This window comes from Bradyrhizobium sp. USDA 376 (assembly GCF_054063675.1).
This window is the reverse complement of the sequence record NZ_JBSSGN010000001.1, coordinates 3,496,723-3,608,405: the sequence shown is the minus strand read 5'-3', so window position 1 is coordinate 3,608,405 and position 111,683 is coordinate 3,496,723. Positions and strand designations below refer to the sequence as shown.

Annotated in this window: 108 protein-coding genes, 1 tRNA gene and 2 pseudogenes (1 of these 111 running past the window's edge); 44 read left to right on the top strand and 67 right to left on the bottom strand. The window is 64.7% G+C overall.

What is annotated here, in order from left to right:
- The 5 genes from ACVJ19_RS16915 to ACVJ19_RS16895 all read left to right on the top strand — a co-directional run.
- Positions 1-366, top strand: partial view of an ABC transporter permease gene (locus tag ACVJ19_RS16915; RefSeq protein WP_453950182.1) — the 3' portion only. It extends 585 nt beyond the left edge of the window; 366 of the gene's 951 nt are visible here — the last part of the coding sequence; the start codon falls outside the window, past its left edge; the stop codon is at positions 364-366.
- Positions 363-1,340, top strand: coding sequence for an ABC transporter permease (locus ACVJ19_RS16910; RefSeq protein ID WP_080139777.1), 978 nt, complete (start codon positions 363-365; stop codon positions 1,338-1,340). The genes ACVJ19_RS16915 and ACVJ19_RS16910 overlap by 4 nt, the downstream gene beginning before the upstream one ends.
- A 41-nt stretch (positions 1,341-1,381) precedes the next feature.
- Positions 1,382-2,356 carry a sugar ABC transporter substrate-binding protein gene (locus tag ACVJ19_RS16905; RefSeq protein ID WP_453950181.1) on the top strand — a complete coding sequence of 325 codons (975 nt, stop codon included), beginning with the start codon at positions 1,382-1,384 and terminating at the stop codon, positions 2,354-2,356.
- A 77-nt stretch (positions 2,357-2,433) separates the two neighbouring features.
- The gene (locus ACVJ19_RS16900) at positions 2,434-2,721 is read left to right on the top strand and encodes a YciI family protein (RefSeq protein ID WP_453950180.1); all 288 of its coding nucleotides are present in this window, start codon (positions 2,434-2,436) and stop codon (positions 2,719-2,721) included.
- Positions 2,722-2,902: 181 nt separating this feature from the next.
- Complete coding sequence (locus ACVJ19_RS16895) at positions 2,903-3,025, top strand: hypothetical protein (RefSeq protein WP_453950179.1); 123 nt, start codon at positions 2,903-2,905, stop codon at positions 3,023-3,025.
- A 118-nt stretch (positions 3,026-3,143) separates the two neighbouring features.
- Here the strand turns inward: ACVJ19_RS16895 and ACVJ19_RS16890 are convergent, their stop codons facing one another.
- From ACVJ19_RS16890 to ACVJ19_RS16845, 10 genes are all read right to left on the bottom strand, one after another.
- Positions 3,144-4,157: a formate dehydrogenase subunit gamma gene (locus ACVJ19_RS16890; protein WP_453950178.1), complete on the bottom strand. Its 1,014-nt coding sequence runs from the start codon at positions 4,155-4,157 to the stop codon at positions 3,144-3,146.
- Between the two features lie 39 nt (positions 4,158-4,196).
- Entirely contained in the window at positions 4,197-4,793 is a 597-nt protein-coding gene (gene fdh3B, locus ACVJ19_RS16885) for a formate dehydrogenase FDH3 subunit beta (protein ID WP_011088224.1), read from the bottom strand.
- Between the two features lie 12 nt (positions 4,794-4,805).
- A complete protein-coding gene (locus ACVJ19_RS16880; protein WP_453950177.1) occupies positions 4,806-7,748 on the bottom strand; it encodes a formate dehydrogenase subunit alpha in 2,943 nt (980 codons plus the stop codon).
- Positions 7,749-7,750: 2 nt separating this feature from the next.
- The gene (locus ACVJ19_RS16875; RefSeq protein ID WP_130371465.1) at positions 7,751-7,969 is read right to left on the bottom strand and encodes a twin-arginine translocation signal domain-containing protein; all 219 of its coding nucleotides are present in this window, start codon (positions 7,967-7,969) and stop codon (positions 7,751-7,753) included.
- Positions 7,970-7,998: 29 nt separating this feature from the next.
- Positions 7,999-8,778: a molecular chaperone TorD family protein gene (locus tag ACVJ19_RS16870; RefSeq protein WP_453950176.1), complete on the bottom strand. Its 780-nt coding sequence runs from the start codon at positions 8,776-8,778 to the stop codon at positions 7,999-8,001.
- Between the two features lie 132 nt (positions 8,779-8,910).
- Positions 8,911-9,537 carry a DUF3306 domain-containing protein gene (locus tag ACVJ19_RS16865; protein ID WP_453950175.1) on the bottom strand — a complete coding sequence of 209 codons (627 nt, stop codon included), beginning with the start codon at positions 9,535-9,537 and terminating at the stop codon, positions 8,911-8,913.
- The gene (locus ACVJ19_RS16860) at positions 9,534-10,049 is read right to left on the bottom strand and encodes a DUF3305 domain-containing protein (RefSeq protein WP_453950174.1); all 516 of its coding nucleotides are present in this window, start codon (positions 10,047-10,049) and stop codon (positions 9,534-9,536) included. The genes ACVJ19_RS16865 and ACVJ19_RS16860 overlap by 4 nt, the downstream gene beginning before the upstream one ends.
- Positions 10,046-11,053, bottom strand: a complete 1,008-nt coding sequence (locus tag ACVJ19_RS16855; RefSeq protein WP_453950173.1) for a DUF6352 family protein — start codon at positions 11,051-11,053, stop codon at positions 10,046-10,048. The genes ACVJ19_RS16860 and ACVJ19_RS16855 overlap by 4 nt, the downstream gene beginning before the upstream one ends.
- Positions 11,050-11,589: a DUF6505 family protein gene (locus ACVJ19_RS16850; protein WP_453950172.1), complete on the bottom strand. Its 540-nt coding sequence runs from the start codon at positions 11,587-11,589 to the stop codon at positions 11,050-11,052. The genes ACVJ19_RS16855 and ACVJ19_RS16850 overlap by 4 nt, the downstream gene beginning before the upstream one ends.
- Positions 11,586-12,341 carry a biotin/lipoate--protein ligase family protein gene (locus tag ACVJ19_RS16845; protein ID WP_453950171.1) on the bottom strand — a complete coding sequence of 252 codons (756 nt, stop codon included), beginning with the start codon at positions 12,339-12,341 and terminating at the stop codon, positions 11,586-11,588. Before ACVJ19_RS16845 ends, ACVJ19_RS16850 begins: the two co-directional genes overlap by 4 nt.
- A gap of 151 nt (positions 12,342-12,492) precedes the next feature.
- On the opposite strand from ACVJ19_RS16845, the gene ACVJ19_RS16840 reads away from it, so the two are divergent.
- Together ACVJ19_RS16840 and ACVJ19_RS16835 are read left to right on the top strand one after the other, a co-directional pair.
- Positions 12,493-14,463: a 4Fe-4S binding protein gene (locus ACVJ19_RS16840; protein ID WP_453950170.1), complete on the top strand. Its 1,971-nt coding sequence runs from the start codon at positions 12,493-12,495 to the stop codon at positions 14,461-14,463.
- Between the two features lie 4 nt (positions 14,464-14,467).
- Positions 14,468-14,761 (top strand): hypothetical protein, encoded by a 294-nt coding sequence (locus tag ACVJ19_RS16835; RefSeq protein ID WP_453950169.1) that lies wholly within the window; start codon positions 14,468-14,470, stop codon positions 14,759-14,761.
- A gap of 231 nt (positions 14,762-14,992) precedes the next feature.
- Here ACVJ19_RS16835 and ACVJ19_RS16830 read toward each other — a convergent pair whose 3' ends face one another.
- Entirely contained in the window at positions 14,993-16,285 is a 1,293-nt protein-coding gene (locus ACVJ19_RS16830; RefSeq protein ID WP_453950168.1) for a c-type cytochrome, read from the bottom strand.
- A gap of 86 nt (positions 16,286-16,371) precedes the next feature.
- Here ACVJ19_RS16830 and ACVJ19_RS16825 point away from each other — a divergent pair, with 86 nt between their 5' ends.
- Positions 16,372-16,662, top strand: a complete 291-nt coding sequence (locus tag ACVJ19_RS16825; RefSeq protein ID WP_453950167.1) for a hypothetical protein — start codon at positions 16,372-16,374, stop codon at positions 16,660-16,662.
- A 123-nt stretch (positions 16,663-16,785) separates the two neighbouring features.
- On the opposite strand, the gene ACVJ19_RS16820 is transcribed toward ACVJ19_RS16825, so the two are convergent.
- Positions 16,786-16,998 carry a hypothetical protein gene (locus tag ACVJ19_RS16820; RefSeq protein WP_453950166.1) on the bottom strand — a complete coding sequence of 71 codons (213 nt, stop codon included), beginning with the start codon at positions 16,996-16,998 and terminating at the stop codon, positions 16,786-16,788.
- 826 nt (positions 16,999-17,824) lie between these two features.
- Between ACVJ19_RS16820 and ACVJ19_RS16815 the strand changes: the two genes are divergently transcribed.
- Complete coding sequence (locus ACVJ19_RS16815; RefSeq protein ID WP_453950165.1) at positions 17,825-18,652, top strand: ParA family protein; 828 nt, start codon at positions 17,825-17,827, stop codon at positions 18,650-18,652.
- Positions 18,653-19,217: 565 nt separating this feature from the next.
- Here the strand turns inward: ACVJ19_RS16815 and ACVJ19_RS16810 are convergent.
- The 4 genes from ACVJ19_RS16810 to ACVJ19_RS16795 all read right to left on the bottom strand — a co-directional run bounded on the left by ACVJ19_RS16810 (position 19,218) and on the right by ACVJ19_RS16795 (position 21,169).
- Positions 19,218-19,493, bottom strand: a complete 276-nt coding sequence (locus tag ACVJ19_RS16810) for a DUF2934 domain-containing protein (RefSeq protein WP_453950164.1) — start codon at positions 19,491-19,493, stop codon at positions 19,218-19,220.
- A gap of 113 nt (positions 19,494-19,606) precedes the next feature.
- A complete protein-coding gene (locus ACVJ19_RS16805; RefSeq protein ID WP_080135511.1) occupies positions 19,607-19,768 on the bottom strand; it encodes a DUF2934 domain-containing protein in 162 nt (53 codons plus the stop codon).
- 127 nt (positions 19,769-19,895) lie between these two features.
- Positions 19,896-20,225 carry a hypothetical protein gene (locus tag ACVJ19_RS16800; RefSeq protein WP_453950163.1) on the bottom strand — a complete coding sequence of 110 codons (330 nt, stop codon included), beginning with the start codon at positions 20,223-20,225 and terminating at the stop codon, positions 19,896-19,898.
- Positions 20,222-21,169 (bottom strand): helix-turn-helix domain-containing protein, encoded by a 948-nt coding sequence (locus ACVJ19_RS16795; protein WP_456739401.1) that lies wholly within the window; start codon positions 21,167-21,169, stop codon positions 20,222-20,224. The genes ACVJ19_RS16800 and ACVJ19_RS16795 overlap by 4 nt, the downstream gene beginning before the upstream one ends.
- A gap of 365 nt (positions 21,170-21,534) precedes the next feature.
- Here ACVJ19_RS16795 and ACVJ19_RS16790 point away from each other — a divergent pair, with 365 nt between their 5' ends.
- The 7 genes from ACVJ19_RS16790 (at position 21,535) to ACVJ19_RS16760 (ending at position 29,196) form a co-directional block, all read left to right on the top strand.
- Positions 21,535-23,412, top strand: coding sequence for a PAS domain-containing sensor histidine kinase (locus ACVJ19_RS16790; RefSeq protein ID WP_453950161.1), 1,878 nt, complete (start codon positions 21,535-21,537; stop codon positions 23,410-23,412).
- The gene (locus ACVJ19_RS16785) at positions 23,409-24,068 is read left to right on the top strand and encodes a response regulator transcription factor (protein ID WP_453950160.1); all 660 of its coding nucleotides are present in this window, start codon (positions 23,409-23,411) and stop codon (positions 24,066-24,068) included. The genes ACVJ19_RS16790 and ACVJ19_RS16785 overlap by 4 nt, the downstream gene beginning before the upstream one ends.
- A gap of 106 nt (positions 24,069-24,174) precedes the next feature.
- Entirely contained in the window at positions 24,175-24,558 is a 384-nt protein-coding gene (locus tag ACVJ19_RS16780; protein ID WP_453950159.1) for a response regulator transcription factor, read from the top strand.
- 166 nt (positions 24,559-24,724) lie between these two features.
- Positions 24,725-26,578, top strand: coding sequence for an FUSC family protein (locus ACVJ19_RS16775; protein ID WP_453950158.1), 1,854 nt, complete (start codon positions 24,725-24,727; stop codon positions 26,576-26,578).
- Positions 26,575-26,778 carry a DUF1656 domain-containing protein gene (locus ACVJ19_RS16770; protein WP_453950157.1) on the top strand — a complete coding sequence of 68 codons (204 nt, stop codon included), beginning with the start codon at positions 26,575-26,577 and terminating at the stop codon, positions 26,776-26,778. Before ACVJ19_RS16775 ends, ACVJ19_RS16770 begins: the two co-directional genes overlap by 4 nt.
- A gap of 11 nt (positions 26,779-26,789) precedes the next feature.
- The gene (locus tag ACVJ19_RS16765; RefSeq protein WP_453950156.1) at positions 26,790-27,902 is read left to right on the top strand and encodes a biotin/lipoyl-binding protein; all 1,113 of its coding nucleotides are present in this window, start codon (positions 26,790-26,792) and stop codon (positions 27,900-27,902) included.
- A gap of 277 nt (positions 27,903-28,179) precedes the next feature.
- A complete protein-coding gene (locus ACVJ19_RS16760; protein WP_453950155.1) occupies positions 28,180-29,196 on the top strand; it encodes a helix-turn-helix domain-containing protein in 1,017 nt (338 codons plus the stop codon).
- Between the two features lie 221 nt (positions 29,197-29,417).
- On the opposite strand, the gene ACVJ19_RS16755 is transcribed toward ACVJ19_RS16760, so the two are convergent.
- From ACVJ19_RS16755 to ACVJ19_RS16715, 9 genes are all read right to left on the bottom strand, one after another.
- Entirely contained in the window at positions 29,418-30,356 is a 939-nt protein-coding gene (locus ACVJ19_RS16755; RefSeq protein ID WP_453950154.1) for an acyltransferase domain-containing protein, read from the bottom strand.
- A 9-nt stretch (positions 30,357-30,365) separates the two neighbouring features.
- Positions 30,366-31,316, bottom strand: a complete 951-nt coding sequence (locus ACVJ19_RS16750; RefSeq protein ID WP_453950153.1) for an AEC family transporter — start codon at positions 31,314-31,316, stop codon at positions 30,366-30,368.
- Entirely contained in the window at positions 31,313-32,194 is an 882-nt protein-coding gene (gene mdcB, locus ACVJ19_RS16745; protein ID WP_453950152.1) for a triphosphoribosyl-dephospho-CoA synthase MdcB, read from the bottom strand. The genes ACVJ19_RS16750 and mdcB overlap by 4 nt, the downstream gene beginning before the upstream one ends.
- Positions 32,191-32,871 (bottom strand): malonate decarboxylase holo-[acyl-carrier-protein] synthase, encoded by a 681-nt coding sequence (mdcG, locus tag ACVJ19_RS16740; RefSeq protein WP_453950151.1) that lies wholly within the window; start codon positions 32,869-32,871, stop codon positions 32,191-32,193. The genes mdcB and mdcG overlap by 4 nt, the downstream gene beginning before the upstream one ends.
- Complete coding sequence (mdcE, locus tag ACVJ19_RS16735; RefSeq protein ID WP_453950150.1) at positions 32,846-33,568, bottom strand: biotin-independent malonate decarboxylase subunit gamma; 723 nt, start codon at positions 33,566-33,568, stop codon at positions 32,846-32,848. Before mdcE ends, mdcG begins: the two co-directional genes overlap by 26 nt.
- Positions 33,555-34,493, bottom strand: coding sequence for a biotin-independent malonate decarboxylase subunit beta (locus tag ACVJ19_RS16730; RefSeq protein WP_453950149.1), 939 nt, complete (start codon positions 34,491-34,493; stop codon positions 33,555-33,557). The genes mdcE and ACVJ19_RS16730 overlap by 14 nt, the downstream gene beginning before the upstream one ends.
- Complete coding sequence (mdcC, locus tag ACVJ19_RS16725; protein WP_453950148.1) at positions 34,490-34,807, bottom strand: malonate decarboxylase acyl carrier protein; 318 nt, start codon at positions 34,805-34,807, stop codon at positions 34,490-34,492. The genes ACVJ19_RS16730 and mdcC overlap by 4 nt, the downstream gene beginning before the upstream one ends.
- A 9-nt stretch (positions 34,808-34,816) precedes the next feature.
- Positions 34,817-36,463, bottom strand: coding sequence for a malonate decarboxylase subunit alpha (mdcA, locus tag ACVJ19_RS16720; protein ID WP_453950147.1), 1,647 nt, complete (start codon positions 36,461-36,463; stop codon positions 34,817-34,819).
- 157 nt (positions 36,464-36,620) lie between these two features.
- Entirely contained in the window at positions 36,621-37,406 is a 786-nt protein-coding gene (locus tag ACVJ19_RS16715; protein WP_453950146.1) for an alpha/beta hydrolase, read from the bottom strand.
- A gap of 251 nt (positions 37,407-37,657) precedes the next feature.
- Here ACVJ19_RS16715 and ACVJ19_RS16710 point away from each other — a divergent pair, with 251 nt between their 5' ends.
- From ACVJ19_RS16710 to ACVJ19_RS16685, 6 genes and pseudogenes are all read left to right on the top strand, one after another.
- Positions 37,658-38,017, top strand: coding sequence for a hypothetical protein (locus ACVJ19_RS16710; RefSeq protein WP_453950145.1), 360 nt, complete (start codon positions 37,658-37,660; stop codon positions 38,015-38,017).
- 162 nt (positions 38,018-38,179) lie between these two features.
- A complete protein-coding gene (locus tag ACVJ19_RS16705) occupies positions 38,180-38,656 on the top strand; it encodes a hypothetical protein (RefSeq protein WP_453950144.1) in 477 nt (158 codons plus the stop codon).
- 20 nt (positions 38,657-38,676) lie between these two features.
- On the top strand, positions 38,677-39,849 hold the full coding sequence (locus ACVJ19_RS16700; protein WP_453950143.1) for an efflux RND transporter periplasmic adaptor subunit: 1,173 nt from the start codon (positions 38,677-38,679) through the stop codon (positions 39,847-39,849).
- Complete coding sequence (locus ACVJ19_RS16695; RefSeq protein ID WP_453950142.1) at positions 39,846-42,986, top strand: efflux RND transporter permease subunit; 3,141 nt, start codon at positions 39,846-39,848, stop codon at positions 42,984-42,986. The genes ACVJ19_RS16700 and ACVJ19_RS16695 overlap by 4 nt, the downstream gene beginning before the upstream one ends.
- Positions 42,973-43,390: pseudogene (locus tag ACVJ19_RS16690) on the top strand (thioesterase family protein). Before ACVJ19_RS16695 ends, ACVJ19_RS16690 begins: the two are co-directional and overlap by 14 nt.
- A 219-nt stretch (positions 43,391-43,609) precedes the next feature.
- Entirely contained in the window at positions 43,610-44,983 is a 1,374-nt protein-coding gene (locus ACVJ19_RS16685; protein WP_453950141.1) for a sensor histidine kinase, read from the top strand.
- Between the two features lie 17 nt (positions 44,984-45,000).
- On the opposite strand, the gene ACVJ19_RS16680 is transcribed toward ACVJ19_RS16685, so the two are convergent.
- The gene (locus tag ACVJ19_RS16680; RefSeq protein WP_453950140.1) at positions 45,001-47,298 is read right to left on the bottom strand and encodes an FdhF/YdeP family oxidoreductase; all 2,298 of its coding nucleotides are present in this window, start codon (positions 47,296-47,298) and stop codon (positions 45,001-45,003) included.
- A 246-nt stretch (positions 47,299-47,544) separates the two neighbouring features.
- Here ACVJ19_RS16680 and ACVJ19_RS16675 point away from each other — a divergent pair, with 246 nt between their 5' ends.
- The gene (locus tag ACVJ19_RS16675; RefSeq protein WP_453950139.1) at positions 47,545-48,792 is read left to right on the top strand and encodes an oxalate decarboxylase family bicupin; all 1,248 of its coding nucleotides are present in this window, start codon (positions 47,545-47,547) and stop codon (positions 48,790-48,792) included.
- An 87-nt stretch (positions 48,793-48,879) separates the two neighbouring features.
- On the opposite strand, the gene cydB is transcribed toward ACVJ19_RS16675, so the two are convergent.
- From cydB to ACVJ19_RS16615, 12 genes are all read right to left on the bottom strand, one after another.
- Positions 48,880-49,866, bottom strand: coding sequence for a cytochrome d ubiquinol oxidase subunit II (gene cydB, locus ACVJ19_RS16670; RefSeq protein WP_453950138.1), 987 nt, complete (start codon positions 49,864-49,866; stop codon positions 48,880-48,882).
- Between the two features lie 2 nt (positions 49,867-49,868).
- Entirely contained in the window at positions 49,869-51,269 is a 1,401-nt protein-coding gene (locus ACVJ19_RS16665) for a cytochrome ubiquinol oxidase subunit I (protein ID WP_453950137.1), read from the bottom strand.
- A gap of 18 nt (positions 51,270-51,287) precedes the next feature.
- On the bottom strand, positions 51,288-52,820 hold the full coding sequence (gene mqo / locus ACVJ19_RS16660) for a malate dehydrogenase (quinone) (protein WP_453950136.1): 1,533 nt from the start codon (positions 52,818-52,820) through the stop codon (positions 51,288-51,290).
- A 52-nt stretch (positions 52,821-52,872) separates the two neighbouring features.
- Positions 52,873-53,277, bottom strand: a complete 405-nt coding sequence (locus ACVJ19_RS16655; RefSeq protein ID WP_453950135.1) for a hypothetical protein — start codon at positions 53,275-53,277, stop codon at positions 52,873-52,875.
- Between the two features lie 12 nt (positions 53,278-53,289).
- Positions 53,290-54,726, bottom strand: a complete 1,437-nt coding sequence (gene fumC / locus ACVJ19_RS16650; RefSeq protein WP_453950134.1) for a class II fumarate hydratase — start codon at positions 54,724-54,726, stop codon at positions 53,290-53,292.
- A 144-nt stretch (positions 54,727-54,870) separates the two neighbouring features.
- A complete protein-coding gene (locus ACVJ19_RS16645; protein ID WP_453950133.1) occupies positions 54,871-55,551 on the bottom strand; it encodes a YoaK family protein in 681 nt (226 codons plus the stop codon).
- A gap of 18 nt (positions 55,552-55,569) precedes the next feature.
- Positions 55,570-56,406 carry a formate dehydrogenase accessory sulfurtransferase FdhD gene (gene fdhD / locus ACVJ19_RS16640; RefSeq protein ID WP_453950132.1) on the bottom strand — a complete coding sequence of 279 codons (837 nt, stop codon included), beginning with the start codon at positions 56,404-56,406 and terminating at the stop codon, positions 55,570-55,572.
- Between the two features lie 299 nt (positions 56,407-56,705).
- The gene (locus ACVJ19_RS16635; protein ID WP_453950131.1) at positions 56,706-57,269 is read right to left on the bottom strand and encodes a cytochrome b; all 564 of its coding nucleotides are present in this window, start codon (positions 57,267-57,269) and stop codon (positions 56,706-56,708) included.
- Positions 57,266-58,318 (bottom strand): catalase family peroxidase, encoded by a 1,053-nt coding sequence (locus ACVJ19_RS16630; protein WP_453955149.1) that lies wholly within the window; start codon positions 58,316-58,318, stop codon positions 57,266-57,268. Before ACVJ19_RS16630 ends, ACVJ19_RS16635 begins: the two co-directional genes overlap by 4 nt.
- A 405-nt stretch (positions 58,319-58,723) precedes the next feature.
- Entirely contained in the window at positions 58,724-59,638 is a 915-nt protein-coding gene (locus ACVJ19_RS16625; protein WP_453950130.1) for a hypothetical protein, read from the bottom strand.
- Positions 59,638-61,590, bottom strand: a complete 1,953-nt coding sequence (locus ACVJ19_RS16620) for an ATP-binding protein (protein WP_453950129.1) — start codon at positions 61,588-61,590, stop codon at positions 59,638-59,640. Before ACVJ19_RS16620 ends, ACVJ19_RS16625 begins: the two co-directional genes overlap by 1 nt.
- A 113-nt stretch (positions 61,591-61,703) precedes the next feature.
- Positions 61,704-61,985: a hypothetical protein gene (locus tag ACVJ19_RS16615; protein ID WP_453950128.1), complete on the bottom strand. Its 282-nt coding sequence runs from the start codon at positions 61,983-61,985 to the stop codon at positions 61,704-61,706.
- Here ACVJ19_RS16615 and ACVJ19_RS16610 point away from each other — a divergent pair.
- From ACVJ19_RS16610 to ACVJ19_RS16600, 3 genes are all read left to right on the top strand, one after another.
- The gene (locus ACVJ19_RS16610; protein WP_453950127.1) at positions 61,984-62,166 is read left to right on the top strand and encodes a hypothetical protein; all 183 of its coding nucleotides are present in this window, start codon (positions 61,984-61,986) and stop codon (positions 62,164-62,166) included. The genes ACVJ19_RS16615 and ACVJ19_RS16610 overlap by 2 nt on opposite strands.
- Before the next feature lie 130 nt (positions 62,167-62,296).
- Positions 62,297-62,539, top strand: a complete 243-nt coding sequence (locus tag ACVJ19_RS16605; RefSeq protein WP_453950126.1) for a hypothetical protein — start codon at positions 62,297-62,299, stop codon at positions 62,537-62,539.
- Between the two features lie 217 nt (positions 62,540-62,756).
- Positions 62,757-62,990 (top strand): hypothetical protein, encoded by a 234-nt coding sequence (locus tag ACVJ19_RS16600; RefSeq protein WP_453950125.1) that lies wholly within the window; start codon positions 62,757-62,759, stop codon positions 62,988-62,990.
- A gap of 210 nt (positions 62,991-63,200) precedes the next feature.
- Here the strand turns inward: ACVJ19_RS16600 and ACVJ19_RS16595 are convergent, their stop codons facing one another.
- Positions 63,201-64,082 (bottom strand): helix-turn-helix transcriptional regulator, encoded by an 882-nt coding sequence (locus ACVJ19_RS16595; protein WP_456739400.1) that lies wholly within the window; start codon positions 64,080-64,082, stop codon positions 63,201-63,203.
- A 364-nt stretch (positions 64,083-64,446) separates the two neighbouring features.
- The gene (locus ACVJ19_RS16590; protein WP_453950123.1) at positions 64,447-65,277 is read right to left on the bottom strand and encodes an IclR family transcriptional regulator; all 831 of its coding nucleotides are present in this window, start codon (positions 65,275-65,277) and stop codon (positions 64,447-64,449) included.
- Between the two features lie 227 nt (positions 65,278-65,504).
- On the opposite strand from ACVJ19_RS16590, the pseudogene ACVJ19_RS16585 reads away from it, so the two are divergent.
- The 3 genes and pseudogenes from ACVJ19_RS16585 to ACVJ19_RS16575 all read left to right on the top strand — a co-directional run.
- Positions 65,505-66,518, top strand: a pseudogene (locus ACVJ19_RS16585) (ATP-binding protein); the annotation flags it as partial.
- A 2,031-nt stretch (positions 66,519-68,549) separates the two neighbouring features.
- A complete protein-coding gene (locus ACVJ19_RS16580; protein WP_453950122.1) occupies positions 68,550-69,026 on the top strand; it encodes a helix-turn-helix transcriptional regulator in 477 nt (158 codons plus the stop codon).
- Positions 68,992-69,819, top strand: a complete 828-nt coding sequence (locus ACVJ19_RS16575) for a hypothetical protein (protein WP_453950121.1) — start codon at positions 68,992-68,994, stop codon at positions 69,817-69,819. The genes ACVJ19_RS16580 and ACVJ19_RS16575 overlap by 35 nt, the downstream gene beginning before the upstream one ends.
- On the opposite strand, the gene ACVJ19_RS16570 is transcribed toward ACVJ19_RS16575, so the two are convergent.
- The 6 genes from ACVJ19_RS16570 to ACVJ19_RS16545 all read right to left on the bottom strand — a co-directional run bounded on the left by ACVJ19_RS16570 (position 69,752) and on the right by ACVJ19_RS16545 (position 77,736).
- Positions 69,752-71,038, bottom strand: a complete 1,287-nt coding sequence (locus tag ACVJ19_RS16570) for an efflux RND transporter periplasmic adaptor subunit (RefSeq protein WP_453950120.1) — start codon at positions 71,036-71,038, stop codon at positions 69,752-69,754. The two genes, ACVJ19_RS16575 and ACVJ19_RS16570, sit on opposite strands and share 68 nt — an antisense overlap.
- Complete coding sequence (locus ACVJ19_RS16565; protein ID WP_453950119.1) at positions 71,035-74,217, bottom strand: efflux RND transporter permease subunit; 3,183 nt, start codon at positions 74,215-74,217, stop codon at positions 71,035-71,037. Before ACVJ19_RS16565 ends, ACVJ19_RS16570 begins: the two co-directional genes overlap by 4 nt.
- 64 nt (positions 74,218-74,281) lie before the next feature.
- A complete protein-coding gene (rpoH, locus tag ACVJ19_RS16560) occupies positions 74,282-75,223 on the bottom strand; it encodes an RNA polymerase sigma factor RpoH (protein WP_453950118.1) in 942 nt (313 codons plus the stop codon).
- Between the two features lie 147 nt (positions 75,224-75,370).
- Complete coding sequence (locus ACVJ19_RS16555) at positions 75,371-76,795, bottom strand: ATP-binding protein (protein WP_453950117.1); 1,425 nt, start codon at positions 76,793-76,795, stop codon at positions 75,371-75,373.
- Between the two features lie 15 nt (positions 76,796-76,810).
- The gene (locus ACVJ19_RS16550) at positions 76,811-77,488 is read right to left on the bottom strand and encodes a response regulator transcription factor (protein ID WP_453950116.1); all 678 of its coding nucleotides are present in this window, start codon (positions 77,486-77,488) and stop codon (positions 76,811-76,813) included.
- Between the two features lie 71 nt (positions 77,489-77,559).
- Complete coding sequence (locus tag ACVJ19_RS16545; protein ID WP_453950115.1) at positions 77,560-77,736, bottom strand: hypothetical protein; 177 nt, start codon at positions 77,734-77,736, stop codon at positions 77,560-77,562.
- 231 nt (positions 77,737-77,967) lie between these two features.
- Here ACVJ19_RS16545 and ACVJ19_RS16540 point away from each other — a divergent pair, with 231 nt between their 5' ends.
- Together ACVJ19_RS16540 and ACVJ19_RS16535 are read left to right on the top strand one after the other, a co-directional pair.
- Positions 77,968-78,225: a hypothetical protein gene (locus tag ACVJ19_RS16540; protein WP_453950114.1), complete on the top strand. Its 258-nt coding sequence runs from the start codon at positions 77,968-77,970 to the stop codon at positions 78,223-78,225.
- 281 nt (positions 78,226-78,506) lie between these two features.
- Positions 78,507-78,851, top strand: coding sequence for a hypothetical protein (locus ACVJ19_RS16535; protein ID WP_453950113.1), 345 nt, complete (start codon positions 78,507-78,509; stop codon positions 78,849-78,851).
- Between the two features lie 756 nt (positions 78,852-79,607).
- Here the strand turns inward: ACVJ19_RS16535 and ACVJ19_RS16530 are convergent.
- Positions 79,608-81,155 carry a tetratricopeptide repeat protein gene (locus ACVJ19_RS16530; RefSeq protein ID WP_456739399.1) on the bottom strand — a complete coding sequence of 516 codons (1,548 nt, stop codon included), beginning with the start codon at positions 81,153-81,155 and terminating at the stop codon, positions 79,608-79,610.
- Between ACVJ19_RS16530 and ACVJ19_RS16525 the strand changes: the two genes are divergently transcribed.
- Positions 81,142-81,741, top strand: coding sequence for a hypothetical protein (locus ACVJ19_RS16525; RefSeq protein ID WP_456739398.1), 600 nt, complete (start codon positions 81,142-81,144; stop codon positions 81,739-81,741). The two genes, ACVJ19_RS16530 and ACVJ19_RS16525, sit on opposite strands and share 14 nt — an antisense overlap.
- A 399-nt stretch (positions 81,742-82,140) precedes the next feature.
- Here the strand turns inward: ACVJ19_RS16525 and ACVJ19_RS16520 are convergent.
- The 4 genes from ACVJ19_RS16520 to mnmA form a co-directional block, all read right to left on the bottom strand.
- A tRNA-Met gene (locus tag ACVJ19_RS16520) sits at positions 82,141-82,217 on the bottom strand.
- A gap of 266 nt (positions 82,218-82,483) precedes the next feature.
- A complete protein-coding gene (locus ACVJ19_RS16515; RefSeq protein WP_453950111.1) occupies positions 82,484-82,840 on the bottom strand; it encodes a hypothetical protein in 357 nt (118 codons plus the stop codon).
- Positions 82,841-82,884: 44 nt separating this feature from the next.
- Positions 82,885-83,523, bottom strand: coding sequence for a class I SAM-dependent methyltransferase (locus ACVJ19_RS16510; protein ID WP_453950110.1), 639 nt, complete (start codon positions 83,521-83,523; stop codon positions 82,885-82,887).
- A 247-nt stretch (positions 83,524-83,770) separates the two neighbouring features.
- Positions 83,771-84,952 carry a tRNA 2-thiouridine(34) synthase MnmA gene (gene mnmA / locus ACVJ19_RS16505; RefSeq protein ID WP_453950109.1) on the bottom strand — a complete coding sequence of 394 codons (1,182 nt, stop codon included), beginning with the start codon at positions 84,950-84,952 and terminating at the stop codon, positions 83,771-83,773.
- 346 nt (positions 84,953-85,298) lie between these two features.
- On the opposite strand from mnmA, the gene ACVJ19_RS16500 reads away from it, so the two are divergent.
- From ACVJ19_RS16500 to flbD, 8 genes are all read left to right on the top strand, one after another.
- Positions 85,299-86,927 carry a flagellar hook-length control protein FliK gene (locus tag ACVJ19_RS16500; protein WP_453950108.1) on the top strand — a complete coding sequence of 543 codons (1,629 nt, stop codon included), beginning with the start codon at positions 85,299-85,301 and terminating at the stop codon, positions 86,925-86,927.
- 13 nt (positions 86,928-86,940) lie between these two features.
- Complete coding sequence (locus ACVJ19_RS16495; protein WP_453950107.1) at positions 86,941-87,651, top strand: flagellar hook assembly protein FlgD; 711 nt, start codon at positions 86,941-86,943, stop codon at positions 87,649-87,651.
- 373 nt (positions 87,652-88,024) lie between these two features.
- Entirely contained in the window at positions 88,025-88,300 is a 276-nt protein-coding gene (gene sciP / locus ACVJ19_RS16490; protein WP_002714638.1) for a CtrA inhibitor SciP, read from the top strand.
- Between the two features lie 179 nt (positions 88,301-88,479).
- Positions 88,480-90,093 (top strand): flagellar basal-body MS-ring/collar protein FliF, encoded by a 1,614-nt coding sequence (gene fliF, locus ACVJ19_RS16485; RefSeq protein ID WP_453950106.1) that lies wholly within the window; start codon positions 88,480-88,482, stop codon positions 90,091-90,093.
- A gap of 29 nt (positions 90,094-90,122) precedes the next feature.
- The gene (fliG, locus tag ACVJ19_RS16480; RefSeq protein ID WP_211406857.1) at positions 90,123-91,214 is read left to right on the top strand and encodes a flagellar motor switch protein FliG; all 1,092 of its coding nucleotides are present in this window, start codon (positions 90,123-90,125) and stop codon (positions 91,212-91,214) included.
- Positions 91,214-91,834, top strand: coding sequence for a FliH/SctL family protein (locus ACVJ19_RS16475; RefSeq protein ID WP_453950105.1), 621 nt, complete (start codon positions 91,214-91,216; stop codon positions 91,832-91,834). Before fliG ends, ACVJ19_RS16475 begins: the two co-directional genes overlap by 1 nt.
- A 3-nt stretch (positions 91,835-91,837) precedes the next feature.
- The gene (gene fliN, locus ACVJ19_RS16470; protein ID WP_080139212.1) at positions 91,838-92,185 is read left to right on the top strand and encodes a flagellar motor switch protein FliN; all 348 of its coding nucleotides are present in this window, start codon (positions 91,838-91,840) and stop codon (positions 92,183-92,185) included.
- 39 nt (positions 92,186-92,224) lie between these two features.
- The gene (gene flbD, locus ACVJ19_RS16465) at positions 92,225-93,610 is read left to right on the top strand and encodes a sigma-54-dependent transcriptional regulator FlbD (protein WP_453950104.1); all 1,386 of its coding nucleotides are present in this window, start codon (positions 92,225-92,227) and stop codon (positions 93,608-93,610) included.
- Positions 93,611-93,828: 218 nt separating this feature from the next.
- On the opposite strand, the gene ACVJ19_RS16460 is transcribed toward flbD, so the two are convergent.
- The gene (locus ACVJ19_RS16460; RefSeq protein WP_453950102.1) at positions 93,829-94,161 is read right to left on the bottom strand and encodes a GYD domain-containing protein; all 333 of its coding nucleotides are present in this window, start codon (positions 94,159-94,161) and stop codon (positions 93,829-93,831) included.
- A 569-nt stretch (positions 94,162-94,730) separates the two neighbouring features.
- On the opposite strand from ACVJ19_RS16460, the gene ACVJ19_RS16455 reads away from it, so the two are divergent.
- On the top strand, positions 94,731-95,879 hold the full coding sequence (locus ACVJ19_RS16455) for a M20 family metallopeptidase (protein WP_453950101.1): 1,149 nt from the start codon (positions 94,731-94,733) through the stop codon (positions 95,877-95,879).
- A 121-nt stretch (positions 95,880-96,000) separates the two neighbouring features.
- On the opposite strand, the gene ACVJ19_RS16450 is transcribed toward ACVJ19_RS16455, so the two are convergent.
- From ACVJ19_RS16450 to ACVJ19_RS16420, 7 genes are all read right to left on the bottom strand, one after another.
- Positions 96,001-96,156: a hypothetical protein gene (locus tag ACVJ19_RS16450; protein WP_167523728.1), complete on the bottom strand. Its 156-nt coding sequence runs from the start codon at positions 96,154-96,156 to the stop codon at positions 96,001-96,003.
- A gap of 93 nt (positions 96,157-96,249) precedes the next feature.
- Positions 96,250-96,831 (bottom strand): flavin reductase family protein, encoded by a 582-nt coding sequence (locus ACVJ19_RS16445; protein WP_453950100.1) that lies wholly within the window; start codon positions 96,829-96,831, stop codon positions 96,250-96,252.
- Between the two features lie 32 nt (positions 96,832-96,863).
- Positions 96,864-97,700: an ATP-binding cassette domain-containing protein gene (locus ACVJ19_RS16440; RefSeq protein ID WP_453950099.1), complete on the bottom strand. Its 837-nt coding sequence runs from the start codon at positions 97,698-97,700 to the stop codon at positions 96,864-96,866.
- A gap of 20 nt (positions 97,701-97,720) precedes the next feature.
- Positions 97,721-98,527, bottom strand: coding sequence for an ABC transporter permease subunit (locus ACVJ19_RS16435; protein ID WP_453950098.1), 807 nt, complete (start codon positions 98,525-98,527; stop codon positions 97,721-97,723).
- A complete protein-coding gene (ssuD, locus tag ACVJ19_RS16430) occupies positions 98,524-99,690 on the bottom strand; it encodes an FMNH2-dependent alkanesulfonate monooxygenase (protein WP_453950097.1) in 1,167 nt (388 codons plus the stop codon). The genes ACVJ19_RS16435 and ssuD overlap by 4 nt, the downstream gene beginning before the upstream one ends.
- A gap of 8 nt (positions 99,691-99,698) precedes the next feature.
- Positions 99,699-100,652, bottom strand: a complete 954-nt coding sequence (locus ACVJ19_RS16425; RefSeq protein ID WP_453950096.1) for a sulfonate ABC transporter substrate-binding protein — start codon at positions 100,650-100,652, stop codon at positions 99,699-99,701.
- Positions 100,653-100,690: 38 nt separating this feature from the next.
- Entirely contained in the window at positions 100,691-101,641 is a 951-nt protein-coding gene (locus ACVJ19_RS16420; protein WP_453950095.1) for a sulfonate ABC transporter substrate-binding protein, read from the bottom strand.
- A gap of 123 nt (positions 101,642-101,764) precedes the next feature.
- Between ACVJ19_RS16420 and ACVJ19_RS16415 the strand changes: the two genes are divergently transcribed.
- Positions 101,765-101,944, top strand: coding sequence for a hypothetical protein (locus tag ACVJ19_RS16415; protein ID WP_453950094.1), 180 nt, complete (start codon positions 101,765-101,767; stop codon positions 101,942-101,944).
- Positions 101,945-102,011: 67 nt separating this feature from the next.
- Here ACVJ19_RS16415 and ACVJ19_RS16410 read toward each other — a convergent pair whose 3' ends face one another.
- The 3 genes from ACVJ19_RS16410 to ACVJ19_RS16400 form a co-directional block, all read right to left on the bottom strand.
- Positions 102,012-103,178, bottom strand: coding sequence for a cytochrome P450 (locus ACVJ19_RS16410; protein WP_453950093.1), 1,167 nt, complete (start codon positions 103,176-103,178; stop codon positions 102,012-102,014).
- A 228-nt stretch (positions 103,179-103,406) separates the two neighbouring features.
- Entirely contained in the window at positions 103,407-104,414 is a 1,008-nt protein-coding gene (locus ACVJ19_RS16405; protein WP_453950092.1) for an ABC transporter substrate-binding protein, read from the bottom strand.
- A 593-nt stretch (positions 104,415-105,007) separates the two neighbouring features.
- On the bottom strand, positions 105,008-105,193 hold the full coding sequence (locus ACVJ19_RS16400; RefSeq protein ID WP_453950091.1) for a hypothetical protein: 186 nt from the start codon (positions 105,191-105,193) through the stop codon (positions 105,008-105,010).
- Between the two features lie 316 nt (positions 105,194-105,509).
- Here ACVJ19_RS16400 and ACVJ19_RS16395 point away from each other — a divergent pair, with 316 nt between their 5' ends.
- Entirely contained in the window at positions 105,510-106,622 is a 1,113-nt protein-coding gene (locus tag ACVJ19_RS16395; RefSeq protein ID WP_453950090.1) for a helix-turn-helix transcriptional regulator, read from the top strand.
- 605 nt (positions 106,623-107,227) lie between these two features.
- Here the strand turns inward: ACVJ19_RS16395 and ACVJ19_RS16390 are convergent.
- The 4 genes from ACVJ19_RS16390 to ACVJ19_RS16375 form a co-directional block, all read right to left on the bottom strand.
- Entirely contained in the window at positions 107,228-107,644 is a 417-nt protein-coding gene (locus ACVJ19_RS16390) for a hypothetical protein (RefSeq protein ID WP_453950088.1), read from the bottom strand.
- 453 nt (positions 107,645-108,097) lie between these two features.
- Positions 108,098-108,880 (bottom strand): helix-turn-helix transcriptional regulator, encoded by a 783-nt coding sequence (locus tag ACVJ19_RS16385; protein ID WP_453950087.1) that lies wholly within the window; start codon positions 108,878-108,880, stop codon positions 108,098-108,100.
- A gap of 92 nt (positions 108,881-108,972) precedes the next feature.
- Positions 108,973-109,629 carry a YybH family protein gene (locus ACVJ19_RS16380; protein ID WP_453950086.1) on the bottom strand — a complete coding sequence of 219 codons (657 nt, stop codon included), beginning with the start codon at positions 109,627-109,629 and terminating at the stop codon, positions 108,973-108,975.
- 45 nt (positions 109,630-109,674) lie between these two features.
- Positions 109,675-110,403 carry a hypothetical protein gene (locus ACVJ19_RS16375; protein WP_453950085.1) on the bottom strand — a complete coding sequence of 243 codons (729 nt, stop codon included), beginning with the start codon at positions 110,401-110,403 and terminating at the stop codon, positions 109,675-109,677.
- A gap of 499 nt (positions 110,404-110,902) precedes the next feature.
- Here ACVJ19_RS16375 and ACVJ19_RS16370 point away from each other — a divergent pair, with 499 nt between their 5' ends.
- The gene (locus tag ACVJ19_RS16370) at positions 110,903-111,064 is read left to right on the top strand and encodes a hypothetical protein (RefSeq protein ID WP_453950084.1); all 162 of its coding nucleotides are present in this window, start codon (positions 110,903-110,905) and stop codon (positions 111,062-111,064) included.
- Positions 111,065-111,146: 82 nt separating this feature from the next.
- Here ACVJ19_RS16370 and ACVJ19_RS16365 read toward each other — a convergent pair whose 3' ends face one another.
- Entirely contained in the window at positions 111,147-111,641 is a 495-nt protein-coding gene (locus ACVJ19_RS16365; protein ID WP_453950083.1) for a septal ring lytic transglycosylase RlpA family protein, read from the bottom strand.
- Positions 111,642-111,683 lie beyond the last annotated feature (42 nt).

The following is a 111,683-nucleotide window of genomic DNA, read 5'->3' as shown; positions in this document are numbered from 1 at the left end:
GGGGGAAATCGCGAGGCGCTGCGCTATGCCGGCCTCTCGCCGAACAAGCTGCTGATCGCGGTCTATGCGATCGGCGGCGCCATGGCCGGCATCGCGGGCCTGCTAATGACCGCGCGAATGAACTCCGGCCACCCCACCGCGGGCCTTGGCCTCGAATTCGATGCGATTGCTGCGGTGGCCGTCGGCGGCACCTCGTTCGAGCGCGGCAATGGCTGGCTGCTCGGCACGCTCCTCGGCGTCCTCTCCGTCGGCGTGCTGCGCAACGGGCTGAACCTGATCTCGCTGCCGTCCTCGGTGCAGGTCGCAAGCGTCGGCGTCCTCGTCATCGTTGCCCTGTTCCTCGACGGCCTCCGGAGCCGCGCATGACCGACATCAGCAAAGAGGCGATGATGCCGCCCCGCTCGTTCCTGTCGCAGGATGCGATCCAGGTGTTCTATCGCCTGCTCGCAGCCCTCTTGATTTGCGCGGTGCTCGCCGTGCTCAGCGATTCCTTCCTGAGCCTCGGCAACATCCTCAATGTGCTCCGGCAGGCGAGCCTGACCTTCTTCATCGCCTCCGGCCTGACGCTGGTGGTGCTGACCGCGGGCCTCGATCTCTCCGTCGGCGCCAATGTCGCGCTGTCGGCCTGCATCGCCGGCACCGTGATCCACAAGACCGGCTCGCCGGCACTCGGCATCCTCACCGGGCTTGCCTGCGGCGGCATCGTCGGCCTGCTCAACGGCATCATGGTCACGGCGCTGCGCATCCCCTCCTTCATCGCCACCTACGGCATGCTCTGGGTGCTGAACGGCCTCACCTATTGGTACATGGCGGGCGAGACCCTGCATGGCTTCCCCGCAGGCTTCCGCCAGATCGGCAGTGGCTATCTGTTCGGCCTGCCCATCCCGGTCTATCTGCTGCTGGTGTTCCTGGGCATCGGAACGCTGTTCGCGCAACGGACGATCTGGGGCCAGGAGATCTATGCGATCGGCGCCAATCCGGTTGCGGCCCGTCTTTCCGGCATTCCGGTCGCGCGCCGCCTGCTGCTGGTCTACGCCGTCTCCGGAACCATGGCGGGGCTCGCCTCGATCATCTTCCTGTCGCGCCTCAATTCGGCCGAGGCCGACATCGGCGAAAGCCTGACGCTGCCGGCGATCGCGGCCGTGCTGATCGGCGGCACCTCGCTGTTCGGCGGCGTCGGCACTGTGTTCGGCACCTTCATCGGCGCGCTGATCCTGACGCTGGTGCTGAACGGCATGAACCTCTTGTCGGTCAGCGCCAACTGGCAGCCGCTGGTGACAGGCATCATCGTCATTCTCGCGGTCTGGCTCGACATGAAGACCCGTCGCCGCGCGCAATGAGTTTTTGAAGTCCAACAAGCAAAATCAGGGATGGAGGCAATATGAAAATGAGACTGGACTATCTGGCGCTGCCGCTGCTGATGGCCGCCGCGTTCACGACCGAGGTGCGCGCCGACGGCGAGACCATCGCGGTCTTCACCAAGAACCAGACCAACCCGTTCTTCCAGACGGTGCGGGTCGGCGCCGACAACATGGCGAAGTCGCTGAATGCGAAGACGCTGCAGTACATCCCGACCAAGCCGGACTCGATTCCCGAGCAGCTCAGCCAGATCGAGGACGTCGTGGTGAAGAAGCCGAGCGCGATCGTGTTCACGCCGGTCGACTACAAGGCTATGGTGCCGGGCGTGGAGAAGATCAACGAGGCAAAAATCCCCGTCGTGAACATCACCGACCGCTCCGCGGGCGGAAAATTCCTGTCCTTCGTCGGCGCCGACGATTACAGCCTCGGGCTCGAGACCGCGCGCTTCCTGCTCAAGACGCTCGGCGGCAAGGGCAACATCGTCATCATCGAGGGCGTCAAGGGCTCGCTGACCAATGTCGATCGCGTGCGCGGATTCAACGACGCGCTGAAGGAAGCGCCCGGCGCCAAGTTGCTGGCTTCGCAGCCCGGTAACTACCAGCGGCTCCAGGCGCTTCAGGTGATGGAGAACCTGATGCAGTCGAATTCGCAGATCGACGGCGTCCTCGCCGCCAACGACGCCATGGCGGTCGGCGCGATCGAGGCGCTCGACGGCGCCAACCGCAAGGCGCAGGTGATCGGCATCAACGGCACCAAGGAGGCGATCGACGCGATCAAGTCCGGCAAGCTGCTCGCGAGCGGCGACTACAACGGGTTCGCGCAAGGCTGCCTCGGCACCATGATGGCGATCCGGTCCTTGCGCAACCAGCCCGTCATCGCCGAGATCGTGCTGAAGCCGACCGTCATCACCAAGGACAATTTTGGGCCGTTCGACGTGCCGCTGGAGCAGCGGACCTGCCCGACCTTCGAGGACGCCGGCAAGCTCGGTGCCAAGTAGATCGACAGGTCACGGCAAACCCGGACGGCCGCCCCTCGCGGCCGTCCCAAGAACGAAGCCAAGAAAACGGAGACACCATGCTGTTCGCCATTCATGCCCTCGACCGCGCCGGCGCGCTGCCGACCCGGCTCGCCAACTACGACGCCCACAAGGCCTTCCTGAGCGACACCTCGCGCTTCGGGGTCAGGATCGTGATGTCCGGACCGCTCGTCTCCGACGACGGCGCGACCATGATCGGCAGCCTGTTCCTGGTCGAGGCCCCCAGTCGTGCAGAAGTCGAGGCCTTTAACCGCGCGGACCCCTTCGCAGCGGCCGGCATCTGGGAGAAGGTCACGATCACTGGGTTCATGCGGCGACAAGGATAGACTGCCAGGCCCTGATTGGAGCGAGCACCCTTGCGCGATCCGCAGCCCGGACATAGGTAAAATTGCTACGCCGAACACCCTTTGACAGCGGTGCGTTGGCCGCGGCCCGCATTGACCTTCCCGAGCGCAGCCTTTGTCCGCGGCCGGAGGTTCTGTATAATGCTCGCGAGGAGGGATCGCGATGAAGGCTTTCATGCTTGCCTGTGTTGCGACGGTCGTCATCACGATGGCGGGAGTTGCCGTGCTCGACAGCGTACAGCAACCCGTCGCAGAAGCCTTTGCGACGACGGGCGTGCGGCTCTAAAGCGCGATGAGATTTGGATGAATCGTCGTCGCGCTTGAGGTTATTGCTTGCGCATGATCTTTCCGGAAAACCGCTTCGCACTTTTCCGGATCATGCTCTAGGCAATACTCCGTCAGCTCTATTCGGCTGCGGACGCAGCATGGCGAGGCTGCGGCTGAGAATCGTTCGGGCCGGTCCGTGCCGACTCCTGGTCGAGCCACAGGCTATGGTGCTCGCGCGCCCAGTTGACATCCACCTCGCCTGATCCCATCGCCTCGAAAGCACCTTCCATCCCGATCGTGCCGATATAGATGTGAGCGAGCATCGCGGCGATAAACAGCACGGCCACGACGGCGTGAACGATCTGGGCCATCTGCATGCCCTCGATCCCCGTCCCGTAGAACGGGAACATCAGCACGTAGCCCGTCGCGGCCACGAGGCCACCGCCGATCACAACGATCCAGTAGATCCCCTTTTGACCCGCGTTGAAACGGCGAGCCGGCGGATGATCGTGACCGAACAGGCCGCCTCCGCGCTTGATCCACTCCAGATCCACCTTGCTCGGGATATTGCCGCTGATCCACATCAGAAAGATCAGCACAACGCCAATCGTGAAGGGAAAGCTCAGGTAGTTGTGCGCGTATTTTGCCCATTGCGACCATTCCGAGAAGGCTTCAAATCCAATCAGCGGAAGCAGCAGCGGCCGCCCGAACGTGACGTTCAATCCCGAAATCGCCAGGATGATGAAGCAGGTCGCGGTCATCCAGTGCACGAAACGCTCGAAGGTGTTGAACCGCACGATGGTGCGGCCGGATCGTCCGCTCTCGAGGCGCACCATGCCGCGTGTCAAATAGAAGATCACCAGCACCGCCAGCATGCCGACCATGGCAACGCCGCCGATCCACCGCAGCGCAACGTTGCGGAATTCACGCCACTCGCGGCCGGCAGGTTGCACCAGCACGCTGGAGCGCTGGTCGGGGATGCTGACGCGCCCCTGGATCCGGTCCATCTCCTGAAGCAGCTTCTGCTCATTGACCGAGCTCGCCGTCGGATTGACCTGCTGGGCCGGCGACGGTACCGGAGCTGCCATGAGCAAAAAAAGCAACGCCCACGCGCCGATGGCTGGTCGAATGAACCTTGCAAATGAGGACATGTACTCCTCCCGGCATTTGTGCCACGGCGCGCGGCGCCTTCAGGACTCGATCGTTTCGCGATAGGCGGTCTTCCAGCCCCATGCGCCCGAGCCGTAGCCGCGCTTCAACACGCGCTCCTTATAGATCTGGGCGATGATCTCGCCGTCGCCGGCAAGCAGAGATTTGGTCGAGCACATCTCGGCACACAGCGGCAGCTTGCCCTCGGCCAGGCGGTTCGCGCCGTATTTTTCGTATTCCTCCTTGCTGCCGTCGGCCTCGGGGCCGCCGGCGCAATAGGTACATTTGTCCATTTTTCCGCGCGAGCCGAAATTGCCGACCTTCGGATATTGCGGCGCGCCAAACGGACAAGCGTAGAAGCAATAGCCGCAGCCGATGCACAGATCCTTGGAGTGCAGGACCACGCCATCGGCGGTGGTATAGAAACAGTTCACCGGGCACACTGCCGCGCACGGAGCATCCGTGCAGTGCATGCAAGCCATCGAGACCGATCGTTCGCCCGGCTTGCCATCGGCGATGGTGACGACCCTGCGGCGGTTAATGCCCCAGGGGACCTCGTGCTCGTTCTTGCAGGCCGTGACGCAAGCGTTGCACTCGATGCAACGGTCGGCGTCGCAGAGAAACTTCATACGTGCCATCGTCGTTGCTCCTTATGCCGCCGCGATCTGGCAAAGAGTGACCTTGGTTTCCTGCATGTTCGTCGCGGGATCGTATCCGTAGGTGGTGATCGTGTTCGCGCTTTCGCCGAGCACGATCGGGTCGGTGCCCTTCGGGTAGTTGCCGCGAAGGTCCTTGCCCGCAAGCCAGCCACCGAAGTGGAAGGGCATCCAGGCAACTCCCTTCCCGACGCGCTCGGTGACGAGCGCCTTCATCCTTGCCCGGGAATTGTTCTCGGCTCCCGTCACCCAGACCCAGCCGCCATCCTTGACGCCGCGCTCGGCGGCGTCGGCAGGGTTGATCTCGATGAACATGTCCTGCTGCAATTCGGCGAGCCAAGGATTGGTCCGGGTCTCCTCGCCCCCGCCCTCATATTCGACCAGGCGGCCGGACGACAGGATCAGCGGGAACTGTTTTGCAATTCCCTTCTCCACCGCGGCCTTCTGCACCGAGAAGCCGATATTGGGCATCCGGAACTGCTTGGCGTCGGGCAGCGTCGGGTATTTGGCGACGAGATCGACGCGCGGCGTGTAGATCGGCTCGCGGTGAACCGGGATGGGATCGGGCAAGCCGAAGGCATGCATGCGCGCCTTGCCGTTGCCATAGGGTACGCAGCCATGCGCCAGCGCGACACGCTGGATGCCGCCCGACAGGTCGAGCGCCCACGACACCGCGTCCGGAGTGGCCGGGTTGACCTTGTTGATCACGGCCATTTCCGCTTCGGTGAGCTCGGTGTCCCAGCCGAGCTTCTTCAAGCTCGCGAGCGTAAATTCCGGATAGCCGTCCTGGATGCCCGACCCCAGCGAGTACGAGCCATCCGCGAGCAGGCTCACCTTACGGGTCGTGCCGTCCGGCAGCTTCTCCTCGCGCTCGACGCCGAACCGCGGCCGGAACGTGCCGCCGCCATCCATCACGTGCAGATTGGTATTGTAGAGCAGCGGCGTGCCGGGATGCTTGACCTCCGGCGATCCCCAACACGGCCAAGGCAGGCCGTAATAATCGCCGCCGATCTCGGGATCGTCCTTCGGCGCGCGCATCGTCAGCATGTCGAACTTGGCCTGGTTCTTCATGTGCGCCTTGAGGCGCTCGGGCGATTGCCCGCAATAGCCGGTCGACCAGCTGCCGCGGTTCATCTCGCGCAGGACATCCTCTGCTTCAGGAAGATTATTCTCGACCTTGATCTTCTTGAACATCTGGTCGGCGACGCCGAGCTTCTTCGCCATCAGGTAGATGATTTCGAGATCATCCTTCGACTCGAAGATCGGCTTCACGATCTGCTCGCCCCATTGCAGCGAGCGGTTGGAGGCAACGCGCGAGCCCTTGCACTCGAATTGCGTGGCGACCGGCAGAATGTAGACGCCATCCTTGCGCCCCGCTTCGACTGCCAGCGAGGCCCAGGTCGTCGGATGCGGATCGGCGATGACGAGCAGATCGAGTGCCTTCAGGCCGTTGAGGGATTCAGGAATACGGGTGATGCTGTTGGAGGCATGTCCCTGCACGATCACCGCCCTGACATTGTCCTTCTGCGCGACCTGATCCTTCGGCAGCGTCGCCGCTTCGAACCAGCGGGTCAGCGGGATGCCCGGCGTTTCCATGATCTGCTTGGAGTCGAAGCGCGACTTCAGGAAGTCATAGTCGACCTCCCAAACCCGCGACCAATGCTTCCAGGCGCCCTCGGCGAGGCCGTAGTAGAACGGCAGCGTGACGATATCGAGCCCGACGTCGGTCGCGCCCTGCACGTTGTCGTGGCCACGGAAGATGTTGGCTCCCATGCCCTCTCCGCCGACATTGCCGGTCATCAGCAGCAGGATGCAGCTGGCGCGCACGTTGGCGGTGCCGACGGTCTTCTGGGTCTGGCCCATGGCCCAGATCAGCGTGGCAGGCTTTTCGGTCGCAAACATCTTGGCGACGCGCTTGAGCTGCTCGCCGGGAATGCCGGTGACACGCTCGACTTCTTCCGGAGTCCACTTCTCGACCTCCTTCTTGAGGTCGTCAAAACCGTAGACCCGCTGCCGGATGAACTCCTTGTCCTCCCAGCCGTTCTGGAGGATGTGCCACATCATGCCGTAGAGTATGGGGATGTCGGTGCCCGGCCGCATCCGCACATATTCGGTCGCGTGTGCGGCGGTGCGCGTCAGGCGCGGGTCGATGACGACGAAGTTGGCCTTTTGCAGCTCCTTTCCCTCGAGCAGGTGCTGCAACGACACCGGATGCGCCTCTGCCGGATTGCCGCCCAAGATCATCTGCGTCTTCGAATTGCGGATGTCATTGTAGCTGTTGGTCATCGCGCCGTAGCCCCAGGTGTTGGCGACGCCGGTGACGGTGGTCGAATGGCAGATGCGGGCCTGGTGATCGGTGTTGTTGGTTCCCCAGAAGGCGCCGAGCTTGCGGAACAGGTAGGCGCCTTCATTGGTCATCTTGGCCGAGCCGAGCCAATAAACGGAGTCAGGGCCCGACTTTTCGCGCACGGCCTGAAGCTTGTCTCCAATCTCGTTGATCGCGGTATCCCAGGAGACGCGGGCCCACTGGCCACCCACCAGTTTCATCGGATAGCGCAACCGCCGCTCGCTATGCACGAGCTCACGCACGGAGGCGCCCTTGGCGCAATGCGAACCGCGATTGATCGGCGAATCCCAGCTCGGCTCCTGACCGATCCATACCCCGTTCAAGACCTCGGCCGTGACCGTGCACCCAACCGAGCAATGCGTGCAGATGCTCTTGCGGACGGTCGCGCCTGCTGTGAGCGGACCGGCCACCGCCGCTTCCGCCTTGCGCACGCCGCTGACCGGCAGCGTGCCGAGCGCGGCGAGCGCGCCACCGGCAAGACCGGATTTTCTCAAGAAGCTGCGGCGGTCGAGACTGCCGGCCTGCCCCGCAAGGGACTCGGCAACGGAACCATGGCGCAGGGAACGCAGGTCTGTTCGCTTGATCAGCACGGTCAACCTCCCTTGGCCGGATAACGATTGACCCGATAGAAGGCCTTGACGTGATCGGTTTCCTTGTAGCGCGCCTTGCGCTTCTCATCGCTGGTTTCGCTATCAGCTTGCGCGGATCCGACCAGCGGTGTCGCGAGCGTCGCGCCGGCGCCCACCGTGCCGACGCCTACTTTGCGCAGGAAATCGCGCCGCCCAACTGTGGTTTTCCTGTCTTCACTCATCGCATCTCTCCTGGACCTGCCGGTGCAGGTCAGTTGGCGAACGTGAATGCTTCCGTCTCGATCTCGATAAAGGCGCGACCGAGCGCGCCGACCGCACGATAGAAGATGGCGCTCTCCGCGCGCTCGATGTCGGCGAACAGCCGCCCCATCCAGGGCGCGACGTGTTTGTCAAAGAATGCGCGTTGCGCCTCGAACGACGCCGGGAAGCGGCCTCCCGCGAAGCCTGCCATGATCTCGCACAGGATGGCGGCGTGATCTTCCGGCTCCGGATTATTCGCGGCGCGCTCGATCCCGGACTCGGCGAGATCGGCGCGCAGACGCGACAGCGGCCGCTCGTTGAGAAATCCCGTCAGGTAGTAGGAGGCGTAGGGCAAGAGCTCGCCGCGACCGAGACCGACGAACAGATCGAAATATTCGCGTTCGACCTTCGCCGGGACCGCATTGGCCGCGGCTGCGGCCAGCTCGGCATGCGCGCGCCCGAGCGGCGTCGCATCACCGATCAATGTGGTCAGTTGATCGAGCAGCCTTCCTGACGGTGCCGCGGACAAGAGCGTCGCGAGCAGCAGATATTCCTGCGCGCGCGCCGCATCGACGGGTTCAATCGGCTTTTCGGACAGAAGCGGCTCGCTGTACAGATCAGGCCGCAGGTCATTGCGCGATACGCCGGTGGCCGCCTCGACCGCAACCACCCGTTGTGCGGGCACCTTGGTCCAGTTCGAAACGGAGGGTTGGCTAATGCCAATTTTGCGCGCAAGTCCTGCCACGCCGCCCGCGGCGTCAATGGCTCGCTCAAGGCCGTCATCACGCACGTGGACCTCCCATCCAAGTCCCAGGTGCTGATTTTGCTTTTGCTACAAAGCAGTAAACGAAGGGTAGTCCTGGCCCAACAGAGGGTCAATCACCTCCCCATAGTCTGAGGCTATGGTCTTTCGTCGGGGGTCCTAGCGGGGTAGCGCGCCGCCATGCGTGCGGCGAGGAATCGACAGCTGCTCGCTTCCGGTGCTTTCGGCGACCGTTAGTTGCGTTGCAGCAGGGGCAGGTGCGGGCTCGGGGCGCGCTTCGTCTTCGGCGACGATCTCGACACTTGATCTCTCGACCGGAGGCAATTCCGGCGAAGAATCCGCGACTTCAACCGGAGTCTCGGCCAGCGTCTCGGCTGACTTGCTGATGCCGCCGATGATTCTGTCCACGAACGCGGCCAGTTCTGCCTCGGAACAATCCAGCGGCCCAAAGCCCGGCATTGCCGACGGATCGTTGAAGTCCCACGCGTTTTCGGCAAGTCCCACGAAGTCGCGTATGGCGGGATCAGCACTCCAAGCGCGACGAAGCGCCGCACGTGTCAGCTCCTGCGGTATCGCTTTGTGCAGGAACGCCTTGATATCGGTCGCTGATGTGATCGAGTCGATCGAAGGCAGGCTCGAGAGGTCGAACTCCGCTTCATCGTCTTTCGCGGCGGGCGGCGGCGCCGACGGCATGTTGTCGTGCATTGCCGGATCCGGTTGGGTAGCGTTCGCCTTTGCCTCCTGCTTGAGCCGGGACCAGCGCGCCAGGAACCTATCCTCGCTCATTCGTGTCCGCCTTCATGCTGCCGGCGCGCCAGCGCCTCCGGATCGGCCTGCCGCCGCTTGCGTTTGAAGAACTCCCGTTCGACGTGGTGCTCGGCAACGAAGCTTTCAATCTGCTCGCGCAGCACTTCCGGCATGGGAACGGCCTCGACCAGATTGGCACCGGCCTCCGTGAACGCTTCGCCTTCCGCGGGATCGGCGGTGGCGGCAGCCACCGAATAGGGCCAAACGCCTTCCGCAGGCGACAATACTGTCCAGATGCTCGGGCTCCCCGAAGCGAGATTATCGCGATAGCGCGCCGTCTCGGAACTGTAGAGATCGACCATAGCGCTGCCGGCATAAAACAGTGTCCCACCTCCATCTTGGCGGAGCACCGTCCAGGGCTTTGTGTCCGGCTCGTCCGGCAGCACGGCGACGGCGCGCCAGACAAAGTCGGTCCACGGCGAGTCCGCCTTGTGCCGCTCGACCACGATGCCGACGGGAATGCGCACCAGCGGCAGCGCAGCCGGGCTCATGTCACCATCTCCAGATGTTTGATCGGCAACCCCGTCAGCAGATTCTGCGGCTTCATCCGGAGCTTCTGTTCGGAGTTCACCGACAGAATGAGATAGATCGGCTCGCCCTGCATCTCATCTGCGGCCGCACTCTTGTCTGCGAACGTCAGGCGGAACAATGAAAGCACGCGGCCGGCGCTGCGGTCATCGAGCTGCTCCCCATGCCAGAGACGGTCGCCCAGCCTGGTCGCATCGGCGTCGAGCCCGACATACCAGGTGAGCCGCGCATCACGCAATTCGCGCAGCGGCTCAATGGAGACGTCGATCCCGAGCAGATGGGAGATCCAGCGCGTCATCGCCTTCCCCAGCGCCCTCGGCCCGCGCCCCCCTGCGGTGAGGTCGAACGCCATGTCGAAATCATCACTTCGGTGCCAATAGTCGTCGGCATTGTCCTCGCTCAGGACGTCGAGCTGGGCATCGGTCACGGCCCCCAGCATCGACATCAGCGACAGCACCGGGGTCGGGCTCTGGCCACCGACGACTTCTTCATCTCCGAGCAGCAAGGCCTGCTCATGCGGCAGGATGCGCTGCGAGCGGAAGAACAGCTCGGCTGCGCGCAGCACGAAGGGATCATCGCAGCCATCGAGCGCATTGCGCAGGATCACATGCACGAGCTGGTTGACGAACAGCGGCGGCAGATCGTTGGCCCGCGACCGGACGGTTGCAAGATAGGCGGCCTCGAGCGTCGGGTGCCGCACGAGGAGATCGCGAAAGGCAAGCACGAACCGCCAGTTCTCCCGGGCGTCCGCATCGACGATCGCGGCGACCTCGTCAGCGCCGACCGGCCGGCGGGGAGCGGCGAGCAGCGCGCGGTGCAGCCGCCGCTCGACCGGGCATGCTTCGTCCGGCGGAATCAGCTCGGGACGCGCAAAATAGGCCTTCAGGAACTCGTCGGTGACGCAAAGCCCGCCGCTCTCATTGCGATCGAGCAGATGGTGGCCGCACGCGATCCAGAAATCGTTCATCGGTGCTGTCGCTCCTGGCTCATATCGGCAAGCCTGACATTGCCGTCGGGTTCGACATCCTCCTCGACTTCCATGAACGAGAACGCCTTGCTGTGCCCCTGCCCTTGCCGCAGCTGCAGCCTGCGGAACGATTCGCGGACTTCGCCGCCGCTCACCGAGCGGTGGACGGCAATGAGCGAACTGATCGGATGCGTGCAGAGCGACTGCACAAAGGCAATCTCCTCTTCGGCGGCCGTCCGCGCGGTTGCCGGGTCCGGCGCGCCGAAACGATCGATGAGTTGGCCGGCAAGGAGCTCGATCAGCGCCCGGCAGTCGCTCTCCGTTGCAGGCACAATCTGCGCCAGCGTCGACCAGCCCCAGGATTGCACCCCGAGGAAGCCGCTGCGGAACGCCGCGCGCGGCTTGCCGCTCAGCGTCGCGGGATCCTGGTCGCAGAAGCGGAACGCGCCGGAGACGGCCCATTCGCCGGGCTCCGCCGCCGCATCGAACACGAACGTATCGGAGGGATCGAGCGCGATGGTGCGCAGCAGTTTCATAGCCGCGGCCCCCCGAGTTTCGGATCGAGCCAGGACGGGGTGGCGAGCGCCTTGACGAGCTCGCTCCGCTCGACCCTGTCGGTGCCGACGCGGCGCGTGAGGAGATCGCCGCTCTCGTCGATCCTCAGGACGGTTCGGCGCTCGCGGGGAACCCGGCTGAGATAGTCGCGCGCGACGCTGTCAAAGCCGTCGACCTGCCAGCTATCGATCACCCGCATCAGATGCCGTGCAAAGCTCTCGGTCACCTCTGCAGCTCCGGTTTCGCCGAACCCCTCCTCATCCAGCGCGGACGCGAGCGGATGAACGCCGGGCCCCTGCTCGGCCATTGCGACCGTCCGGATCATGGCGCCAAACACCAGCCATGCGGGCGGCTCGTCCTCGCGCACAGACGACGGCCATGCCATCCGCGCACCGCCGACCAACCCGCCATCGATCTCGACGGCGTCGGGCCAGCCGATCGCGACGGTCTTGTTTGGCGGTGCGTAGGCACGAAGAGCGTCCGTGAGCGCGACCATGCCGGCGTAGAAGGCGCGCCGCGCGGTCCTCAACGGTTCGCCCGGCTCGAGCACCACGGCGAATTCGGCAAGATCGAACCGCCCGACATACACCAGCGTTCCGGCGCCGCTTTTTGGTGCAATGCGGGAAGCTTCGGCGAAGGCGTCTCTGCTCTCACGCAACCGGACGAGCGTGAAAGGCGGCGGCAGCTGGATCGGCTCCACCGGGGAAACGTGGCTGGTTGGGGTCGACCGCAAGGCCGTCCTCCACTTTCCTTTTCTTCCCGATAGTGAATATCTATACGAGGTGCGGGAGTGGCGCGAGTCCGGAAGTCGGCACCGCACTGGCGGAGGGATTGACCTGAAGCAGCCAGCGAAAACCGTCCTGATCTGCTCGTGTGAAGACACGATGCGCCTTGACGTGGCCACGATCCGGCGCGGATGCCCCACCTGCGAGATCAAGAGCTATCGTCATCTCTGCGGCGCGGAGCTCGATCATTTCCGCAACGCGGCAAAGGCGGACGGCCCGCTGACGGTTGCCTGCACGCAGCAGGCGGCGCAGTTCAGCGGTGAGAGCGGCGAACGCCCCAGCGGGATCAGCTTCGTCAACATCCGCGAAACGGCCGGCTGGTCGCGCGACGGCGCGAATGCGGGCGCGAAGATGGCGGCGCTGCTTGCGGCGGCCGATATTCCCGCACCGGACTATCCGCTTGTCTCGCTGTCGAGTGACGGCGTCATCCTGATCTATGGGCAGGACGAGGCCGCGATCGAAGCCGGGCGACTGCTCGCGGATCATCTCGATGTGACGGTCATGCTCAAGCAGCCGGCAGACGTCACGCCGCCTGCCGCGGCGGTGTTCCCCATCGTGAAGGGCACGATCCGCAACGCGCGGGGCCATTTTGGCGCATTCGAGCTCACGATCGACGGCTACGCGCAGCCGCGCCCGTCTTCGCGCGACCGCTTCGTGTTCGAAACCCCGCGCAATGGGGCGACCTCACGCTGCGATCTCGTGCTCGACCTCTCCGGCGATTCGCCGCTGTTCCCTGCGCACGACGTGCGGGACGGCTATCTCCGCGCGGACCCGAGAGATCCCGCGGCCGTGCTGCGTGCCGTGCTTGCCGCGCGCGACCTCGTCGGACGTTTCGACAAGCCGAGATATGTCGACTTCACACCCAGCCTTTGCGCGCATTCGCGCTCGAAGCTGACCGGGTGCCATCGCTGCCTCGATTTGTGCCCGACCGGTGCGATCACGCCGGCCGGCGACCATGTCGCCGTCAACGCAGAGGTCTGCGCAGGTTGCGGGCAATGCGCGGCCGCCTGCCCGACGGGAGCTGCGTCCTACGCGCTGCCGCCAGCCGACACCCAGTTGCAGATCCTTCGCGCCATGTTGCTCGCCTACCGCGAAGCCGGCGGTGCGGATCCGGTCCTGCTGCTGCATGACAGCGGGCACGGCACGCCGCTGATCGACGCGCTCGCCCGTCATGGCGACGGATTGCCGGCCAACGTGCTGCCTCTCGCGGTCAACGAGTTGACGCAGGTCGGGCTGGAGGCCGTCATCGGCGCATTTGCGTATGGCGCGGCGGCCGTGCGGTTCCTGCTGCGCGCCAAGCCGCGGCACGCCATCACCGGGTTATTGCAGACGATCGCCATGGCCGAGACCATTCTTGCCGGGCTCGGATTTGACGGCCGCCGCGTGGCCACGATCGAAACCGACGATCCCGACATTCTGGCAGACCAGCTGACGGGGATTGGCCCCCTCGCCAGCCTCGCAACGCCTGCAACTTTCCGGACGGTCGGCAAGCGCGGCGACCTGCTTCGCTTTGGCCTCAGTGAATTGCATCGCCTCGCGCCCAAGCCTGTCGACGTGATCGCCTTGCCCGCGGGCGCACCGATCGGTGCGGTCACCGTTGACGTCAGCGGTTGCACGCTGTGCCTGTCCTGTGTCTCGGCCTGCCCAACCGGCGCGCTTCGCGCCGATCCCGAGCGGCCCGTCCTGAAATTCGTGGAGGATGCCTGCGTGCAGTGCGGTCTGTGCCAGAGCACATGTCCCGAGAAAGTCATCACGCTCACCCCGCAGATCGACTTCCGGGCCAGGCGCGCGCCGGCACAGGTGATCAAGGAGGAAGAACCGGCCCTGTGCGTTCGCTGCGGCACGCCCTTCGGCGTCAAGAGCACGATCGATCGGATCGCGACGAAGCTCGAGGGGCGCCATTGGATGTATCCCGCCGGAGACCGCCGCACCGAGGCCTTGCGGATGTGCGCCGATTGCCGCGTCATCGTCATGAGCGAACAGCAGTTCGATCCGATCCAGGACGTTCCGGAGCGCGCGCCGCCACGGACGACGGACGACTATCTGCGTCAACGCGAGAACAAGGACTAGCCGCATGCCTCGTTTCATGATGGGTCTTTCGACGTGCCTTGCCATCACGGTTTCCGCCGGCACGGCCGTCGAGGCCGCCGCCCTCACCAAGGCGGAAAAGGTCGCGCTCAAGCAGGCGATCGTCGCCTGCAAGGCCGAGGCAAAGGGCAAGAAGATCAAGTGGCTGTCACGCCGGAAATACGTCAACCAGTGTGTCGTGACGGCGCTCAAGGAGCATCCCAGCATCGACGTCGCTCGTATGCTCGTGGAGAAGCCGGATCTGACAGATATTCCCGTGGAGCAATGGCCGGCCTATTAGAGCGGAAATGGCTTTAGATTGAATCGACCGACCGCGGGCTCGTTCCAACCTCTCCCGCTTGCGGGAGAGGTCGGCGCGAAGCGCCGGGTGAGGGTTCTCTCCACACGGGGGTTCTTGCTTGCGGAGACACCCTCTCCCCGACCCTCTCCCGCAAGCGGGAGAGGGAGCGCACCTCCCTCGTTGCTACACCAAACCTAATCTCGTCGTGGTTTAGAGCGTCGTTGCCGGCAGCTATTTCGACGTCGCACGCGCCAGAAAATCCGTGAGCGCGCGGCGATCCTCGGCCGAGCCGATGTGCTGCTCGGGCATCTTGGTGCCAGGCGTGTAGGCGTTCGGCCCGATCTCGAACAGTCTTGAGACGGTCTCCGGCGTCCAGACGATATCCATCGCCTTGAGCGCGTCGGAGAAGCGATAACCCGGCAGCGAGGCGATCTTCCGGCCGAACAGTCCCGCAAGCGTCGGCCCGGCACGCTGGACCTCGGTTTCCGACAATGTATGGCAGGCCACGCAGGCCCTGAAGACTTCGGCGCCGTGATCGCCGGCATAGGCCGCGAGCGGATCCGCCGGCGTGCCCAGCAGGTTCGACCCGATCGCCGCGCCGGTCAGCGCATTCCAGCGCCTGATCTTGCCGTCGGTGCCGCCGGTCAGCAGCGTCGCGCCATCGGGCAGGAACGCGACCGACCAGATCGGCGCGCCAGACCCGGCGAGCGTGCGCATCACACGCCTCGCCTTGCGATCGACGATCGCGACAGTGCCGTCGATGGCCCCCGTGGCCAGCCAAGCGCCGTCTTGCGATATCGCCAGGGCGACGACCGGCCTGGCGGCGACGATGACCTCGCCGGTCTGGCTGCCATCGGCGGTCATCATGCGCAGCTTGCCGTCTGCCGCGCCGGTGACGATTTCGCCATCGGGCGAGATGGCGACGACGTTCGGCGGTGCCGGCATCACGATGGTCTCGGGGCTGCCGTCCGGCAGGGGCCAGATCCGCACCGTCAGGTCGTAGCCAACGCTCACCAGCGATTGTCCATCGGGAGCAAACGCCACGCCGTTCACAGCTTGCGAGTGGCCCTGCAGCACGCGCGTTGCGCCATCGGACAGCGATGAGATCCGCACGGTGTGGTCCCACGAGGCCGATGCGAGCTTCGATGCATCGGGAGACACGGCGAGCCCGACAATGGGCCCCGTGTGCCCCTCGACAACCTGGTCCGGTTGCGGCCGGCCCGGCGTCCAGATGGCAATCTGGCCATCCGCACCAGCCGTCGCCATTCGTCCGTCGCCGAGAAAGGCAGCCGCGTTCACCGCACCCGAATGGAAGCGAAGCACCTGTTCGGCGGACTCGGTTGCCAGCGACCACCGGATGGCTGCGGTGTCGAAGCTGCCCGACAAGACTATCCTGCCATCGACCGAAACGGCGATCGCGCGGACAGGCCCGCCGTGCCCCGCCAGTTGCGCCTGCGCGGGCCGCAGCGGGAGAAGCAGCGATGCCGTCAGAAGGACGACGGCAAGACGCAAGCGCGTCAACATTGGCCTCTGGGCAAGAACGCCCCCCTTGATCCAGCTCAACGACGGCAGCTCATATCCGGTTCCAGGTGCGACAAGCGGCGCCTTGAATGGCGATCAACGTGGTCGCAGTCTGGCCTACGGCGCCTCATGGACCGAGGCCGAATATGCAGCTACACCCGAAATCCTATCGGCAATTCATCTCGCGGTTGTGGCACTTCCGCGCGCTGCCGCCGCGACATCGCGATCCCGGCACCCAGGAGGCATCGCCACTGCTCGTCTACATCGTCGCCGTGTTAGCGACGCTCGTGGCTATCCTCTTAGCCGACGTCCACCGGCTTCCATCCCCGGAGCTGCCCGGCGATCCCAATTGGATCAACCCGATTTTCCTGAGTCCTTGAGACCGCGCGCGCAGCAATTGCGGGCACGCGCGACCCGACCGGCCGCATTGTTCGAAGACATGCGATCCGTGCAGGACGTCCAGCTCGATCACTGTTGGTTGAAACGCGACGGCAGGAGTCTCGCTACTGCTGCGTTCCCCCTGGAAACACCAGAGATCGATCTGCGAGATCTTGAACCGGAAGTCCGCGCTGGTGCGCCTGCCTCTGCATCTCCTGCACCGGAGGCATCCCTGCCGTCGATGTGCGACTCGCCGGTAACGGATGCGATCGCAACATATTCGTCGCGGCCACGACAACCGTCAGCACGGCCAGGGCAGAGATCATCAGGAACTTCATGCGAACCTCCGTTGGTTCGAGGAGAGTCGAAGCTCTGACTAGTGCAGGACTCGAGTTCCCCGTGTGAGATCCCTCACACCTCTCGTTCTCTTGATCGCCGCTGGGGCGGCCTGCGCCGCGCTCGCCAGACGCAGCTCTGCATTCTCGCGGCTGATTTCGCCCGAGCTTTGCTTGATCGCTCCACCCTCGAAGCCAAGAGGGCGCAGGGAAGGCCGGGTGCCGGCCGGCACCTGCGGTCCGCTGCGCGAAAGGGTGCGCAAAGGAGACCGCACAGCAGCATACAGGTGGAGCCAATCACTCGGCCTTCCCTGCGCGATGGTTGGACGGCTTATGCCGTGCTCTCCCGGGAGCCGAATTCCTTCTGGCCTCCCTCACTCTCACGGAATTCACCGGCACCGCGCCGGTTGACGCGAGGGCCGCATCCGCAAGAGCTTGACCGTAGCAACGACGGCCAGGACCACACGGTTTTGCCGTACGCACGGCCCGCCATTTCGCCGCAGTTTTTCCAGCCCTGTCGACGGAGCCGGAAACTTACAGACGAGACGAACCTGACAGCGCCGTTCGTCCGCACGAAGCCTTGGGCTCACGGAGAGCAATCCGCCCCGCCCCTGGCCACTCGCGCCCGACACTGCCGCGTCCACCGCAAGCCCGGCTCGCGAAAATGACGACCACATGATCGCCCCTCAAGGATGAGCCGGGATGGGCGAGACATACGATATTTCCGAATTTCGGTAAAGTGGAATATTTTTGCGAGGAGGGGTTGACGGGGTGGCGGGTGTTTTGCCCGACGGATCATTGCTTGCAATCCTGATCTCGAGCCGGCGGGATGACCGCCCTCTGCTCTAGATTTGACGTTGCGATACCTGTGGACCGCGAAATCCAACTTGGTTGCAACCGTGACATCAAGCAATCGAGGCGCTATCCTCGGAATCATTATTCTTTATATGGTATTTGGCTCGTTATGAAGAAAAAGCCCTTCGTTCCGGTCGTTGCTGTTCTAAATATGAAAGGCGGCGTTGGAAAAACAACGCTAAGCGCAAACATCTTCCGAGTGCTCTTCGAACGACGACGAGCGGCTACCTTGCTGCTCGATCTGGACCCCCAATTCAACCTTACGCAAGCGCTGTTCACTCGGAGTGTGTACGACAAACTAAAGAACAGCGGAAAGACGATCTTGCCGGTCATGGAGCCACCGTCGAGCGTGGGGCTTTTCGATGTTGCCACGTCTAGCGTCCCCCCACCAGCAGCCGCATCGCTAAATCATACGTTTCTGCATTTCACTAAAGCACCGACGATCACGCTTGACGTCATCCCGGGTGATTTCGGACTGGTCAAATACAGTCTGATGAATGACAGCAAGAAGCTCGATAAGGTCCGGGAAAGATTTCTAAAATTCGTCGAATCAGAAAAAATAAACTACAAAGTTATTACACTGGATTGCAACCCGAGCAGTTCATTCCTAACTTTATGTGCTCTACATGCTTGCAGCCACATTCTTGTACCGGTTACGCATCCTTCCCCCCAACGGTCTGGTCCGGTCGGCCAGCCGCAGATTCCAGCAGTTCTCGAGATTTCACACCGGGCGGTGAAATGGGGTCTTCGCCCTCCGCGAACCAATCGCTCAAAGTTTCGTGCATCTCCACTATGTCTGTAGCTGAAATCATACTAACATGCCTTTAGAAGGTGAAACGTAGAGCGTATCAAAACCACAGGTAGAGACAAGAACTCACAGGCGGCGACCGTGGAACGACATCCGCCGGCCCCCTCTCAAGCGTTAAATGTTCCTTAGACGAGCGTCACAGCAATTCCGAGCGTCTCGCTCCGGACAACCGCAAATCCTTGAGGTGTAGCGCGGAAAGCTGCATATGATTCCTGTGCTCTAACCAGCAGCTGAGCTACCCCGCCACAGGTATCGCGGCGACGAACAAGGCCGATCTTGAACCGCGCGGCACCTTCGCCTCCCCCGACATCATTTCCATTGTGTGATTCAAGTCACAGCAGAATCAGGTGCCACCGCCTACAAGGAAGAGGCATGGCCGCAAACAAGGTAACGGCGGTACGCACGAGGCTGCGGGGCGATCAACAGCTTAAGGACTTTTCGAAGCCGCCAGGGCGAAGAACCCGGCGGCTTTTTCTCGCCGGGGAAACGCCAACCGAAGCCGGCGACGCGGCCTGCGGCCGATCCGGGTACCGGCGGGAGCCGGCAGCTGTCACTCCGGTCAGGCGCTCGGGCCCTTCCTCTCCTCGCGTTCTGCCTCGATTTGCCGCTCCGCCTCGAGCCAGAAGTCCAGGTCGTGATCCGCCGGTCGGCCGGCCTGCTCCCAGAGCTCGTACGCACGCGTGCGGACCTCGCCGCGCCGCATCATGCGAAGGAGCTTTCGCTTCAGCTCCTCGGCGAAGCTTCTGAAGCGCTGTCCCGTGGTCTCGTCCTTGACGAGCGCGGCCGCTCGCGTTGCGAATTCGATCTGGCGCTCGATGTTCTGCCGCTCGTCCACTGCGAACACTGCCGTAGGAACAGGTTGTTTCAGAGCCCGTGCCGTTCAGACACAGAATTCCTTTCCGGCAAGTTCTGTTCCCTGGGATGCTGTTCGCAGGACGGTCTTGTCGGTCACAGCGTATCCGGCGTCCGCTGCGTGTTCGACTTGTCCTCGTTGCGCAGCTCCTGCTCGGCCGCGCGCCAAAATTCCTCTTCGCGGCCTTCGGGCTTGCCGGCCTGCTCCCACAGGCGGTGCGCGCGTTCTCTGATCTCTTGCTCGGTCGGCTCGGACAATTGCATCTCCTCCTGTGAGCACGGCCCGCCCTTCAGGTATGGGGGGGCTTGGAGGCGGGCCGTGCAGGCCAGCGCTCGGCAGCGAATCTGGCCCGCGGATTCAAGCGTTGACGGTTCGCAAGAGTTCCTAGTCTGGCGTAGCGACCCGGCGCGCCCAGGGCCCGACGCGCTGCCCCGCGCAACCCGTTCCCCTCGCGAGCGCGACGAATTCGCGCCCAGGCAGGTCGATCAACGCCCCCATCGATGCATAATTTGCGATGCCGCCGGCGACGAGCCTGCAGAAGCTGAGAGTGACGCGGCCGTAGAAGACGCCTGCTCCGGGCTCCGAGGATGCGAAACGATAGGAGGCGCCGAGACCGCGAGCGATCGCCAACAATGCCATGATCTCGTGGTGCGTCAGCGCCGAGTGAATGCCGAGCAGTGACAGCAACAGGGCTTGAATACTGAGGCTGCTCATGACGGCCTCGCCTCGATGCGCGGCATCGGCAGAAATTGCGCGAGATGGGCGCTCCTCCATTGATACGGGGTATCGCCGGCGAAGCGCTTGAACACCGTCGTGAAATGAGCCTGCGTCTGGAACCCGACGGTCAAGGCGATGTCGACGAGCGAGGCGTCGGCCCGCAGCAGCAATTCCTGGGCCCGCTCGATCCGCCGCTTCAGCAAATAGTCGTGCGGCCGCATGCCGACGGCTGCCCGGAACTGCGCGGCAAAATGCATCCGGCTCAGGCCGGCCACGGCGGCCAGATGCTGCAAGGTGACCTTCGCGTCCAGATTGTCGTCGATATACTGCATGACGCGCTTGAGGCGCCATTTCTGCAGCGAGCGCACCGTCCGGCAGGCTTGGCCTTCGCGGTCGCCCTCGGCCGGCTCGGACTGGCCACTGACCACCGTCCGCCGGCTGGCCTTGCAAGTCAGCATGGCGAGATGCAACGCGTCGACAAGGATGGCGGAATGGGGATGGTGCATGGCCTTGGTGGCCGCGAGCGCATCCGAGAGGCGCCGCATCACGGGGTCCGCGACCTCCCCGGCACCCCTCTCCCGGTCGGACTCGGCGGACGCGCGCGCAAGGCGTTTCGCGGACACCCTGAAGCTCGGCCCGCTTGCGGCCGATCCTCGCACGTCCGCCGCTGGCGCCTCGATGGCCAGCGCGACATCCAGATGGACGAGGGAGAGCGTCATCGCCTCCTCGCCGGAGCGCGGCGAACGTTTCGATGGCCGCAACTGCGAGCCGCCGATCGACGAGACGTCGATTGCGGCGGCGACATGATCCTTGGCGGCTTGCGGGTATGACATCTGCAGCGACATCGTCGAAACTCCTTGTCCCAGTTCGCAGCGGCAATGCCTGGCAGGCTTGCCCGAATGCGATGGGTGCAGAGTAGTTCGGCGATCCGCGCGCTCCATTCTACGCGGGGGTGCATGGATAAGGTCTCGGGTTGACCGCGTCATACCTAGGTATGATCGCAAGCGCAGTCACCGGACGAGCGCGCGCCACCGACGCGCGAGCCCGGCGGTCCGGCGGTCCGGCGCGCCTGCGGTAAGTTGACGCGCCCGCGATCGATGCGATCACCGATCAGCCTTGTTCTAAGGGGACATCCCTTGTCGGAACCCGCGCCGAATTCAACTTCCCACGAGGTCTTCCAAGAGAGCACGAAAATCACCCGGCTGGATATTGTGGACGCGATCAAATCGCGGCATCAACGCCGCTGTAATGAGAAGACACACCGCCTGCGACGATGACGAAGCTTGATCGGCCCACGGGTTCATCCATGAGCCGCGCCGGATTGCGGTTCTGGTCCGCCGCTCTCGCCTTCGCGGTCTTCATGGTCGACGTGCTGACGCCGCTCGAGGGCGCGGTCGCCGTTCTCTACGTCGTCGCGATCCTGCTTGCGGCGCGGACGAACCGGCGCAACGACATCATCATCGCCGCAGCCGGCTGCATCGTCCTGACCATCAGCGCCTACCTCATCTCGCACGATCTGGAGACGATCGCCTCGCCTGCCCTTCGCGCGCTGGTGAGTCTGGCGGCCATCGGGATCACGACCTTGCTGGTGCTGCAGAATCACGCCGCCACGACGCGCCTCGCGGCGCAGGCGCGCCTGCTCAATCTCTCGCATGACATGATCTTCGTCAGAGATCGCGGCGGCATGATCACGTTCTGGAACAAGACTGCGGAACAGACCTACGGCTGGTCCGCCGACGAGGCGCTCGGGCAGCTCGCGGACAGACTGCTAGGGACCAGCTATCCCGACCGGCGGGAAGTCATCGAGACCAGCCTGCTCGATACCGGGCGATGGGAAGGCAGGGTGAAGCAGCGGACGAAGGCCGGCTCGATACTCGTCGTCGATGCCCGATGGGCCCTGCAGCACGACCATCTCGGCAAACCTGCGTCGGTGCTCGAAACGCACACCGATGTCACGGACCGCGTGGCGGCGCACAGCGCGCTGGTGCAGAGCGAGCAGCGATATCGCCGGATGTTCGACGCAACCCGGATCGGCGTCGTCGAGGAAGACTGGAGCGGATTGCGGGCCGCGCTGGATTCGCTACCGACGCGCGGGGCGGATCTGCGCGAATATCTGGCGCGGCATCCCGATTTCGTTCGGCATGCCCGCGGGCTTGCCAGAATCGTCGACGTCAATCCGGCCCTGCAAAAGATGGCCGGAGCAGGCAGCTCTGCGGCCTTCATCGAGAACGTGGACAAGCTGCTGGGCGAGAACGATCGAAGCTTCCTCGACGCGCTGGTCGCATTCGCGCAAGGAGAGCGGTTCCACGAAGGCGAGACCGAGCTGGTGCGGCTCGACGGACGCAAGGTCCCCGTGCTGTTCACGATCACCTTTTCGCCCCGATCCGACGAAGACCATGACGTTCTCGTCTTCGTCGTCGACATCACCGAGCGCAAGCAGGCGCAAGACGCGCTGCTCGCGGCGCAGGCCGACCTCGCCCATGCCGCGCGCGTCGCCACCCTCGGCGAGCTCAGCGCCTCCATTGCGCACGAGGTGAACCAGCCGCTGGCGGCGATCGTCACCAGCGGCGAAGCCGGCTTGCGCTGGCTGCGGCGCGACGTTCCCGATCTCAAGGAGGTTGCGACCACGATCGGCCATGTCGTTGCACAGGGCCGCCGCGCCAGCGAGGTCGTGACCCGCATCCGGACCTTCCTGAAGAAGGCCCCGGCCCAGCAGGATGTGCTGCAAATCGGCGAGATCATCGACGAGGCGACGGCGCTGGTCGCGCGCGAGCTCGCCAAGGACGACGTCGCCCTCGTCGTCGAGACGGAGCCCGACCTGCCGCCGGTTCGCGGCGACCGGATTCAGTTGCAACAGGTCCTGGTCAATCTTCTGATCAATGCCGGCCAGGCCATGTCGGGCCGGCCCGGTTCCCGCACCATCACGCTGCGCGCGCGCACCGTGGACGGCGAGACGCTCGCGATCACGGTGCAGGACAGCGGCCCGGGCATCCAGCCTGATGACCTGCCGCGCCTGTTCGATCCGTTCTTCACGACGAAGAATGGCGGAATGGGCATGGGGCTTGCGATCTGCCGAACGACGGTGGAAGCTCACGGCGGCCGATTGTCGGTGGCGAGCACCCCGGGTTCGGGAGCGACATTCCACCTGACCCTGCCATATAGCCAAGAACACGCCCTGCCATGACACGACCAAACCAGGCGCAACCCTCCAGCGCAATCGTCATCATCGTCGACGACGATGCAGGCATCCGCGCCTCACTCGACAGCCTGTTCCGATCCGTCGGCCTCGAGACGCGGCTGTTCGGCTCGCCGGCCGAACTGCTCGGCAGCTCGCTGCCCGACGGCCCCGGCTGCATCGTGCTGGACGTCCGTCTTCCCGGCGTGAGCGGGCTCGATCTGCAGGGCCAGCTCGTCCGGCAGGGCATCAGCTATCCGATCATCTTCATGACCGGCCATGGCGACATTCCGATGTCGGTGCGCGCCATGAAGGCCGGCGCCGTCGACTTCCTCTCCAAGCCGTTCCGCGACCAGGACATGCTCGACGCCGTGACGGCGGCGCTCGAGCGCGATGCGCTGCACCGCGCCGAAGCCGCGACCAAGGAGGACATCCGGGCTCAGTACGAGACCCTGACGGCGCGCGAGCGCGAGGTGATGGGCCATGTCACCGCCGGCCTGATGAACAAGCAGGTCGCCGCCCTGATCGGCCTCAGCGAGATCACCGTCAAGATCCACCGCGGGAACGTCATGCGCAAGATGGGGGTTAGGTCACTGGCCGACCTCGTTCGCAAGGCCGAGGCGCTCGGGGTCTCCCAGACCCGCAGGTCTACGGACCAAACCTGAGTATAATTCCGCCGGGCCTACCCCCGGGTGCATAACGCCTCATCGGCCGCGCAACGGGAGATATCCTCCTTGCCTTGCGGAACACCGCGGTCAGGATTGTGCGCGAATGGCCAAAACCCCCGTGATTGCGATTGTGGACGACGATGAGGGCGTGCGCACTTCGCTTGCGAGCCTGGTTCGCTCGCTTGGCTACGAGGCCGATGCCTACGAGTCCGGCGTCGACTTCCTGCGGCATGCGCCGGGAGACGATCCGGCATGCATGATCGCCGACATCCAGATGCCCGTGATCACCGGCGATGAGTTACAGGCCCAGTTGATCGCCTCCGGCCGCCGCTTCCCGATCATCTTCATGACGGCATTTCCGAGCGAAGCCGTACGTCAGCGCGTGATGGCCGCCGGCGCGCATTGCTTTCTCGGCAAGCCTTCCAGCGGCGACGAGATCATCCGCTGTCTCGAGGACGCGCTGGCAGGCCACGGCGCAGCGCCGTAATCGATCCGTCCCTTCGCTCGCCCGGCACCCTCGTCCCCCAAGCGTGCATTTTGGCAACCGGGTTGGTCGACCGGAAATACCGGCAGGCCCGGCAAACCTCATAGTCGCCGTCGATTTTGTCGACATCGGCAGGGCGGGCACGCGCTGCCGAAACGGATGAGGCACGATGCCAGTGAACGCCGCCAGTGCTGCCGCGCCGCGCCCGCTGGTCTTCGCCGGATTCCCCGCGAGCTCGTGGGCCTTCGCGCTGCGCGTCTGGCTGGCGATGCTGCTCGCGCTCTATGTCAGCTTCTGGCTCGAGCTGGAATCGCCGTCGTCGTCCGCCCTCACCGTGGCCGTCCTTGCCCTGCCGACACGCGGTCAGGGCATGGAGAAGGCCGGCTACCGGCTGCTCGCAACCGTCATCGGCGTTGCCGCATCGATCGCGATCGCGGGCCTGTTTTCCCAGACCGACGGTCTCCTGCTCGCGGTGCTCGGCATCTGGGTCGGGCTCTGCGTCTATGTCGCCGGGATGCTGGACGGCAATCGCGCCTATGCGGCGGTGATCTGCTGCATCACCGTCGCCCTCGTCGCCATCCAGCAGATCGACACGCCGCTGCAGGTGTTCCCGGCCGGCGTCGCACGCGGCGCCGCCATCGGCATCGGCGTCCTTGCAGTGGCGCTGGTGAACGAGGTTCTGGCCGCGCCGAACTACCATCCGGTGCTGGCAAGCCGCATCGAGGCGCTGTACCGCGGGGTCACGGACCTCGCGCAAGATGCCGAGCGCGCCTCCGCGCCGGCTGCCGCGAGCCTGCTACATGACATCGCGGCACAGCATCCGGAGATCGCCAGCCTTGTGACGGAATCGAGCATCGGCACGGCAAGGACCGCAGCCGCGCGCGCCGCGCTGGTCGACCTCGTCAGCGCGCTCTCGCTCGGTCGCATGCTCACCGCACTCCCCGCCGCCTCCCCGGCTACAGCCGGGCTGATAGCGACGTCCCGGTCCTGGCTCCAGGCCGAGATCAACCGAAAGAACGCGCAGGTGCGCAGCAGCCTCGATGCGCTGCGTGAGGGGACACGCCCGCATCATGCATGGCGCGCGCCGCTCTATCGCTCGCGCCGCATCGCGGCGGAAACCGCCGCACGGGCCGCGATCTCGTTCACGCTGATCGCGCTCTTCTTCGTGCTGACAGGCTGGCCGGCCACCGAGCTCTGCCTCTCGCTCGTCGCGGCGATCATCGGGCTCAGCTCGATTTCGCCCGCGCCACGAAACTTCGCGCTGGTGGCGGTGACGGCAATGCCGATCGCCTGCGCGCTGGCCGGCATCTTGAAATACCTCGTCTTCAACGGCGTGTCCGAATTTCAATTGCTGGCGATCGGCCTTGCGCCCGTCGTCATCGGCCTCGCGCTGCTGATCTCGCTGCCGAACCCCACGCTGTCATCCCTCGGCCGCCTCGTCCTGGTGTTCACGATCGCCGTCCTCACACCGACCAATCCGCAGAGCTACGACCCCGAGGTGTTCCTGGTGACGAGCCTCTTTGCCTGCCTGTCGGCGGTGCTCGTGTTCGCGGCGCAGATGCTGCTGCCTCCCCTGTCGGGCGACCGGCGGGTTCTGCTACTGCTGGGAGAGGCCAGGCGCGAGCTGGGCCATCTCGATCGCGGACAAACCCGATACGTCGCGCCGGAGGAAGCCGCGTTTCGCGACGCGGCGCGGATCGAACAGATCCTGACCGCAAACGGCGCCTTGCCTCTCGACGGTCGGATCACGGCCCAAGCGATCCACTGTTTCGACCAGGCGGAAGCCTTGCGGCGTTGCCGCGCCGAACTGGACCTGCTGCGACAGGGGCCGCTCGCCGGCGCGGCGCAGAACGCGCGAGAGGCCCTCGCGCGCGGGAACGACGGCGCCATCCTCGCTTCTGCCGAGGCGCTGCGCCAGGCGGCAGCGCGAAGCCACCTGTCCGCCAATTCGGCCATCGCAATGATTGCGGCGAGCAGCGCATTCGCACCGTCACAGTCTGAAAGTCAGGGCGAACGGCCATGACGAGCACCTATCGGGAGCTGGTCGTCGGCGGCGTGCTCATCGCCCCCATCGTCTCCTACGCGGCAATCGCGCTGCTTCTGTTCCTGCTGCTCCGTCCGCTGCTGCGCTTGGTCGGATTCGCAAGATTGTTCAGCAACCCCTCGCTGGCCGAGCTCAGTCTCTACGTTGCGATGTTCGGCCTGCTCGCACTGTTCTTCTAGGAGAAAGAGTCATGAACGTCGCGGTGCCCCGTTTCATCCGCGGTGCCGGCAAGCATCTTGCGACCGTCGGCATCGCACTGGTCGCGGTCGTGATAGCGGTTGCGACCTGGCAGCACTACGTCACCGCGCCGTGGACGCGGAACGGCACCGTCCGCGTCCAGGTCGCCAACGTCGCGCCGCAGGTTGCGGGCAAGATCGTGGAGCTGCGTGTGGCCGACAACCAGTTCGTCCACAAGGGCGACGTGCTCTACGTCATCGATCCCTTCGACTTCGAGGTGGCCGTCCGCGTCGACAAGGCGCTGATGGACCAGCGCGCCGCGGACCTCGTGGTCAAGCAGGCCGAGTTCGACCGGCGCCAGCACCTGTCCGATCTTGCGACGACGCCCGAAGAGCAGCAGATCTATGCCGGCAATGCGGCGCAGGCGAAAGCTGCCTACGAGGCGGCGGCGCACCAGCTCGCGCAGGCGGAGCTGAACCTGAAGCGCACCAGCGTGGTCAGTCCGGTCGACGGCTACGTCACCAATCTGCTGCTGCGTGCGGGCGACTATGCCGTCACCGGCGTCAGCAACGTTTCCGTCATCGACTCCGACAGCTTCTGGATCGACGGCTATTTCGAGGAGACCAAGATGGCGCGGGTCTGCGTCGGCGATCGTGCCGAAGCGCAACTGGTCGGTTATCCCAAGCCAATACTCGGACATGTGAAGACCGTGACGCGCGGCATCAGCGCCTCGAACGCCGCCGCGGGCACGCAAGGCCTGCCCAACGTCGATCCGATCTACACCTGGGTGCGGCTGGCGCAGCGCGTACCGGTTCGCCTCGCCATCGACACCGTGCCGCCGGATGTGCCGCTCGTCTCCGGCATGACAGCGACGGTGACGATCCGGCAGCCATCCGAGGGCGCCGGACAAACCTGGTTCGACCGGTTCCGCGCGAGCTTCGTCGATCCCGTCTTCGATCTGTTCGGCGCGGGACGTCCGCCCCGCCCCGATTGCCTGCAGGCGGCATCGCAGCAGCGCCCCGAGATTGAAACGCTTCCCTACACACGCGAGCCCGCGGTTCCGCCGGCAGAGAAGATCGCACCTGGCCTTACGCCCGGTATCGACACTTCGCCGCGCCTGCCCTGAAGCTGGCCACGACACCTGACCCTAGGCGAGTCGCACCTCGCGTCTCTTCGGTCCGCGTCGCCTGCTAACACCGGGCGCTCGCTCCAAGTGTTTGATCGCTTTGGTCCAATTGAAGCCTTTGCGACAGCCGGTCGCACCTTGCTGCACTTGCAAGATCTAACACGCTTTAAGCATCCGTAACGAGCCTTGCGACGGCTTCAGACTTATCGTTCGAGCATGAGCCAATTGCATTCTGCGAGCCGACGACGGCAGCAGAATCCAGGACACGGGGCGAACGATGTTCACTGATCTGCAAGCGGCCGGCGCCTGGTCGACCTGTCAACCCACCCGTCACGAACCCGATTCCCCGCTAGGGGCGCGCGCACTTCCCTGCGAACGAAGATGGCGCCAGTCCGGCCAACATGCCGGCACCGCTCCGGAAGACATCACGATCTCGCGCTGGGTCTGCACGCAAACAGGCACAAAGCAGGACGAAGCGACGACGCCCGCCGACCGATTCTTCCTCGCCATCGCCTTGCAGACGACCCGCCTCAAACTGAGCAGAGGCCGTCACATCATCTTCGACGGCATCATGCCGGCAGGCACGCTGTATGTCGGCGCACCCTCGCAGCAGCTCAGTGCGCAGTTCTGCGCGCCGTACGATTTCCTGCATTTCCACGCCTCCGCCAGCGTCTATTTTCCATGCCCGAGGCCGGGAGCGGATCCTGCCTCGCCCGAGATCCTCAACGATCTCGTCCTGCTCCGCGACCCCTTTGCCGAGCAGCTCGCGAAGGCGCTCACCGAACACGGCCATCTGGCCGACCGCGAATTTGCCCGCTGCATCGGCCGGACGCTGGCGATGCACGTTGCCCGGCACGAACGTCCGCACACGAGAGTCAACGCGCTGGCGAAATGGCGGCTACGGCGCGTCGAGGAGTATGTCGGAACACATTTCGAGCACTGCATCAGCCTGTCCCAATTGGCCAAGGTCGCGGGACTGTCCCGCATGCACTTCGCGGCCCAGTTTCGCGTCGCGACGGGCTACCGGCCGCGAGAGTACCTGCTGCACGAGCGCGTCGAACGCGCCAAATCGATACTATCGAGCTCAGACATGCCCCTGGCCGAGGTGGCGCTCGCCGTCGGTTTCTGCACGCAAGCGCATTTCTCGACCGTCTTCAAGCGCATGACGGGTGACACGCCTGCGCGCTGGCGGAGCGCCGTGCGGAACGCGTCGGCTTCGTCCATCCGCTCGCACAGCGATCCCGCGTCGGCGCACAAGGCCATGTCGCGCGCGTTGGGGGTGGACCTCTCTTGAATCATGCGAAATGAGAAACAGCAGGGGTTCGTGAAATACTCTGGCTGCGGGATCGGCGATGGTGTGCGTGTTACGTGACTCAAGACCCCCAAGTCACGGCTCGAGCCTTCCTCCTCCCTGGGCAACGAGCATTTTAGGGGCCGTCCTCCCCCAAAGGACGGCCCCCTTTTTTCGACACCACAACGCGATCGACCGTATCGTCGCTTCGGGACTTGCCTGCTCTAGGAGCTGAGGTGACGCATGAGCCAGGTGCGGACGCCCTGGAGGCTTCTGAAATCGTCCAGCGAGCGCGCCGGAAGTCCGGGCGCGATTTCCGCGGCCATGCCGCTCAGTGCATGTCCCGGCCCGAGTTCCAAAAACTCCGTCGCCTCCGCTTCGACACAGGCTTGCAGGCAATCGGCCCATTGCACGGTTTGCGAGATCTGTGCGGCAAGCTTGTCGAGACCGGTTTCGCGCGAGACGACCGGAGCGGAATCGATTCCGCTCAGAATGCGCGCAGCGGTCCGCGGCGGGAACGACACCGACGTCAGATTCAAGGTCTCGCGAAATTCCACAGATGCGCCAGCGAGCCGCCGGGTGTGGGAGGCAACCTCGACCGGCAAGGCAACGATCCTCGCGCCGTGCATCGCCCGCGCGTCTGCGGCGATCTGGTTCAACGCCTCCCGGCCACCGCCGATGACAAAGGCATCGCCCGGATTGACGATAGCGATCGCTGCACCGTGGCGCTCGCAAAGACGATCGGCCTGCTCTCGCAAAAGACCGCGGACGAAGATCAGCCCGTCGCCGGCGTGCGTCGCCGCATCCATGATCTCAGCCCGGCGCGCGACGAGGTCGAGCGTGGCGATCGCATCGAACAGGCCGCCGACGCCCCAGGCCGCGACCTCGCCGACACTGTAGCCGGCAATGATGACGCCATGTGGAATGGCATCGCCGAGCGCGGCCACTGCTGCCAGCGCTTGCAAGGTACACAGGATCTGGCCGGCTCGGTTGCGATGCAGGGCCTCATCGGGCTCCGCGCGGACGAAATCGCGCGGATCCTTGCCGCCCAGCAATGTCGCGGCGTGTGCAAACAGGTGCGCGGCTTCCGGCGCATCTCCGGTAAGGGCGAACATCTCCCGGTGCTGCCTGCCTTGTCCCGAGCAAAGGATCGCGAGTGTCATGGTCGCGGCCTAATGAGGAAAGAGCATTGCGATCGTAATCGCCAGGGTCACGATGCTGAATCCGGTGCTGGCGATGACCATGGAGCCGACCGCCGCGGAGTCCAGCCGGTAATTGACGGCAAACAAAATGCCGAAGAAGCCCGACGGCAACGCCGCGAGCAGAATTGCCGTCTTCGCAACATCTGGGGAGAGATGAAATCCGTAGACGATCGCAACAGCCAGCAGCGGGCGCAAGATGTCCGCGGCACCCGTCGCCGCAACGACCCGCCAATCGATCCGGAACGACTGGGCCGACAGCACCAGACCGGTCAGGAACAGCGCAACGCCTGCAGCCGCGTTCCCGATCAGGACGAGGCAGGCGTGGACCAGCGGATCGAGATTCAGATCGGACAGCGACAGCACGACCCCAAGCGCGGGCGCCCATACCACCGGCTTGACGAACGCACGCCCGATGGCCGTCAGAACCGGCGATGCCGGCGCATCGGCGCCGCGGGTCTTGGCGGCGCTCATCTCGGCGATCACCAGCGTCAGGGGGCTGACGAGCATCGAGCCGGTTGCCAGCGCGACGGCGACCGGGACGACGCCGGTCGGCCCGAGCACGGTCGACAGGATCGGCAGACCGACGCCGGCAAGATTTGGGAAACCGACCGTCAGAGCCTGCACCGATGCGTCGGACCTCGTCACCGCGAAGAATGTGCGCTCGAAACAGTACCAGCCGGCATAGATGACCAGTATCGTCACGCCGAACACCAGGAAGACCGGGGCCTGCTCGCTGATCCGGTCGCGCGGAGCCGATGCAGTCGCGGCGAACAGCGAGGCCGGCAGGGCGAAATCCATCACCAGCGCATTGAGACCTTCGACGTGGCCATTGTCGACGATGCGAAATCTGCCGGCGCCATATCCCAGCAGCAGGACGAAGAACACCGGCACCAGCGCCATCAGGATGATGTTCGACGTCATGAGCTCAGTCTCTCATGAGCGTCGACGAAGAGCGTCATGGCAAGCAGGTCGGCCGATCCACCCGGACTAAGACGGCGGGCGATAAAGCTGTCGTGAATCGACTGTGCCCGTGCGCGCCAGCCGGGCGCGCCGACACCGCCCGAAGCAACGAAGCGACGCGCTGCATCATGCGCAAAGCAAAGGCCATCGAGCCCGCCGCGATGCAGGAGATTGGTATCCTCGACGGATGCGATCAGGGCAAAGCACGCCTCGACCCGTGCGGCTTCCGTATCTTGCGGCACGACAGACCTTGCTCTCCGCAAAGCTGGCAAGCCGATTCTGTAAATACTCGGAAATCCCGTCGCAGCCTCGATACGCGCACCGCCGGCGCGAAAGCGGCGGCGGACCGCGCTGCCATGGCTGTGCAGCAGCACCGGACCGTCGAGGATGCTGTCGCCCCACAGGCGCGTCACGACATCACCGAGTGAAAGTTTTGGATCGACCACCCCGGCAGCTCTCGCGCCGGCCGCCGCACACAGCAGGCCAAGCCCGAAGATCGCGCCGCGGTGCGTGTTCACGCCCGCCGTCGCCGCGAACATGGCCCGCTCCGCCTCGAGGCCGATGATCCGCAGCCGGCCCATGCCGCAACCAAGCGCGCCCGCCTCGGCCAGGCGTTGCAGATAAGGCCTGATCGCCGCAGCGCTGCGGCGAAACGTGCCCGCGTCCATGTCGTCGTGACTGCCGTTGTCGACGTGGCTTACCAGCCCCGGCTTCGGCCAGGTTTCGAGCTCCTTGACGAGGCAATCCGAGGCAACAGCACCGATGGCGGAGACATCGGGCGCGACCTGCGCCCGGCGCAAGACCGACCGTTCCACGCCTCTTGCGGCCGTGGTGATCATGATGCCATCGCTCCCGAAATGAACTGACGCCTGCCGAGCAGCCCAACGCTGTCGATGCTCTTGACCAGAAGCTCGCTCGCGCCGCCGTGAAACTCGCGCCAGTTGACCGCAGCGCCGTCGGCATCCATCAGTTCGCCATCGAGCCGCATTGGCGCATCGGCCTCGATCGCGGCGACATCGGCGACGAAGCGATCGATGTCGGTCCCGGTTCGAAACTCGAACAGGACATCGAGATCGGAACCAGTGGTCACGTAGTCGAGCCCGGTCAGCGATTGCCAGGCCAGGCTGCCGAAGACGCGCGCGTCCACCGCATGGCGGCGCGCCAGCGCGTCGAGCCGGTCGAGTGTCGGCCACCAGTTGCGCGGCGCGTAGGCCCGTGCCTGCCGCAACAAGGGCGGCCGTGCGACGGAGGTGACGTGGTCGTTATCAACCAGGATGGAGATTCGCTTCTTGCCGGCCGAGGGCGGCAAGGGCAGGCCCAAAGCGAGGCCGTTTGCCTCGCCTGGCAAGGCGCGCCGCCTGATCGTCGGCCATCGCATTTTAGGCCAGCGCGCGACCAGCGCATCGGCCGCGAGATCGCCGCGTGCATCCAGCATCGTGCGCCAGCCTGCGGGGCTGACGAAGACGAGGTCGTGACGACCCGGCGGACGCTCAGCGTGCTTGCAGGGCGAGGTCACGAACACGCTCCGCGATTTCGGCGGCCTTGAGCCGGCCGCCACGTGCCTTGCCGAGCGCATCACGCCCGTCCCGCGCGGACGGCATGTCGGCCAGCAGCGCCTCCAGCTGATCGGCGAGCGGGGCGGCATGGATCCATGTCATGTGAACGGCGCCCATCTGCGCGAGATTGGACAGGCCCGGAGCGAACACCGGCGTCGATTTCGCCTTCTCCTCCAGCGCCTCCATCGACAGCTTGGTGACCTTCGCCATCGACGGCAGGTCCATCACCGCAGGGTCTGCGCCGGGCAGCCCGATCAGCACCCGGGTCGCAAGTCCCGTCGCAAGCAGTGCGCCGGCCGCCGAGTGACCGTAGAGAAGGCCGATGGTCGGGCGGCCGTTGATGTCCGCGTGGATCAACACCTTGGCCAGATGCGCGAGGAATTCGTTCAGCCCGAGCAGCTCATCGCGCTTGCTCATGCGCTGGCTGTCGCTGTCGACGAGCACCAGGATCGGCCCGCTGTCCCGGCCGATCGACCGGAGCACATGACCGGACAACCTGATCGCCTCGTCGACGCCCAGTGCGGTCCGGTCCGCGACACCGAGGACGAGCATGCTGTCGCCGGATCGCAGCGTCGCCGAACCGAGCAGAACGCCCTTGTCGTTCCTGACCTCATGTCCGTCGCGGAAGAGTGAAGTGAGAATGTCATCGAGCGTCACGGCTGGTCCTCCCGATCCTGTCGGCGAGCGCAATGAACTGGTCGGCCGGCAGCTCCGGAACCGTTTCAGCATGAGCGATGCCTTCCGCCGTCCAGATGTCGACGGCATCCTCGCAGGCGCCGTAGCGGCGCAACCGGTCGGCAAGCCGCTCCTGCTCGGCCTTCAGGCTGTCGAGACCGAAAGGTCCGACCAGCCCGAGCAGCGCCAGCGCGGCCTCGCGGAAATCCTGCACATTGTCATCGGCGAAGACGTCGGCGGCGCCGAGCAGGCGGCGATGCTTGCCGCCCATCGTGCGCCAGACCAGCGCGCGGTCGCGGGAGTCGAACTCCTCGACACCGCGATTGGTCTCGATGACTTCGGGACCTGAGACCGCGATGCGTCCGGGCTCCGAGACAGCGAGCGCCGAGCAGCAGCCTGCGATCAAGCCACCACCGCCGTAGCATCCGGACCGGCCGCCGATCAGGCCGATCACCTTCACGCCGGCGCTGCGCGCTTCCATCACGGCGCGCATGATCTCGGCGATGGCGAGCTCGCCGGCATTGGCTTCCTGCAACCGGACGCCGCCGGTGTCGAACAGGATCAGGACGGGGATCGAGCCGATCTGGCGTGCCGCGCGCAGCAGCCCGGTCAGCTTGGCGCCGTGCACCTCGCCGAAGGCGCCGCCCATGAAGCGGCCCTCCTGTGCGGCGACGAACACCGGCGAGCCGTCGAGGCGGCCGTGACCGACGACGATGCCGTCGTCGAACTGCTCGGGCAGATCGAATATCTTCAGATGCGGGCTGACCTCGCGCTGCTCCGGCCCGATGAATTCGACGAAGCTGCCGGCGTCGAGCAGCAGTTCCAGCCGCGTCCGGGCCGATGCCTCGTAGAAGCTGGTGCTACGGGCGCGCTCGGCCGGAGTGATGTCCTTGAGTGGCGCGGTCATTGGCCGTTCTCCGCGATCAATCGCACCGCCTGCGCCAGCCGCAGCGAGACCGTATCGGGGCGCGCGCCGCCGTCGTTGATCGAGAATCTCAGCCCGCCGGGCGAGTAGCGCTCGACGAAATCGCCGATCACGGCGGTCCACACCTCGCCGAAGCCAATGGCCGCGGTCTTGATGTCGATGGCGCATTCCGCGTCAGGCAGGACGCGCTCCACCAGGACTTCCAGATTGCCCGAGGCGACCACGCCGACGATTGCGCTCTGCCTGGTGCCGTCGGCCCGTGCGAGTACCCTGTGGTGAAACCTGAAATCTTCCATGGACCATCCTCACCAGTTTCTGAATTTCGACGGCGGCGCGTAGAGGCCGCCCGACCAGCGCACGAGATCCTTGATCGAGCGCGCCGCCAGCAGGCTGCGATCCGCATCGAGCGGATTGATGCCGAGATCCTCCGGGCTGCGGATCACCCCGCGCTCGCGCAGTCGCGCGACCATGCCGTGGTCCCGCCGACGGCCGACATCGGTGTAGCCCGCGACGCCGCGGATGGCCTGCTCGCGCTCCTGCGCGCTGCGGCAGAGCAGGAGGTTCGCCACGCCTTCCTCGGTGACGATGTGCGTGACGTCGTCGCCATAGATCATGATCGGAGCGAGCTCGAGATTCAGCTTCTCCGCGAGCTCGATGGCATCGAGCTTCTCGACGAACAGCGGCACGTTCTTGTCGCCGAAGGTCTCGCCGATCTGCACGACCAGCTTGCGACCGCGGCGCATCAGGGCCGTGCCGTCAGGGTCGGCCTCTGCTCCTGCCTTCAGCCAGGGCTCGCTCGGATGACGGCGCCCGCGGGCATCCGCGCCCATATTCGGCGCGCCGCCGAACCCGGCGATGCGGGACGTGGTGACCGTCGACGAATTGCCCTGCAGGTCGATCTGCAAGGTGGAGCCGATGAACATGTCGCAGGCATAGAGGCCGACGGTCTGGCAAAAGGCGCGATTGGAGCGCAGCGAGCCATCAGGGCCGGTGAAGTAAACGTCGGATCGGGCGCGGATGTAGTCATCCATGCCGACCTCCGACCCGAACGAGTGGATCTGCCGCACCCAGCCGGACTCGATCGCGGGAATCAGCGCCGGATGCGGGTTCAACGCGAAGTGGGTTGCGATGCTGCCCTTCAGTCCAAGCCGCTCGCCGAAGGTCGGCAGCAGCAGCTCGATCGCGGCCGTGCTGAAGCCGATGCCGTGATTGAGCCGCTGCACGCCATAGGGCGCATAGATGCCCTTGATCGCGAGCATCGCGGTCAGGATCTGTCCTTCGGTGATCGCGGCCGGATCGCGCGTGAACAGCGGCTCGACGAAGAACGGCTTGTCGGACTTGACGATGAAGTGGACGCGGTCCGCCGGGATGTCGACACGCGGCACGGTGTCGACGATCTCGTTGACCTGGGCGATCACGATGCCGTCCTTGAACGCCGTCGCTTCCACCACGGTCGGCGTGTCCTCGGTGTTGGGGCCGGTGTAGAGATTGCCTTCGCGGTCGGCGCTGACGGCCGCGATCAACGCGACCTGCGGCGTCAGATCGATGAAATAGCGGGCGAACAATTCGAGATAGGTGTGGACCGCGCCCAGCTCGATCTTGCCGCCGAACAGCATACGGGCGATACGCGCCGATTGCGGCCCGGAATAGGCATAGTCGAGGCGCTTGGCGACGCCGCGATCGAACAGGTCCAGATGTTCGGGAAGAACGACGCCCGATTGCACCATGTGCAGATCGTTGACCCTGGAGAGATCGACGGCGAGAAGCGCGCGGCTGAGCAGATCGGCCTGCTTCTGGTTGTCACCCTCGAGGCAAACCCGGTCGCCCGGCCTGATCACGGCCTCCAGCAGCCGCGTGGCATCGTGCGCCTCAACGACCTTGCCGCGCGCGAGCCCGGCGCCGGTCGCGATACGCGCATCGCGCGCGGCTCGGTTGTTCTGCCATGTCGTCATGACTGTCTTTCCTTCGCTGGGCGGGCATCGCCCCGGAGCGTCAGCGTTTCTCCGATCGCGCTCGTGAAGTTTCGGAGGCAGTCAGGTCGGCGGGAGTGCTGTCTCTCCCGCCGCCCTTCCTTCTGCCGGTCGTGCGTCAGGTCCGGCAAAAAGGGTTTCAGCGCGTGGCCGGCTGCTGGATGCTGCGCGCGGCGCGGGTGATGACGGCCGCCACCTCCTTCGGATGGGACTCGTAGACGGAGTGGCTGGCGCCCGGGATCACGGTGGTCTGGCTCTTGGCACGCTCGTAGTACCAGCGCTCGAGATCCGGATTGATGATCTGGTCGCCGCCGGCAACGATGCCCCAGCTCGGCTTGGTCTTCCACGCGGCCGCGGTCAGCGGCGTGCTGAACACCTGGGTCGCGGCCAGAACCTGGGAGCGCGCAACAAACTCGGCGCGCTCGCGCGGCAGGTCGGGCGCGAACAGTTTCGGGAATTGCACGGGATCGAGATAGGTGAACTTGTCGGGCGTGACCTTGATGACGCCTTCGGTCTTGCCGAGCACGCTCGGCGTCTTCTTGCCGAGCGCCGATTCGTCCTCGCCGACGTCGGGCGCATGAGCGGCGACGTAGACGAGGCCGACGACGTTGGGATGGACACCGGCTTCGGTGATGATCGAGCCGCCATAGCTGTGACCGACGAGGAGCGTCGGACCGTCCTGGAGATCGAGGATGCGCTTCGCCGCGGTGACGTCGTCGGCAAACGAGGTTTCGGGCTCCTGCACCATCGTCACGCGGAAGCCTTCCTTGGTCAGGATCTCGTAGACGGGCTTCCAGCCCGACGCATCGACCCAGGCGCCGTGCACCAGGACGATGTTCTTCAGGGGTTCCGCGCTCGCCGGGGTGACGGTCGCGAACAGGGAGAGGGCGGCAGCGAAGGCGAGGCCAGCGTTGAGGTGTTTCATGTCGGGATCACTCCGGGTTGCAATGATGCGACACTAGGTTCGACGCTCGCTTGCGTATTTCGGCAAACAACGGCCCTTGCCACTTCGCACGCCGGCAAGTCCGCCGCGGCTCCGATCCAGCTCACGTCCGGTTTCCCTGATGGCACGACCTCATGCGCATCAGAGCGGCTGACGTTCGTAAGCGAAAGACGGCTCGTACCGGTTCTGTCATCCGCGACAGACGTTCAATCACCGACAGGAGAGGATCGACAATGACATCGAATTCACTCATCCGGATTACAGCTGCCATTATAATCCTCCTGGAAGCGGCATCCCCGGTTCATGCAGCGTCCTGCAAGGCTTCGATCGGACGTGTCCAGGCGCAGCTGGACGCGGCCATCGAGAAGAATGCCGGCGCACATGGCTGGGGCCCGGAAAGCCTCAATGCGCTGCGCAGTCATCAGCCCACGCCACGATCGCTGGCGCAGGCGGAAGGCCCGAGCGGCGCGCATCTTCTCCTGGCGCTCGATGCGCTCGATCGCGCGCGTGCCGCGGAGCGCTCCAGCGACATCGCCAGGTGCCGCCGGGAGCTGTCCGAAGCAACGCTGCTGCTTCAGAAGCAGTCACAATGAGGGGGATGCGTCCCGATCGTGCGGCCAGACAGCGGGACGTGCTTTCAGGGAATACCCGGTCGCCGGCCGCTCCCTATCGTCCCGCGCAATTGAAAGACTCCGGAGCAGCCCATGCGAGAACAGCTCTCATCGAACAGGTTCGGATGCCGCCGGTTCACATCGATGCATCTGGCCGTTGCGCTCGCAACCAGCCTGATATGGCTGATCCCGGCTGCGGCAAATGCGCAAATGACGCTGCCGACGACGCCGCCCTCCGTCGGCATGCCCGCAACCTCGCCGCTCAACCTCGGCGCGACGCGGCCTGAAGGCATTCCGCTGGGCTCGACCGAAATCGCGACGCCCGGCGTATCCCCGATCAATCCTTTGCAGGGCATGACCAACTGCGCGGTATCGGGCAATGCCGGATCGTCAGGAGCCCCGTTCGACGGCGGCGGGCTCTCCGGAAGCTCGTCGCTCGCGTGCCAGAGCGGCACGACGACGTCGTCGGCCCTGCCTCCCCAGACATCGACGATCGGACGCGTCGGGATTCCGCTCGGGTCCACCGAGCTCGGCGGCGCCGGGATCAGTCCGTCCGTGCCGGTGCCCGGTCCGATGTCCCTGAGCGGCACGACGTCAAGCACCGGCTCCGGCAATCCCTGAGATCAACAAGGACCATCACTGTGAAGCGAAATCTCACCCTTGCGCTCGTCGCTCTCGCCGCGATCCTGGTCGGCGGAAGCCTCTGGTTCTTCGGCAGCGACCGGAAGCCGGCCGTCGCGGCCGCGCCGGTGCCCGTCGTCGTGCCGGTGGTCGCCGCCACCGTCACGGGGAAGGACGTTCCGATCTATCTGCGCGGCATCGGCACGGTGATCGCCTACAACACCGACGTCGTGCGCAGCCAGATTCAGGGGCAGATCGTCAAGATCGCCTTCACCGAAGGACAGATCGTCAAGACCGGCGACCTGCTCGCCCAGATCGATCCGCGCCCTTACGAAGCACAGATCGAGCAACTGACCGCCAATCGCGACAGGGATCAGGCGCAGCTCGCGAATGCCGAGGCCAATCTCTCCCGCTACAATCAGCTTGGCGACAAGGGCTATGCGACCCCGCAACTGATCGAGACGCAGACGGCGCAGGTGGCGCAGCTCAAGGCCGCCGTGAAGGCGGACCAGGCCCAGATCGACGAGGCCAACGTCCAGCTCAGCTACACGCGCCTGACATCGGCGATTCCCGGCATCACCGGCGTGCGCCAGATCGACGTCGGCAACGTGATCCATCCGACCGACCCCAACGGTCTCGTCGTCGTCACCCAGATCGAGCCGATCTCGCTGCTGTTCACCTTGCCGCAGACCGACCTGCCGGTGATCCAGGAACACGCCGCAAAGGGGCCGCTGAAAGTCATCGCCTACAGCCAGGACAACAAGATGAAGCTCGACGAGGGCACGCTTCTGCTGGTCAACAACGAGATCGCAGGAACGACCGGCACCGTCCAGCTCAAGGCAGTGTTCCCAAATCATGAGCACCGGCTGTGGCCGGGCCAGCTGGTGAACGCGCGCCTGCTGCTTGAAGTTCAGAAGAACGCGCTCACTGTCGCCGGCTCGGCCGTGCAGCAGGGGCCGAACGGCAGCTATGTCTATGTCGTGACCGACGGCCAGACGGCAGCCTTGCGTCCCGTGCACGTCGCGCAGATCAGCGATGGGCAGGCTCTGATCGACCAGGGCCTGAAATCGGGCGACGTCGTCGTGGTCGACGGCCAGTACCGGCTGACGGAAGGCAGCCGCGTCCGCGAGCTGCATGGCAAGGCCGCGCGCGAAGCTGACCTGCAGAGCTCCGTGCAGGACGCGCTTCCATGAACCTCTCGGCGCCCTTCATCCTGCGACCGATTGCAACCGCGCTGCTGATGGCCGGCCTGCTGCTGCTCGGCCTTGCGGCCTATCCGCTGCTGCCGGTCGGAGCGCTGCCGAACGTCAATTACCCGACAATCCAGATCTCGGCGCAATTGCCCGGCGCCGATCCCGGCACCATCGCCTCGTCCCTCGCAACGCCGCTCGAGCAGCAGCTCAGCCAGATCCCGGGCATCACGCAGCTGACCTCGTCCAGCGCGCTCGGCGTCGCCCAGCTCACGGTGCAGTTCGAGCTGTCGCGCACGGTGGACAGCGCGGCGGTGGACGTGCTGGCCGCGATCAATGCTGCGAGCCCCTTTCTGCCGCCGAACATCCCCTACCCGCCGACGATCAGGAAGGTGAATCCGGCGGAGACGCCGATCATGCTGATCGCGCTGACATCGGACTCGCTGCCGCTGACTACGGTGGACGCCTATGCCGAAAACATCCTGCTGCCGAAGATCTCGCAGGTGCCCGGCGTGGGCCTGGTCGGCATCGGCGGCCAGCAGAAGCCCGCGATCCGTGTTCGCGTCAATCCGCAGGCGCTCGCCGCCCGCGGCATCGGCCTCGAAGACGTCCGCAGCGTCATCGCCGGCGCCAATGTCGACCTGCCGAAGGGCACGCTCAACAGCCCGCGTGTCACCTACACGCTGAACACCAACGACCAGCTGCTGAAGCCTTCCGCTTACGAAGACCTCATCATCGCCTATCGCAACGGCTCGCCGGTGCGGATCCGCGACATCGGCACGGCGATCGAGGCGCCCGAAAACGACCTCCTGGCCGGCTGGTACGGCAAGGATCCCGCCATCATCCTCGCCGTGCAGCGCGTTCCCGGTGCCAACGTCATCGAGACCGTCGATCGCATCAAGACGCTGCTGCCGCAGCTGCAGGCCTCCGTTCCGCCGGCGATCAAGGTGACGATCGCGGCCGACCGCACCGCCACCATCCGCGCCGCGGTCTCCGACGTGCAGTTCACGTTGCTGCTGACGGTCGCCCTGGTGGTGATGGTCATCTTCCTGTTCCTGCGGAATTTCTGGGCCACCGTCATCCCGGCGATCACGGTTCCGCTGGCGCTGATCGGGACGTTCGCGGTCCTCTACGTGCTCGGCTACAGTCTCGACAACCTCTCGCTGATGGCCTTGTCGATCGCGGTCGGCTTCGTGGTGGACGATGCCGTCGTGGTCATCGAGAACATCGTGCGTCATCTCGAGCAGGGCATGACGCCGATGGAAGCCGCGCTCAAGGGCTCCGCCGAGATCGGCTTCACGATCGTCTCCATCACGCTGTCGCTGATCGCGGTGTTCATCCCGCTGTTCCTGATGGGCGGCTACGTCGGCAAGCTGTTCCAGGAATTCGCCGTCACGATCACCGCCTCGCTGCTGCTCTCGCTGGTCATCTCGCTCACCCTGACGCCAATGATGTGCGCGCGCCTGCTGAAGGACGAATCGCGAAGAAAGCACGGCCGGATCTATCTGCTGTTCGAACGCGGCTTCGATGCGCTGCTCGCGCTCTACGCGCGAGGCCTGCGCGTCGTGCTGCGCCATCGCTTCGTGACGCTGCTCGTGATGCTCTCCACCATCGCGCTGACCGGCTATCTCTACGTGATCATTCCGAAGGGCTTCTTCCCGCAGCAGGACACCGGACAGATCGTCGGCATCACCGAAGCCGCCCAGGACATCTCCTTCCCCGCGATGTCCGAGCGCCAGCAGGCGATCGTCAACATCCTCTTGAAGGATCCGGCAATTCAATCGGTGGCAAGCTATATCGGCCCCGGCGGCCCGACGGCAACGCTCAACCAGGGGCGGATCTTCATCGTCCTGAAACCGAAGCCCGAACGCCGGGCCAGTGCGGACCAGATCATCAACCGCCTGGGCCCCCAGCTGGCCCACATCCAGGGCATCAGACTTTACATGCAGGCCGCGCAGGACATCACCATCGGCGCACGGCTGTCGAAGACGCAGTATCAGTACACCCTGACGGATGCCGATTCCAATGAGCTCACCCATTGGTCGGCGATCTTCCTGGAAAAGCTCCGCGCCCTCGACGTCATCACCGACGTCGCGAGCGATCAGGCCAATGCCGGTCCGCGGCTGGAGGTCACCGTCGATCGCGAGGTCGCCTCCAGCTTCGGCATCCTGCCGACGACGATCGACAACGCGCTCGACGATGCCTTTGGCCAGCGCATCGTCTCGACCATGTTCACCTCGCTGAACCAGTACCATGTCGTGATGGAGGTCGATCCGCGCTTCCAGTACGGGCCCGAAGCGCTCAAGGACATCTACCTGAACTCGGCCACCGGCCAGCAGGTCCCGCTCAGCACACTGGTTCACAGCGTCATCAAACCCGCGCCGATCCTGATCAATCACCAGAGCCTGTTTCCCTCGGTGACGATCTCGTTCAACCTGCGGCCCGGCGTCGCGCTGGGCGATGCGGTGACGGCGATCCAGAAGATCGAGAAGGACACCGGCAAGCCCGCCTCGCTGTCGACCTCGTTCCAGGGCAACGCCCAGGCCTTCCAATCTTCGCTGTCGGGCACGCCGCTCTTGATCGGCGCCGCGCTGATCGTGATCTACATCATCCTCGGCGTGCTCTATGAGAGCCTGATCCACCCCATTACGATCCTGTCGACGCTGCCTTCGGCCGGCATCGGCGCGCTATTGCTGCTGCTCGCGGTCCACATGGATCTCAGCGTCATCGCGATCATCGGCATCATCCTCTTGATCGGCATCGTCAAGAAGAACGGCATCATGCTGGTCGACTTCGCCCTCGAGGTGGAGCGCCAGCACGGGCTCAGCCCGGAAGAGGCGATCTACCAGGCCTGCACGCTTCGCTTCCGCCCGATCCTGATGACGACGATGGCGGCGCTGCTCGGCGGCGTGCCGCTGATGATCGGCTCCGGCACCGGCGCGGAGTTGCGCCAGCCACTCGGCTATACCATCGTCGGCGGCCTGATGCTGTCGCAGATCCTGACGCTCTACACCACGCCCGTCGTCTATCTCTATCTCGACCGGCTCGGCAACTGGCTCACCGGGCGCAAGCCGCGGGCCGGGACATCCACCCCATCCAAGACCGAGGCAGAGACAGGATTGAGCCATGAATCTGCTTGAGAAGGTGAAGACTGGCATGGCGGGCGAAAAGCTGGTGACCGTCACAAGCGGGATGACGGTCGGCCATGTGGTGCCGGGCATGCCTGAAGTCTACGGTACGCCGATGATGATCCTGCACATGGAAATGGCTGCCGGATTGGCGGTTCAGCCGTTCCTGCCTGCAGGCCATGTCAGCGTCGGGATGATGGTCAATATCCGCCATCTGGCGGCAACGCCGGTCGGCCGTACAGTGCGGGCGACGGCACGGGTCATCGCGATCGAAGCCAGAAGCGTCCTGTTCGAGGTCGAGGCCTGGGGACGGCGACCGCAAGATCGGCGATGGCACCCACCGGCGCGGCGTCGTCAATGTCGCCGAGTTCGAGAAACGGTTCGGCGTCACGAGGCCAGCCGCTGAGATGGCCTGAGATCGCGGGCAGCAGGCCCGATCGCGGCTTCGTGCGTTTTGACAAGGCGCGTGCAGAAACGCAAAAGACGGTTCTTCGGCGGCGCGCTAGACCCCTCGTATGACGCTCGAACGCCGGGATGGCTCCACCCCTGTACAGCCCCAGCGATGGTGGCGCCGTGTGCTGCCGATCCAGACAATACAGGATCGGATTCTGCTATGGGCTTGGGGTAGCCTTGTTTTGACCCTGCTGTCCTTCGCCTGTTCACTGCTTGGCGACAATTTCACGGCGATCGCTTTCGCCGCTTTTCTGGCCGCTTCGCTGACGCTCGTCGGCGCGATCATGGATATCACGGCCCTGAAGAAGGCCCACGCCGAGCTGGAGCGGAGCGAGCTGCGCTACCGCCATTTGTTCAGCCGCATGCCGATCGCATTCCGGCAGCTCGACGCCAGCAGGCTCCTCGTGCTTTTTCGAAAGTTGCGCGCCGAGGGCGTCAAGGATCTCGGCGCCTATTTCGACAGCCATCCCGAGTTCCTGCGGACCTGCATGGACGCGCTCTCGTTTCAGGAGGCCAACGAGCGGGCTATCCAGATGTTCGGCGGAGGCTCTGAAGGCTACGTCGGACGTTCCATGGCCGAGACATGGAAGGAACGCCCCGATACGTTCCGCCGGGCGATGGAATCCCGCTATCGCGGCGAGACCAACTTCGAGGAAGAGACCAGGATGGTGACGTGGGACGGCCGCGTCGTCGACGTTCTCTTCACGACCGCGCGCGTCGGCCCCATCAACGATCTCGAAGTCAGCCTGGTCGGCACGATCGACATCTCACAGCGTGTTCGGGCCCAGCAGAAGCTCCAGCAGGTGCAGGCCGAGTTCGCGCATGCCGCGCGGGTTTCGATGCTCGGCGAGCTCACCGCCTCGATCGCCCATGAGGTCAATCAGCCCCTCACCGCCATCGCCACCAACGGCGCCGCCGGGCTGCGATGGCTGAACAGGCCGGTGCCCGACATCGGCGAGATCCGCAAGACCATCGAAAACATCATCGTGGATACAAAGCGCGCCGCGAACATCGTGGCCCGCGTTCACGGCATGGCCTCGCGGAAAGCTCCCGAGCAGGCATTCCTATCGTTCGACGAGATCATTCGCGAGGCGCTTCTGTTCCTGCGACACGAGATGGAATCCCGCGGCGTGACGATCCTGCACCGGCCTGATCCCACCGCGCCGCAGGTGCTCGGTGACCGCACCCAGCTGCAGCAGGTGATCGTCAATCTCGCCATCAACGCGGTTCAGGCGATGATACAAGCCGGATACGACGATCGCAGGATCGTCATCAGCACCGTCACGCAGGATGGGACGACGTTGTGCTGCTCCGTGGAGGACAACGGTCCCGGTATTGCCGACGAACATATCGGCCGGCTCTTTGAGAGCTTCTTCACGACCAAGGAGAGCGGCATGGGCATGGGACTTCCGATCTGCCGGTCGATCGTCGAGGCACATGGAGGCCGCATCGGTGCGGAGGGCAGCGCCACGCATGGCGGCGCCCGTTTCTGGTTCACCCTGCCGATATCCGTCGCGGCGGATTCGCCGCGGTCCGATCTCAGTGTGGATGCCTGACCGCGGCTTTTCCGCGGTTACCCCTGTTGCTCCAGGCTGGCCGAACGCACCAGACGGATCGGGACGCCCTTGTATGACGGCGTGAAGCTGAGGGGGTCTCGGGCATAGAGCGGCACCAGCGGATTGGTCTCCGGGTAGTACGCCGCACAGCAGCCGGTCGGGAAGGAATAGGCAACCACGCGAAAATTGCGCACGATCCGCTCGGCGCCGTCGGTCGAGGCGGTGATGAGGTCGACGCGGTCGCCGTCGGCCAATCCCCGCCTCTTCAACTCATACTCGTTGAGGAACACGACGTCGCGCTGGCCGAACACGCCACGGTAACGGTCGGACATCGAGTAGAGCGTGGTGTTGTACTGGTCGTGGCTGCGTATGGTGGTGAGCCAGAGGAAATCGTCGTCGCTCTGCGGCGGGTCCTCGCCGCAACCCGGGAAGACCAGGAAGTTGGCCTTGCCCGACGGTGTCGCCCAGACGCGTTCGCGCGCCGTCGAGGTGAGATGGAAGCCGCCGGGAACGCGGATGCGGGCGTTGTAGCCCTGGAAGATCGGGAACACCGCCTCGATCGCATCGCGGATGCGGTCGTAATCGGCAACGAAGCCGTCCCAGTCGACCACGCTGCGCGCGCCCAGCGTCGCCTTGGCGACGCCGGCGATGATCGCGACCTCGCTGCGGAGATGCTCCGATGCCGGCTTGTTGCGGCCGCCGGACGCATGCACCATCGACATCGAGTCTTCCACCGTGATCGACTGCGGCCCCGATTCCTGGATATCGATCTCGGTGCGTCCCAGGCACGGCAGGATCAGGGCGGCGCGGCCGTGGATCAGGTGGCTGCGGTTGAGCTTGGTCGAGACGTGGACGGTCAGCTCGAGCTTGCCGAGCGCCGCCTGGGTCGCCTGCCAGTCCGGTATGGCGGCGGCGAAATTGCCGCCCATTGCGAAGAAGGCCTTCACCTCGCCGCGGATCATGGCTTCCAGCGCGGTCACCACGTTATGTCCCGGCGCAGCCGGCGGCTTGAAACCGAAGCGCTGCTCCAGGCGCTCGAGGAAGTCCGCCTTGGGCACCTCCGTGATCCCCACGGTGCGGTCGCCCTGCACGTTGGAATGACCGCGAACCGGGCAGACGCCGGCGCCTTCGCGCCCGACATTGCCGCGCAACAGCGCGAGATTGGCGATCTGCTGCACGTTGTTCGCGCCGCGCCAGTGCTGGGTGATGCCCATGCCGTAGACGAGGATGGCGCGCTCTGACTTCATATAGGCGGCGGCCGCATATTCCATGTCCTCGCGCGTCAGGCCGGACTGGCGTTCGATGTCGGGCCATTGTGTGCGCTTGAGGTCGTCGATCAGCGCCTCGACGCCGACAGTGTGACCGCGAATGAAATCCCAGTCGAGGATCTCCGGCTGCTCGGCGGCGCGCGCGGCCTCGTCAGCCTCCACCAGGATCTTCATGATCCCCTTGAGCACGGCGACGTCGCCGCCGACCCGCACCTGGAACAGTTTCGAGCTGATCGTCGTCGACGACAGCGTGATCATCTCGACCGGGCTCTGCGGCGCCTGGAAACGCTCCAGCGCCCGCTCGCGGAACGGATTGAAGGAGATGATGGAGGCGCCGCGGCGCGCCGCATTGCGCAGGCTGGTCATCATCCGCGGGCTGTTGGTGCCGGGATTCTGGCCGAAGATGAAGATGCAATCGGCCTTGTCGAAATCCTCCAGCAGCACGGTGCCCTTGCCGACCCCAAGCGAGTGCGGCAGGCCGACGCTGGTCGCCTCGTGGCACATGTTCGAACAGTCGGGGAAATTGTTGGTGCCGTATTCGCGCACGAACAGCTGATAGAGGAACGCTGCCTCGTTCGAGGTCCGCCCGGACGTGTAGAACTCCGCCATGTTCGGATCCGGCAGCGCCCTCAGCTCACGCCCGATCATGTCGAACGCATCGTTCCACTCCACCGGAAGGTAGCGGTCGGATGCGGCATCATAGGCCATCGGATGCGTGAGCCGACCGACCATTTCGAGATCATAGTCGCTCCAGCCTGCGAGCTCGGTGACGGTGTGCCCAGCGAAGAATTCGGGGGTGCAGCGCTTCGACGTCGCCTCCCAGGCGATCGCCTTGCCGCCGTTCTCGCAGAATTCGAAGGACGAGGTGTGCTTCGGATCGGGCCAGGCGCAGCCGGGACAATCAAAGCCCTCCGGCTGATTCATCCGGCTCAGCGTCGCCGCGCCCTTCAGCGGCACGCCCTGCACCAGAAGCGCTTCGCTGAGCGCCTTGAGTGCGCCCCAGCCGCCGGCGGGTTCACGGTAGGGACGAACCGATTTCGTGGTCATTCGACATCTCTCGATCTTGCCATTCTCCGGGCCAGTTAAGGATGGCGCAGGCAGCGCCGTCTTCCCAAAATGAAGCGCAATTTCTCAATTGCACACGTTCGAACCCGGCTGGCCTGCCGCAGCAGCCAGTGCATTCCGGCAAAAAGAGCGCAGTTCCCGGAAGCTCAAATAGCGCCCGGAAACTAGGCTTGGCGGTTGGAGCCCGTCGCAACAGAGGGCTTTCGACAATTTCAGGAGCGACCCAAGATGTTTTCAAGACGTGATCTGCTGGCCATGTCCGCGGCAGGTGCCGCCATGGTCGGCTCCAGTGCGCAGGCCGCAACATTCGGCAATCCCGATGAGCCGCCGCAAGGCGCCATCAACGCCAAGAGCCCGGGAAGCCTGACCGACCCCGGTCCGCAAAATCCTGACCTGGCCAGGCAATTCCCCTCCGCACAAACACCGCCGGCGACGGACGTCGGCGGCCTGCCAATGGATTGGGCCTCGTTCAACAATGCACCAAGGCGCATCCAGAACGGCGGCTGGGCGCGTCAGGTCACGGTCGAGGACTTCGCCATCTCCAAGGAGATTTCCGGCGTCAACATGCGCCTGGCCGCCGGCGGCATCCGCGAGCTGCACTGGCATCAGGCCGCCGAATGGGCAATCATGACCTACGGCAGCTGCCGCATCACGGTGCTCGACACCCAGGGACGCCCCTATGTCGGCGACCTCAAGGCCGGCGACCTCTGGTATTTTCCGCCGGGCGCGCCGCATTCCCTGCAGGGCCTGGGTCCTGACGGCTGCGAATTCGTGATCTGCTTCGACGACGGCCACGCCAATGAGTTCAACACGCTGCTGGTGACGGACTGGCTGGCCCATACCCCGCCCGAGGTGCTGGCGAAGAACTTTGGTGTGCCGGCTGATGCCTTCGCCAAAATCCCGCTGCACAATCGCTGGATCTTCCAGGGGACGGTGCCCGGCGATCTCGCCGCCGATCGCGCCGCAGTGGCCAGGCATGCGGAGGCACCGCCCTATCCGTTCATCCATTCGCTCGGCAGCTCAGCCCCGGTCAAGGAGAGCTCCGCCGGAAGCATCCGCGTTGCCGACAGCAGCAACTTCAAGGTGGCCACCACCGTCGCCGCGGCGCTGGTGACGATGCCGCCGGGAGCGGTCCGCGAGATGCACTGGCATCCGAATGCCGACGAATGGCAGTACTACATCAAGGGCAAGGCGCGGATGACGGTGTTCGACACCGGGCCCAACGCGCTGACGACGGATTTCTCGGCCGGCGACATCGGCTATGTCCGGCGCAATCTCGGCCATTATGTCGAGAATGTCGGCGACACCGAGCTGCAGTTCGTCGGCGTATTCCGTGCGCCGCGCTACGAGGAGGTCTCGCTCTCCAACTGGCTGACGCACACGCCGCCCAAGCTCGTCGCCCAGCATTTCAACATTGACGAGAAGCTGATCGCGCAATGGCCGGACAACAGTCCGGGTGTCATGCCAAAATCCTGAATGAAAAACCTGAACGAGAAAGGCGCCGGAAACGGCGCCTTTCTTTTTGCCTGCTGCAACCCGCGAGGAGCTCGAGCCTCGCGGCCGTCAGTAGTGATCGGCCACCGAAGCCGCCTTGCCGCGAAAGATGCGATAACCGACCGCCATATAGAGCAGCATCAGCGGGAAGACGAACAGACCGGCGCCCCAGAACATGAAGGCGAGACTTGAATGCGGCGCCGCGGCCTCGTCGATCGTGACGACGAACGGGATCATATAGGGCCAGAACGACAAAGCGAGCGTGCCGAACGCCGCGGCGAAGATCAGTGAAACCATGTGGAATGGCCAGTAATCGTCGTGGCGCAGGATGCTCGTGGCGAGCACCGCGGCGGCGCCCGCGCCGATGAGAGGAAACAGGAAAAGATATGGCCGCTCGATCCAACGGCGCAGAATCGGCAGATGTTCGGTAAGGGCATGCGTGAAGACGACGACGAGGAAAGCCAGCACGGCGACCGCGAGCAATGGGATCTGACGCCGCGCGGCCTCGCGGATGGGGCCCTCGCACTTCCTCACGAGCCAGCAGGCGCCGAGCAACGCATAGCCGAAGCACAGGCCGATCCCGCACAAGACCGAAAAGGTCGTCAGCCAGCCGAAGGTGCCTCCGGCATACTCGCCGTTCGAGAACTGAAGTCCCTCGACCAGCGCCCCGACCATGGCGCCCTGCATGAAGCTCGCGGCAAACGATCCCGCGGTGAAGCTGACGTCCCAGATCCAGCGCGTGCGCGACGCCTTGCCGCGAAATTCGAACGCGACGCCGCGCAGGATCAGTCCCAGAAGCATGACCAGAACCGGGATATAGAACGCGGACAGCAGCATGGAATAGACCACGGGAAAGGCGCCCCACATGATCACGCCGGTGACGATCAGCCAGGTCTCGTTGCCGTCCCAGATGGGAGCGACCGTGCGCAGTATCGCTTCACGCCTCGCCTCGCTGCCTGCAAGGCCGAACAGCATCCCGACGCCGAGGTCGAATCCGTCCAGAAGGAGATAGATCAGGATGCTGATGGCAAGAAGCGCAACCCAGAACGTCACCATGGCTATTCTCCCGCTTCGACGATTGCCGGCATCTTGTCGGCGAGCGACATTGGCCGGTTGGGCACGGGAACATGCAGCGGCTTGCCACCAAGCCCGGCCGGGCCGGCGCGCAGCAGCCGATAAATGTAATAGGTCCCGAACGAGAAGATGAAGGTGTAGACCGCGACGAACAGAATCAGCGAGGTCAGCGCGGCGGAGGCCGTGAGGAACGGCGTCACCGCGTCGGCGGTCCGCAACACGCCGTAGACGGTCCACGGCTGGCGGCCGACTTCCGCGGTGTACCAGCCTGTGAGAATGGCGATCCAGGGCAGCGGAAAGCTGAGGAAGATGCCCCACAGCAGCAGGCGGCTGCGCTCGAGCCGGTGCTTGAGGCCGAGCCAGCTCCCGAACCAGGCCAGCCCCAGCATCACGAAGCCGCAGCCGACCATGATGCGGAAGGCGAAGAACGGGATCGCCACCGGCGGCCGGTCCTGCGGCGCGAAGCTGGTCAGGCCGACCTCCTTCGAGGTCAGGCTCATGCTCCCGATGATGCTGCCGAGCACGGGGATCGATATCGCGTATTTGTTCGATTCGGTGCTCGAATCCGGAATCGCGATCAGGACCTCCGAGGCCGGCTGCTCGTCATGCCAGCGCGCTTCGATCGCCGCGAACTTGGCCGGCTGGTAGTCATGAACATAGTCGCCGACGAGATGCCCGATGAAGAGCTGCACCGGTAGCAGCACCGCCGCGAGCGCAAGGCCCATGCGCAGCATCACATGGGCCTCGGCGCGATAGGTCCGCCGCAGCAGGTACCATGCGCCGGTCGCGGCCACACAGAAGGCGCCGGTGAGATATGAGGCGAGCAGCATGTGCGGGAAGCGGACCCAGACCACGCGGTTGAAGATGATCTGTACCCAGTCATCAGGAACGAACTGGCCGTTCTGCAAGACATAGCCGGTCGGCACCTGCATCCAGCTGTTGTTGACCATGATCCAGAACGCCGACAGCGTTGTTCCAAGCGCCACCATGGCCGTGGAGAACAGGTAGAACCAGGGCGGCACCCGCGGCCGGCCGAAGATGAGGATGCCGAAGAAGCCCGCCTCCAGCATGAAGGCGGTGAACGTCTCGTAGGAGAGGAGCGGGCCCTGGATCGGACCCGACATCTTCGACAGCACGCTCCAGTTCGTTCCGAACTGGAACGCCATCACCACGCCCGATACGACACCCATGCCGAAGGCGACGCCGAAGATCTTGAGCCAGAACTCGAACAGCGTCCGGTAGACGGGCCTGCCGCTGTACTGGTGCATCGCTTCGAGCACGGTGAGCCAGGCGGCAAGCCCGATCGTGAAGGCCGGGAAGATGATGTGGAACGAGATGGTGAAGGCGAACTGCAGCCGCGAGAGGAGAAGCGCCGTCGGGTCCATGGCAATCCCCCTCTCTTCTTACGCTCGCTTGGCGACCGCCGGCGCGCGTGCGGCCGGCTGCGGGATGTTGTCGACCTTGAGCACCTCCGCCGTCGCAGCGCGGATCTGGCGGCAGAAATCCGCATTCTCGATCAGGGACACGCCATAGGACGGGATGATCTGCTTCAGCTTCGGCAGCCAGGCGCTCGCCGTCAGCTCGCCGGCAAAACACTTCTGCAGCACGCTGATCGCAATGAACGCCGCGGTGGAGGCGCCCGGCGAGGCGCCGAGCAGGGCGACCAGCGAATGGTCGTCCGCGCCGACGAGCTCGGTGCCGAATTCGAGCAATCCGCCGCGCTTGACGTCGGGCTTGATGATCTGGACCCGCTGGCCCGCGACCTGCAGCCTCCAGTCCTTCGGATCGGCCTTCGGGAAGTATTCATCGAGCGCCGCCAGACGATGGCCCTCGGACTGCAGCACCTGCCCGACCAGGTACTCGGTGAGGCCGAAATTGTCGCGCGCCACCGAAAGCAGCGGCTTGACGTTGGCGGGACGAACGGACTCGAACAGGTCGAGCAGTGAGCCGTGCTTGAGGAACTTGCTCGAGAAGCCGGCATAGGGCCCGAACAGCAACGAGCGCTGACCGCCGATCACGCGGGTGTCGAGATGCGGCACCGACATCGGCGGCGAGCCGACCGCGGCCTTGCCGTAGACCTTGGCATGGTGACGTTTGTTGATCTCCGGATCGTCGCAGCGCAGCCAGATCCCGCTGACCGGAAAACCGCCATAGCCGCGCCCCTCCGGAATCCCGGACTTCTCGAGCAGCGGCAGCGCACCGCCGCCGGCACCGATGAAGACGAACTTGGCGCGCACCGACCGCGTCTCACCGCTGTCGGTGTCGCGCACCTCGATGCGCCAGCGACCGTCCTGCTCGCGAACGAGATCGGTGACGCAGCTCTTGTAGTGGGCGGCGCAGCCCGGCTGGCCGACGAGATGACGGACCAGGAGATGGGTCAGTGAGCCGTAATCGACGTCCGTCCCCGTGACGATACGCGTCGCGGCCACGGGATCACCGCCGGTGCGGCCCTCCATCACCAATGGCGCCCACGCGGCGATTTGCGCGGGATCCTCGCTGTACTCCATGCCCTCATAGCAATGATGGGCTGCCATCGCCTTGAACCGCTTCCTGAGGAAGGCGACGTTGTCGGCACCGTGCACGAAGCTCATGTGCGGCACGGGATGAATGAAGGACCTGGGATCGGCGATCGCGCCGCGCCCGACGAGATAGGACCAGAACTGCCGCGACAGGTCGAACTCGACATTGACCTCAAGCGCCTTCGAGATATCGACGCTGCCGTCGGGCCGCTGCGGCGTGTAGTTCATCTCGCAATTGGCCGCATGCCCGGTGCCCGCATTGTTCCAGGCGTCCGAGCTTTCGAGCGCGCAATCCTCGAGGACCTCGAGCATCTGGATCGTGAGCGACGGCTCCAGCTCCTTGAGAAGGACACCGAGGGTGGAGCTCATGATGCCTGCGCCGATGAGGACGACGTCGGATTCGGAAGTTCCTTGCATGGCAGTTCTCTTCGTTCGGTTGGGGTTCGATGGTGTGGTCCGGATGGCTCGGTCAGGCCCGCGCCGGCTGCCGTGCCTTGGCGCGGTACGGCACGTCGGTTCCCGGCCGCAGCACCACATAGGCGCGGCGCCAGGACGAATCGTCCGTCAGCTTCCAGCTGTGCCCGGAGCCCGCGGTGTCTTCCGCCAGCAGGACATTGCCGGGATGGATCAGGAAGTGGTGGCCGTCACGCGTCTGGAAATCGAGCGTTCCGCTCAGCGTGATCACGAGCTGGCGCACCGGCGCGGTGTGCCAGGAGAAGGCGCCGCCCGTTTCGGTCTCCTGGAAGGAGACACTGGCCGCATCGATCTTCCCGGTCAGGAAGTCACCGCGCTGGCCCGGCTCCAGCTCGAGCAAGCCTTCCTCGAAATGCGAGTTGTTGTCCTGCCCGGTCCATAGACGTACACAACGGATCATCGTTCTCTCCTTTCAGCCGGCCTTCGCGCCGATCGTGAGCGGCACCTTGATCTCGGCGACGTAGGGTCTGACCATCTTGGCGGGATCGACGATGCGGTCGAATTCCGGCTCGGTCACGAAGCCGAGCTTCAACGCCGCCGATTTCAGCGTGAGATCGTTGTCCATCGCGTAATGCGCGATCCGCGACGCCTTGTCGTAGCCGATCACCGGCGCCAGCGCGGTCACCAGCATCAGCGATCTCTCGACATATTCCTGGATCTTCTTGTGGTTCGGCTCGGTGCCTTCGACCAGGAAGGTGCGGAAGTTCGTGCAGCCATCGGCGAGGATCGTGACGGACTGCGCGATGTTGTGGATGATCAGCGGCTTGTAGACGTTCATTTCGAGATAGCCGCCGGCGCCGCCGAAGCCGACGGCGACGTCGTTCGCCATCACCTGCACGGCGATCATCGTCAGCGCCTCCGCCTGCGTCGGGTTGACCTTGCCCGGCATGATCGACGAGCCCGGCTCGTTCTCGGGGATCAGCAATTCGGCAAAGCCGGCGCGCGGGCCGCAGGACATCAGGCGAATGTCGTTCGCGATCTTGTAGAGCGAGCCGGCAAGCGTGCGCAGCGTGCCGGACAGCTGCACCAGCGCATCGTGCGCGCCCTGCACGGCGAACTTGTTGGGCGCGCTGACGAAGGGCAGGCCCGTCAACCGCGCGATCTCGGCCGCGACGGCCTCCGCGAAACCCGGCGCCGCGTTGATCCCGGTGCCGACGGCAGTGCCGCCGAGCGCCAGCCGGAAGACGCCCTTGAGCGCATCGTCGATCCGCGTCAGGTCGTCGGCGAGCATGCCGGCGTAACCCGACCACTCCTGCCCGAGCGTCAGCGGAGTGGCATCCTGCATGTGGGTGCGGCCGATCTTGACGACGTCGTCCCACTTGTCTGATTTCTCGGCGATCGCGTCGTGCAGCGCCTCGACTGCCGGCACGAGCCGCTGGGTCACGTTCGTCGCCGCCGCGATGTACATCGCCGACGGGAAGCTGTCGTTCGACGATTGCGACATGTTGACGTGATCGTTCGGGTGGACCGGATGCTTGCTGCCGAGCGGCGTGCCCGCGATCTGACAGCACCGGTTCGAGATCACCTCGTTCACATTCATGTTGAACTGCGTTCCGCTGCCGGTCATCCAGACATGAAGCGGAAACATGTCGTGGTGCTGGCCGGCCAGGATCTCGTCGCAGACATGGACGATCAGCTTGTGCAGCTTGCCGTCGAGACGGCCGCCGGCGTAGTTCGTGATGGCCGCAGCCTTTTTCAGGATCGCATAGGACTTGATCATCTCGCGCGGCATGAGGTCCCTGCCGATGCTGAAATGTTCGAGCGAACGTTGCGTCTGCGCGCCCCAGAGCTTGTCCGCGGGAACGGACACTTCACCCAGGCTGTCTGTCTCTTTGCGAAGGTCGTTCATCCTTGCCTCTCGTGGCAGTTGATGTCGGAAGCGCCATCCCGGCGCTTGCTGGAAATGATATGTCGCGCACTGCGCTACCTGCTTCCGCGAACGAACGTCCCTTTGCCGAATGGCATGGTGTGACGGCGCACACCGAGAGACCGCTCAGCCCGGATCCCGGCCGATCCGGTTCCGCCAGCACATCAGCAGCGCGCACGACGACAATGCGATCGGCACCGCAAGACTGGCCGCGCCGAGCCGCGTCGTGGCAAAGCCGCCTATGGCGGCGCCGCACAGGAACATCAAGCAGAGCACGAGCATGGCGCCGCCGCCGTGCGGGGCGTCGCGATCGGTGGTCGACACGAATTCATCGATGGCGCGCAGCATGTTGCCGGTGACGGTGACCGAGAGATAGCTCCAGCGTTCGACGCGCCTGAAGCTGGCCGATTGCAACGCGACACCGAAGGAGATGCCGAGGATGGCGAGCGGATCAGGAATCCGGTGCAGCAACAGCATCACGGCCGCAAGGCAGACGATCTGCGCAACAAGGCAGCGCAGCGGCGCCTGGATGCGGATCGCCACCCATGCGCCGAGGAGAAAAACGATGATCGGAAGCAGATGATGCGCCGCCCGCTGCCATTGCCCCGAAAGGGCGTCGATGCCGAGGAAGACGACATTGCCGGTCTGCGAGCTCGCGAACACACCGCCCAGCGAGAGCCAGGTGAAGGCATCGAGAAAGCCGCCCGACATGGTCAGCAGCGCAGCAACCGGGAGCGATCGTTCCGGAGCACAGGCGGCCACCCGCAGCTCAGCTGCGGGCTCCGGAGATGCGGCCTGCATCGCCATGCTGATCGGCCGGCGGGGTCAACACCCCGCGCGCGGCGCAGCCTCGTCAGGCAGCAGAACGCGTCGCGGGTGCGTGAACACGCCATATCCGTCATCGCGGGCAATCGCCACAAGCGTGATGCCCGCTTCCTTCGCGGTCTGGATGGCGAGCGCGGTCGGAGCGGACACGGCCACGACGACCGGCACGCCCATCATCGCCGCCTTCTGCACCATCTCGACCGAGACGCGGCTCGTCAGCAGCACGGCGCCATCACAGGCCGGGCTGCCGTCGCGCATGATGGCACCCGCGAGCTTGTCCAGCGCATTGTGGCGGCCGACGTCCTCCCTGACCGGGCCGATGCCGGTGCGAGGGCTCCAGAACGCAGCCGCGTGAACGGATCGCGTGTGCTGATTCAACGTCTGCAGGGGGGACAGCGCCTGCATCGCGTTCAGCAGGTCTCGCGCGTGAAAGGCAACGCCGCGGCCTTCCACCCGCGACGGCGTGCGGCGCGCCTGCTCGAGGCTTTCGATGCCGCATAGTCCGCATCCGACCGGACCGCTGATGGCGCGACGGCGCGCGGCCAGGGTCCCCGCGCGGTCGCCATCGAGCCACATCCGCACCTCGATGCCGAGCTCGTTCGGGATCAGATCGATGCTCCTGATCTCGCTTCGTCGTTCGACGATGGCTTCCGTGAGGCTGAAGCCGACGCCGAAATCCTCCAGATCGGCTGGCGTCCCCATCATCACGGCATGGGTCGAGCCGTTATAGGTGAGCGCGATCGCCGTCTCCTCGGCCACCAGCCGCGAGGTCGATCGTGTCTGACCGCCGCGCCAGGCGATCTCCCAATGCCGCGTGAATGTCGACCCTGTCATCATGGCTCACACCGTCGCCGGCTGGGCCGAGTGGCGTGACGCTCGGCTTCTGAGCGCGAGCCCGAATGCAATCATGGCTAGTTCCTTGCACGTGCGACCGGTCTTCCGGTCATGGATGGGAGCAAGCGTACAAGCGGGCCCTCGACCCATCTTTCGCGGAAACTTCGATATTGTTGATCTGCACGATGCGGAGCGTTGCGCGCAGGAGAAGGACGCTTTGCGCCATCGCGATCGCCGGACGGCGAACGACCGGTTTTTCCGTCGTATAGGATCAATCCCGGATTGCACGCCTGCCTGCGCGCTCATTCGGCGGGCTTCGTCCGCTCCCGCTGCGGCAAGGGCGAGATCGTCGCGAACACGCCATCGCGACGGATCAAGGCGTGGAACAGCGCCGCCGCCAGATGCAGCAGCACCAGGGCGAAGAACGCGAGGCCGAGATAGACATGGGCATTCCAGAGCAACGTATGCCCGCGGTCGCTCTGCGGCAACAGCGCCGGAATTTCAATCCCGCCGAACAGGACGACCGGATAGGCCGCGGCCCAGAGCATGCCGAGTCCAAGCAAGGGCATGACGATCATGAAGCCGTAGAGCAGCAGATGCGACGATTTCGCGCCGAGCTTCACCGCCGGCGGAAGATCGGCCGGCAATGGTGGCGCGCCGAGACGAAGCCGCAGCGCCAGCCTGACAAGAACGAGGATGAGGAGCGCAACGCCGAGCGTCTTGTGGATCAGGATGAGCGGCAAATATTTCGGCGCCACGGTGGACACCATGCCGACACCGATGAAGAGCATGGCGATGATGCAGAACGCCATCAGCCAGTGCAGCAGCCGCTGGACCGGGGCGAAGCGATGTGGAGCACTGGTCATGGCTTGGTCGTCCCGTTTCTCGGATAGTCCCCGGCTTCGGACGCGCGCAGATCGTAGGATTTGCGGTAGACCGACGATCGCGCGGCCGGGAAAGGATCGTCAGAGACGCGGACTCCCTGCGGCAGCACGGTCGGATCGAAATTGATGTCGCGGCAGGGTCCATCCCGCTCCGCTTCAATGCGCTGCACGACCAGCGTTCCGACCTGCACCTTGCGCCGGTTCTCCGGCCAGGCCCTGCTTGGATCCGCGGTCGGATCGCCGGGTTCGGCAACGGTGGTGACCATGGTCCATCGCTGCGGGGCGGACTGTACCCGGTCCGTGATGTCCTGCTCGAGAAAATCCGGGCCGCGCTTTTCCAGATCCGCCTGCGCGATGGGAACAGGCGCTGCCGTGGGAGCGAGCGACCATCGCACGGCGTGCTCATCGCCCTTCGCATTCACGAAGACGAAGCTGTTGAGACTGTTGTAGGGCTCCTCCGCATAGCTTCCGGTCCAGGGCGCCGCCTTGGCCCAGGCGGCGAAAGCAGCGAACTCCGGATTGGCCCGGGTGAATGCCGTCATCGCCTCCGGATCCTTCTTGCCGGCCGCAACCAACAGGTCGTGAAACGCCTCGGGCGTGGAAACCGCAAAGAACGGCGGGTTGATCATCGCCATTCGCCACTCCTCGCCGTCCGCCGCCGATATCTGAAGCCCGATGCCGCGTACGCGCACAGTCGCGTCCACCGCATTCGGATCGGCGGTGCCGAGATTGAAACGACCGAGGACCGGATAGCGGCCCTGCACGAACACCTTGGCCCGGGACAGCTCCACACCATTCCCGTTCGCTTCGAACGTGCCGGTGAAGCAGATTCCCTTGGCATGATTCCGCCGGTGTCCGAGTGGCGCGCCGCTCGGGGGCGTCAACGCCGCGATCATCCGATCCGGCGTGAGACGCCCGGGCGAGAGCCACCCCGCGGTGTATGCGAAGGCCGCGGCGCTACAGCCAAGGACGGCTGCAATCAGGATGAGCGATCCAAGGCTCGAACGCTCCAGTCTACCTGGCAGTTTCATCAAGTCTCCTTGCAACGCGGGTGCCTGGCGATCGAACGCACAGCTCTCCGCTCGAATGACATCAGGTTTTCTAGCGGGGCGATGCAGGCGCGATCTTTCCAAACGCACCGTGAATTTCGCGATGGCACGCCGGCCACATCGTTGACGGTGGCCCTCGCGAAGCTGGTCCGGGCATTCTGAAAAACGTTTCACGGCGCCGCAGTCGAACGTGCCGCCGCGACTGCGTGCAATCCGGATACAAGCGCGCGGAATAAGAAGATCGCCTCGATCCATCAAAGCATGCTGATCCGGCAACAAGTTGCGGAACGTTCCGGAGCACGGGGGATGCGGCGCTCACTGAGGCCGCAACCGCATCCGATTGATCGATCGGATGACGCCCCCGGGGCATCCCACTGCAGCTCGAAGCTACGCCGTCGAGAGCTCCGCGATCATTGTTTGCGCGCGTTTCAGGTCCGAAGTCTCGAAACCTTCGGTGAATTTGCCATACGCGGACGCAAGAACGCTACGCGCGTCCTCGGCACGGCTTTGACTCATCCTCAGCCGTGCCATGCTGATCGCCGTTCGCAGCTCCCAGGACAGCGCACCCTGCTCCCGTGCCACCAGGAACGCATTGTCGAAGGCCTGCTCGGCGGCCGCAACCGAACGGCATTCGCCCGGATGCAGCAACAATTCGCCCTTGATGCGCCAGAGCTCGGCTGCATACCAGCGCTCGTCCCTCGCCTCGCACCTGGCGAGCGCCTGGTCGGCGGTCGCAAGCCCCTCCGAGACTTCGCCGGCCTCACCGAGACACGTCGCCAGTTCGCCGAGTGGAAGCAGAAAGCGCGGCAGGAAGCGCGCCTCGCCCGCCAGCTCGAGCGCCTTGTGAAGCAGCGGCAATCCGGCGCCGATGTCGCCGTTTCGCGCCATGACCACGCCGCGGAAGGCACGCGCCCATATATTCCACAGGCGGATTGGATGACGTTCGGTGTGCTCGATCAGCATCGTACAATAGCGCTCCGCCGCGCCGAGATCACCGGCAAGGAAGGCGACCGGGCCTGCGCCCTGGCCCAATATGCTGCAGAACGTCAGGGCGTGGCCGCTCGCACGTCCCTCCTCGACATTACGCTCGACGACACTCAATGCCTGATCCGGGCGACCGAGCAGCCACAGAATGCGCGCCTGGAAATAATGCGCCGAGGCTCTCAAGTCGAAGCGGAAGCGAATGACCTGCGGCTTCGCGGCGAGGTCCGAGAGGCGCGACAAGGTCCGCTGAATGTGATGATACGCCAGTTTCTGGTCACCGAGATAGTGCAGCGAAGTCGCGAGCAGCCGGTCGGCCATCATCCGGTCGACGGAATTGCTGCAATCGGCCGCGGCCTCGGCGAAGCGATTTGCGAATCGAGCGCCTTGCGGAACTCGCCATTGTTGAACTGATCGATGCACAACCCCCAGAGCGCCCGCAGCAGATAGTCTCTGTCGCCAAGCTGCTCGGCAAGCTGCAGGGCTACAGCCCAGGCGGGCCCGGCCTCCCGGGCTCTTCCGACGCCATACATCAATGCCCAGCCACGCGCGGCCGACAATTGCATGCGGAGCCGCGATGCGTTGGCGGCGCTCGCGTCGAGGCCGGCCAATGCCAGTTCGGTCCGCTCGCGGCATTCGGACAGGAGCGACAATTGCACCCATAGCGGAACCGCCGCCGCGGTCAGCGCCGCTCCGATCTGCGCGTCTCCGTCGGGCGAGAAGGCCCAGTCGAGACATGATCGTACGTTGTCGACGTGCCGGCCATAGAAGGCAAGCCACTCCGACTGCGGCTTCACCTCGCTGTCGGCTTCCGCGCTCGCGAAGAAGCCGCAATAGTACTTCGCCTGACGGCGGGCCGCATCGGCAGATTCTCCGCCGGCATGGAGCTTTTCCATCGCGTAAGCGCGCGTGGTATCCAGCAGGCGATAGTAAGGGCGATCGCCCCTGATGTCGGCGAGGACGAGCGACTTTGCCACCAGATTGGCGAGCTGCCCGGTGACATCACCGATGCCCTCCCCCGCGACAGCAATCACCGCTTCGAGCAAGAACTCCCCGGCAAATATGCCGAGCTGCCGCAGCAGGCGGGCCTCAGACTCCGGCAGCAGGTCGTAGCTCCAGTCGAGCGTCGCGCGCAGCGTTTGCTGCCTCGGCAGCGCCGTACGCCGGCCGGTCGTCAGGAATCTGAACCTGTCGTCGAGAAGGGCGGCGATCTTCGGCGGACTGAGCATCGCCGCCCGCGCCGCCGCGAACTCGATCGCGAGCGGAATGCCATCCAGCCGCCGGCAAATGGCGGCGACGGCGTCGATGTTCTCGTCGTCGGATGCGAAGCTGGAACCCAGCGCCCTTGCCCGCGTCGTGAACAACTCCATGGCGGCATACGCAGATGCGGTGCCGGGGTCGAGCCGGGTTTGCGGCGGCACGCCGAGGGGAGTGACACGATAGACGAGCTCGCCATCGATGCGCAGTGCTTCGCGGCTCGTCGCCATGATGGTGGTCGCGGGACAACGGCTGACGATTGTCTCAGCAATCTGGGCCACGGTGTCGACCACATGCTCGCAATTATCGAGAACCAGCAACAATTTCCTGGCGCCGATCGCGCGTGCGATGGATTCAGGCGACATCTCTTCGCCTTCGAGCTTGATGCCGAGCACGCTCGCAACGGCGGAGCAAACGAGCCGGGGATCGGACAGCGCGGCCAGTTCGACCAGCAATCGATCCGCGGCAAAGCCGGCCGGCGGCCTTCTGGCGGCGTCCAGTGCAAGCGCTGTCTTGCCAATTCCACCGGGGCCGACGAGGCTCACGACACGATAGGCCAACAGCAGCTCGCACAGATGCGTGGTCGCGGCCGTGCGGCCGATGAGATCGAATGACGCGTTGGGGATATTGGTCGACGGCAGCAGCGCGGGTGCGGCAGATTGTAGCGGAGCATCCGTCTGCCGGATTTGCCACACGCCGACCAGGCGATAGCCGCGGCCGACCGTGGTGACGAGCATGTCGCGCCCTGAACCAAGAGCCTTCCGGATCGCCGCAATATGGACGCGAAGTGCACTGTCCTCGACGAAGACGCCCTGCCAGACTCGCTCGGTCAGATCGCTCCTGGTGACCAGTTCGCCCCGGGCCTGCGCCAATTCCGCAAGGATCTCAAAGGCGCGCCCGCCCAGGGGAACGGGCTCTCCCATCGAGCGCAACTCTCGTCGGGCAAGATCGACTTCCCATTCCCCGCACGCATACACGGGTCGCTGGCCTGGCTCAGCCATCATCGACAGCCCCAAGCGGCTCCTGGATCTCGTGCTCAGCCTACCACCAACCTTTCCAAAAGACAGGAGATCGCCGGGAAGCCAATTCCGGCGTCAACCTACGCTAATCACGCTTCGATGCGAAAATCTCAGCAGCCGCGGCAGACCGATCCTTCGAGCATCTTCTCGAGCCGCGCGTCCTCCTTGGCGATGGCCCGGTCCGTGCCGAGCAATGGCCCGCTCGTCGCGTGACCGCCGCTGTCGGACGACGGAAGCGCGGTGCCGAGCGAATTCGTCCCGGGTCTGTCGGCACTCGTACCGAGCGCACCGCCGCTCCCCATCGACATCGACGAACCGACGCCGCCGCGGGCGGACGCTGCGCCCGAGAGCGCGAGACAGGTGACGACGCAGAGAAACGAGATCAGTCTCATGACTGCACTCCCAATGCTGTATGACCTGAATCCAGAACTGGGCGCCGCGCGCGAATTGACCATGCACGATCGCGCGATCAATTCTGACATCGCTGACAAGATTCCCTGCGACAACGCACAAGGTATTCGCCGATCGCCTGAGCACCATGTCCTGCACTCGGCCATCTTCTCGCGAGCGTGATGCATGCTCACGGGCTTTGCGGACGAAGCGACCTATATGTGAGGCATAGAATAGAACTCCGGAAACGCCACCAGCCGAGCAGCGATCCTCGCCAAGCGACTCTCCGCACGAGAAACAATGGAGAATCGTTATGAGTGCATTCAAGATCCTGATCGCAACGGCAATGATCTCAACAGCGACGATTTCATCGGCTTCCGCCGCCTGGTCCTTCGCCGACCAGGAGCCCGCAGCCTATGCCTCGATGTATCCTGACCGCGACGTGCTGAATGGCGGCGCGTTGACGCCGGCAGGACGTATGGGACTCGAGCGCCCCGGCGGTGCCGCTCCGGTGTTTGGCGCAGGCCAGGTTCACCGCTATCACTGGCGCCGATGACAAGGTCGAGACACGATGCGGCCTGCGGGTACAGACGACCATCGTCCGCGCGTAAGCCCGCCACATGCGCGCGCAATCGCCATGGACATCGCGCGCATGACTCCGTGCAAAGCCGAAAACGATCGTTCGTTTGATACTGCAGATCGAGCGCACGCATGCACATGTCTGGCGAGCGAGCCGAGGCGTTCCCGGCATCGCTTTGTCAAGGAGACGTACGATGACGACACTGAAACTGTTCTCGGTCGGACTGATCGCCGCGGCGATGGTTGCTTCCCCGGCGATCGCGCGCGAAGGCAATACCAATGCGCGCCGGACCAATGTCGATGCCTACGCATCGGCGCAGCGTGTTCCGGTCACCTCCAAGCGCAGCTGCACCCGGGCTCCGGACATCGGCGCCTATGCAACTGCCCCGTGGCGCCGTCCGCCCTGCGAGCCCACATCCGGCTATTGAGCGCGCGAACCGGACGGGGCGCCTTCGGCGCGACGCAATCGCGCGCACTGAGCCGAAGCGGATCGTCGCACGGTCTCGGGGCCTTTCCGTCTCACGCAGGAAGGAGGAATGGCAGCTCTTCGTGACGCTGTCATTCCTCCGATTCCAATCGGCAAAATACCGGAACGTTCGCCCTGTCTCCGTCGCCACACAGGCGATCGAGGACCGGCATCAGGAAAGATTGTCGCTACCCGGCAGGACGATATCGTACGGCAATGTCCCCGTTGTCTCGAAACCCGCCGCGGCCGCGTTTCGCCATCGGCTGGGCGTGTCGCCGGTGAAGCGCCTGAAGGTCGTCGTGAAGTGGGCCTGGCTCTGAAAACCCACCGCGAGCGCGATCTCAACGATCGGCATCTCACAGTCGCGCAGCAGATCCTTGGCCCGTCGTATCCGGTGCCGCAGGATGTACTCGTGAGGCCTGCAGCCCGTCGCCGCCCGGAACTGGGCCGCGAAATGCATGCGGCTCAAGCCCGCGGCCGCTGCCAGGTCCGCCAGCGCGATCTTCCGGCAGAAATGATTGTCGATGTAATCGAGCACGCGCTTCAGGCGCCATTTCTGCAGCCCCTGGATCGGCCTCTCACTTCGCTCGCCTGGCTTCGACGGCCCCTCGGAGCGCAATGCGAACAGTCTGGCGAGGACCGCAAGCCGCAGCGCGTCGGCACAAAGGGCCGCGTGATCCTCCTGCATTCTCTCGACGGCGAGGAGAGCTTCGGACAGACCTTGAATCACGGGGTCGCCGGAAGGCTCGTCGTGAAGACCCGCACCGGCTGCTTCGTCGCCGACGAGCGCCAGCCTCGCAGAGCTCAATCTGATCCCGGACTCGGACTGCGGCGGGATTTTAACGTGCAGCCGGCCGATATCACGTGCGGGTCCGCGCGGCGGCATCCCGGGATGGCGATCCGGGTGCGCCTCGATGGCAATGACCAAAGCGAGCTGCTCAAAAGCTATTGCGCTCGCGCCCCGGACCGCCAAACCATGATCGTGCGAAAGGGCAGTATGACCGACCACGCCCGAAAGCGATGCAAGCGACGCCGGCGGGATGGCAGACGGCAACCCCGCCCCTTCTTCATCCGCGATGGTCGTTGCCGGGGCGTGTCCATCATTCGGTCGTCGCAATGGTTGAGGCATGGTTACGACTCTTGCTGTGATACTCAACTAACGAGGGCTGCGCAGCCTGACCTGCAGGTTGCAAAGCGTCTCGATTGCGCCGAGGGTAGCAAGGTGAGAACCGCTCGCCAGTTAAGAGACGCAAAATCAGGAATCTTCAGATGCACCAATCCGCGCGGAACCGCAGATAGAATTGACAAGGCGGGGTGCAGAACGATCGGCTAACGTGATCGTTCGATCGATCCATTGGCGACCGATCATCTCTCGATGCGCGAATGCAGGACCTGACGATGTCGGGAATGACGGCGTTCTAGGGTTTGCCGCTATGGAGGTGGGCAGCAAAAGCCCTGAGCTCCTTCTCGGCGATCTCCCATCCTGGTCCGGACAGGATCGCCGGGCCCGAGCAGGCCAGGGCGGACGGACGGATTCCGAAACAGCCCGCGGGAAGGGGAATCGCAATGCTGCGCAGACCTTCGGCATATTCGGAGAGAGTCGTGACGAGGCCGCTCTCGCGGGCGCCCTTGATATCGCACATCAAGGACGCCATCGTCGTGCGGGTGTTGGATGCCAGAGCGACCAGTTTGTCGCGGCACATCTCCTCCACCTCGGCATCGGCAAGCTGCGACAGGATCGCCTTTCCACCCGCCGTCGCGTGAAGCGGTACTTTCTCTCCCAGCATGCATCGCAACGTCAGCGGCGTCGACCCTTGCCTGCTTGCAATGACGACCATCGCGCCGCATTGCAACGCACCGACGTCCGTCGTCAGCCGCGTCGCGGCGCTGAGCTCTTCGACCTTCTGGATGACGACGCCGCGGAGCTGGCTCGCAGCAACATAGACGGACGCAAGCTGCACCGCGAGCACACCAATGCGGAAGCGATCATCGCTGGTCCGCTCGAGCATGCCGATTTCGGTCAAGGAAACCAGGAAGCGATGCGTCGTACCGTCGTCCCAACCGAGATGGCGCGCGATATCCTGCAGCCTGCAAACCGTGCATGCAGCACGTCCATCGATGGCTTCAGGAATGAAGAGCTGGAGCAGACTGCCGAGCTTCTGAACGGTTGGAACACGAAATCCCTTGCTCTGCGCTCCTCTGTGATCGTGTTTCCCGTTTCCTTCAGCCACCCCTCCCACTTTCGTCATCTCCGATCGCCGTCACGAAGTCGTGTAGCAAACGATCAGTGCGTCGAAGCCTCCATCACCGCAATGATGGATCGCCGACTACTGAGAAGGGCTTCTTGACACGGCAACGGCCTTCCCTGTACGACACCCAAGCGCATTCACGCTTTCAAATTCTTGCCAAGGGTCGGTGATTTTGGAGCGAGTTGATCGCCCGGATCACGGCAGTGAAGCTGATCCACGGACCCCCCATGTCGCCTTCACAGGCTGGTCGAACCTACACTTTCAAGAACTGGCTCATCGATTGCCAGCGCAGAGAGCTGAGGTACGACAACATCGCTGTACCGATCGGAAGCCGCGCATTCGAGATCCTCGAGAGATTGGCGAGTTCCGCCGGCCATCTGGTGACCAAGGATGATCTGATCGGAAGCGTCTGGTCGGGCCTGTCGGTCGAAGAGAACACGCTTCAGGTCCATATTTCGGCGGTCCGCAAAGCGCTCGGCGCGGATCGCGATCTGCTCAAGACGATCTCCGGCCGCGGATATACGCTTGCGGGGACCTGGCGAGGCGGGCAGCCGGATCACTTCGCAGCCACATCGGTATCGATCCCGACAGACTCCTCGTTCGCAAGCAACCTGCCGAACACGCACGCGCCGCTCATCGGCCGCGAGGATTGCCTGAACGAGCTGGCTGACGTGTTGTCCGCGTTCCGGGCCGTGACCCTGGTCGGCCCCGGAGGCATCGGAAAGACGAAGCTTGCGGTCGAGCTAGCGCACCGGGTCGCGTCCTCGTTCGACTATTCCGTCGCGCTGGTCGAGTTCGCGACCTTGCAGGATCCCTCACTCGCACTATCCGCTACGGCCCGCGCCTTGAGGCTCGCCTTGAACGACAAGGCAGTCTCGGCTGCGGGCGTTGCCCAGGCCATCGGCTCGCGCCGCCTGCTTCTGGTCCTCGACAATTGCGAGCACGTGATCGACGTCGCCGCGCAGATCGCGAGCGCCGCGCTTCGCTATTGTCCGAACGTCACCGTTCTCGCAACCAGCCGGGAGGCCCTCCGCATCGAGGGCGAATACGTCGCAGCGATCTCTCCGTTGTCGGTTCCCGGTCCGGATGTGCACGAGCCGGATTTGCTTTTGCAGGAAAGCGCCGTGCAATTGTTCGTCGCTCGCACGCGGGCATTGCGCACGAGCTTCGCTCCGGACGCCGAGGACCTCGCCAAGATCGCCGCGATCTGTCGCCGGCTCGACGGAATTCCGCTCGCGCTCGAGTTTGCGGCCGCCCGGGCCGCAAATCTCGGGGTGGATACCGTATCGCTTCGCCTCGACAAGCGCTTCGAGCTCCTGAGCGGAGGGCGCCGTGACCAGTTGCCACGGCACCAGACGCTGCGCGCGACGCTGGACTGGAGCTACGACCTGTTATCGCCGGAAGAGCAGCAGCTGCTTTGCCGGCTTGCGACGTTTCCCGCCGGCTTCACGCTCGATGCAGCCATCGCAATGATGGACGAAGACGCGTCGCGACCGGACGTCATCGAGACCCTGTCGAATCTGGTCGGAAAGTCCCTCGTTTCCCTGGATCCATCCTTCGACGCGCGATGGCGCCTGCTGGAGAGCACCCGCGCCTATGCGCTGGAGAAGCTGGCGGAGGCAGGGCTGGTCGAGCAGGCCGCCCGGCGGCAAGCGGACTTTCTCAGGCAGCTCATACAGCCGCCCGGCGGCAGCCCTCCTGCCTCCGACGACTCCTCCCGGCTCGCTCAAGAGATCGGAAACGTGCATGCGGCGCTGGATTGGGCCTTCTCGCCCAACGGAGATGCCGCACTCGGGCTCGCGCTTACGGCAGGATTCGCCCCGGTATGGATGCAGCTCCTGTCCTTCGCGGAATGCTCGACCCGGATCGAGCATGCTCTCGCGCATTTCAACCCCGAACTGACATGTGATCCCGGGCTCAAGGCGCAGCTCTATGTCGCGCTGGGGTTTGCACTTCTCAACACGACGGGCTCGGCGGATCGCATGAAGGCGGCGCTGAACATCGGTCTTGTCCTCGCCGAGGAGCTGCGCGACCTCGAGCTTCAGCTCAAGGCCGTCTGGACGCTGTGGAGCTACAACCTCAATTCCGGCCAATACGGCGCGGCCAAGGAAGTCGGCGAGCGATACCTCGAGATCGCGCTGCGCACCGGAAATGCCGCCAACGAGACGGTGGGCCGGCGCCTGATCGGCGCCGCGACGCACTTTTGCGGAGCGCAAGAGGATGCGCGACGTGAGCTGACCCTGTCTCTGGATCGTTCGGCGCTTCGGTTGAAGGACGGCACGAACCAGGTGTGGTTCCTGCTGAACCAGAGCGTCCTGGCCAAGGCCATGCTGGCGCGCGTCCTGCTGCTGCAGGGAAAGATTGCTCAAAGCAGATCCCTGGCCGCCGAATGCCTCCAGGAGGCGGAGAGCGAGAACGACAAGCTTGCGACGGCATACGCCTTGCGGAATGCCGTCTGTCCGATTGCATTGATGACGCATGATCTCGATGCTGCAGATCGCGCGATATCATCGCTCCTGAAGCTCGTCACGCGCGAGGGAATCGCCTTCTGGGCGAGCTGGACGTCGTGCCTGAAGGGGCAGTTGCTCGTTCTGCAGGGCGAGCATCGCGACGGGATCGCGCTGTTGCGCGATGGATTGCAGGCGCGGGCCGAGAACGGATGGCTGATGCGCAATCCGGAGTTTCTCGGATCACTCGCTGAGGGCCTGTTCGCGATCGGCGAGAATGCACAAGCCTTGGCCGCCATAGAGGAAGCCCTGAGCATTTCCCGGCAAGGCCGGCAGTTGTGGTGCCTCGCGGATCTGCTGAGGATCAAGGGCGAGCTTCTGCTGGCCGACGGCACATCCGACACCTCTCGCGCGGAGTTGCTGTTCTCGGAAGGATTGTCCGTTGCCAGGGAGCAGCAATGCCGCTTCTACGAGCTGAAGGTTGCGGCGACCTGGGCAAGGATCATGGCAGGGTCGAAACGCCGCCAGGCGGCACTCGATCTCGTCGGTCCGCTCAGCGCCCTGTTCGATCCGGAAGTCGATCTTCCCGCCCTCACCTTCGCGCGCGGTCTCGCCGCAAGAGCGGGCATCGGGGCCTCGGCATCGCCCGGCGAGCACCCCGCCTCTCCCACTTGCCATTAGACCTTGCAGTGACGTGATCAAGGCGACAGGATCGGCGAAATCAACTCCTTTCGCACCGCTTCAGGAAACTTCACGCCGACGCCAAGGACATGCACGGCCGTTCGGCTCATAGTGCGGCCCTGACCATGATGGTGGGCGCCACAGATGATCCCCGAGCCGGATTTGCATGATCAAACGCCTGGCACGTTGCGCCGCGGACCAGGCGCGCGCGGTTCGGCCCGGCCCGATCTTGCCGAGTGGCAGCTGCGGCGCCTCAGAGCGGCGATCGAATCTGCCGACACGCCCTGGACGCTGGAAGCCATGGCCGCGCTGGTCGGCATGAGTCCGGGTTGCTTCTGCAAGCGCTTTCGCGCCGCGACGGGATTTCCGCCGCATCGCTGGCTGATGCTGCAACGGATCGAACGCGCCAAGAAGTCGCTGGGCGATCGCAACCTCACACTGACCGACATCGCCTATGCCTGCGGCTATGCGAGCTCCGCGCACTTCTCGACAAGCTTCCGACGCGCGACAGGCACGACACCGAGCCAATACCGACGCCTGTACGCAGCTGCCGCCGGATTGCGGGACTCTGGAGCAGCACGGGCCGATGCGCCGTCTGCGGATCATTGCGCGGCCCGATGAGGCGACTGTCGCTGCGCGGCTTCATCTTCAGCAGCCCGGCGGCAAAATCGGCGACACTCCCGGCGTTGGCGCCGCACCTGTCGCGTTGGCCGGCGTCACCGTCGCAGGCGACGCCAGATTCATCGACACGCCTTCCGCGCAGACCGACGTGTTGGGGCTCGGCGCGACCGCAGCGTTTGGATCGATGCCGGTGCCGCCAGCGTCAGTGGTGACCTGCGGGATCGTACCGGGCGAGGGCCCGGCCGGCACGTCCGCGATCGAGAGCGGCAAGGATGCAGCGCTCGGCAACATTCCGCCCGGCGTTGAACTGCACGCGGTGCTCGCCGCCGTCCCCACAGGCGCAGCCGCAGGAACGGTCCCGATCGAGCTGGTGATTTGCCCCATCACCGGCGCGATCGTGGCCGCGCTGCCTGACGGCGGCAATCCCGTGCTCGATACGGTCGGGGTCGCCGGCACCGGCGTCGGAGACGCCGATGGTGGCGCACAGACGACGACCGTACCCGGCGTCGTCGGATCCAGGGCGAGCGGGACGGCTGCCAGCGTGGTATCGGGCGCGCCCGGCACAGTCGCTGCGGAAAACGGTCCCGGGCTGTTGAGCGGTGACGTGACGATCGCGCCCGGCACGGTCGGAAGGTCCATCGCCGTGCTGCCTGTTGTCGCCACCTGGGCTTTGCTCGCAGAGCTGCCGAGCAACAGGGCAGCGAGCGCCGCGCCCACGATCCGGATCATGTCTGCGCCCCCTGGCTCGCATCTTGCCTGCGAATGGCGACCTTGCTGCCCTCGACCAGATTGACCGGCGGATTGAGCACGACCTGATCGCCGGGCTGCACACCCTCGCGCACTTCAATCGACGTGCCGAAATCCCGCGCGATCGAGACCTTCTGCAGATGAACGGTGCCGTTGCGCACCACTGCGACATGAAGGCCGTTCTGATCGAAGACCAGCGCATCGGCCGGAACCGACATCGACGGCGTCTTGCGCGGGATCGACAACTCGACCGTGCAATAGATGCCTGGGTTCAAGGCGCCGTCCGGATTGGGGACGTCGATCTCGGTCAGCAGCGTTCGGCTTCCCGGCTGCAGCGCGGTCGCGATGCGCGTGACCTTTCCCGGAAAGGTCCGGTCCGGAATCTCGGGAACGCGAATCTCGGCATCGACGCCCGGCGTGACACCGAAGGCCTCGTCCTGCGGCACGAAGACCTGGGTTCGGATCACGTTCGAATGCATCAGCGTGAACATGAAGGTCGATCCGGCCTGGACGAGACTGCCATTGTCCACGTTGCGTTGCGTGATCACGCCGTCGAACGGCGCCACCACGCGCTGGTAGGCCTTCTCCTGCTGAAGCACGCGAATCTGCGCCTCCTGCGCCGTGATGTTCGATTGCGCCACGCTCACGGCCGCCTGCTGGGCGCGCAGGGTGAGACGGTCGTTGTCGCCCTGCTGGGCCGTCAACCAGCCCTGCTTGACCAGATTGCTGTCCCGCGCATTGGTGACGTCGGCGAGCTCCCGGCTCGCCTGCGCCTGCTGCAACGCGGCCTGGTTCTGCGTAAGCGTCGCCTGCGCCTGCGCGATCTGCTGGTCGAGCTCCGGCGCGGTGATCTCGGCAAGGAGATCGCCCTTCTTCACGTGATCGCCGATATCGACGTAGCGCTTCTCGATGTAGCCGCTGGCCCGCGCGAAGATATTCGCCGCCTCGAAAGCCGTCGTGGTCGCCGGCAGGGTGACCTTCATGAGGTCGCCGCTGGCACGGACCGTCGCCACCCGAACCTCCGGAACGGCGGTCCTGATCTGCTCTGTCGATACGGCCAGATCGCGTGCGGCCTGATAGTGCCGCCAGCCGCCGACGCCGAGCCCGCCGGCAAGGAGCAGAAGCATGGCGCCGCCGAGCCAGGCACCGCCGTGCCGGCGTCGCGGTTGCGCGTCCTTGCCGGGCAGCTCGACGATGCGGCAGCTTTCCGGATCAGGCCGGTCGCTCACGTCGTCGCTATTGGTCCGTACGCGAACATCGCTCATTCCGGTTGCTCCTCGAATACGCCGTGGTGAGCCTTGCCGTCATTGCCCTTGCGGAGCCAGGCGAAGAGATAAGGCACGATCAGCAATGTCGTCGGCGTCGCGAACAGCAGCCCGCCGATGACGGCACGGGCGAGCGCCGCGTTCTGCTCCTCGCCCGGGCCTCCGATCGCCATCGGGATCATGCCCACGATCATCGCGGCGGCCGTCATCAGCACCGGACGGATTCGCGTGCGGCCTGCACTCAGCGCAGCCTCGAACGCGGACTGCCCCTTCAGCTGCGCCTCGCGCGCGAAGGTCACGAGCAGGATGGAATTGGCCGACGCAACGCCCACCGCCATGATCGCGCCCATCAGCGAAGGCACGTTCAGCGTCGTCCCCGTAATGAACAGCATCGTCACGATGCCGCAGAAGGTCGCCGGCAGCGCCATGATGACGACGAAGGGGTCGCCGAAGTTCTGGTAGTTCACGACCATCAGCATGTAGACCAGGATGGCGGCAAACAGCAGCCCGATGCCGAGATCGCGGAACGATTGATGCATGCTCTGGATCTGCCCCAGGACCTGGATCGAGTTTCCCGGCTGCAGCTGCTTCTGAAGCGTCGAGGTCACCTTGTCGATCTCGGCCGCGACGCTGCCGAGATCGCGCCCCTGCACGCTCGCATAGACGTCAAACACCGGCTGGACATTGGCCTGGTTCAGGTTGGTCGGCACGGTGCCGCGCTTGAAGGTCGCGACATTACTGAGCAGGCCAGGCACGGTCTGTCCGCTTGCCGCCAGCGAGGCCGACACCGGCGTATTGCCCAGCGCGTTGAGCGAATTGGCCCGGTACTCCGGCGTCTGCACGGCAAGATAATAAGGAATGCCCGACGTCGGGTCGGTCCAGAAATTCGGCGAGACCTGCGCGGACGAACTGAGGCTGACATTGATGTTGGTCGCTACCGTGCTGGCATTGAGTCCCAGTTGGGCGGCCCGAGTCCGGTCGATGTCGGCATAGAATGCCGGCGCGTCGACCTCCTGCTGGAGATGCGCATCGACGATCCCGGGAATTGCCGCCAAGCCCTTCTCCAGCTCCTTCGCCACCGCCAGATTGTTGGCGCCGTAGCCGACGGTCCTGATATCGATTTGCGCCGGCAGGCCGAAATTCAGGATCTGGGTGACGATATCGGCCGCCTGGAAATAGAAGACGTCTTCGGGGAATGCCTCCGGCAGGACCTGGCGCAGCTTCTTGACGTAGTCCGCGGTCGGCCTGTGGCCGTCCTTGAGCGACACGAGGATCGTGCCGTCGTTCACCCCGATGGTCGAGCCGTCGGTGAAGGCCAGATTGTAGGGGCGCGCCGGCAGTCCGATATTGTCGACGATCAGCCCGCGATCCCGGTCCGGAATGACTTGGCGAATCTTGTCCTCGACCGCCTGGAAGATCGCCTCGGTGCGCTCGATGCGGGTGCCGGCAGGCGCACGAACATGGAGCTGGATCTCGCCGCCGTCGATCAGGGGATAGAAGTCCCTGCCCACGTAGGCGAACATGACCGCCCCGAGGGCCAGCACGAGCACTGCAGCGATCGGCACGATGCTGCGCCGCCGGAGCAAGGTCATCAAGAGCGCGGAATAGCCGTCGCGCAGGCGCTCGAAAGCGCGCTCGAACGCGGCCGAGGCGCGCGAAAACAGGCCGGAGGGCCTTTCGCCCTCGCCATGGCGCCGCTCGCCCTTCAGCAACAGGCCGATCGTGATCGGCGTGAGGGTCCGCGACAGCACGTAGGACGCCAGCATCGCGAACACCACGGCAAGGCCGAGCGGCGTGAACAGGTATTTGGCCGGTCCTTCGAGGAATACGACGGAGGTGAAGACGCAGCTGATTGCGAGCGTGGAGACGAGCGTCGGCACGGCGATCTCGGCCGCGCCGTGCAGCGTCGCCTCCGACAGCGGCATCCCCTCCTCGGTCCAGAGCCGATGCGTGTTCTCGATGGTCACCGTGGAATCGTCGACCAGGATGCCGACCGCGAGCGCCAGCCCGCCCAGCGTCATCGTGTTGAGGGTCTCGCCGAGGAAATGCAGGACGATGAGCGAGGACAGCATCGCGAGCGGGATGGAGATCAGGACCACGAGCGTTGAGCGCCACGACCCCAGGAAGACCAGGATCATCAGCGCCGTGAGCCCCGCCGCGATCGCGCCTTCGCGTAGCACGCCGTCCACCGAATGGGTGACGAAGACCGATTGATCGAACAGTTCGCTGATCTTCAACCCGGCAGGAGCCGACGCCCGGATCGATTTCAAGGCATGCTTGACGCCGTTGACGACGGCCAGCGTCGAGGCGTTGCCGTTCTTGATCACGCTGAGCAGGACCGAGCGGTGGCCATCCTCGCGCACGATGTTCTGCTGGACCTGCGATCCGTCGCGGACCTGGGCGACGTCCTTCAACAGGATGGTCGCGCCGTTCGCGAACTTGACCGGGATCATGTTGAGATCCTTGATCGAGGCGGGCGTCGCATTGGTTCGGATGGTGTACTGGGTGTCGCCGATCTTTGCCGTGCCGGTCGGCAGCGTCAGGTTCTGGGTATTCACCGCATTGACGATGTCGAGCGGCGTCAATCCGCGCGACAGCAGCTTGTTCGGGTCGATGTCGACCATGATCTGCCGATATTTGCCGCCCGCAGGCGTCGGCAGCGTCACCCCCGGAACCGGAGCCAATTGCTGCCGGATCCGGTAGATGCCGAAGTCGTACAATTGCTGCTCGTTCAATTTGTCGGACTCGAGGCTGAGCTGCAGGACCGGCACGCTCGAGGCATTGAACTGCACGATGACGGGCGGCTGAATGCCCGGCGGCATCAGGGCGCGGATGGCGTTCGTTGCCGAGACGATCTGCGAGATCGCGAGATCGAGATTGACGTCCGGCTGGAAGTAGATCTTCTGAACCGACAGGCCATTGAGCGTCTGCGCTTCGATGTTCTTGATGCCGCTGACATTGGCGCTGATCGAGTACTGGCTGTAGGTGCTGACGCGCTGCTCCATCTCCGGCGTCGAAAGCCCGGTATAGCTCCAGATCACCGTGACGACGGGAATGCGGATCTCGGGAAAAATGTCCGTCGGCATCGACCAGACCGCGATGCCGCCGAGGAACAGGATCAGGGCCGCAAGCACATAGAACGTGTGCGGAAACCGGAGCGCGAAGCGGACAATTCCCATGATGACGACTGCCTGAAGCAGGTTGCGCGAAATCTCTGTTCAGATGGCGGCGATGCGTGATCGTTCAAATGAAAACGAGTTCAGCATCGCTGGCGGGCGGCGCCAGGGACGGTGACTCAGTGGCACGGATGGCGGCCCGCCGGACCTTTGCAAAGGCGCGAATCTCGATCTGCCGGACGCGTTCGCTGGAGATCGAAAGCTCGCGGGCGAGCTGATCGAGTGTCGGGGGATGCTCAGCGAGCCGCCTTGCCTCCAGCACGCGCCGCTCGCGCCCCGTGAGGGTCTTGAGCGCAGTGCGCAGGGCGCCGGTCCGGCGCTCCGTCTGATCCTGATCGGCAAGGATGGTCTCGGCGTCGCTCGCCTCGTCGACGAGCAGGGCCTCCCACTCGGCACCGTCGTCGTCGCCGCCGACCCGCGCATTCAGCGACAAGTCGCCGCGCAGGCGGCCATCCATCTCGATCACGTCACGCGCGGAAACTTCGAGCTTCACGGCAATCGCCTCGGCGACGTCGGGCGTGAGCCCCGCCATCGCGCCGCCGGCGGTCTTTCTCATCTCTCCGCGGAGCCGGAAAAACAGCTTCTTCTGGGCCGCCGTCGTTCCAATCCGGACCAGCGACCACGAGCGCAGGATGTAGTCGTGGATGGCGGCCTTGATCCACCATGTCGCATAGGTCGAGAACCGCGAGTTTCGGCCGGGCTCGAACCGCGACGCCGCAATCACGAGCCCGAGATTGGCCTCGGCCATGAGATCGGCGAACGGCAGACCGTATCCCCTGTAGCTGCGCGCCACCTTGGCGGCGAGCCGGAGATGGCTCGTGACCAGCGTGTTGGCGGCATCGCCGTCCCGCGTCTCCTGCCAGCGGCGCGCAAGCTGCTGCTCCTGCTCGCGCTCGAGCAGGTCGTAGCGGCCGATGACTGCGGAATACGCATTGACCACACCGGCCGCGGTTCGCCGGCCCGGTGCGTCCATATCGATCTTGCTCAAAGGCGCGTGGCGCGTTGGCATCTCTTGCTCCCACATTCGAACCGGCGAACGGAGCGTAAGAGGCCTCCGACTGACGGCGCCAGTAAATTGCACTTAACAAGCCTGAATTCGCTTTCAGAGATCGCGCCGTGATTTCCGCTTCGCACGCATCGCGCGCGAGCGCCGCGGTCACATCGGCGCGAGGCTCGCCTGACGCGCGCGAGCGGAATCTGCTGCCGCGGCCTCGCGTGATGTCTCTTGCCTTGGGGCAAGGATCTCCACCCGACCGCCGGGCGCCGGGCAGATGGTCAGGCGGAAGCCGTGCAGCTTGACGATGGCGGCGACGAGGCTCAGCCCCAGCCCCACGCCGGGCGTGTTGCGCATCTTGTCGGAGCGATAGAAGCGCCGCAGCACCGCCTCGCGCTCCCCCGCCCCTATCCCGGGCCCGGTATCGCTTACGCGCACGCGCACGGTCTTGTCGTCGGACACCAGCTCGAGCGTCACCCGTCCGCCGTGCGGTGTGAACTTGACGGCGTTTTCGACGAGATTGGCGATCGCCTCGAACAGCAGGTCCGGGTCGCCCCGCACCTCCGCCTTGCGGTCGATGGCGACGCGAAGCTCAATGTCCTTGTCCTCGGCGATCGGCTCATAGACGTCGCACACCTGCCGCAGGATCTCGTCGAGCGCGACGTCGCCGAAACCAGCGGTGCGGCTGCTGCTCTCGATCTCGGCGAGCCGCAGCAGCGCGGTGATGATCGCGAGCGCCTGGTCGATGCCGGCGATGGCATTGTCCACGACGTCCTGTAGGTTCTCCAGCGTGGCGGCGTGCGTACGGCCGCGCTCCAGCGCGAGGCGCACCCGCGTGAGCGGCGTCCGGAGGTCGTGAGCGATATCGTTGCCGACACCGGCCAGCGCATTGATCGTGGTCTCCATCTCGTCGAGCATGCCGTTGACGATCCCCGCCAGCCGCGCAAACGGATCGTCCGCATGGGTCTGCGGCAGCCGCTCGCGGAGATCGCCGGCCACGATGCGCTGAACGTGCCGGTTCACCTGCTCGACGCGCCGCTGGGCGCGGATGCTGAGCCAGGCGCCGGCCAGCAGGCAGAGGCAGAAGGCCGGCAGCAGACCCAGCAGCAGCGCCTGCCCGACGACGATGGATATCTCGCGTGTCTCGTCGACATTCCGTCCCATCACGAGGATATGGCCGTTGCCGAGCCGCCTACCTGCGGCCTTGACGACCGCATCGTGAACCGCGGGCGCCGCGACCCGGGCGAGCCGCACGCTCTGCACCGACCCGCCGAGGTCGATATGTGGCGGCAAGCGTTCGATGTTGCCGGCAAGCCGGGCGCCTGTTGCATCGAACAGGCCGGCATATTGCACGCCCCTGGAATCCTGCTTGAGATGATCGGAGATCGCCTCATTGAGGCGGCCGGGCGGCAGCTCGGCCAGGAAGTTGAGCTGCGTTGCGATCATGCGGTCGGACCGCATGATCAGGTAATCGTCGATCTTCCAGTAGATGAAGGCGAACAGGGCGGCGACGAACAGCGCCAGCGTCGCCGCCACCGCCGCGGTCCAGAGGAACGTGTTCGACCGGATGAACTCAATCTTGCGCATGATCCGCCGGGCCTGTCAGCGAACGCGCAGGACGAATCCCGAGCCGCGAACGTTGTGAATGAGCTGGGTTTCGCCGGGACCGTCGACCTTGTGGCGGAGACGGCCCATGTGCACGTCGATGAGGTTGGTGGTCGCCGGGACGAATTTGTAGTTCCAGACCTCCTCGAGCAGCATCGCGCGCGTCAGCAGCTGATCGCTCCGCCGCATCATGTATTCGAGCAGGCGGAATTCGCGCGGCAGCAGGTCGATCTCGCGCTCGCCGCGCCGCGCGGTCCGCTCGATCAGGTCGAGCTCCAGCGGGCCGGCATGCAGCGTCGTCTCGCGGCTGTCGATCGGACGGCGCAGCAGCGCCTCGACGCGCGCGACGAGCTCGACCAGTGCGAACGGTTTTGTGAGATAGTCGTCTCCGCCGACGCGCAAGCCGCGCACCCGGTCATCGACCGCGCCGAGCGCGCTCAGCACCAGCACCGGCGTCCGCACCTGGTCCTTGCGCAAGGCCTCGATGACGGTGAGCCCGTCCATTCCGGGCAGCATGCGATCGACGATCAGGGCATCGGGCGAGGATTCGCGCGCGCGGTCGAGACCGCCGATGCCGTCGGGCGCCCATCGCACCTCGAAGCCGTGCTCGGTGAGCTCGGACACGATCGCGTCGGCGGTCTCGGTGTCGTCCTCGATCAGGAGAATCCGCGTCATGGTGCCGGTCCCACGTGCTGCGAGACGTTGAGACTGGCGGCGAGGCATGGGGTCGCTGGTCCGCGACATGTTCAATGCCCACCCGGGCCGAACATGCGGGGCAGCACCGTCATGCGATGCGCCGCCGGCTCGTCACGCAGATAATCCCTCGCGGGATCGAGCACCATTAAATAGCATGTCAGGGACGGACGCGCGGCCGCTGCCGGCGATGGCACGCGGGCGATCGGATGTGCTGTCGCCGTGATCATCTCTCATCTCCCTACAGCAGGACGCTCCCTACAGATATGTCCTGAGGGAGCCCATTGTTACGCGCGCCGTCGCGAACGTTGCCGGTTTGCACGATCGTGCTTGCCGGCAACGTCGACATCACGGGCCGTTGAAGGCGGGTGAGCAATTCGTGCGTTTGGTTCGCGCGCGACCGTGCGCACCTCCCTTGCAGGCCGGCCTGGATTGCCTGCTGTCACACAAGGAGAATCCCAATGACCACGCTCAAGTTGTTGTCGAGCGGACTGATCGCTGTCGCCATGCTCGGGGGACCCGTCATGGCGCGCACCAGCCATGCCGTCACGCATCCATCCGCCATGCAGGCCGATCCGGTCGCATCGGAGGGGCCCGTCTATCAGGGCGACTATCAGGGTGGCCGCGCCTGCGTTCCGGCCCCGCGTGTCGGCGCGTTCGCGACGGCGCCGTGGACCGGCAACAACGTTCCCTGCGAGCCCGGTACCGGCAGCTTCTGATCGCGGCGACGCCGCGGCCGGCCGGGCGGGCGCCTCGCCCGGCCGCTTGCCGTTCAACGATGCGGGCGAGCCCGAGCTCGGGCCCGCCTTTACTTTGCGAAGCGCGCCGGCGATGGCGCCGGATCATCTCGCCGAGTCGCTGCGTCCCGCGCCTGACATCGAATTCAGTGGGACTGCCGCACGAGCTTCCTATCTTCCTTTCACGCAGGGGCTTGCCGACGGCACGAGGCGCAAGCGAACGCATCGGCCGCCGCGCATCCGGACACGAAAGGAGTCCCCTCATGAAACGAGCATTGATGATCCTGGCGACAGCGGCGCTTGCCTCCGCGCTGGCTGTCGGAACGGCCGAGGCGCATGGCGGCGGTGGCGGCGGCCACGGCGGCGGCTTTGGCGGTGGCGGCCATATGGGCTTTGGCGGCGGCGCGCATTTCGGCGGCATGGGCCATGCCGGCGGATTCGGCGGCGAGCATCTCGGCTTCGGTGGCCATGCCGGCGGCCTCCGCCAGCACGCGTTTCATCGCTTTGACCACTACCGCTCCGGATATGGATTCTACGGCGCCTATCCGGATTGCTATGACTGGTACGAGTTCCATCCCGGCCAGCCGTTGCCGCTGAGCTGCAGCTAGACCCGCATGCACGGTGTCGATCGGCCCGGAGTGCGCAATGTCGCAGTGTCGGCCGATCGCACCGCGCAGCTTGATAGCGTGGCCGTCGACATGCGTTCGAAGCACACGGCTTCGCGTTCTCGCGGCCGATTTCGCCCGAGCTTTGCGTCGTCGCTCCGCCCTTCTTGAGCCAAGAGGGCACAGGGAAGGCCGGGTGCCGACATCGCACCCGCGGTCTGCTGCGCAAAATGCACACGCAGAAAACCGCACAGCAGCATACAGGTGGTGCCGATCACTCGGCCTTCCCTGCGCGATGGTCGGACGGCTTATGCCGCGCTCTCCCGGGAGCCGAACTTTCCTTTTAGCCTCCCTCGCGCTCACGGAATTCAACGGCACCCGCGCGGGTTGACGCGAATGCCGCCTCCGCAAGAGCTTGACCGTAGCAACGACGGCCAGGACCACACGGTTTGCCGTACGCACGGCCCGCCATTTCGCCCGCAGTTTTCCCGAGCCCCGTCGATGAGGCCGGAAACTTACAGACGAGACGCGCCTAGCAGCGCCGTTCGTCCGCGCGCGGCCGCGGGCTCACCGGGGACTACCCTCCCCGCCCGCACCCTCTCGTGCCGACGCTGCCGCGTCCACCGCAAGCCCGGCTCGCGATCAAGACGACGACGCGATCGCCCCTCAGGATGAACCGGGATGGGCGGGGTGTACGATATTTCCGAAATTCGGCAATACCGTGAATTTTGGCCCGCGCGACAGCCAAAGCCTTGCGTCTCATTTCCCGGCGACGAAGTAAAAATCCTGCCGGCCCGAGACCGATCCGTAGCTGAACGGCTTTTGTGCACGATTGGTCGCCTCCATGACGTCGTCACGCACGACGTCGAACAGCCGGCGCACCTCGAGACCGGGCTTGCGCATATTGTTGACGAACGCCGCGGCGAACGGGCTGTTCCTGCCCTCTCCGTCGAGCGCCATCTCTCCGTCCTTGGCGGCATACACCACCAGCGTGCCCGCCTCGGGCTCGATCGCCGCAAGGCCGCGCGTCACCGAACGCGACGCCAGCGTCATGGTGCGCTTCATCTGGTTGGCGAAAGGATTGTCGCGGCAGGCATCGAGGACGATGAGGCGCAGCCGCTTGGCGCGTTCCGCCGCGTTCAACACCTGGTCCAGCGCCACGGCTTCGAAGCTGACGTCGCGGTCGGAGGCGATCTTCGCGTCGATCGGGATCAGATAGTTGACGCCGCCGACCTCCATGCCGTGACCGGCGTAATATACCATCGCCCAGTCGGCGATTTCCGCCTGCCTTGCAAAGTCGCGCAGCGCCGCGGTCAACGCATCCTTGCGCAGATCGGTCAGCAGCGTGACGGAATCGAATCCGGTGAGCTTGAGCGTTTCGGCGACGAGCGCCGCATCGCGCGCCGGATTGGCGAGCGCTGCGACATTCTCATAAGCGGAGTTTCCAACCACGAGCGCGATGCGCCTGTCATTTCTACTTGACGGTCCCGGCAGCGCGATGACAGACGTGGTGGTGGCAGGAACGGTCTTGATGGACGAATCGTCCAGCGCGGCGAGGCGTTCGCGCGCCTTGTCCATCGACCATTTCGCGCTGTCGTACTTCTGCGGGGCAGCCAGAGCTGCGTTGAAGTCGGCGCGGGCCTTTGCGACCTCGCCCAGCTTCTCGAAAACCATTCCGCGGTTTACCAGCGCGCTCTGATGTTGCGGATCATTGCGCAGCGACTCATTGAAATCGGCGAGGGCTTGATCGTACCTGCCCTGAAGGAGATGGATGTCGCCGCGGTTGTTGTAGGCCAGCGTCGTCCTCGGCAAAAGCCGGATCGCCTCGCTGAAATCGGCCACGGCACGCTCGGACTGGCCGGTGTGCTGATAGGACAGTCCGCGATTGTTGAACGCATAACCGTAGGTCGGGTCAATGCGAATTACCTCGGAGTATTCGGCGATTGCCCGGGTGTGGTCGCCCTTGCCGGCATAGAGCCGCCCTCGATTGAAGTAGCCGAACTTGAACCTCGGATTGATGCGGATCGCTGCGTTGTAATCCGAAAGCGCGCGCTCGGAATCACCTGCAGCGGCATAGGCCATGCCGCGGTCGTTCAAGGCGTTCAGATTGTTTGCATCGATCCGGATCGACTCGGTCAGGTCGGCGATGGCCCGATCCACCTCGTCCCGGCGAAGCAGGGCGGCGCCGCGATGCTGCCAGGCAAGCGCGTATTTCGGATCGATGCGGATGGCCTCGCTGAAATCGGAGATTGCGCGATCGTAGTCGCCCTTGTCGCCATATTCGGCACCGCGATTGTCGAACGCCACGGCGTCGCGCCCGCCGCTCTTTGCGATCAGCCGCGAGCACGCGGCGATGCGGTCTTCATGGCCGCGCTGCGCGCAGATTGTCCGGTCATCTGCGGCCGCAAGATCAGCGGCTGCCAGAGAAGTGAAAAAAAAGAAACTGAAAACCAGTGCAATCCGATTCCGCATGGTCGCCACCCTGCTTTCGAGCCGGCAATATAGACAGAGGAAGGCGGCCACACCTGTGATGCTGATCACAGAACCGGTCGCTTGCTTCCCGAGTGCGGCCGCGGAGCATGCTCGCGGTCGCTTCGTTTTCTTATCATGGGCTAGGCTTGGGCAAAGGCGTCGTGAAGGGCTGGCGTCCGCTTGCCCCGACGGCGTCGACATCGATTTCGAGAATATTGGTGGCGTCATTCTCGATGCGATCTGGCCCCTGCCGAACAACAATGCTCGTGTGCTCGTTTGCAGCTTGATGGCGCAATATAATCTGATGTCGCCCTACCCTGGCCCAGAGCTGACGAGGCTGCTTCGAAACGCGCCCGCAGCGCTCATCGGCATGTTGCAGGGCCGTAACTTTGGCAAAGCCATCGTGAAGATTGCCTCCTGATGGTGTTTTGGGAGACGTCCGCAGTCTTGAGCGAAGCGGCGCGAGACAGCAGTGTCCGCAGTAGAGCGAACGATGGACACACCACAATCATGGCGTAGGCAATCTTGGGAAATCGTAGATTGACGTGCAAAATCGCAAAATTGGTAGCGGGGGTCCGCTACATCGCGATACCCACTATCTCGAAGGCGCTGTTTTCCTATCGACGCGCAGCTTAACTCGCGGGGCCGCATCTTCATAGTCCGCCAAAAGCCACCGTTCGTGTGCGATTCATCGCTGCCGAAAAACGGTACCCAAATAGGTTCAAATCCCGGAGGCGATTTGAACCTACGGCGGCGTTCGCTACCATTGAGCGTACGAAATCGTAGGTGATCGTAGTTTGGCGTGCGAAATCGTGGCCCGTGGTAGCGGGGGAGGGACTCGAACCCCCGACCCCAGGATTATGATTCCCGTGCTCTAACCAGCTGAGCTACCCCGCCACAGGGTCGCGAACGGCGGAACGGCCGATCTCGCGAACGCGCGGCATATAAGGAAGGGGGCGGCGGGAAGTCAAGCAAAGTGGCGGCGATTGATGGGGTGATTTCGCTGGCGAAATCGCCCGGTTTTGGGGCGGACTCGCGCCGTTTGGGCTGAACACGCCAATTTCACGCACCAGACTCGCGGAGAGCCCCCCTCACCCGGAATCCGCGCTTTGCGCGGATTCCGGCCTCTCCCCGCGCGCGGGGAGAGGCGAAGGAAAAACCGCCTATTTCGGCCTCACATTCGGGTCGCCGCCGGGGCTGCCGGGGGGCGGGATCACCGGGGTCTTGCCGCCGGTTTCGGGGGCCGGGGCGTGCATGTCGGGGTCGATGCCGGCGGGCGGGCAGAGCACGCCGTCGGATTTTGCCAGCTTGTCGCCGAGCGGTTCCCGGGACTGGCCGGTGGTGGTGCCGTCGGGTGAGCGGTTCGGGCGGTCCTGCGGGGCGCAGTTGGCCGCATGTTGCGGGGATGGCGGCGCGGTCGCTTGCGGCGGCGTCGCCGGGGCGGGCGGGGCCTGCGCGATCGCGCTGCCGGAGGCAGCGATCAGGAGGCTTGCCAGGATGATGTTTGATGTCGTGCGCATGGGAGGAAAACGCGCCGGCCTTGGCGCGTGTTCCCGCGGCGCCATCACGATTTGCGGTAGCGGATCAGCGAGAAATGGCCCATCGGCGGCATGGGGCGGCGCTCGGTGAGCGTGACGCCGCCGTGCCTGGCGGCCCAGTTGACGAGGCGGGCCCACGGGAATTCCGGGCGCCAGCCGAGGCGGCGGGCGATCGGAGCGAAGGCGAGCTCGGAGAGCTTGCGAAGCCCCTTTTCCGCACCGATGTGGTTGACGAGGATCAGCTCGCCGCCCGGCTTGAGCACGCGCATGAACTCGTCGAGCGTGCCTTCGGGATCGGGCACGGCGGTGATGACATATTGCGCGACCACCGCGTCGAAGACGTTGTCGGCGAAGGCGAGGTTCTTCGCGTCCATCACCGAGAGCACTTCGACATTGGAGAGGCGCAAGCTCCGCACGCGCGCCTGCGCCTTGCGCAGCATCGGCTCGGAGATGTCGACACCGCAGATTTTCGTGGTGCGCGCGTAATCGGAGAGCGAAAGCCCGGTGCCGACGCCGACGTCAAGGATGCGGCCACCGATGCGGTCGGCCTCCGCAATGGTCGACTGCCGTCCGGCGTCGAAGACCTTGCCGAACACGAGATCGTAGACCGGCGCCCAGCGGCCATAGGCCTTCTCGACCCCGGCCCGCGAGATGTCTGCTGCCATGCCCCCTGCCCTTACGCGAATTCTTAGAATGTAATGAACATTGGTGAGATCGATGCCAACCCCGACGTTGGTGCACCTCCCCCGCTTGCGGGGGAGGTCGACGCGCTCGCAAGAGCGCGGCGGGTGAGGGCTTTATCCTCTCGCGAGATATCGCGTGTGGAAAGAGCCCTCTCCCCCACCCTCTCCCGCAGGCGGGAGAGGGGGCGCACTTCCGGTGTCGCGAGAGTGCGGTCCGATCTCATGATGTTCAGCCGCGCACGGCTTCCGCGAGCGGGCGCGACGTGGCCGCGCCGAGCTTCGCGGCGGCGCTCTGGATGAAGCCGCCGCCGAGCACGCGGGCCTGGCCGCCAGGTGCGTCGTAGAACACGCAGGCCTGGCCCGGCGAGACGCCCTCTTCGCCGGCGACGAGCTCGACCTCGTAATGGCCATTGCCGCCGCGCAGCCAGGCCGGCTGCGGCGAGCGGGTCGAGCGCACGCGCACGAACATCTCTAAGCCGCTTCCGATCGCGCGGTCGATGTCGCCGCCGCCGATCCAGTTGACGTCGCGCAAGCTGATGCGGTGCATCTTCAGCGCATCGCGCGGGCCGACCACGACGCGGCGGTTGGCGGCATCGAGCCGCACCACGAACAGCGGCGAGCCGGAGGCGATACCGAGACCGCGGCGCTGGCCGACGGTGAAATTGGCGATGCCGTGATGCTGGCCGAGCACGCGTCCGTCGAGATCGACGATGTCGCCGGGGTCCATCGCGTTCGGGCGCAGGCGGGTGATGATGTCGGTGTAGCGGCCCGTCGGCACGAAGCAGATGTCCTGGCTGTCGTGCTTGTCGGCGACCGCGAGACCAAAGCGCCGCGCGAGCTCGCGCGTCTCGGGCTTGGTCATGTCGCCGAGCGGGAAGCGCAGGAAGTCGAGCTGTGACTGCGTGGTCGCGAACAGGAAATAGCTCTGGTCACGGTCGCTATCGGCCGCGCAGACCAGCGCGCGCGAGCCGTCATCGCGGCGGCGCGAGGCGACGTAATGGCCGGTGGCGAGCGCCTGCGCGCCGAGCTCGCGGGCGGTCTTCAGCAGGTCGCGGAATTTTACGCTGCGGTTGCACTCGATGCACGGCACCGGCGTTTCGCCAAGCGCATAAGAGTCGGCGAAATTGTCGATGACCGACTCGCGAAAACGGTCCTCGTAGTCGAGCACGTAATGGGGAATGCCGAGCTTGGCGGCGACGTCGCGGGCGTCGTGGATGTCCTGGCCGGCGCAGCAGGCGCCCTTGCGGTGGGTGGCCGCGCCATGGTCGTAGAGCTGCAGCGTGATGCCGACGACGTCGTAGCCTTCAGCCTTGAGCAGCGCAGCCGTCGTCGATGAATCGACGCCGCCCGACATGGCGACAACGACCCTGGTGTCCTCAGGACGGCCTTCGAGATCCAGACTGTTGAACATGGGTTCTTAAGCTGTGACGGCGGCGTTCGGCGATCCGCGATTTGCTTCTGGCCGGGACATGAACGGTCCCGGGGGAACTTCGGTTCCCGCGGGGGCACGACTTGCCCGGTCGAAAGCGGCTGAGAGCTGCCTCTTTAATATAGGCGGCCTTCCGGTGAAGCAATCACGCCAGCCCCCTGCTTAGGGCAATTCTTGCCGGGGCGGCAGAAATGGCGGGGCTTTTGCGCCCCTCGCGGCGGCGCCGCCGATCGATCAAGGCATTGATTTGACTTGATAAAACAGGCCAACGGGAGGCTGGCCCGCTCCTTGCAGCCCCCAAGCCGAAGATGTTTCCAAGGGGTTGCCTGTGGTCGGTGTTTCCTCAGATCTAGCTGCCAGCGTGCAGGTTTCGAGCACGCAGCAGAAGCCCGCGCGCTCGCAAGGGCACAAGGACACGTCGGCGAGCGACTCCTTCGGCTCCCTGGTCGACAGCAACACCCAGGCGATCAGCAACAATTCGCCGGCGCAGGACACCGCGCCGCGCCGGACCGATTCCGCCTCGTCGTCCTCCGCCTCCGACCGCAGCTCGCGCGACACCGCCTCCACCGACCAGGCCGCGCAGAGCAAGGCCAGCGACGACACCGACAATTCCGCGCCCGCCGGGAACGACACCACGAGCGAGGCGACCGCCGATCCGGCCAAGGATTCCACCAAGCCCACCAAGGCCAAGGATAAGTCCGAGACGTCAGACGCCAAGTCGGCGGACAAGTCCGACGAGACCAAAGGTGACAAGACCACCGACGGTCTTGCCGCTGCCGTCGATGCCGCGGCCACGGCGCAAGTCGATGCGACGCAAACCGCGGTGCCCGATCCGAACGCGATTCCGGTCGCCGCACCCGTCGTGCCGGCCGATCCGAATGCGGCAGCAAGCCAGGCCAGCGATGCCGCCGCCTCGCCGCTGACCATTGCCGCCGCCGGCATCGCCGCCAGCGCCTCCACCGCGGCGCAGATCGCAGGCACCAAGACCGATACCGCGACGCCCGGCGACAAGAGCGCCAAGACGGCCGGCGCGAAAGTCGAAGCCGACACCTCGGCGACGCTCGCCGATGCCGCGACCGGCACCACCGACGGCACCGCGACCGATGCCAAGACCAATGGCGGACTGATCGCCGCCGTGGATCAGGGCACGCCCAAGACCTCGTTCAAGGCTGCCGCCACCGCGCAAGCGCAGACCGACATCTCCAATATCGGCCAGGACGCGGGCAAGACCAACGCTGCCACGCCGCAGGCGCCGGCGACCGCGACCAACGCCGCGACGCATCCGCAAGCCGCCAAGCCGCAGGCCGACGGCAGCGCGACCGACGCGAAGCCAGGTGCCGCGGACCGCACGCCCGACGCGATCCCGGCCGCACCGGCCGCGCACGCCCATGCCAATGCGCAGGCCGCTTTCAACACGACCGACAGCAGCGCCCAGGCCGCCGCCGCCGTGCAGGCGCCGCTGACCACGACGACCTCGGCGGCAACCGCCTCGACCGCAACACTGACCGCGACCGCCGCGACTTCCGCGGCGGTGCCGATCAACGCCGTGCCGATCGAGATCGCGGCGGCCGCGCGCGCGGGCAAGACGCGGTTCGACATCAGCCTCGATCCGGTCGATCTCGGCCGCATCGACGTCCGCATCAATGTCGACCGCAACGGCCAGGTCACCTCGCATCTCACCGTCGAGAAGCCGGAGACGCTGCAGATGCTGCGGCAGGATGCGCCGCAATTGCAGCGAGCGCTCGACGATGCCGGCTTCAAGACCGGCAGCAACGGGCTCTCCTTCAGCCTGCGCGACCAGAATTCGTCGGGCCAGCAGTCCGGCCAGAACAACGACAATGGCGGCAATGCCCGCCGGCTGATCATCAGCGAGGACGACAGCGTTCCCGCAGCGCCCGTGGGGCGCGGCTACGGCCGCATGCTCGGTTCGAGCAGCGGCGTCGACATCAGAGTGTGAGGAGTATTCGACAATGACCACCACGAATGCCGCCACCGCCCCCGCCGTCGTCTCCGGCACGACGCAGACGACGTCGTCCTCCTCGTCGAGCTCGAACATGAGCTCGAGCACGGGCTCGACGCTCGCCGGCAATTTCCAGACCTTCCTGACGCTGCTGACGACGCAGCTGCAGAACCAGAACCCGCTCGATCCGCTCGACACCAACCAGTTCACCCAGCAGCTGGTGCAGTTCGCCGGCGTCGAGCAGCAGCTCAAGACCAACGACTCGCTGGCCCAGCTCGTCACCCTGCAGCAGACCACGCAGGCGACCCAGGCGCTGGGCTTCGTCGGCAAGACCGCGCTGGTCGACGGCTCGACCGCGACCATGAAGAACTCGTCGGCGACCTGGCATCTCAACGTGCCGAGCGATTCCACCGTCGACATCACCGTCGCCAATGCCAGCGGCCAGACCGTGTTCACCGGCAAATACACCGCCGCCGCCGGCACCGACATTCCCTTCACCTGGAACGGCATGGGCAATGACGGCACGCAATGGCCCGACGGCAAGTACACGATCTCGGCCACGGGCAAGGACGTGGCGAACAACACTGTCGGCATCGCCGCGCAGGTGCAGGGCACAGTGTCGTCCGTCGACCTGACCCAGTCGCCGCCGCTGCTCACCATCGACGGCGCCAGCTACACGCTGAGCCAGGTGAAGAGCATCATCGCGACGAGCAGCAATTGAGGGTACGGCCGTTACTACATCCTCGGTGTCGTCCTGGCGAAAGCCAGGACCCATAACCACCGAAAGTCGTTTTAGTGCGAGGACGTGACCCCGAGTCTTCGCCAAACTACTATTTGGGGTAATGGGTCCTGGCTTTCGCCAGGACGACACTGAGGGGCTTGGCAGCGTCCCGCGCAGGCCCCGGTTTGTTAGTAAAGTATTTACCTTCTGCCCGCCTGGCCGGCTCGAACCATGCTGTTTCGCCCGCTAGGCCGGCCGCGTTCCCGCAAGTTTCAACGAGAATTGTATTGAAGCCTTAGGCTTAGCGGATTTTTAAGCCGCGGGGGTTACGGTTACGGCGTGAGTTCAGTGGTTGAGAGTTTGTGAGTACGCCATGACAGAACCCCATCGCCCGAGGGTAAAATACGTCATCGGGCCGGACGGCAGTCCGCTGACGATCGCAGATCTGCCCGCGCCCGGTACCAAACGCTGGGTCATCCGCCGCAAGGCCGAGGTCGTCGCCGCTGTGCGCGGCGGACTTCTCTCCCTCGAGGAGGCCTGCAGCCGTTACACCCTGACGGTCGACGAATTCCTCTCCTGGCAGTTTTCCATCGACCAGCATGGTCTGGCGGGTCTTCGCACCACCCGCATCCAGCAATATCGCCAGTAAGCGATCCGGAAATCTGCGGCTTTTGACGAAAATCGGCCTCGCCCAGCGAGGCCGATTTTTTTCATGACGCGACTTTTGTCCGACCTCTTAACCTTCGTTAACCATATCGAAACCATCCCCTAGGCAATAATTGCCCAGTCGGCCGCTCGGTTGCGGGTCGAATTGGTCGGGGCGGTTGCTTGCAAGGTCTTGGGGACTTCTTAAAAAGTATCGGTGCCGCCCGGTTCGGGGCGATGATCGCGGTCACCGCCGCGCTCATCGGCTTCTTCGCGTTCGTCATCATGCGGGTCACCACGCCGCAGATGACGACGCTGTTCACCGACCTCAGCGTCGAAGATTCTTCCAGCATTATCAAGGACCTGGAACGCCAGGGCATCCAGTTCGAGATTCGTAATGAGGGCTCCATCATCATGGTGCCCAAGGACAAGGTCACGCGTCTCAGGATGAAGCTCGCCGAGGGCGGCCTGCCCAAGGGTGGCGGCGTCGGCTACGAGGTGTTCGACAAGTCGGACGCGCTCGGCACCACCTCCTTCGTCCAGAACATCAATCATCTGCGCGCGCTGGAAGGCGAGCTTGCCCGCACCATCCGCGCCATCGACCGCATCCAGGCCGCCCGCGTCCACCTCGTGCTGCCCGAGCGCCCGCTGTTCGCCCGCGAGGCGCCGGAGCCGTCGGCCTCGATCGTGGTGCGGGTGCGCGGCTCGCTCGAGGCCCAGCAGATCCGCGCCATCCGCCATCTCGTCGCCTCCGCCGTCAACGGGCTGAAGCCGCAGCGCGTCTCGATCGTGGACGAGGCCGGCCAGCTGCTCGCCGACGGCGCCCAGACCGATCCGGAGCAGGCGCTCGGCGACGAGCGCCGCACCGCCTTCGAGAAGCGGATGCGCAAGCAGGTCGAGGACATCGTCTCCTCGGTGGTCGGATCGGGCCGCGCCCGCGTCCAGCTCTCCGCCGATTTCGACTTCAACAAGGTCACCCAGACCTCGGACAAGTTCGATCCCGAGGGCCGCGTGCTGCGCTCGAGCCAGACCCGCGAAGAAAGCAGCATGACCGCCGACAACAACGGCCAGGTCACCGTCAACAACGAGCTGCCCGGCAACCAGCAGAACAACGGCGTCGCGGCCAAAGACCAGAGCAAGAAGACCGAGGAGACCAACAATTACGAGATCTCCCGCACCACCAAGACCGAGGTGACCGAGGCCGGCCGGGTCAACCGCATCTCGGTCGCGGTGCTGGTCGACGGCATCTACAGCAAGAACGACAAGGGCGAGCTGGCCTATCAGGATCGCACCAAGGAGCAGCTCGACCGCATCGCCACCCTGGTGCGCTCGGCGATCGGCTTCGACCAGAAGCGCGGCGATCAGGTCGAGGTTGTGAACCTGCGCTTCGCCGACGCCCCCTCCACCGCCCCGATCGGCGAGCCCAGCGGCTTCCTCGGCATGCTGCAGTTCACCAAGGACGACGTCATGTACTTCGTCGAGCTCGGCGTGATGATGCTGCTCGGCCTCGTCGTGCTGTTCATGGTGATCCGCCCGCTGGTCAAGCGCATCCTCGCCTCGGACGAAGTCGCCGCCGCGATCTCCGGCGTCCTGGCCGGCCCCTCCGCCTCGGAAGAGGCCGCGCCGGCCACAGGACAGGCGCTGCTGCCCGGCGGTGCCGCCAGCGCGATCGACGTCGCCACCATCCAGGGCCAGGTCCACGCCCAGTCCGTTCACCGTGTCGGCGAGCTCGCCGAACGCAATCCCAACGAAACCGTCGCCATCATCCGCCAGTGGCTCACCGAGCCAGCCAAGTAACTGCCAAGTGAATCAAGAAGTGATCTGACATGGCCGCCAATCTGCAAAACGCCAACTCCACCGACATCACCAGCGTGATCTCCACGCTCGGCCAGCGTGCGGGCAACCGTGCGGGCGGCAAGACCGAAGCGCTGGCGGGCCCGAAGCGCGCCGCGATCCTGATGCTGGCGCTGGGCGAGCAATATGGCGGCAAGATCTGGGGGCTGCTCGACGACGACGAGGTGCGCCAGCTCTCGCTGGAAATGTCGACGCTCGGCACCGTCGAGGTCGACACCGTCGAGGACATGCTGCTCGAATTCGTCTCGCGCATGTCGGCCTCGGGCGCGCTGATGGGCAATTTCGACGCCACCGAGCGACTGCTGCAGCAATACCTGCCGCCGGAGCGCGTCAACGGCATCATGGACGAGATCCGCGGCCCTGCGGGGCGCAACATGTGGGAGAAGCTCTCCAACGTGCAGGAAGAGGTCCTCGCCAATTACCTCAAGAACGAATACCCGCAGACCATCGCCGTGGTGCTGTCGAAGCTGAAGTCGGAGCATGCCGCCCGCGTGCTCGGCATCCTGCCAGAGGAGCTCGCGCTCGACGTCGTCAACCGCATGCTGAAGATGGAGGCGGTGCAGAAGGAGGTGATCGAGAGCGTGGAGAAGACGCTGCGCACCGAATTCATGTCCAACCTGTCGCAGACCCGCCGCCGCGACGCCCACGAGGTGATGGCGGAGATCTTCAACAATTTCGACCGCCAGACCGAAACCCGCTTCATCACCTCGCTGGAAGAGGAGAACCGGGAATCGGCCGAGCGCATCAAGGCGCTGATGTTCACCTTCGACGACCTCGTGAAGCTGGATTCCGGCTCGGCGCAGACCCTGATGCGCAACGTCGACAAGGACAAGCTCGGCGTCGCGCTCAAGAGCGCCAACGAGGACGTCCGCAACTTCTTCTTCGGCAACATGTCCTCGCGCGCGGCCAAGATGCTGCAGGACGACATGGCGGCGATGGGCCCGGTCCGCCTGCGCGACGTCGACGAGGCCCAGGCGCTGCTGGTCAACCTCGCCAAGGACCTCGCCGCCAAGGGCGAGATCATGCTGACCAAGAACCGCGCCGACGACGAGCTGGTGTACTGATGGCGGCTCCGGCAAAATTCCTGTTCGACACCGACTTCGCCGCGCCCGAGCGGACGCGCGAGAGGGCCGCGACCGCGGCCGAGATCGCACAGAAGGTCGCCGAAGCCGAGGCACGGGCCTATCAGGACGGCTTTGCCGCCGGCCAGCGCGAGGCCAAGGCCGAGAGCGACCGCCGCGTCGCGCTCGCCATGGAAGAGATCAACATCGCGATCCGGGGCATCGCCTCCGGCATCGGTAACATCGAGACCAGGATGGAGACCGAGGCGGTCGACGTCGCGGTCGCCGTGGCGCGCAAGCTGTGCGCCGACCTCGTCGCCGCCGAGCCGCTCGGCGAGGTCGTCGCGCTGGTCAAGGACTGCTTCTCGCATCTGGTCGCGACGCCGCATCTCGTCGTCCGCATCAACGATTCGCTCTACGACAGCGCGCGCGAGAAGATCGAGCGGCTCGCCAAGCAGAGCGGCTTCGAGGGCCGGCTGGTGATCCTGGCCGAGCCGGAAATTGCCACCGGCGACTGCCGGATCGAATGGGCCGATGGCGGCGTCGTGCTGGAGCGCGGCGCCATCGCGGCCAAGATCGACGACATGGTCGGACGCTATATCGCGTCCCGGAGGGGGAGCTAAGCCATGAGCGACACCGACGGACAGGTCCCGTTGCCCGATCTCAACGGCCCGATGCCGCCGACCGCGGATGTCGGCTACAACGAGGACGAATATGCGGCGCGCGCCGCCGCCGACCTCGAAGCGGTGTTCGACGTGCCGGTGCAGGTCTCGGCCGTGCTCGGCCGCTCCAAGATGGATGTCGGCGAGCTGCTCAAGCTCGGCCCCGGCACCGTGCTCGAGCTCGACCGGCGCGTCGGCGAGGCCATCGACATCTACGTCAACAACAAGCTGGTCGCCCGCGGCGAAGTCGTCCTGGTCGAGGACAAGCTCGGCGTGACCATGACGGAAATCATCAAGACCGAACGCACATGATAACGCGCAATAGCGCGACCAGACGGACAGGAGACTGACATGCGGCTTCTCATCGTTGGCACATTGAAGGGCCAGCTCACCACCGCCACCAAGATCGCGATGGAGAACGGCGCCACCGTGACCCACGCCGAGGATCACGAGCAGGCGATGCGGGTGCTGCGCGGCGGCAAGGGCGCCGACCTCCTGCTGGTCGACGTCGCCCTCGACATCCGCGACCTCGTGATGCGGCTGGAAGCCGAGCACATCCACGCTCCGATCGTCGCCTGCGGCATCACCAACGACGCCCGCGCCGCGGTCGCGGCGATCCACGCCGGCGCCAAGGAATACATCCCGCTGCCGCCGGAGCCGGAGCTGATCGCCGCGGTGCTGGCTGCCGTCGCCAACGATTCCCGCGAGCTGGTCTATCGCGACGACGCCATGGCGAGGGTGATCAAGCTGGCGCAGCAGATCGCCGGCTCCGACGCCTCGGTGATGATCACCGGCGAGTCCGGCACCGGCAAGGAAGTGCTGGCGCGCTACGTCCACACCCGCTCGGCCCGCGCCAAGCGTCCGTTCATTTCGATCAACTGCGCCGCGATCCCCGAGCACCTCCTGGAGTCCGAGCTGTTCGGCCACGAGAAAGGCGCCTTCACCGGTGCCGTCGCCCGCCGCATCGGCAAGTTCGAGGAGGCGACCGGCGGCACGCTGCTGCTCGACGAAATCTCCGAGATGGACGTCCGCCTGCAGTCCAAGCTCCTGCGCGCCATCCAGGAGCGCGTGATCGACCGTGTCGGCGGCACCAAGCCGGTGCCGGTCGACATCCGCATCATCGCGACTTCGAACCGCAACTTGGCGGAAGCCGTGCGCGAAGGCACGTTCCGCGAGGACCTCCTGTTCCGCCTCAACGTCGTGAATCTGAAGATCCCGCCGCTGCGCGAGCGTCCCGCCGACATCCTCGAGCTCGCCCAGCACTTCGTGAAGAAATATGCCGAGGCCAACGGCGTGCCGACGCGCCCGCTCTCGGCGGAGGCGCGCCGCGTGCTCTCCACCAACCGCTGGCAGGGGAACGTCCGCGAGCTCGAAAACACCATGCACCGCGCGGTGCTGATGGCGCAGGGCGACGAGATCGGCCCGGACGCAATCATCACCCCGGACGGCGACCGCCTCGATCTCGCCAAGACGGCGCCAGCCGTGGCGCATGCCACGATGGCCGCCGAGCAGGTGACGCGGGCGCTGGTGGGGCGCACCGTCGCTGACGTGGAGCGCGACCTGATCCTGGAGACGCTGAAGCACTGCCTCGGCAACCGCACCCATGCCGCCAACATCCTCGGCATCTCGATCCGCACGCTGCGCAACAAGCTCAACGAATACGCCGACGGCGGCATCCCGATCCCGCCGGCGGGCACGCCCGGCGAGTATCCGCGCATGCCGATGGTGGGGGCGTAGGGGCCTTGGCAAAATTGAGAGATTGCGAATGCCCGGGCCGGTCCCGGGCATTTTCTTTTCGTGATGGGCTCACGGCACCGCCTTACTCTCCGCCGTCGTCCCGGCCTAGCGCGCAATTGCGCGCTAGGCCGGGACGACAGTGAGGAAGCAGGGTGCGTCCCTAAAAGGCCCGGAGCGCTCCTGCGCTCCGGGCCTTTCCATGTCGCGATCTGTCCGAATTATTTGCCCGGCGGGACGTAGGAGCTTGCGAGCTTCGCGGCCTTTTCCGCGATGCTCTTGAATTCGCCCATCTTCCAGGCGCGCACGGTTTCGACCTTGGAGACGGCGCCAGTGGCTGCGGCAACCATTCCAATCGCAATAGCATCGGAGCCATCGGGAAACTCCGTGACGAGCACTGCGTCGTGCTGACCAGTCGTCATGAAAGCTCCCTGGAGCTTTCCGCCTGCTTTCTCGACCAGCGCAGCGATGACTGAAGTACGATCGATCGGCTTGTCAACCATTCCCTTGATGCCCGCGTTTGAGTATGAGACGTACGAGATGAACAGCGGCATGTTTTCTCTCCGTCTAAGTTAGAGCGACAACACCTGTAGTTTTGGAAAGAGCTCTCCGAACGAGAGCAAGGCACAGCCTGCCGACAGCATTCGAGCTGCCTTGAGAATAGAGCTGCGGACCTCGGCACGTCCAACTGGCAGCTTGTGTCGACTATAGCCAACTCCGCAATGCGGCGCGAACGGTAAGCCAAGCCTACCCATTTGGAGCGCGACCCATCGTGCCACCGCGAGTGAAGCAGTTCACTGTCGATACGCATCAGGATCGATAGAATTTTGGAGTGAGGTGATCTCGGCCACAAACCGCGTCCACCTTCTCAAACGTCCTTCAACTCGAAAGGGCAAGCCATGGAATACGCTTCGTGGACGATCTCCTGTCGGCAAGGACATGGGCCGAAAGATCGGCGCGCTGGCCGTCGCGACGCAGCTTCGTGGCGTCGAGGCAATGGCGCAGCCAAGCCGCTAGGTCGGCTGCTTTTCGAAGCGTCGAGCACATGGCCGCACCGCATCCGGCGACTAGGTCACGCCCGCGCAAGGTCCTATAACCTCGCGTGAGAACCACGAGGGTACATATGTCTGAAGCTCAAATCACGGACTGGCTGGCGTCGCAGAAGCAGGCCATGATCGATCTCTTGCGCGACGTCGTGAACATCGATTCCGGGTCTTATGACAAGGAAGGCGTCGATGCTGTCGGTGCGCGGTTCGAGCGGCATTTTGCCGAGCACGGCATTCCGTTCCGGCGCGAGGCCAATGCCAGCTTCGGCGACGCGATCCATGCCGAGGTGGCAAAGCCCGGCAGCAACGAGAAGCCGGTGCTGTTGATGGGACATCGCGACACCGTATTCGGCAAGGGCGAGGCCGGGCGGCGGCCGTTCACAATTCGAGATGGCCGCGCCTACGGACCGGGTGTCTCCGACATGAAGTCCGGCCTCGTCATGAACGTGTTCGTGGCGACCGCCTTCCACAAGTTCGGCGGCTCACCGCATCCGATCAAGGTGCTTATCACCTCTGACGAGGAGATCGGTTCGCCCTCCTGCCGGCCGGTGATCGAGCGCGAGGGGCGTGCCGCCCGCGCCGTGTTCAATTCCGAGCCGGGCCGACCCACCGGCAACGTCGTGACGGGACGCAAGGGCGGCATCTTCATGCACATGACCATCACCGGCAAGGCGGCGCATTCCGGCGCCAATTTCGCCGCCGGCGTCAGCGCGATCGGCGAGCTCGCGCACAAGATCGTGCAGATCCACGCGCTGACCGATCTCGACAAGGGCATCACGCTCAATGTCGGCCTCGTCTCGGGCGGGCAGTCCGTCAACACCACGGCGCCTTACGCCGAAGGCCAGATCGACATGCGCTATGTCGATCCGGCCGATCGTGCGCGGATCATGGCCGCGATCGAGACCATCGTCGCGACCTCTTACGTGCCGGGCACCAGCGCGACGTTGACGATCAAGGGCGAGTTCGTACCGGTGGTGCAGAGCGCGGAGTCGAAGACGCTGTTCGAAGGCTATCAGGCGGCCGCAAGGCAGGTCGGCCTCACGACGCTGCAGGGCGAGTTCTCCGGCGGCTGCGCCGATTCCGGCTTCACCGCCGCCGTGGGCACGCCGACCATCTGCGGCCTCGGGCCGGTCGGCGGCCTCGCCCACACGCCGGAGGAATATCTCGAGATCGACAGCATCGTGCCGCGCGCGCAGGCGCTGGCGCTGGCGATTTTGAGGGGGTGATGGAGGGCGTAGCGCCGTAGGGTGGGCAAAGCGAAGCGTGCCCACCACTTCGGTCATCGCGGGAAAAATGGTGGGCACGGCGCAAGGGCGCCTTTGCCCACCCTACGAAACCTCCCGAGCCTCACGAATAACTCGGTGCGTCGGGCTTGCGGAAGATGTGGATGGGATCGCCCGGCACGATCGGCTGTCCCGAGAACATCGCGTAGGCGTAGAGCGCGAGATAGGCGATCGCCAGCGCGCCGATGGCGTAGAAGGCTAGGGTCGCGACGCGCTTCATCGATCGGCTCCATGGCCGTCCCGGCGGGACGGCTCAAGCAGCGCTTCTAGAGCGATGAGGCGAAAAAGGCCAGCCGGCGCCTGCCGGCGGCGATCAAATGCCGCGCCGGCCGCGCGCGGGAACGCTGACGTCGGCGAGCCTTGCGGCGTCCTCGTCCTGGTCGACCGCCACATACTGGCCGTGCCAATAGGCGAGCGCCGCGTTGCGGGTCGAGTTCCTGACGTCCCTGACACGGCCGATGACGATGCCGTGCGAGTGCCGCTCGACGATCTCCTCGACCTCGCAGTCGAACACCGACAACGCACCGACCAGCAGCGGGACTCCCGAGACTGATGTCACCCACTGGGCTCCGCCGAAGCGGTCGGCACCTTTCAGCCCGCCCTTGCCGGCAAAGCGTTCGGCAATGTCGAGCTGGTCGGCATTGAGGATGTTCACGCCAAACGCGCCATGGCGCTTGATCAGCGGGAAGGACGAGGCATCGCGGTTGATGCTGACCAGCAGCGTCGGCGGTTCGACCGACAGCGAGGTCACCGAGGTCACCGTCATGCCGGTGATGTCCTTGCCCCGCCCGGCGGTGATGACGCTGACGCCGCCGGTGAGATGGCGCATGGCGCCGCGGAAATCGGCGGGCGAGACGGGAATTTCGGTCATGAGGTCGCGAGGTACTACATTCATGGCATGGTCCCCAAAGCGGGGTTCCCCTGTATTTAGGTACGATCGTCCGCCGACAAAAGGTGGCTCAGGATCGAGCCTTCGAGGCTGGCGAGCTCGGCCGAGCCGCGCTCGCGGGGCCGGGCCACGTTAACCGTGACGTCATGGGCAATCCGGCCGTCCTCGATCACCAGCACCCGGTCGGCCAGGGCGACGGCTTCAGCGACATCGTGGGTCACCAGGATCGCGGTAAAGCCCTGATCGCGCCAGACCCGCTCCAAGAGGCGCTGCATCGAGATGCGGGTCAGCGCGTCCAGCGCGCCGAGCGGCTCGTCGAAGGCCAGTACGCGCGGGCGGGAGACCAGCGCGCGGCCGAGCGCGACACGCTGCTTCTGGCCGCCCGAGAGCACCGAAGGCCACTGGTCGCGCTTGTCGGCGAGGCCAACCTCGGTCAACGCCTTCTCGGCGCGGGCATGCGCATCCTTCGATGCGCGATCGCGGCCGAGACCAACCTCGACATTGGCGAGCACGCGGGCCCAGGGCAGCAACCGCGGCTCCTGGAACATCACACGGATGTCTTCGGGCTGCACATCCTGGCCGAAGCCGATGCTGCCGGCATCGATCTTTTCCAGGCCGGCGATGAGGCGCAAGAGCGTGCTCTTGCCGCAACCGCTCTTGCCGACAATGGCGACGAACTGACCGGCAGGGATGTGCAAATCGATGCCGCGCAGCACCTCGTTGTCGCCGAAGGACTTTCGCAGGCCGCGGATGCTCAGCGGCAGGCCGGTGGTCTGCACCGGACGCTCCTCGCGCACGACACGGGCGTGGGGCGCAAAATTGGCGCGGCTGGCGAGCTCGGTCTCGGGCAGGGACGTACGAAGCGCTGTCTGCATGTGATTCCCAGTATTTCTGCTCAACGTTTTTGGAAGGCGGGGTGCCAGGAGAGCGTCAGGCGCTCCAGCACGCGGGAGGCGCTGTCGGCGAGCTTGCCGAGCAGGGCGTAGATCAGGATCGAGAGCACGACGACGTCGATCAGCATGAACTCACGCGCCTGCATCGCCATGTAGCCGAGGCCCGAGGATGCCGCGATGGTCTCGGCGACGATCAGCGTCAGCCACATGATGCCGAGCGCGAAGCGGATGCCGACGAAGATCGAGGGCAGCGCGCCCGGGAAGATGACGCGGCGGAACAACTCGCCATCCGTCATGCCGTAGATGCGGCCCATCTCGATCAGTTGCGGATCGACGGTGCGGATGCCGTGCAGCGTGTTGAGGTAGATCGGGAAGAACACACCCAGCGCCACCAGGAACAGCTTTGCGCTCTCGTCGATGCCGAACCAGAGGATGACCAGCGGGATCAGCGCCAGATGCGGCACGTTGCGCACCATCTGCAGCGTGGTGTCGGTGAGCTTTGCCGAAAGCTGCGACAGGCCGTTGGCGAGCCCGAAGGCGAAGCCGATGCTGCCGCCGATCAGGAAACCGATCGAGGCGCGCCAGAACGAGACCCAGATGTTGCGGACGAGCTCGCCGGAGAGCAGCAGCTTCCAGCCCGCAAGCGCGACATCACTCGGCGCCGGCAGCACGCGCGTCGGCACGAAGCCGGTGACGCAGGCGACCTGCCAGATCGCGATGATGGCGAGCGGCACGATCCACTGGACCAGGCCGTCGACCCGCGGCAGGCGGACGCTGCGGGGGAGAGAAATGCTGTCGATGAGGCTCATGATTGCGACACCCGGTGTTGCGGACGGAAATCGCTGCCGACCGTCTCGCCGAAAGGCCCGCCGTTGAAGTGAAGCTTGGTCACGTTGCTCGGCTGCTCCAGCGAGAGCAGCGGGAACACCAGCTCGGCGAAGCGATAGGCTTCCTCCAGATGCGGGTAACCGGACATGATGAAGGTATCGATGCCGAGATCCTGATACTCCTTGATGCGGGCCGCGACGGTCTGGGCATCGCCGACCAGCGCCGTGCCGGCGCCGCCGCGCACCAGGCCGACACCGGCCCACAGGTTCGGAGCGATCTCGAGCTTGTCGCGCTTGCCGCCATGGAGCTGCGCCATGCGCTGCTGGCCGACCGAGTCCATCCGCGCGAAGTTCTTCTGCGCGGTGGCGATGGTGTCGTCGCTGACATGCTTGATCAGCTCGTTCGCGGCGCGCCAGGCTTCTTCATTGGTCTCGCGGACAATTACATGAAGGCGGATGCCGAAGGAGAGTTTGCGGCCGCGCGCGGCAGCGACCTCCCGCACCTTCGCGATCTTCTCGGCAACCAGAGCCGGCGGCTCGCCCCAGGTGAGATATTTGTCGACGGTGTCGACGGCGACGTCGATGCCGGCATCGGACGAGCCGCCGAAATAGAGCGGCGGCCGCGGCGACTGCACCGGAGGGAACAAGAGCTTGCCGCCCTCGACATGGATGTGCTTGCCCTCGACATTGACGGTCTTGCCGGCGAGCAGGTCGCTATAGACGTTGAGGAATTCGCGGGTGACCTCGTAGCGCTCGTCATGGCCGAGGAAGATGCCGTCGCCCTTGTTCTCGACGGGATCGCCGCCGGTGACGACGTTGACGAGAAGCCGGCCATTGGTGACACGGTCGAGCGTCGCGGTCATGCGCGCCGCGACGCTCGGCGATTGCAGGCCGGGGCGGACGGCCACGAGGTAGCGCAGCCGCTCGGTGAACGGCGCAACGCTGGAAGCGACGATCCAGGAATCCTCGCAGGACCGGCCGGTCGGAAGCAGCACGCCGAAATAGCCGAGCTGGTCGGCGGCCTGCGCGATCTGGCGCAGATAGTTGAAATTGACCTCGCGGCCGCCGATGCCGGTGCCGAGATAGCGGCCGTCACCGTGCGTCGGCAGGAACCAGAGGATGTTGGCGTTGGTTTGGTTACTCATGACTTTGCTCACGATCCTGACTTCCGGGCCACGTCGGAAATCTTGATGGATTTGGGGATCAGGCCCAGCGCGAAGAATGCGTCGGCCACCTGTTGCTGGTCGGCGATGACGGCATCGGTGATCGGCTTGATGCCGTAGGACTGCCGCTTCAAGGCCACCTCGACCACGGGGACGGACAGGCCGATCGCCGGCGCCAGTTGCTCGGCGACTGCATGGATGTCGCCCTTGGCCCAGTCGTCGACCGTGCTGAGCTCCGCGAGCACGGCGTCCACGATCTTCGGGTTGGCGTCGAGGAATTTCTTGGAGGAGAAGTAGAACTGGTAGTTGGCGACGATGCCCGTGCCATCGGCCAGCGTGCGCGCGCCGGTGGCGGCTTCCGCCGCCGCCTGGAACGGATCCCAGATCACCCAGGCATCGACCGCGCCGCGCTCGAAGGCGGCGCGCGCGTCGGCCGGGGCGAGGAACACCGGCTCGATCTCCGAATATTTGACGCCGGCCTTCTCCAGCGCCTTGACCAGGAGATAGTGGACGTTGGAGCCCTTGTTCAGCGCGACCTTCTTGCCCTTGAGCTCAGTGACCGATTTCAGCGGGCTGTCCTTCGGCACCAGGATCGCCTCGCCCTTCGGCGCCGGCGGCTCGTAGGCGACATACTGGATCGGCGCGCCCGCGGCCTGCGCGAAGATCGGCGGGGCTTCGCCGGTGTTGCCGAAATCGATCGCGCCGACATTGAGCGCTTCGAGCAGCGGCGGGCCGGAGGGGAATTCGGTCCACACCACCTTGTAGCCGTCGGCGGCGAGCTTCGGCTCCAGCGTGCCCTTGCTCTTGAGCAGCACCAGCTTGCCGTATTTCTGGTAGCCGATACGGACCACCTTGTCCTGACCGTAGGAGGTGCCGACCGCGGCGGCGACGATGCCGATCGACAGCACGATGGCCGCGATCACGCGTTGGACGATGCGCTTCATGTTCAAACCCTTTTGGGTGGGAAGATCGGTCGGCACGATCAGGCTGCGGGGTTGCGCCAGACGATGTCGCGAATGACGATCGGCTTGGGGATCAGGCCGAGCTTGTAGAAGCGGTCGGCGACGCCCTGCTGGGTCACGACGATGTCGTCGGTGACGGGACCGACCACGAAGTTCGCGCGATTGGCAGCGACGGTCTGGATGTCCAGCGGGACGCCGGTGATCGCGGCGAGCGATCTGGCGACCTCGTCGCGGTGCTGCTCGGCCCATTTGCCGGCCGCGGTCGTCACATCGACGATCTGTTGCAGGATGGCGCCATGGTTCTTCGCGAACTCGCGATTGGCGATATAGAAGGAATTGGTCTTGGTGACTTCACGCGAATTGATCAGGATGCGGCCGTTCTGCTTGGTCTCGCCGATCGCGAAATACGGATCCCAGATCGCCCAGGCCTCGATGCTGCCATTGGCAAAGGCCGGGCCGGCGTCGGGCGGGGTCAGGTAGACCGGCGTGATGTCGGCATAGGTGAGGCCCGCCTTCTCCAGCGCCTGCACCACGACGTTGTGCGCGCTGGAGCCCTTGGTGAAGCCGATGCGCTTGCCCTTCAGGTCGGCGATGGTGCGGATCGGCGAATCCTTCGGCACCAGGATGCCCTGACCGTTGGTGATGGGCTGGCCCGCGGCATAGACGATCGCCGCTCCGGCCGCCTGCGCGAACACCGGCGGGGAATCGCCGACCGCGCCGAAATCGACGCTGCCGACATTCATCGCCTCCATCATCGGGGGGCCCGAGGAGAACTCGATCCATTTCACCTCGATGCCTTGCGGCGTGAAATGTTTTTCCAGGACGGCCTGCTGGCGCGTGATGACCAGCACGCCGGTCTTCTGGTAGCCGATACGAATTTCCTTCACCGCGCCTTGCGCGTTGGCGCGCGAGGCGAACGCAGCCGCAACTGCGGTTCCAGCGGACAGTTTCAGAAAGTTACGACGCAGCATTCCAAGCTCCCGGCCGCGTGCGGCCGTCATCATTCAGGTTTTGGGAATGATGGTGCGGGTTAGGAAAGCTGTCGAGACACGCGGAAAAATAGCGATGCGAGCACTGCGCGTGTGGCGCAGCGCATGATTAATCTTTCAAGCGGCGGAGCGAATGAAGATGGAATTTTTCTGCACGCGGATGTGAAGACGGCGCGTTTGGTCTCAAAAGTCACGGCCGGAACAAAAAACGGCGAAAACAACCCCATGCACAGTAGCCGGGGCGTGCAAAAACAACGACCTACGTATTATCCGAAGTTCGTTTGACTCGTCGGGCAAAACAGGGGCATGATGGCATCATCGCGGCGTTCGGAATCGGCGGTCCCCCGCCAGCCTAATGCAGCCATCGCACCGGCAAATTCTGCAGTCCTCGGAACGCCCAGCCTCCAATTCGCACCGGCTCGTCATCGGTGATCTCGATGCGACCCGCACGCGCGAATACGGTCGGCAGCGCGACCTCGGCGATCATGGCGCGTGAGGCCCAGGCGCCGGCGCAGAAATGCGGGCCGGCGCCGAAGGCGACGCTCTTCGACGTATCACGCTGCACGTCGAACTGGTCGGCGTGCTCAAAGTGTTTCTCGTCGCGGTTGGCGGAGCCGAACATCAGGAACACGCGCTCGTCGAGCTCGAACGATACATCGCGAATGGTCCAGGGCTTGGCGATGCGTCGCGGCGACATGCCGATCGGCGAGATCCAGCGGGCATATTCCTCGAAGGCCTGCAGCCAGGACACTTCACCGCGCAGGACCAGATCGAGCTGCTCGGGATGGGTGAGCAGCGCCCACACCGTGCCGGCGATCGCCTTGCGCGGCTCGTTCTGGCCGCCCGATATCGCGAGTTTTACATTCGCGCGGACGCTCTCCATCGGCATGCCCGAGCTAAGGAGCACGCCGAGAATGCTCTGGTCCGGGTGCTTGCGCATCACCGGCAAAATGTCGTCGATCGCGGCGTCGATGCCTGATGTCGCGGCGTGGCAGCGCGCCTCGACCGCGGGATCGCCGGCGTAGTTGGCGATGCCCTCGATCATGCCCTGCGACCACGCGTCCATATCCTCGAAGCCGATATTGGTGAGGCCGGTGATCGACTTCAGGCATTCGCCGGAGAACGGCAGCGCGAAATCGCGCATGAAGTCGATCCGCCCCAGCTCGATCGCATCGAGGATGCGATCGGCATGGGCCTGGAACAGCGCGGTCCAATGCGCCTTGACGGTCTTCGGCGAAATCGTCGGAAACATCGCGCGCCGCTCGACCTGATGCGCCTCGCCATCCTTGCGCATCATGTTGTGGCCCATCAGCCGGTTCATCAGGCCGGCCGGCTGGTGCGAGGAGAACACGTCGATCTGCTTCTCGGAGATCGAGATGTCGTCGCGGCTCGTCAGCAGCGTCGAGCCGAGCTGCGGCACGAAGGCGATTGGCGCCTCCTTGCGCATTGTCGCGAGCATCGGATAGGGGTCGGCCCAGAATGTATCAGGGTCGATGTCGATGCGCGGCGCGGTGCTCAAGTCTCGCTCCCTTGTTGTCTCCTCGATACCAAGGCTAGCGCCTTTCAGGTGCCGCCGTCTGTCCCCATCGATTGGGACAAGCGGCCTCGGGGCGTACCTTCAAGACCGAAGTACGCGCGGGTGAGATAGCGACGTCCGCATTGCCCACAACGGCGGATGTTGACGACGCTTAGGCGAATGTTCGTCAAGGGCCATTTTCAGCCCCTTGCATCGCAGCAAATGGCTTCCTCATTCGATGACCTCGTCGGCGCGGGCGAGCAGCGTCGGGGGCATTTCGAGGCTCAGGGCGTTGGCGGCCTTCAGATTGATGACCAGTTGGAATTTGTTGGGCCGGTAGATTGGGATGTCGCCCGGCCTGGTCCCGTTGAGAATCTGGTGGACATCAACGGCAAGTCGTTCGGCAAGCTCACCGAGATCCGGCGCATAGCTGATCACCCCACCCGAATCCGTATAGTCGCGAAAGGGATAAATCATCGGAAGATGAAATTTCCCGGCTAGTTCGGTGATCGAGACGCGTCGTGCCAAAAAGCTGCCGCTCGCATCAACCATGGCAGCGTCGAACCGCTGTGACGCCAACTCGGCAAAGGTACGTCGGAGTTGCTCATCATTCACCTCCAGAAAGAACTTCCAGCTCAGCACGACGCCCAGGGCCTGCCCTGCCTTCTGAAGCGACAATCCCAGGGGAGTATCCATCAGGGTACGCGACGATGTCAGGTAAGCGACCTTAGCGGCCGAGGGCATCGCCTCCTTCAGGATTTGCAGGCGCTTCGCGACGATTTCGTAGCCTGCATCGACGCTGACACCCGTCAGGTTGCCTCCGGGATGCGCGAGGTTTGCAACCAATCCTGTCGCGATCGGGTCTCCCATGATCGCGACAATCGGTATCGTTGTCGTGGCCGCGGCGAACGCTTGGATCAGTTCGTTAAGATTTACAACGATCACCTGCGGGCCGCTGCCAACGACGGCAGCAGCGAGAGAAGTAAAGTGTTGCGAGCGCCCCTCCGCTGAATAACGCTGGACGACAAGATTGCTTCCTTCGGCATAACCGAGCCCACGCAGCGTTTGATAAAACCGGCTCACCCAGAAGGGACCAGCAGTCTCGGTCAGCTGATCGGCAGGGATACCCGAATGAACCAACGCAATGCGGTGTTGCCGCCGCGCCTGCTGCGCCCGCCCCGCGAGCGGCCAGGTCGCTGCCGCACCGCTCACAAGCGTGATGAACTCCCGTCGCTGCATCGCCAATCCCCGATGCTTCCGACCCGAGCGTAAGCAATTTTTGGCGCAGGTCCAAGCGGCGATACGTCCCCATGCATCAAAGCATATCGGTCCCCCACGAACGTCTTTGCGCTCCCGTCAGTGCCTGGCCCAGCTCGACGGATTCGGCCATCCTGTATCTTCCCAAGCCTTTGTCTGCTTTCAACTCAGACGGCAGCTCCGGCCAGCAAGAAAGCGCCGCCAAGCGCGACCATCACAAGTCCAGGCCAGTTCGATTTGACGCCGAAGCCGCTACCGGGCCTTTCAGGCTCCAGCGTGTCACGCCCGGAGCGAAGCCACTTCCCACCGCTGAATCGGCCTCGCCAAATGGGCTGAAACGCCATTTGGAATACGCCGCCGAAAACAAGCAGCACTCCAAGCCATATGAGAGTCATGCTCACCTCCTCTACCCGCGAACGCCGATAGGTGGCTGCGCCGAGAACCGTGGTCCATTCAACGTCTGCCCGCTGCTCTCGGAATCAGACCGACCGTGAAAGCCGCCGGGCGGACCAGCGCGCTGCACGCAGGCTGGGGATCGCACTCACCGAAGCTCAGACTATGTCCAAGCGTCCTGCTTAGTCCTCGTCCGGCTCGCGCACGACCGCCGGTTCGTCGGTTTGGTTCTCTTCATCGTCTTGCTCGTCCTCGTCCTCCTCATCTTCTTCGTCGTCATCAGGATCTCGGGGCGGCATCGTGTTGGTCATGATCGCGAAGACATGCCGGTCGATCCCAGCGGGAACCAGCTCAGGAAGTAGGGTCATGTTGTTGCTCCTCGGATGTGACCCCTGGGACACTCTACTCCTATTCGGCGGAGCAGACACGAAACGCCCCGCCAACGGCCGGCTGGAGCCCGGCGATCACCCGTACCGGAATAACCTCAGACCCCTCAAATAGTTGAAATATGGACATGATTTCTGCTATGCGTCCATCCGGACCCGCCCGGGAAAAAGTAGCAATTGAGTTCCGCTGAAGGGGATTGGTATCAAGGGGCTTGGACGGCGAAGCACGAAGGCTCATACGGAAATGCACGCCGCGCGTCTGAAAAGATCGGTCGAATCTGATGGGTCCAGCGCAGCAATGACGGGCATCGATTTCGAGCAGATTGTGGATCGCATCCATGAGGCCGCGACTGTCCCGGAGCTCTGGCCGGACGTCCTGGAAGACATCGCTCATGCCGCAGGTGCGCATGGAATGGTCATGATCACCTCGGACTCCGATCAGTGGGCTGGCGTCTGGAATGGTGTCGTGACGTCGCCGTCGATCCGTGAGGCATTCTCGGCGTTCCTACGCGACGGCATCTCCAGTCGTACGGAGACGACCCCCAGGCTCCTGGCACTCGATCACCCCGGCTTCGTCAGCGAGCAGGATGTGTTTTCGCTGGAAGAATGGGAGCGTGATCCATATCGGGTGGAATGGAACAAGAAGTGGGGCTTCGAGCACGCTTGCGCGACCGCGGTCCGTAGCCCTTCCGGTGAGATCATCGTTTTCCATATGGAAAGATTGGCCGGCCGCCCCGCTTTTTCGCGGCAGGATCTCGATTTTCTCGACCGGTTTCGCCCCCATCTCGCGCGGGCAGCTCTGCTGTCGACGCGCTGGCGTCTCACCCGGATGCGGGCGGCGACCGAGGCGTTGTCGCTTGTCGGCTTGCCGGCCCTCGCGATTGCGCGCTCCGGACGGGTTCTGGCAGCGAACGCCTTGATCGAAGGCATGACGGACGTTCTGCAGTGGTTGCCGAAGGACCGGATCGCCATCAGAGACCGCGCGGCCGATACCCTGCTGCGCGCCGGCCTGGCTCAACTGGATTCGCCGGACAAAGCCGTGTGCTCCTTCGCCGCGCGTCGCACAAGCGATCTTGACCGGGTGGTCCTTCATCTCGTTCCGATGCCAGGTGAAGCACGGGATCTGTTCGATGGGGCGGTTGGTCTCCTGATCGCGACGCCAGTCACCGCCTCCCAGGCGCCGAGCCTGGCGCTCATTCGCGGCCTGTTCGATCTCACCCCCAGCGAGGCGCGCGTTGCGCGCGGAATCGCGCAAGGACAGACGATCGGCGACATCGCGGCGCATCACGGGCTAAGTCGTGAAACGATCCGCACGCAGATCAAGGCAGTCCTTGCCAAGACGGGAACGCGGAACCAGAAGAGCGCAGCGGCGCTTTTCGGTGCTATCCCCAAACTGCCCCTCAAGGATTGAAGCCAGACTTATCCAGCCAGACCGGATTCGCCCTGGCATAGGCATGAGCAAGCTCCTCTTCACCCAAATGGGTGAAGACACAAGCCAGTCCGCCGGGTTCAACTCCGTCTGAGTTGGGTGTCTGGCGAGAAGCGGCGGGGATGGCGAGACCGGAGTTTCCGATTTTCGAGGTGACCCTGGCACAGCGCAGGCGAAGGACATGGGCCTGGAGCGTCTGCACCGTCCAGGGCGCGGTCGTGATGCAGGGCCGGGAATCCAGTCGACCTGCCGCAAAGTACCAAGCCGAAAGGGCGCTTTTCATGCTGCTGCTAACCGCGCCCTATCGGTCGCGACTTTCCGTCTAGCGGGCGCTAGGTGGCGGATAGCTCGGCCGCAGCCGATCCTTCGAGACGCCCGCCGATGGCGGGCCCTCAGGATGAGGGCGGAGTGCGCGGCGGCAATTTCAACGGGGCAAATGCTGCTTAGCCTCATCCTGAGGAGACCGCTGAGCGGTCGTCTCGAAGGACGGGGCGCTTGCTCTGGTCGTCACCAAGAAGCCATCTGCGATAGCCCCGCCATTCCGGGAGGCCGGCCTTGAGTCCGTCCCTGGCGATAGGGACAGCAGCCTAAGCGTCCGCCAGCAAGCGACCATGTGTTAGCCAATGGTCGATCTGCCAGGTCTCGTAACCAAGCAATTCGCCAAAGCGCCGTTCGCGATCATCGGACCAAGCTCCCGGTTCGTTCAGCAGCGCAAGCATGGCGTCAATCCGCCACTCGTTACCGGGCAATGTGTAGAACAGCATCCGACGTTCGAGCTGCGGCGACCCAGGACATGGCTCGATCAGCTCGCGTTTCGTCAAGCGGCCTTCGGCGACGTGCCTGTCGAACATGCGCCAATACCGAATATAGATGTCCGGCTCTTGGCCAACGATATCCATGAAATATGCGAGAGGCTTGGCGCCCCGAAGCATCAGGCCGAGCTCTCTGTTGGTGTGAACCAAATAGGGCAGTTGACGAAGCCATTCGGAATGCATGTTGAGCATGTTGGTCGCGCAACGTTAATTTCTGCTAAGGGGTCACGCGCGAACGTTCCAGACGCAAGTCAACGGTGGCTTCCGACCTAATCCAGACAAACGCCGCCCTGGAAAGGATCGCAGCAGCTGTTGAGAGGCAATCGTCGGGTTAGCCTGACGTTTGGCGGCTAATTTCCGGAATGACCGTCAGAGCCGCCCGACCAACCGTCATTCTGGCTGGGTCCAAAGTTCGTATTGTTTCGATCCGGCGAGACTCGCATGCCCTGGTAACAGGCATAGCCAATGAACCCCAATAGGACGACCAGGCAGATAGGTGCAAGGAGCCAGTCTGGCATGTTCTAGTCCTCGGTCAGTCCTGCTCGCCGCAAATTGCATCGGATGATACGCCAAAATGTTTCAACTACAGATTCAACCAAACGCTAAAATTGGATGGAAACAGAGATCGCGGACTTGGAGTCCCCCTTAGTTCTGGCGGCCGGACCCGGCCAGCAAGCCCAGCACGATTGCGAACAATTCGCTCTGCGAGGAGATGCCGAGCCGCTCATAGGCGCGCTTGCGGTAGGTCAGCGTCGAATGCAGGCTGATGCCGAGCGCCTGCGAAATCGCCTCGGAGCTGAAGCCTTCGAGGATGCGGCAGCAGACCTCCCGCTCGCGCGGGGTGAGAGCGGCAAGCGGCGCGCGGGTGGCGAACAGGGCAGCGAGGGACTGATCTGGCGCTGCCGTCTCCTGAAAATGACGGGCGACGCTTGCTGCGATCGCCGGGGCGATCGCCTCGAGCCGTTCACGCTGCGCGGCGCTGAAGCGGCCCTGCGCGGCGATGCGATAGAAGTTGACATAGAAGCAGGTGTCGCCGGTCCAGATCGCGGTCGCGCATTTGTCGACGATGCCGGAATCCTGGAAGAAGATTTTTCGGTAGCGCGCGCCGTACATGCGCGGCGCGAACGCCGGCAGCATGATCGGCGCACCGCCCTCGCCCTCGAACAGCGCATCGCGGTTGGGATCGGATTGGTGAAACTGGCCGGCATAGGCCGCGCCGAGATCGCCGCCGATCGGGATGTTGCCGGCATCGAGCAGGCAGCGCGCCGCACCGCCCCGGCTCAGCGCGAACGCCATGCAATGGCCGACGTCCGCCTGCCGGCGCAGCGTGTCGATCAGGATTTTCGGGAAATCGGAGCGGCCGATGGCGAGCACCGCGGACGTGACGTCACCCGCCGCCAAGCCTGAGCCTGTCCCGTGGGACCGCATCGCTTCCTCCGCACAACGTAGTTTTGCGAAAGGATAGCAGCAACGGGATATCGACGGAAGTCGGAGCGGCCTCAAGTCCGCCTACGAGCGGCCTACTTGCCCTCGTTCCATATGTCGGTGGTGAGCTTCCAGTCATTTCCGACCTTTTCCCAAACAACGACGTACTTCCCGGTCACTTCCTGCGGCGTCGGCGCTTTGGTCTTCAGAGCAAACGTGCCGATCTCGCGCGCCGCCAAAGGGCCAAGCGCCTTCACGTCAACAGTCGCGAGCTTGGGATCGCCGACCTGCTCCGCCATGCTTTTCCACATTCCCTCGATGGCTGCTCGACCCTGCACCATCGAAGAACCGGGCGGCAGCACGATCGCATCGGCGCTATAGAGCGACGCAATGCCAGAGAAATCGCCCTTGTTGAACAATTCAACAAATTTGGCATTGATCGCTTCAATCTCGGGCTTCTGAGCCAATGCCGGAGCCGCCAGCGCGATCACGAATACAATCACCAACCCGATGTTGCGCATAATCATCTCCAACTCAATCGACGACTCGAATGCAGCGCGGCCGATGCTCCACAGGGGATGCGTTGAATGCCGCATCCCAGACCGCGTTTGACGAAACAGCAACTCCGGAGGATTACCGTAAGCAATATTGACGAGATGCAGGATGCGGCAAACGAGATGACCGGCGAGCAATGCTGCAGGACCGCAAAACGCTTTGCTCCGAGAGAAGAGGCCCGCCAGCTCTGGTGACAAGTGTCCGCCCAAGAGCCGAGAGCCAAGAGCCGGGCCGCGAGGCGCTCAATGGCGCAACAGCACGGTATCGCGCAGCACGCGGCTCGAGCTTAAGACAGAGCCAATACCTAAGGCCATCAGCAGCAAGCCCACCCAGGTTGCCATCCAGCCCCCCTCGTCGGCCGTCTCCGCAACGCGGATGCTCACCGGTGGCACCTGGCCAGAGGCCGCGTCGATTGCGGGCGCTGCAAGCTTCTGCACATCTACTTGGGTCGGCACGGCGTTCTCGGGCGTGGGCTGGCCGGCTGGAAGAGGGGTAACGGGCGCGGCCGGCGTCAAGGGCGTCGCGCTCGTACCGACAAAGAAAGCGGCATCAGCGACCTTGACCTCGCGTGGAGGCGGCGCCGGCTCGACGCCCTCTGCCGGTGTGGAGCGCTCCAACTCGGCGCGCGCATCAACTACCGAGATCCGCCGCCTGGGCGGCGCAGTTTCGTTCTCGTCAGGATTGGCGCGGCGATGGGCCACACGACGATGAGCCGGCTTTTTCACCGTGGTGATACGCTCGGCCAGGAACCAGCATTTGCGGCCCTGATCTCGCCGATAGACCCAGTGCTGGTCCGCTCCGGCCGAGTTACCGGGCCGCGACAAGCATTCCGCCTGCGCCGGAGCGGTCGCCGCCGGCTCGCGCGCAGCGTTATTGAAAAGGTCGGCAAAAGGGCTGGAGAACGCGGGTGTCGCTACCAGAACCCCAACAAGAACTAAACTCGCCTGGCAATGCCGCAAATAACCGGACATCGAAAACTCCCGGTATTGAGCCCCCACCGGTATGACCCTTCTCGGCGAGATGGGCCGCCATGCGGCCCAAATCTGGCGGAGCCATGGATTCATTGTGCGCGAGGCGCGAGGAACCGTGGGTGCAAAGCCCGCCCAGTAGCGCCCCGGTGGCAACGCGATGCATCTTCCTTGCTCGCTTCTTGTCGAAGATCGCTTGTGACCCAAAGCGAACGTCTGGTCGACCATCTGCGGCAGTTGGCTGGTGGGCTGCGAGCCATCAACGGAAGCCGACAGCTGGTCGACTGATTCCAATTCACCAGTCCAGCCTACCTAGGTATGTCCCCTTCATACCCGTGCGCAATGGCGCCAACCGAGTGCCTGATGCTACCAATAGATCCAGAGTGAAAAGCAACGGAACCGGTCTCGCGGACCGGCAGTTGCCGAGCAAGGTCGGCGGCGTAACGCCCGCCGGTCTTTCTCGATCAGGCGGACTGCCACGGCTGACTGCAGAGAGTACGCCATGAGAAACATCGCCGATCTCCTCATGCGGTTCTGGCAAGGGAGCCAGTCCACATCCCATACCGAGGTTGCGGCTTTTGCCGAAAACCGGGATCGATCCAGCATGGCTGATTTTGTCCGGATCCTGCAGTCCTACGATCAAGACCAGTACGGCAGGAGCTAGAGGCGACCGCGTCAGACCGTGATGCGATTGTCCGAGCAAACAATTCGTCCGAGACTTACACCACCTCTTCCGCGCAGGATGTTCAGCCCACCGGCCCCAGCGTCCAATCGTCCCCTGCAAGCGGGCTGACTTTCACGTCCTTGATGACTCCGCGCTCCAGGCTCGGATCGAAATGGCGCATCGTGCGCTCGTTGAAGTCGATGATGCGGCCGGGCCGGAGTGGTCCCACGTCATTGATCTTGACGATCACCTTCTTGCCGACGGCCTCGACGAGTGCAAATTTCGGCCTCGCACCAAATAGCACCCCACCGAATTTCCGACGCAAGGTCGTCTTGATCGCAGCCGCCCAGTCGGAGGGATCATAGCGCTCACCGGAGGCTGTCTTCGGACCGCCCTCCTCCTTGCCGGGCTTGAACGGATTGTACGTGGATGCAGCGCCAACGACCGCCTCCCCGGAGGCGGCATCGACGACGGCTTTTGCGTGACCCCCACGCGTTTCACTTCGAGCAACAGTGACAGAAACGGCAAGCGCAACCAGGGCGCCGCAAAGCGCGGCGCTCGAGCGGAACAACATCATAACTCCTGTGATTTTTTAGATCGCCGGTTCCCGAAACCGCAA

Excerpts from the sequence above, each read along its gene's own strand:
- ACVJ19_RS16910 (WP_080139777.1), top strand. The coding sequence starts at position 363 with ATGACCGACATCAGCAAAGAGGCGATGATGCCGCCCCGCTCGTTCCTG.
- ACVJ19_RS16905 (WP_453950181.1), top strand. The coding sequence starts at position 1,382 with ATGAAAATGAGACTGGACTATCTGGCGCTGCCGCTGCTGATGGCCGCC.
- ACVJ19_RS16900 (WP_453950180.1), top strand. The coding sequence starts at position 2,434 with ATGCTGTTCGCCATTCATGCCCTCGACCGCGCCGGCGCGCTGCCGACC.
- ACVJ19_RS16895 (WP_453950179.1), top strand. The coding sequence starts at position 2,903 with ATGAAGGCTTTCATGCTTGCCTGTGTTGCGACGGTCGTCATCACGATG.
- ACVJ19_RS16890 (WP_453950178.1), bottom strand. The coding sequence starts at position 4,157 with ATGTCCTCATTTGCAAGGTTCATTCGACCAGCCATCGGCGCGTGGGCG.
- fdh3B (WP_011088224.1), bottom strand. The coding sequence starts at position 4,793 with ATGGCACGTATGAAGTTTCTCTGCGACGCCGACCGTTGCATCGAGTGC.
- ACVJ19_RS16875 (WP_130371465.1), bottom strand. The coding sequence starts at position 7,969 with ATGAGTGAAGACAGGAAAACCACAGTTGGGCGGCGCGATTTCCTGCGC.
- ACVJ19_RS16865 (WP_453950175.1), bottom strand. The coding sequence starts at position 9,537 with ATGAGCGAGGATAGGTTCCTGGCGCGCTGGTCCCGGCTCAAGCAGGAG.
- ACVJ19_RS16860 (WP_453950174.1), bottom strand. The coding sequence starts at position 10,049 with ATGAGCCCGGCTGCGCTGCCGCTGGTGCGCATTCCCGTCGGCATCGTG.
- ACVJ19_RS16855 (WP_453950173.1), bottom strand. The coding sequence starts at position 11,053 with ATGAACGATTTCTGGATCGCGTGCGGCCACCATCTGCTCGATCGCAAT.
- ACVJ19_RS16850 (WP_453950172.1), bottom strand. The coding sequence starts at position 11,589 with ATGAAACTGCTGCGCACCATCGCGCTCGATCCCTCCGATACGTTCGTG.
- ACVJ19_RS16840 (WP_453950170.1), top strand. The coding sequence starts at position 12,493 with ATGCGCCTTGACGTGGCCACGATCCGGCGCGGATGCCCCACCTGCGAG.
- ACVJ19_RS16835 (WP_453950169.1), top strand. The coding sequence starts at position 14,468 with ATGCCTCGTTTCATGATGGGTCTTTCGACGTGCCTTGCCATCACGGTT.
- ACVJ19_RS16830 (WP_453950168.1), bottom strand. The coding sequence starts at position 16,285 with ATGTTGACGCGCTTGCGTCTTGCCGTCGTCCTTCTGACGGCATCGCTG.
- ACVJ19_RS16825 (WP_453950167.1), top strand. The coding sequence starts at position 16,372 with ATGGCGATCAACGTGGTCGCAGTCTGGCCTACGGCGCCTCATGGACCG.
- ACVJ19_RS16820 (WP_453950166.1), bottom strand. The coding sequence starts at position 16,998 with ATGAAGTTCCTGATGATCTCTGCCCTGGCCGTGCTGACGGTTGTCGTG.
- ACVJ19_RS16815 (WP_453950165.1), top strand. The coding sequence starts at position 17,825 with ATGACCGCCCTCTGCTCTAGATTTGACGTTGCGATACCTGTGGACCGC.
- ACVJ19_RS16800 (WP_453950163.1), bottom strand. The coding sequence starts at position 20,225 with ATGAGCAGCCTCAGTATTCAAGCCCTGTTGCTGTCACTGCTCGGCATT.
- ACVJ19_RS16795 (WP_456739401.1), bottom strand. The coding sequence starts at position 21,169 with ATGGAGCGCGCGGATCGCCGAACTACTCTGCACCCATCGCATTCGGGC.
- ACVJ19_RS16790 (WP_453950161.1), top strand. The coding sequence starts at position 21,535 with ATGAGCCGCGCCGGATTGCGGTTCTGGTCCGCCGCTCTCGCCTTCGCG.
- ACVJ19_RS16785 (WP_453950160.1), top strand. The coding sequence starts at position 23,409 with ATGACACGACCAAACCAGGCGCAACCCTCCAGCGCAATCGTCATCATC.
- ACVJ19_RS16780 (WP_453950159.1), top strand. The coding sequence starts at position 24,175 with ATGGCCAAAACCCCCGTGATTGCGATTGTGGACGACGATGAGGGCGTG.
- ACVJ19_RS16775 (WP_453950158.1), top strand. The coding sequence starts at position 24,725 with ATGCCAGTGAACGCCGCCAGTGCTGCCGCGCCGCGCCCGCTGGTCTTC.
- ACVJ19_RS16770 (WP_453950157.1), top strand. The coding sequence starts at position 26,575 with ATGACGAGCACCTATCGGGAGCTGGTCGTCGGCGGCGTGCTCATCGCC.
- ACVJ19_RS16765 (WP_453950156.1), top strand. The coding sequence starts at position 26,790 with ATGAACGTCGCGGTGCCCCGTTTCATCCGCGGTGCCGGCAAGCATCTT.
- ACVJ19_RS16760 (WP_453950155.1), top strand. The coding sequence starts at position 28,180 with ATGTTCACTGATCTGCAAGCGGCCGGCGCCTGGTCGACCTGTCAACCC.
- ACVJ19_RS16755 (WP_453950154.1), bottom strand. The coding sequence starts at position 30,356 with ATGACACTCGCGATCCTTTGCTCGGGACAAGGCAGGCAGCACCGGGAG.
- ACVJ19_RS16750 (WP_453950153.1), bottom strand. The coding sequence starts at position 31,316 with ATGACGTCGAACATCATCCTGATGGCGCTGGTGCCGGTGTTCTTCGTC.
- mdcB (WP_453950152.1), bottom strand. The coding sequence starts at position 32,194 with ATGATCACCACGGCCGCAAGAGGCGTGGAACGGTCGGTCTTGCGCCGG.
- ACVJ19_RS16730 (WP_453950149.1), bottom strand. The coding sequence starts at position 34,493 with ATGACCGCGCCACTCAAGGACATCACTCCGGCCGAGCGCGCCCGTAGC.
- mdcC (WP_453950148.1), bottom strand. The coding sequence starts at position 34,807 with ATGGAAGATTTCAGGTTTCACCACAGGGTACTCGCACGGGCCGACGGC.
- mdcA (WP_453950147.1), bottom strand. The coding sequence starts at position 36,463 with ATGACGACATGGCAGAACAACCGAGCCGCGCGCGATGCGCGTATCGCG.
- ACVJ19_RS16715 (WP_453950146.1), bottom strand. The coding sequence starts at position 37,406 with ATGAAACACCTCAACGCTGGCCTCGCCTTCGCTGCCGCCCTCTCCCTG.
- ACVJ19_RS16710 (WP_453950145.1), top strand. The coding sequence starts at position 37,658 with ATGACATCGAATTCACTCATCCGGATTACAGCTGCCATTATAATCCTC.
- ACVJ19_RS16705 (WP_453950144.1), top strand. The coding sequence starts at position 38,180 with ATGCATCTGGCCGTTGCGCTCGCAACCAGCCTGATATGGCTGATCCCG.
- ACVJ19_RS16695 (WP_453950142.1), top strand. The coding sequence starts at position 39,846 with ATGAACCTCTCGGCGCCCTTCATCCTGCGACCGATTGCAACCGCGCTG.
- ACVJ19_RS16680 (WP_453950140.1), bottom strand. The coding sequence starts at position 47,298 with ATGACCACGAAATCGGTTCGTCCCTACCGTGAACCCGCCGGCGGCTGG.
- ACVJ19_RS16675 (WP_453950139.1), top strand. The coding sequence starts at position 47,545 with ATGTTTTCAAGACGTGATCTGCTGGCCATGTCCGCGGCAGGTGCCGCC.
- cydB (WP_453950138.1), bottom strand. The coding sequence starts at position 49,866 with ATGGTGACGTTCTGGGTTGCGCTTCTTGCCATCAGCATCCTGATCTAT.
- ACVJ19_RS16665 (WP_453950137.1), bottom strand. The coding sequence starts at position 51,269 with ATGGACCCGACGGCGCTTCTCCTCTCGCGGCTGCAGTTCGCCTTCACC.
- mqo (WP_453950136.1), bottom strand. The coding sequence starts at position 52,820 with ATGCAAGGAACTTCCGAATCCGACGTCGTCCTCATCGGCGCAGGCATC.
- ACVJ19_RS16655 (WP_453950135.1), bottom strand. The coding sequence starts at position 53,277 with ATGATCCGTTGTGTACGTCTATGGACCGGGCAGGACAACAACTCGCAT.
- fumC (WP_453950134.1), bottom strand. The coding sequence starts at position 54,726 with ATGAACGACCTTCGCAAAGAGACAGACAGCCTGGGTGAAGTGTCCGTT.
- ACVJ19_RS16645 (WP_453950133.1), bottom strand. The coding sequence starts at position 55,551 with ATGGCGATGCAGGCCGCATCTCCGGAGCCCGCAGCTGAGCTGCGGGTG.
- fdhD (WP_453950132.1), bottom strand. The coding sequence starts at position 56,406 with ATGATGACAGGGTCGACATTCACGCGGCATTGGGAGATCGCCTGGCGC.
- ACVJ19_RS16635 (WP_453950131.1), bottom strand. The coding sequence starts at position 57,269 with ATGACCAGTGCTCCACATCGCTTCGCCCCGGTCCAGCGGCTGCTGCAC.
- ACVJ19_RS16630 (WP_453955149.1), bottom strand. The coding sequence starts at position 58,318 with ATGAAACTGCCAGGTAGACTGGAGCGTTCGAGCCTTGGATCGCTCATC.
- ACVJ19_RS16625 (WP_453950130.1), bottom strand. The coding sequence starts at position 59,638 with ATGGCCGACCGGCTGCTCGCGACTTCGCTGCACTATCTCGGTGACCAG.
- ACVJ19_RS16610 (WP_453950127.1), top strand. The coding sequence starts at position 61,984 with ATGACTGCACTCCCAATGCTGTATGACCTGAATCCAGAACTGGGCGCC.
- ACVJ19_RS16615 (WP_453950128.1), bottom strand. The coding sequence starts at position 61,985 with ATGAGACTGATCTCGTTTCTCTGCGTCGTCACCTGTCTCGCGCTCTCG.
- ACVJ19_RS16605 (WP_453950126.1), top strand. The coding sequence starts at position 62,297 with ATGAGTGCATTCAAGATCCTGATCGCAACGGCAATGATCTCAACAGCG.
- ACVJ19_RS16600 (WP_453950125.1), top strand. The coding sequence starts at position 62,757 with ATGACGACACTGAAACTGTTCTCGGTCGGACTGATCGCCGCGGCGATG.
- ACVJ19_RS16590 (WP_453950123.1), bottom strand. The coding sequence starts at position 65,277 with ATGACGAAAGTGGGAGGGGTGGCTGAAGGAAACGGGAAACACGATCAC.
- ACVJ19_RS16580 (WP_453950122.1), top strand. The coding sequence starts at position 68,550 with ATGATCCCCGAGCCGGATTTGCATGATCAAACGCCTGGCACGTTGCGC.
- ACVJ19_RS16575 (WP_453950121.1), top strand. The coding sequence starts at position 68,992 with ATGCGCCGTCTGCGGATCATTGCGCGGCCCGATGAGGCGACTGTCGCT.
- ACVJ19_RS16570 (WP_453950120.1), bottom strand. The coding sequence starts at position 71,038 with ATGAGCGATGTTCGCGTACGGACCAATAGCGACGACGTGAGCGACCGG.
- ACVJ19_RS16565 (WP_453950119.1), bottom strand. The coding sequence starts at position 74,217 with ATGGGAATTGTCCGCTTCGCGCTCCGGTTTCCGCACACGTTCTATGTG.
- rpoH (WP_453950118.1), bottom strand. The coding sequence starts at position 75,223 with ATGCCAACGCGCCACGCGCCTTTGAGCAAGATCGATATGGACGCACCG.
- ACVJ19_RS16555 (WP_453950117.1), bottom strand. The coding sequence starts at position 76,795 with ATGCGCAAGATTGAGTTCATCCGGTCGAACACGTTCCTCTGGACCGCG.
- ACVJ19_RS16550 (WP_453950116.1), bottom strand. The coding sequence starts at position 77,488 with ATGACGCGGATTCTCCTGATCGAGGACGACACCGAGACCGCCGACGCG.
- ACVJ19_RS16545 (WP_453950115.1), bottom strand. The coding sequence starts at position 77,736 with ATGATCACGGCGACAGCACATCCGATCGCCCGCGTGCCATCGCCGGCA.
- ACVJ19_RS16540 (WP_453950114.1), top strand. The coding sequence starts at position 77,968 with ATGACCACGCTCAAGTTGTTGTCGAGCGGACTGATCGCTGTCGCCATG.
- ACVJ19_RS16535 (WP_453950113.1), top strand. The coding sequence starts at position 78,507 with ATGAAACGAGCATTGATGATCCTGGCGACAGCGGCGCTTGCCTCCGCG.
- ACVJ19_RS16515 (WP_453950111.1), bottom strand. The coding sequence starts at position 82,840 with ATGCGCACGACATCAAACATCATCCTGGCAAGCCTCCTGATCGCTGCC.
- ACVJ19_RS16510 (WP_453950110.1), bottom strand. The coding sequence starts at position 83,523 with ATGGCAGCAGACATCTCGCGGGCCGGGGTCGAGAAGGCCTATGGCCGC.
- mnmA (WP_453950109.1), bottom strand. The coding sequence starts at position 84,952 with ATGTTCAACAGTCTGGATCTCGAAGGCCGTCCTGAGGACACCAGGGTC.
- ACVJ19_RS16495 (WP_453950107.1), top strand. The coding sequence starts at position 86,941 with ATGACCACCACGAATGCCGCCACCGCCCCCGCCGTCGTCTCCGGCACG.
- sciP (WP_002714638.1), top strand. The coding sequence starts at position 88,025 with ATGACAGAACCCCATCGCCCGAGGGTAAAATACGTCATCGGGCCGGAC.
- fliG (WP_211406857.1), top strand. The coding sequence starts at position 90,123 with ATGGCCGCCAATCTGCAAAACGCCAACTCCACCGACATCACCAGCGTG.
- ACVJ19_RS16475 (WP_453950105.1), top strand. The coding sequence starts at position 91,214 with ATGGCGGCTCCGGCAAAATTCCTGTTCGACACCGACTTCGCCGCGCCC.
- fliN (WP_080139212.1), top strand. The coding sequence starts at position 91,838 with ATGAGCGACACCGACGGACAGGTCCCGTTGCCCGATCTCAACGGCCCG.
- flbD (WP_453950104.1), top strand. The coding sequence starts at position 92,225 with ATGCGGCTTCTCATCGTTGGCACATTGAAGGGCCAGCTCACCACCGCC.
- ACVJ19_RS16460 (WP_453950102.1), bottom strand. The coding sequence starts at position 94,161 with ATGCCGCTGTTCATCTCGTACGTCTCATACTCAAACGCGGGCATCAAG.
- ACVJ19_RS16455 (WP_453950101.1), top strand. The coding sequence starts at position 94,731 with ATGTCTGAAGCTCAAATCACGGACTGGCTGGCGTCGCAGAAGCAGGCC.
- ACVJ19_RS16450 (WP_167523728.1), bottom strand. The coding sequence starts at position 96,156 with ATGAAGCGCGTCGCGACCCTAGCCTTCTACGCCATCGGCGCGCTGGCG.
- ACVJ19_RS16445 (WP_453950100.1), bottom strand. The coding sequence starts at position 96,831 with ATGAATGTAGTACCTCGCGACCTCATGACCGAAATTCCCGTCTCGCCC.
- ACVJ19_RS16440 (WP_453950099.1), bottom strand. The coding sequence starts at position 97,700 with ATGCAGACAGCGCTTCGTACGTCCCTGCCCGAGACCGAGCTCGCCAGC.
- ACVJ19_RS16435 (WP_453950098.1), bottom strand. The coding sequence starts at position 98,527 with ATGAGCCTCATCGACAGCATTTCTCTCCCCCGCAGCGTCCGCCTGCCG.
- ssuD (WP_453950097.1), bottom strand. The coding sequence starts at position 99,690 with ATGAGTAACCAAACCAACGCCAACATCCTCTGGTTCCTGCCGACGCAC.
- ACVJ19_RS16425 (WP_453950096.1), bottom strand. The coding sequence starts at position 100,652 with ATGAAGCGCATCGTCCAACGCGTGATCGCGGCCATCGTGCTGTCGATC.
- ACVJ19_RS16420 (WP_453950095.1), bottom strand. The coding sequence starts at position 101,641 with ATGCTGCGTCGTAACTTTCTGAAACTGTCCGCTGGAACCGCAGTTGCG.
- ACVJ19_RS16415 (WP_453950094.1), top strand. The coding sequence starts at position 101,765 with ATGATTAATCTTTCAAGCGGCGGAGCGAATGAAGATGGAATTTTTCTG.
- ACVJ19_RS16405 (WP_453950092.1), bottom strand. The coding sequence starts at position 104,414 with ATGCAGCGACGGGAGTTCATCACGCTTGTGAGCGGTGCGGCAGCGACC.
- ACVJ19_RS16400 (WP_453950091.1), bottom strand. The coding sequence starts at position 105,193 with ATGACCCTACTTCCTGAGCTGGTTCCCGCTGGGATCGACCGGCATGTC.
- ACVJ19_RS16395 (WP_453950090.1), top strand. The coding sequence starts at position 105,510 with ATGACGGGCATCGATTTCGAGCAGATTGTGGATCGCATCCATGAGGCC.
- ACVJ19_RS16390 (WP_453950088.1), bottom strand. The coding sequence starts at position 107,644 with ATGCTCAACATGCATTCCGAATGGCTTCGTCAACTGCCCTATTTGGTT.
- ACVJ19_RS16385 (WP_453950087.1), bottom strand. The coding sequence starts at position 108,880 with ATGCGGTCCCACGGGACAGGCTCAGGCTTGGCGGCGGGTGACGTCACG.
- ACVJ19_RS16375 (WP_453950085.1), bottom strand. The coding sequence starts at position 110,403 with ATGTCCGGTTATTTGCGGCATTGCCAGGCGAGTTTAGTTCTTGTTGGG.
- ACVJ19_RS16370 (WP_453950084.1), top strand. The coding sequence starts at position 110,903 with ATGAGAAACATCGCCGATCTCCTCATGCGGTTCTGGCAAGGGAGCCAG.
- ACVJ19_RS16365 (WP_453950083.1), bottom strand. The coding sequence starts at position 111,641 with ATGATGTTGTTCCGCTCGAGCGCCGCGCTTTGCGGCGCCCTGGTTGCG.